Origin of the sequence: Methylocapsa palsarum (genome assembly GCF_900114285.1) — a bacterium.
Lineage (GTDB): Bacteria > Pseudomonadota > Alphaproteobacteria > Rhizobiales > Beijerinckiaceae > Methylocapsa > Methylocapsa palsarum.
Window position 1 is genome coordinate 1 of record NZ_FOSN01000012.1, and the last position, 115343, is coordinate 115343.

Annotated in this window: 105 protein-coding genes, 2 tRNA genes and 3 pseudogenes (1 of these 110 running past the window's edge); 58 read left to right on the forward strand and 52 right to left on the reverse strand. The window is 60.3% G+C overall.

Features of this window, described 5'->3' with window-relative positions; genetic code table 11:
- Positions 1-380: 380 nt before the first annotated feature.
- Positions 381-749 (reverse strand): tyrosine-type recombinase/integrase, encoded by a 369-nt coding sequence (locus BM177_RS13265; protein WP_244532316.1) that lies wholly within the window; start codon positions 747-749, stop codon positions 381-383.
- Between the two features lie 65 nt (positions 750-814).
- Here BM177_RS13265 and BM177_RS13270 point away from each other — a divergent pair.
- The 5 genes and pseudogenes from BM177_RS13270 to BM177_RS13290 all read left to right on the forward strand — a co-directional run.
- Positions 815-1087: pseudogene (locus BM177_RS13270) on the forward strand (potassium-transporting ATPase subunit C); the annotation flags it as partial.
- Positions 1088-1356: 269 nt separating this feature from the next.
- The gene (locus BM177_RS13275; protein WP_091684361.1) at positions 1357-4059 is read left to right on the forward strand and encodes a sensor histidine kinase; all 2703 of its coding nucleotides are present in this window, start codon (positions 1357-1359) and stop codon (positions 4057-4059) included.
- Entirely contained in the window at positions 4056-4748 is a 693-nt protein-coding gene (locus BM177_RS13280) for a response regulator (RefSeq protein ID WP_091684363.1), read from the forward strand. Before BM177_RS13275 ends, BM177_RS13280 begins: the two co-directional genes overlap by 4 nt.
- A 212-nt stretch (positions 4749-4960) precedes the next feature.
- Positions 4961-6262 carry an AmpG family muropeptide MFS transporter gene (locus BM177_RS13285; RefSeq protein ID WP_091684366.1) on the forward strand — a complete coding sequence of 434 codons (1302 nt, stop codon included), beginning with the start codon at positions 4961-4963 and terminating at the stop codon, positions 6260-6262.
- Between the two features lie 97 nt (positions 6263-6359).
- The gene (locus tag BM177_RS13290; RefSeq protein WP_091684368.1) at positions 6360-6743 is read left to right on the forward strand and encodes a VanZ family protein; all 384 of its coding nucleotides are present in this window, start codon (positions 6360-6362) and stop codon (positions 6741-6743) included.
- Between the two features lie 21 nt (positions 6744-6764).
- Here BM177_RS13290 and BM177_RS13295 read toward each other — a convergent pair whose 3' ends face one another.
- Positions 6765-8462, reverse strand: coding sequence for an AAA family ATPase (locus tag BM177_RS13295; RefSeq protein ID WP_091684371.1), 1698 nt, complete (start codon positions 8460-8462; stop codon positions 6765-6767).
- 299 nt (positions 8463-8761) lie between these two features.
- Between BM177_RS13295 and BM177_RS13300 the strand changes: the two genes are divergently transcribed.
- Positions 8762-9388, forward strand: coding sequence for an SOUL family heme-binding protein (locus BM177_RS13300; protein ID WP_091684575.1), 627 nt, complete (start codon positions 8762-8764; stop codon positions 9386-9388).
- Between the two features lie 136 nt (positions 9389-9524).
- On the opposite strand, the gene BM177_RS13305 is transcribed toward BM177_RS13300, so the two are convergent.
- Positions 9525-9830, reverse strand: coding sequence for a hypothetical protein (locus tag BM177_RS13305; protein WP_091684373.1), 306 nt, complete (start codon positions 9828-9830; stop codon positions 9525-9527).
- 103 nt (positions 9831-9933) lie between these two features.
- Positions 9934-10272, reverse strand: coding sequence for a Rieske 2Fe-2S domain-containing protein (locus BM177_RS13310; RefSeq protein ID WP_091684375.1), 339 nt, complete (start codon positions 10270-10272; stop codon positions 9934-9936).
- 318 nt (positions 10273-10590) lie between these two features.
- Here BM177_RS13310 and lanM point away from each other — a divergent pair, with 318 nt between their 5' ends.
- The 14 genes from lanM (at position 10591) to BM177_RS13380 (ending at position 22972) form a co-directional block, all read left to right on the forward strand.
- Entirely contained in the window at positions 10591-11007 is a 417-nt protein-coding gene (gene lanM, locus BM177_RS13315) for a lanmodulin LanM (RefSeq protein WP_091684378.1), read from the forward strand.
- 550 nt (positions 11008-11557) lie between these two features.
- Complete coding sequence (locus BM177_RS20680; RefSeq protein ID WP_244532317.1) at positions 11558-11938, forward strand: hypothetical protein; 381 nt, start codon at positions 11558-11560, stop codon at positions 11936-11938.
- 520 nt (positions 11939-12458) lie between these two features.
- On the forward strand, positions 12459-14363 hold the full coding sequence (locus tag BM177_RS13325; RefSeq protein ID WP_091684578.1) for a methanol/ethanol family PQQ-dependent dehydrogenase: 1905 nt from the start codon (positions 12459-12461) through the stop codon (positions 14361-14363).
- Positions 14364-14486: 123 nt separating this feature from the next.
- A complete protein-coding gene (gene moxJ, locus BM177_RS13330; RefSeq protein WP_091684380.1) occupies positions 14487-15374 on the forward strand; it encodes a methanol oxidation system protein MoxJ in 888 nt (295 codons plus the stop codon).
- 39 nt (positions 15375-15413) lie between these two features.
- Entirely contained in the window at positions 15414-16004 is a 591-nt protein-coding gene (gene moxG / locus BM177_RS13335) for a cytochrome c(L), periplasmic (RefSeq protein ID WP_244532319.1), read from the forward strand.
- Positions 16005-16062: 58 nt separating this feature from the next.
- The gene (locus BM177_RS13340; protein WP_175492604.1) at positions 16063-16365 is read left to right on the forward strand and encodes a methanol dehydrogenase [cytochrome c] subunit; all 303 of its coding nucleotides are present in this window, start codon (positions 16063-16065) and stop codon (positions 16363-16365) included.
- Positions 16366-16485: 120 nt separating this feature from the next.
- The gene (locus BM177_RS13345; protein WP_280140557.1) at positions 16486-17517 is read left to right on the forward strand and encodes an AAA family ATPase; all 1032 of its coding nucleotides are present in this window, start codon (positions 16486-16488) and stop codon (positions 17515-17517) included.
- A complete protein-coding gene (locus BM177_RS13350) occupies positions 17514-18359 on the forward strand; it encodes a DUF58 domain-containing protein (protein ID WP_091684385.1) in 846 nt (281 codons plus the stop codon). Before BM177_RS13345 ends, BM177_RS13350 begins: the two co-directional genes overlap by 4 nt.
- A gap of 6 nt (positions 18360-18365) precedes the next feature.
- Positions 18366-19274 (forward strand): hypothetical protein, encoded by a 909-nt coding sequence (locus BM177_RS13355; protein ID WP_091684387.1) that lies wholly within the window; start codon positions 18366-18368, stop codon positions 19272-19274.
- The gene (locus BM177_RS13360) at positions 19271-20269 is read left to right on the forward strand and encodes a vWA domain-containing protein (protein ID WP_091684389.1); all 999 of its coding nucleotides are present in this window, start codon (positions 19271-19273) and stop codon (positions 20267-20269) included. Before BM177_RS13355 ends, BM177_RS13360 begins: the two co-directional genes overlap by 4 nt.
- A complete protein-coding gene (locus tag BM177_RS13365; RefSeq protein WP_342028909.1) occupies positions 20266-20892 on the forward strand; it encodes an MxaK protein in 627 nt (208 codons plus the stop codon). The genes BM177_RS13360 and BM177_RS13365 overlap by 4 nt, the downstream gene beginning before the upstream one ends.
- Positions 20892-21896: a VWA domain-containing protein gene (locus tag BM177_RS13370; RefSeq protein WP_091684392.1), complete on the forward strand. Its 1005-nt coding sequence runs from the start codon at positions 20892-20894 to the stop codon at positions 21894-21896. The genes BM177_RS13365 and BM177_RS13370 overlap by 1 nt, the downstream gene beginning before the upstream one ends.
- A complete protein-coding gene (locus BM177_RS13375) occupies positions 21893-22414 on the forward strand; it encodes an SRPBCC family protein (RefSeq protein ID WP_091684395.1) in 522 nt (173 codons plus the stop codon). Before BM177_RS13370 ends, BM177_RS13375 begins: the two co-directional genes overlap by 4 nt.
- A gap of 42 nt (positions 22415-22456) precedes the next feature.
- Positions 22457-22972 carry a hypothetical protein gene (locus BM177_RS13380; protein WP_091684398.1) on the forward strand — a complete coding sequence of 172 codons (516 nt, stop codon included), beginning with the start codon at positions 22457-22459 and terminating at the stop codon, positions 22970-22972.
- Between the two features lie 20 nt (positions 22973-22992).
- On the opposite strand, the gene BM177_RS13385 is transcribed toward BM177_RS13380, so the two are convergent.
- Positions 22993-23625 carry a response regulator transcription factor gene (locus tag BM177_RS13385; RefSeq protein ID WP_091684587.1) on the reverse strand — a complete coding sequence of 211 codons (633 nt, stop codon included), beginning with the start codon at positions 23623-23625 and terminating at the stop codon, positions 22993-22995.
- 110 nt (positions 23626-23735) lie between these two features.
- Between BM177_RS13385 and BM177_RS13390 the strand changes: the two genes are divergently transcribed.
- Together BM177_RS13390 and BM177_RS13395 are read left to right on the forward strand one after the other, a co-directional pair.
- Entirely contained in the window at positions 23736-24131 is a 396-nt protein-coding gene (locus BM177_RS13390; RefSeq protein WP_091684401.1) for a hypothetical protein, read from the forward strand.
- A gap of 35 nt (positions 24132-24166) precedes the next feature.
- Positions 24167-25552 (forward strand): histidine kinase, encoded by a 1386-nt coding sequence (locus tag BM177_RS13395; RefSeq protein ID WP_091684590.1) that lies wholly within the window; start codon positions 24167-24169, stop codon positions 25550-25552.
- 1589 nt (positions 25553-27141) lie between these two features.
- On the opposite strand, the gene BM177_RS13415 is transcribed toward BM177_RS13395, so the two are convergent.
- Genes BM177_RS13415 through BM177_RS13425 form a run of 3 tightly spaced genes read right to left on the reverse strand, consistent with a single transcriptional unit; the run spans position 27142 to position 30924 of the window.
- On the reverse strand, positions 27142-28509 hold the full coding sequence (locus BM177_RS13415) for a sensor histidine kinase (protein ID WP_244532320.1): 1368 nt from the start codon (positions 28507-28509) through the stop codon (positions 27142-27144).
- A complete protein-coding gene (locus BM177_RS13420; RefSeq protein WP_342028910.1) occupies positions 28490-29212 on the reverse strand; it encodes a response regulator transcription factor in 723 nt (240 codons plus the stop codon). The genes BM177_RS13415 and BM177_RS13420 overlap by 20 nt, the downstream gene beginning before the upstream one ends.
- Before the next feature lie 5 nt (positions 29213-29217).
- Entirely contained in the window at positions 29218-30924 is a 1707-nt protein-coding gene (locus tag BM177_RS13425) for a hypothetical protein (protein ID WP_091684413.1), read from the reverse strand.
- 310 nt (positions 30925-31234) lie between these two features.
- On the opposite strand from BM177_RS13425, the gene BM177_RS13430 reads away from it, so the two are divergent.
- A complete protein-coding gene (locus BM177_RS13430; protein WP_139223625.1) occupies positions 31235-32056 on the forward strand; it encodes a COG3904 family protein in 822 nt (273 codons plus the stop codon).
- A 30-nt stretch (positions 32057-32086) separates the two neighbouring features.
- Here BM177_RS13430 and BM177_RS13435 read toward each other — a convergent pair whose 3' ends face one another.
- From BM177_RS13435 to BM177_RS13450, 4 genes and pseudogenes are all read right to left on the reverse strand, one after another.
- Positions 32087-33334, reverse strand: coding sequence for an efflux RND transporter periplasmic adaptor subunit (locus tag BM177_RS13435; protein ID WP_091684419.1), 1248 nt, complete (start codon positions 33332-33334; stop codon positions 32087-32089).
- Positions 33331-36510 (reverse strand): efflux RND transporter permease subunit, encoded by a 3180-nt coding sequence (locus tag BM177_RS13440; RefSeq protein WP_091684595.1) that lies wholly within the window; start codon positions 36508-36510, stop codon positions 33331-33333. The genes BM177_RS13435 and BM177_RS13440 overlap by 4 nt, the downstream gene beginning before the upstream one ends.
- A gap of 839 nt (positions 36511-37349) precedes the next feature.
- Positions 37350-37472: pseudogene (locus tag BM177_RS20940) on the reverse strand (type IIL restriction-modification enzyme MmeI); the annotation flags it as partial.
- A gap of 57 nt (positions 37473-37529) precedes the next feature.
- A tRNA-Thr gene (locus BM177_RS13450) sits at positions 37530-37604 on the reverse strand.
- Between the two features lie 465 nt (positions 37605-38069).
- Between BM177_RS13450 and BM177_RS13455 the strand changes: the two genes are divergently transcribed.
- Complete coding sequence (locus BM177_RS13455; protein ID WP_091684423.1) at positions 38070-38432, forward strand: hypothetical protein; 363 nt, start codon at positions 38070-38072, stop codon at positions 38430-38432.
- 22 nt (positions 38433-38454) lie between these two features.
- Here the strand turns inward: BM177_RS13455 and BM177_RS13460 are convergent, their stop codons facing one another.
- Positions 38455-39531, reverse strand: a complete 1077-nt coding sequence (locus BM177_RS13460; RefSeq protein WP_175492605.1) for an alkene reductase — start codon at positions 39529-39531, stop codon at positions 38455-38457.
- Positions 39532-39810: 279 nt separating this feature from the next.
- On the opposite strand from BM177_RS13460, the gene BM177_RS13465 reads away from it, so the two are divergent.
- From BM177_RS13465 to BM177_RS13485, 5 genes are all read left to right on the forward strand, one after another.
- Complete coding sequence (locus tag BM177_RS13465; RefSeq protein WP_139223626.1) at positions 39811-40245, forward strand: hypothetical protein; 435 nt, start codon at positions 39811-39813, stop codon at positions 40243-40245.
- Between the two features lie 197 nt (positions 40246-40442).
- On the forward strand, positions 40443-42143 hold the full coding sequence (locus BM177_RS13470) for an L-lactate permease (RefSeq protein ID WP_091684427.1): 1701 nt from the start codon (positions 40443-40445) through the stop codon (positions 42141-42143).
- A 4-nt stretch (positions 42144-42147) separates the two neighbouring features.
- Complete coding sequence (locus BM177_RS13475) at positions 42148-42900, forward strand: (Fe-S)-binding protein (protein ID WP_091684429.1); 753 nt, start codon at positions 42148-42150, stop codon at positions 42898-42900.
- 2 nt (positions 42901-42902) lie between these two features.
- The gene (locus BM177_RS13480; RefSeq protein ID WP_091684432.1) at positions 42903-44321 is read left to right on the forward strand and encodes a lactate utilization protein B; all 1419 of its coding nucleotides are present in this window, start codon (positions 42903-42905) and stop codon (positions 44319-44321) included.
- A complete protein-coding gene (locus tag BM177_RS13485) occupies positions 44318-44977 on the forward strand; it encodes a LutC/YkgG family protein (protein WP_091684435.1) in 660 nt (219 codons plus the stop codon). The genes BM177_RS13480 and BM177_RS13485 overlap by 4 nt, the downstream gene beginning before the upstream one ends.
- 8 nt (positions 44978-44985) lie before the next feature.
- On the opposite strand, the gene BM177_RS13490 is transcribed toward BM177_RS13485, so the two are convergent.
- The 3 genes from BM177_RS13490 to BM177_RS13500 are packed head-to-tail and all read right to left on the reverse strand — an operon-like array spanning position 44986 to position 48103.
- Positions 44986-46182 carry an HlyD family secretion protein gene (locus BM177_RS13490; RefSeq protein WP_091684438.1) on the reverse strand — a complete coding sequence of 399 codons (1197 nt, stop codon included), beginning with the start codon at positions 46180-46182 and terminating at the stop codon, positions 44986-44988.
- Positions 46182-46958: an ABC transporter ATP-binding protein gene (locus BM177_RS13495; RefSeq protein ID WP_244532321.1), complete on the reverse strand. Its 777-nt coding sequence runs from the start codon at positions 46956-46958 to the stop codon at positions 46182-46184. Before BM177_RS13495 ends, BM177_RS13490 begins: the two co-directional genes overlap by 1 nt.
- Before the next feature lie 2 nt (positions 46959-46960).
- Entirely contained in the window at positions 46961-48103 is a 1143-nt protein-coding gene (locus BM177_RS13500) for an ABC transporter permease (RefSeq protein WP_091684440.1), read from the reverse strand.
- Between the two features lie 171 nt (positions 48104-48274).
- Between BM177_RS13500 and BM177_RS13505 the strand changes: the two genes are divergently transcribed.
- Positions 48275-48928, forward strand: a complete 654-nt coding sequence (locus BM177_RS13505) for a TetR/AcrR family transcriptional regulator (protein WP_175492607.1) — start codon at positions 48275-48277, stop codon at positions 48926-48928.
- Positions 48929-49008: 80 nt separating this feature from the next.
- On the forward strand, positions 49009-49248 hold the full coding sequence (locus BM177_RS13510) for a DUF2188 domain-containing protein (RefSeq protein WP_091684601.1): 240 nt from the start codon (positions 49009-49011) through the stop codon (positions 49246-49248).
- A gap of 26 nt (positions 49249-49274) precedes the next feature.
- Here BM177_RS13510 and argE read toward each other — a convergent pair whose 3' ends face one another.
- The 3 genes from argE to BM177_RS13525 all read right to left on the reverse strand — a co-directional run bounded on the left by argE (position 49275) and on the right by BM177_RS13525 (position 52283).
- Positions 49275-50456, reverse strand: coding sequence for an acetylornithine deacetylase (gene argE / locus BM177_RS13515; RefSeq protein ID WP_091684445.1), 1182 nt, complete (start codon positions 50454-50456; stop codon positions 49275-49277).
- Positions 50457-50530: 74 nt separating this feature from the next.
- Entirely contained in the window at positions 50531-50923 is a 393-nt protein-coding gene (gene apaG, locus BM177_RS13520) for a Co2+/Mg2+ efflux protein ApaG (RefSeq protein WP_091684447.1), read from the reverse strand.
- 133 nt (positions 50924-51056) lie between these two features.
- The gene (locus BM177_RS13525) at positions 51057-52283 is read right to left on the reverse strand and encodes an O-succinylhomoserine sulfhydrylase (protein ID WP_091684450.1); all 1227 of its coding nucleotides are present in this window, start codon (positions 52281-52283) and stop codon (positions 51057-51059) included.
- 149 nt (positions 52284-52432) lie between these two features.
- Here BM177_RS13525 and BM177_RS13530 point away from each other — a divergent pair, with 149 nt between their 5' ends.
- The 9 genes from BM177_RS13530 to BM177_RS13570 all read left to right on the forward strand — a co-directional run bounded on the left by BM177_RS13530 (position 52433) and on the right by BM177_RS13570 (position 60121).
- A complete protein-coding gene (locus BM177_RS13530) occupies positions 52433-53635 on the forward strand; it encodes a 2'-deoxycytidine 5'-triphosphate deaminase (RefSeq protein WP_091684452.1) in 1203 nt (400 codons plus the stop codon).
- A gap of 99 nt (positions 53636-53734) precedes the next feature.
- Positions 53735-54313: a cytochrome b gene (locus BM177_RS13535; RefSeq protein WP_091684454.1), complete on the forward strand. Its 579-nt coding sequence runs from the start codon at positions 53735-53737 to the stop codon at positions 54311-54313.
- A gap of 167 nt (positions 54314-54480) precedes the next feature.
- Positions 54481-55134, forward strand: coding sequence for a 3-oxoacid CoA-transferase subunit A (locus BM177_RS13540; protein ID WP_091684456.1), 654 nt, complete (start codon positions 54481-54483; stop codon positions 55132-55134).
- Positions 55134-55808, forward strand: coding sequence for a 3-oxoacid CoA-transferase subunit B (locus tag BM177_RS13545; RefSeq protein WP_091684458.1), 675 nt, complete (start codon positions 55134-55136; stop codon positions 55806-55808). The genes BM177_RS13540 and BM177_RS13545 overlap by 1 nt, the downstream gene beginning before the upstream one ends.
- 105 nt (positions 55809-55913) lie before the next feature.
- Positions 55914-57119, forward strand: coding sequence for an acetate/propionate family kinase (locus BM177_RS13550; RefSeq protein ID WP_091684461.1), 1206 nt, complete (start codon positions 55914-55916; stop codon positions 57117-57119).
- Between the two features lie 119 nt (positions 57120-57238).
- Entirely contained in the window at positions 57239-57541 is a 303-nt protein-coding gene (locus BM177_RS13555) for a hypothetical protein (RefSeq protein WP_244532322.1), read from the forward strand.
- A 435-nt stretch (positions 57542-57976) separates the two neighbouring features.
- Positions 57977-58405, forward strand: a complete 429-nt coding sequence (locus BM177_RS13560) for a hypothetical protein (RefSeq protein ID WP_091684467.1) — start codon at positions 57977-57979, stop codon at positions 58403-58405.
- A gap of 85 nt (positions 58406-58490) precedes the next feature.
- Positions 58491-59138 (forward strand): glutathione S-transferase family protein, encoded by a 648-nt coding sequence (locus tag BM177_RS13565; protein WP_091684469.1) that lies wholly within the window; start codon positions 58491-58493, stop codon positions 59136-59138.
- Between the two features lie 158 nt (positions 59139-59296).
- Entirely contained in the window at positions 59297-60121 is an 825-nt protein-coding gene (locus BM177_RS13570) for a metallophosphoesterase family protein (RefSeq protein WP_091684472.1), read from the forward strand.
- A gap of 12 nt (positions 60122-60133) precedes the next feature.
- Here BM177_RS13570 and BM177_RS13575 read toward each other — a convergent pair whose 3' ends face one another.
- The 4 genes from BM177_RS13575 to BM177_RS13590 all read right to left on the reverse strand — a co-directional run bounded on the left by BM177_RS13575 (position 60134) and on the right by BM177_RS13590 (position 63691).
- Positions 60134-60616, reverse strand: a complete 483-nt coding sequence (locus BM177_RS13575; protein WP_091684474.1) for a Crp/Fnr family transcriptional regulator — start codon at positions 60614-60616, stop codon at positions 60134-60136.
- 199 nt (positions 60617-60815) lie between these two features.
- Positions 60816-62327, reverse strand: a complete 1512-nt coding sequence (locus BM177_RS13580; protein ID WP_091684476.1) for a carboxypeptidase M32 — start codon at positions 62325-62327, stop codon at positions 60816-60818.
- A gap of 86 nt (positions 62328-62413) precedes the next feature.
- Complete coding sequence (locus tag BM177_RS13585) at positions 62414-63079, reverse strand: TetR/AcrR family transcriptional regulator (RefSeq protein WP_091684478.1); 666 nt, start codon at positions 63077-63079, stop codon at positions 62414-62416.
- On the reverse strand, positions 63080-63691 hold the full coding sequence (locus BM177_RS13590) for a hypothetical protein (protein ID WP_139223627.1): 612 nt from the start codon (positions 63689-63691) through the stop codon (positions 63080-63082).
- Between the two features lie 357 nt (positions 63692-64048).
- Here BM177_RS13590 and BM177_RS13595 point away from each other — a divergent pair, with 357 nt between their 5' ends.
- The 4 genes from BM177_RS13595 to rfbA all read left to right on the forward strand — a co-directional run bounded on the left by BM177_RS13595 (position 64049) and on the right by rfbA (position 68173).
- Positions 64049-65293 (forward strand): AAA family ATPase, encoded by a 1245-nt coding sequence (locus BM177_RS13595; protein ID WP_091684482.1) that lies wholly within the window; start codon positions 64049-64051, stop codon positions 65291-65293.
- A 202-nt stretch (positions 65294-65495) separates the two neighbouring features.
- Positions 65496-66068, forward strand: a complete 573-nt coding sequence (gene rfbC, locus BM177_RS13600; protein ID WP_091684484.1) for a dTDP-4-dehydrorhamnose 3,5-epimerase — start codon at positions 65496-65498, stop codon at positions 66066-66068.
- Positions 66065-67132, forward strand: a complete 1068-nt coding sequence (gene rfbB, locus BM177_RS13605; protein WP_091684487.1) for a dTDP-glucose 4,6-dehydratase — start codon at positions 66065-66067, stop codon at positions 67130-67132. The genes rfbC and rfbB overlap by 4 nt, the downstream gene beginning before the upstream one ends.
- A 168-nt stretch (positions 67133-67300) precedes the next feature.
- Positions 67301-68173 (forward strand): glucose-1-phosphate thymidylyltransferase RfbA, encoded by an 873-nt coding sequence (rfbA, locus tag BM177_RS13610; protein ID WP_091684490.1) that lies wholly within the window; start codon positions 67301-67303, stop codon positions 68171-68173.
- A 138-nt stretch (positions 68174-68311) separates the two neighbouring features.
- Here rfbA and BM177_RS13615 read toward each other — a convergent pair whose 3' ends face one another.
- The 4 genes from BM177_RS13615 to dapA all read right to left on the reverse strand — a co-directional run bounded on the left by BM177_RS13615 (position 68312) and on the right by dapA (position 72321).
- A complete protein-coding gene (locus tag BM177_RS13615) occupies positions 68312-68887 on the reverse strand; it encodes an LbetaH domain-containing protein (RefSeq protein WP_091684493.1) in 576 nt (191 codons plus the stop codon).
- A gap of 229 nt (positions 68888-69116) precedes the next feature.
- Positions 69117-70316, reverse strand: a complete 1200-nt coding sequence (locus tag BM177_RS13620; RefSeq protein WP_091684496.1) for a glycosyltransferase — start codon at positions 70314-70316, stop codon at positions 69117-69119.
- 606 nt (positions 70317-70922) lie between these two features.
- A complete protein-coding gene (gene smpB / locus BM177_RS13625; RefSeq protein WP_091684499.1) occupies positions 70923-71399 on the reverse strand; it encodes an SsrA-binding protein SmpB in 477 nt (158 codons plus the stop codon).
- Between the two features lie 28 nt (positions 71400-71427).
- On the reverse strand, positions 71428-72321 hold the full coding sequence (gene dapA / locus BM177_RS13630) for a 4-hydroxy-tetrahydrodipicolinate synthase (protein WP_091684500.1): 894 nt from the start codon (positions 72319-72321) through the stop codon (positions 71428-71430).
- Between the two features lie 262 nt (positions 72322-72583).
- On the opposite strand from dapA, the gene BM177_RS13635 reads away from it, so the two are divergent.
- Positions 72584-74764 carry a lytic transglycosylase domain-containing protein gene (locus BM177_RS13635; protein ID WP_091684603.1) on the forward strand — a complete coding sequence of 727 codons (2181 nt, stop codon included), beginning with the start codon at positions 72584-72586 and terminating at the stop codon, positions 74762-74764.
- On the opposite strand, the gene BM177_RS13640 is transcribed toward BM177_RS13635, so the two are convergent.
- Positions 74761-75207: a response regulator gene (locus BM177_RS13640; RefSeq protein WP_091684502.1), complete on the reverse strand. Its 447-nt coding sequence runs from the start codon at positions 75205-75207 to the stop codon at positions 74761-74763. The two genes, BM177_RS13635 and BM177_RS13640, sit on opposite strands and share 4 nt — an antisense overlap.
- A 164-nt stretch (positions 75208-75371) precedes the next feature.
- On the opposite strand from BM177_RS13640, the gene BM177_RS13645 reads away from it, so the two are divergent.
- Together BM177_RS13645 and BM177_RS13650 are read left to right on the forward strand one after the other, a co-directional pair.
- Positions 75372-76304 carry an alpha/beta fold hydrolase gene (locus tag BM177_RS13645; RefSeq protein WP_175492608.1) on the forward strand — a complete coding sequence of 311 codons (933 nt, stop codon included), beginning with the start codon at positions 75372-75374 and terminating at the stop codon, positions 76302-76304.
- A 61-nt stretch (positions 76305-76365) separates the two neighbouring features.
- Positions 76366-76441 (forward strand) — tRNA-Phe (locus BM177_RS13650).
- Positions 76442-76696: 255 nt separating this feature from the next.
- On the opposite strand, the gene BM177_RS13655 is transcribed toward BM177_RS13650, so the two are convergent.
- On the reverse strand, positions 76697-77215 hold the full coding sequence (locus BM177_RS13655; protein ID WP_091684508.1) for an Hsp20/alpha crystallin family protein: 519 nt from the start codon (positions 77213-77215) through the stop codon (positions 76697-76699).
- A gap of 1526 nt (positions 77216-78741) precedes the next feature.
- Between BM177_RS13655 and BM177_RS13665 the strand changes: the two genes are divergently transcribed.
- Together BM177_RS13665 and BM177_RS13670 are read left to right on the forward strand one after the other, a co-directional pair.
- The gene (locus tag BM177_RS13665) at positions 78742-79605 is read left to right on the forward strand and encodes an outer membrane protein (RefSeq protein WP_139223628.1); all 864 of its coding nucleotides are present in this window, start codon (positions 78742-78744) and stop codon (positions 79603-79605) included.
- A 345-nt stretch (positions 79606-79950) separates the two neighbouring features.
- Positions 79951-80910 carry an NAD(P)H-dependent flavin oxidoreductase gene (locus BM177_RS13670; RefSeq protein WP_091684517.1) on the forward strand — a complete coding sequence of 320 codons (960 nt, stop codon included), beginning with the start codon at positions 79951-79953 and terminating at the stop codon, positions 80908-80910.
- Between the two features lie 55 nt (positions 80911-80965).
- Here BM177_RS13670 and BM177_RS13675 read toward each other — a convergent pair whose 3' ends face one another.
- The 3 genes from BM177_RS13675 to BM177_RS13685 all read right to left on the reverse strand — a co-directional run bounded on the left by BM177_RS13675 (position 80966) and on the right by BM177_RS13685 (position 83711).
- Positions 80966-81898: an MBL fold metallo-hydrolase gene (locus BM177_RS13675; RefSeq protein WP_091684519.1), complete on the reverse strand. Its 933-nt coding sequence runs from the start codon at positions 81896-81898 to the stop codon at positions 80966-80968.
- Between the two features lie 114 nt (positions 81899-82012).
- A complete protein-coding gene (locus tag BM177_RS13680; protein ID WP_175492609.1) occupies positions 82013-82897 on the reverse strand; it encodes an aldo/keto reductase in 885 nt (294 codons plus the stop codon).
- A gap of 52 nt (positions 82898-82949) precedes the next feature.
- Positions 82950-83711 (reverse strand): phytanoyl-CoA dioxygenase family protein, encoded by a 762-nt coding sequence (locus tag BM177_RS13685; RefSeq protein WP_091684523.1) that lies wholly within the window; start codon positions 83709-83711, stop codon positions 82950-82952.
- Between the two features lie 490 nt (positions 83712-84201).
- Here BM177_RS13685 and BM177_RS13690 point away from each other — a divergent pair, with 490 nt between their 5' ends.
- A complete protein-coding gene (locus BM177_RS13690) occupies positions 84202-85152 on the forward strand; it encodes an aldo/keto reductase (protein ID WP_175492610.1) in 951 nt (316 codons plus the stop codon).
- Between the two features lie 122 nt (positions 85153-85274).
- On the opposite strand, the gene BM177_RS13695 is transcribed toward BM177_RS13690, so the two are convergent.
- The 4 genes and pseudogenes from BM177_RS13695 to BM177_RS21150 form a co-directional block, all read right to left on the reverse strand.
- Complete coding sequence (locus BM177_RS13695; RefSeq protein ID WP_091684526.1) at positions 85275-86540, reverse strand: WcaI family glycosyltransferase; 1266 nt, start codon at positions 86538-86540, stop codon at positions 85275-85277.
- A gap of 296 nt (positions 86541-86836) precedes the next feature.
- Entirely contained in the window at positions 86837-88090 is a 1254-nt protein-coding gene (locus BM177_RS13700; protein ID WP_091684529.1) for a polysaccharide biosynthesis/export family protein, read from the reverse strand.
- A 225-nt stretch (positions 88091-88315) separates the two neighbouring features.
- Positions 88316-88780, reverse strand: coding sequence for a TetR/AcrR family transcriptional regulator (locus BM177_RS13705; protein WP_244532327.1), 465 nt, complete (start codon positions 88778-88780; stop codon positions 88316-88318).
- Positions 88781-88921: pseudogene (locus BM177_RS21150) on the reverse strand (TetR family transcriptional regulator); the annotation flags it as partial. It lies immediately after the preceding gene.
- A gap of 529 nt (positions 88922-89450) precedes the next feature.
- Between BM177_RS21150 and BM177_RS13710 the strand changes: the two are divergent.
- From BM177_RS13710 to BM177_RS13730, 5 genes are all read left to right on the forward strand, one after another.
- Complete coding sequence (locus BM177_RS13710) at positions 89451-90200, forward strand: sulfite exporter TauE/SafE family protein (RefSeq protein ID WP_091684531.1); 750 nt, start codon at positions 89451-89453, stop codon at positions 90198-90200.
- Between the two features lie 50 nt (positions 90201-90250).
- Positions 90251-91237, forward strand: coding sequence for an NAD(P)H-quinone oxidoreductase (locus BM177_RS13715; protein ID WP_091684608.1), 987 nt, complete (start codon positions 90251-90253; stop codon positions 91235-91237).
- A 55-nt stretch (positions 91238-91292) separates the two neighbouring features.
- On the forward strand, positions 91293-91718 hold the full coding sequence (gene arsC / locus BM177_RS13720) for an arsenate reductase (glutaredoxin) (protein WP_091684534.1): 426 nt from the start codon (positions 91293-91295) through the stop codon (positions 91716-91718).
- 379 nt (positions 91719-92097) lie between these two features.
- Positions 92098-92715, forward strand: coding sequence for a 30S ribosomal protein S4 (gene rpsD, locus BM177_RS13725; protein WP_091684537.1), 618 nt, complete (start codon positions 92098-92100; stop codon positions 92713-92715).
- 650 nt (positions 92716-93365) lie between these two features.
- Positions 93366-94394, forward strand: coding sequence for a CgeB family protein (locus tag BM177_RS13730; protein ID WP_139223629.1), 1029 nt, complete (start codon positions 93366-93368; stop codon positions 94392-94394).
- 369 nt (positions 94395-94763) lie between these two features.
- On the opposite strand, the gene BM177_RS13735 is transcribed toward BM177_RS13730, so the two are convergent.
- From BM177_RS13735 to rpoZ, 13 genes are all read right to left on the reverse strand, one after another.
- Positions 94764-95804 carry a CgeB family protein gene (locus BM177_RS13735; RefSeq protein ID WP_091684542.1) on the reverse strand — a complete coding sequence of 347 codons (1041 nt, stop codon included), beginning with the start codon at positions 95802-95804 and terminating at the stop codon, positions 94764-94766.
- Complete coding sequence (locus BM177_RS13740; protein ID WP_091684545.1) at positions 95805-97154, reverse strand: lipopolysaccharide biosynthesis protein; 1350 nt, start codon at positions 97152-97154, stop codon at positions 95805-95807. It lies immediately after the preceding gene.
- A gap of 47 nt (positions 97155-97201) precedes the next feature.
- The gene (locus tag BM177_RS13745) at positions 97202-97756 is read right to left on the reverse strand and encodes a D-glycero-alpha-D-manno-heptose-1,7-bisphosphate 7-phosphatase (RefSeq protein WP_091684547.1); all 555 of its coding nucleotides are present in this window, start codon (positions 97754-97756) and stop codon (positions 97202-97204) included.
- Between the two features lie 14 nt (positions 97757-97770).
- Entirely contained in the window at positions 97771-99009 is a 1239-nt protein-coding gene (locus BM177_RS13750) for a glycosyltransferase family 9 protein (protein WP_139223630.1), read from the reverse strand.
- A 263-nt stretch (positions 99010-99272) separates the two neighbouring features.
- Positions 99273-99965 (reverse strand): guanylate kinase, encoded by a 693-nt coding sequence (gene gmk / locus BM177_RS13755; RefSeq protein WP_244532328.1) that lies wholly within the window; start codon positions 99963-99965, stop codon positions 99273-99275.
- A gap of 220 nt (positions 99966-100185) precedes the next feature.
- Positions 100186-101100 (reverse strand): GTPase Era, encoded by a 915-nt coding sequence (era, locus tag BM177_RS13760; RefSeq protein ID WP_091684549.1) that lies wholly within the window; start codon positions 101098-101100, stop codon positions 100186-100188.
- The gene (rnc, locus tag BM177_RS13765) at positions 101097-101807 is read right to left on the reverse strand and encodes a ribonuclease III (protein ID WP_091684551.1); all 711 of its coding nucleotides are present in this window, start codon (positions 101805-101807) and stop codon (positions 101097-101099) included. Before rnc ends, era begins: the two co-directional genes overlap by 4 nt.
- Position 101808: 1 nt before the next feature.
- Positions 101809-102642 (reverse strand): signal peptidase I, encoded by an 834-nt coding sequence (lepB, locus tag BM177_RS13770; RefSeq protein WP_091684616.1) that lies wholly within the window; start codon positions 102640-102642, stop codon positions 101809-101811.
- Between the two features lie 279 nt (positions 102643-102921).
- Entirely contained in the window at positions 102922-103365 is a 444-nt protein-coding gene (gene acpS, locus BM177_RS13775) for a holo-ACP synthase (protein ID WP_091684553.1), read from the reverse strand.
- 18 nt (positions 103366-103383) lie between these two features.
- On the reverse strand, positions 103384-104139 hold the full coding sequence (locus tag BM177_RS13780; protein WP_091684555.1) for a pyridoxine 5'-phosphate synthase: 756 nt from the start codon (positions 104137-104139) through the stop codon (positions 103384-103386).
- A gap of 11 nt (positions 104140-104150) precedes the next feature.
- Positions 104151-105968, reverse strand: coding sequence for an ABC transporter ATP-binding protein (locus BM177_RS13785; protein WP_091684557.1), 1818 nt, complete (start codon positions 105966-105968; stop codon positions 104151-104153).
- A gap of 98 nt (positions 105969-106066) precedes the next feature.
- Positions 106067-108277, reverse strand: coding sequence for a RelA/SpoT family protein (locus BM177_RS13790; RefSeq protein ID WP_091684559.1), 2211 nt, complete (start codon positions 108275-108277; stop codon positions 106067-106069).
- Positions 108278-108423: 146 nt separating this feature from the next.
- Positions 108424-108819 (reverse strand): DNA-directed RNA polymerase subunit omega, encoded by a 396-nt coding sequence (rpoZ, locus tag BM177_RS13795; RefSeq protein WP_091684561.1) that lies wholly within the window; start codon positions 108817-108819, stop codon positions 108424-108426.
- A gap of 399 nt (positions 108820-109218) precedes the next feature.
- On the opposite strand from rpoZ, the gene BM177_RS13800 reads away from it, so the two are divergent.
- Positions 109219-109836 (forward strand): LabA-like NYN domain-containing protein, encoded by a 618-nt coding sequence (locus tag BM177_RS13800; RefSeq protein WP_091684564.1) that lies wholly within the window; start codon positions 109219-109221, stop codon positions 109834-109836.
- Positions 109833-110555 (forward strand): uracil-DNA glycosylase, encoded by a 723-nt coding sequence (locus BM177_RS13805; RefSeq protein WP_091684566.1) that lies wholly within the window; start codon positions 109833-109835, stop codon positions 110553-110555. The genes BM177_RS13800 and BM177_RS13805 overlap by 4 nt, the downstream gene beginning before the upstream one ends.
- A gap of 113 nt (positions 110556-110668) precedes the next feature.
- Here the strand turns inward: BM177_RS13805 and BM177_RS13810 are convergent, their stop codons facing one another.
- Together BM177_RS13810 and BM177_RS13815 are read right to left on the reverse strand one after the other, a co-directional pair.
- Positions 110669-111043: a hypothetical protein gene (locus BM177_RS13810; protein ID WP_139223631.1), complete on the reverse strand. Its 375-nt coding sequence runs from the start codon at positions 111041-111043 to the stop codon at positions 110669-110671.
- Positions 111044-111118: 75 nt separating this feature from the next.
- A complete protein-coding gene (locus BM177_RS13815) occupies positions 111119-112642 on the reverse strand; it encodes an aspartate ammonia-lyase (RefSeq protein ID WP_425284404.1) in 1524 nt (507 codons plus the stop codon).
- 249 nt (positions 112643-112891) lie between these two features.
- Here BM177_RS13815 and BM177_RS13820 point away from each other — a divergent pair, with 249 nt between their 5' ends.
- Positions 112892-113689 carry a pentapeptide repeat-containing protein gene (locus BM177_RS13820; RefSeq protein ID WP_091684572.1) on the forward strand — a complete coding sequence of 266 codons (798 nt, stop codon included), beginning with the start codon at positions 112892-112894 and terminating at the stop codon, positions 113687-113689.
- 30 nt (positions 113690-113719) lie between these two features.
- Here the strand turns inward: BM177_RS13820 and BM177_RS13825 are convergent, their stop codons facing one another.
- Positions 113720-115343 carry the 3' portion of a Tex family protein gene (locus BM177_RS13825; RefSeq protein WP_091684618.1) on the reverse strand. It continues 707 nt past the right edge of the window, so the window shows 1624 of its 2331 coding nt (coding positions 708-2331); the start codon falls outside the window, past its right edge; it ends in the stop codon at positions 113720-113722.

The window sequence follows — 115343 nt, forward strand, 5'->3', positions numbered from 1 at the left end:
CGAATATCTTTCACAAGCTGTTCTGCCGGGGCTTTCGCCGGCACGGATTTCTGTCTCATCTGCGCTCCTGAATGGGCTAAGATGAACCAGAAATCTCCCTTCAGAAAATACCCCGATTTGTCTCATGGGCGCTGACGCCGGACAAGCGAGCGCATTTTCGCGGATTTACGCGCATTGACATGAGCGGGAATTTATGACCGCGAGGCGGGCAGCTGACTCAACGCGTGGTTTTCAACCGCGCCCCGATCCAGAAATCTGAAAATGTTGGCGGCAGCCCAAAGCGAACGATCCCGACGGCAGAGTGAAAGCTGCCCCCAGGCCGAGACCATTTTTGAGCGCCGAGGACCTCGACGTTCCGATTCAGGATGATCGGGATCAGCTCAGATTTTTGAGCCTTTTTTCGCCGCGCGTGAGGCCGCATCACCAGCCTCGAGTCCCGCGGCGATCCGTTCGCCGACCAAATCCGACACCGCTCGAACTGGGTTCTGGTCGAAATTGGCGTATCGGCCGGTCATGGCGACGGTGCTATGGCGAAGAAGATCCCGGACGACGAAGGCGTTGACGCCGGCCTGCCCGGCGTAGGTCCCCACCGTATGCCGCAGATCGTGCAGGTGGACGTCTGGTATGCCGGCATGGTCGCGGATTCGCTGCCAAGCTTTTTCTATCACCTCGACAGAAATATGGCGCTTCGGATCCAAGAGACGGGGAAAAACCCACGGTGACCCTTCTACCCGCGAGATCCCAGCCAATATTTCGAGGGCCGCCGAGCTTATAGGGTGGGGTTTGCGGGCTCCGCCCTTTTTCTCCGGCAGAGCGATCGGCTGGCCGCCGTCCTGCTTTCGAAGCGGACGCGGTCACGACCTCGGCGTCGGGGCTCGATCCCCATATTTCGCCACAATTTGCGCTGACGCAGGTTCCTTCGATCGCCAAGGCTCGCGGTCTTGGCGACGCGCGCGTGGGCGCGCTGGTTGAGCAACACGTCGAGAAGCGGTTTGCCGGGCTGATTGGAGAGCCGCGGGTCAACGTCCTGATGCTCAACCTGGCGCTAGACGATTTGCGTCCGGATAAGGTTTCCGAAAGACGCTGAAACGTTTATCTTCTCTTTGTATATCGAGTGACGGCTCGAGCAAGGCTGCGCGCGCAGCCTTGCCCGGGTCGGCTTCTGCTTTGCAGGGTCTGCGCGACGGCGATCCGGCAAAATGCGAAGGGGCCGGCGCGGGGGCGTGATGTGCTGGGGCGGCGGGGGCGATCGAAATCATGATTAAAGTGGTTCCCGCAATCTTGCGGATCGCAACGCCGTAGCGCCGGTCTTTCTGGGAAGGGAAGGGCTGTCTGATCAGGCGTTCGGGAAACAACATGGCGCAAACGGAGAAAAACTTTGATCGCCGGCCCGATCCGGATGCGTTGCTGGCGCTTACCGATAGCGGATCACGCGGAAAGCTGCGCGTGTTTCTTGGCGCTGCGCCCGGCGTCGGCAAGACCTATGCTATGTTGGCGAAGGCGCGCGCTTGCAAGCTGGACGGGATTGACGTTGTGGTCGGCCTCGTCGAGACGCATGGCCGACGCGAGACCGAAGCCTTGATCGAGGGCCTTGAAATCCTGCCGCGCCGCAAGATTGAATATAGGGGCCGGATCATCGAGGAATTCGATATCGACGCCGCGTTGGCGCGCAGGCCTAAACTCATCATTGTTGACGAACTCGCTCATACGAACGCTCCCGACAATCGCCATCCGAAGCGTTGGCAGGACGTCGAAGAGCTTCTCGAAGCCGGCGTCGACGTCTGGACGGCGCTCAATATCCAGCATCTCGAAAGCCTCGCGGATGTCGTGTCGCGCATCACCGGCGTCATCGTGCGCGAGACGGTCCCGGACACGGTCTTGCAGGATGCGACAGACGTCATACTCGTCGACATCACGCCGGACGAACTTCTTCATCGTTTGAAGGAGGGAAAAGTCTACGTGCCCGAGACCGCGAGGCGGGCGACGCAGAACTTCTTCACGCCGGGAAATCTGACCGCCTTGCGCGAACTCGCGCTGCGGCGAACCGCTGACCGGGTGGACGATCAGATGATCGACTACCTGCGGCAAAATGCGATTGAAGGACCTTGGGCGACGTCCGAGCGCTTGCTGGTCTGCGTCGGCGGCGTTGTCTCGGCGGAACTCGTCGTGCGCGCCGCCGCGCGGCTCGCGACAGGTCTCAATGCGCCCTGGATCGCGCTGCATGTCGAAACTCGAGGTCAGGAGGAAAGCGACCCCGAGCGCGCCAAGCGCATTGAAGATGCGCTTGCGCTGGCGGAACGGCTTGGCGGCGACGTCGAACGGCGGTCGGGCTACGATCTTCCCGGGGAAGTATTGCGCTTCGCGCGACAGGAAAACATCACCCAGATTGTGGTCGGGCGCTCTCGCGCGACATTTCTTGCCCGGCTCATGCGATGGTCCCTGACCGAGGAGCTCGTTCGCAGATCAAACGACATCGCCGTCTACGTCGTGACCGAGGCCCACGGCCCGCCGATCGCCGAAAGGCGCGCCCTGCCGCGCCCGTCCCGCATCGAGGCGGGGATCGCCCTGCTGGCTGCGCTTTTATCCGTCGGAGTCACGGTGGGCGCCGCGCAATTGATTGACGCGTGGCTTCGCCTTCCGAACCTGTCGATGATGTTTCTGGTCCCTGTGATTTTCTGCGCTGTCCAGTATGGGTTGTCCTCGGCCGCGGCTGCATCGGTTCTGTCTTTTCTGGCGTTCGACTTCTTCTTCGTCGACCCTCGCTACGAGTTTACGATCTCTCAGCCGCATGAGTTTTTCTCGCTTATCGTATTTCTGGCTGTCGCGTTCGTAACTGGAATGCTCGCGAGCAGGGTCAGGCAACAATCTCTCGCAATGGCCACCCGTATGCAGGCGGCGCAGTCGATGTTCGAATTTTCGCGCAAACTCTCCGGCGCCGGCAAGCTCGACGACGTGCTCTGGGCGGCGGCCGTTCACGCGCAAAAGACGCTGCAGGCGCAGTGTATTGTGCTGTTGCGACCGGATGACGGCGAATTGAACATTCAGACCGCATGGCCTCCGGTTGACCAATTGAACCCCGGCGAGGCGAGCGCGGCGAGATGGGCGCTGGAAAAGGACGAGCCGGCGGGCTGGAAGACGGGAACTTTGCCGAATGTGCGATTTCAGTTTCGGCCTCTAGAGACGCCGCGAGGCGTTATTGGCGTATGCGGAATCGAGCCAAGACTCGCGAAAGAGCCTCTGTCCAGCCAGGACGAGAACATGTTGACGTCGATCCTCGAGCAAACGGCGATCGCCATCGATCGCTCCCTGCTGGTTGACGAGTCGGTGAAGGCGTCGGCGCTCGAGGAGAACGAAAAAGTCCGAAACATGCTGCTCGCATCGCTTTCTCATGATCTGCGGACGCCGCTTGCGTCAATTACAGGCGCCGTTACCAGCCTGTTGCAACTTGGCGACAGGATGCAGCCGACGGACAGGCAGGACCTTCTCGTCTCCATCGAAGAAGAAGCGGGACGCCTTAGCCGCTTTGTCGCCAATTTGCTCGATATGTCGCGAATCGAATCGGGCGCGCTGGCGCCGCGCCGCGAACTGGTCGATATTGGCGAGGCCGTTCGCAGCGCGATCGAGCGGAGCGCGAAAGTATTTCCGAAGCAGACGGTTTCCGTCAGCATCGCACGAGATCTGCCGCTAATACGGGGCGACAGCGCTCTTCTGGGACAAGTGCTCTTCAATCTGCTTGACAACGCCCACAAATACGCTGGCGATTCAAATGCTATCATTCATGCGCGGCGGGACGGGCCGGACGTCGTTATCACTGTGACAGACGAAGGACCGGGCATAAAGCCAGCGGATCTCGAAAGGATCTTCGAAAAATTTTACAGGGGAGGCCGCCCTGATGGCCGCAAGGCTGGGACCGGACTCGGCCTGTCCATCTGCCGTGGCCTCGTCGAAGCGATGGGCGGATCGATCGTGGCCCAGAGCCCGGCGATCCGCCGACGAGGAACCCGCATCGTGTTGCGCTTTCCTGTTCCCGAAATAGGAAAGGGAGGCGTGGCGGCATGAGCGGAAATCGCGTCCTTGTCGTGGACGACGAGCCGCAAATTCATCGATTCTTGCGGCCTGCCCTCACCGCATGTGGCTATGATGTGCTGGGCGCCGAGACGGGTGGGGAGGCTTTGCAGCTTATCGCTACAAAGGCTCCTGACGCTGTCGTTCTGGATCTCGGACTTCCGGATATGGATGGCAAGGAGGTCTTGCGGCGGGCGCGGCAATTCTCAAAAATACCAATCATCATTTTGTCGGCCCGCGATCGGGAATCCGAAAAGATCGCAGCGCTTGACGCCGGCGCGGATGATTATGTCGAAAAGCCATTTGGCATCGGCGAACTCATGGCGAGGCTGCGCGCGGCTTTGCGCCACGCCGCCGCCGATGCGCATGAACAAAGACAGATAAAGAGCGGGAGGCTCTGCATCGATCTCGACAAGCGCTCCGTGACGAGGGACGGAGTCACGGTGAAATTGACGCGCAAGGAATATGATATCCTGGCGATCCTGGTGAGCCGCCCTGGCCACCTGATCACCCATCGGCACATGCTCACCGCCGTTTGGGGACGCTCCTACAACGACGATATGCAATATCTGCGGGTTTATATCGGCCGATTACGCGCCAAGATCGAGGAGGATCCGGCGTCGCCGCGCCTTATCCTGACCGAAACAGGCGTCGGATATCGCTTCGCCCATCCCGACCCATGATGGTGGATCGAAAGGCGCCTGCGGCACGCGGAGCCTTGGTCGGCTGAACAAACTCGTGTATTTGGTGAAGCGCCTCGACGATTAGTCGACCTTGGATTCATCAACATTCGGGGAGTCTCGGAGGTAAATTATGGAGCCGGGCTAGAAATCCGCTGGCGCCGACGCGAAGCCTCCGTCTGGCTTGAACTCTCGAATCGGGAAAAGAATTGGACATGAAAACTGATCCCGAGCACGGCTCCATGCTCGCTCATGTGCTCGCCGACAGGCGCTATGCGGCCATGCTGGGGCTCGGCTTCAGCGCGGGCATTCCTTATCTCCTTGTGTATTCTACGCAATCCGCCTGGCTGTCGGAGGCGAGGGTGCCGATCGAGACGATCGGCCTGCTGAGCGAACTCACAATCGCCTATAAATTCAAATTCGTCTGGGCGCCCTTTCTTGACCGATACGACGCGCCTTTTTTCGGCGCGTGGCTGGGGCGCCGCCGTGGCTGGATCGTCGTCTCGCAACTGGCCGTCATGCTGGCGCTCGCCGGCGTCGCCTTCGGCGATCCGTCGCATTGGCTCGCCTATACCGTTGCGTTCTCGATCGCTCTTGGAATTGCGGGAGCGACTCAGGACGTGACGATCGACGGCTGGCGCATCACCTCCGTTCCGGTCGCCAAGCAATCGGTCATGACGGCGATCTCGGAAATGGGATATCGCGTCGGAACCCTCGCCGCCGGCGCCGGCGCTCTGCTGCTCGCCGACCGATATGGCTGGCGCTTCGCCTATCTCGGGATGGCTGCGCTGATGACGGTCGGCGCCGTCTCCGCCTTCGTCGCGCCCGAACCGGAGTCTGATTTCGTCGCGACGCACAAGCATCCGGGTTTCGCCGCGACGGTGATCGCGCCGATCAAGGAAATGGTCGGGCGGCTTGGACCTTTGGCGCTTCCGATCTTGTTGATGATCGCCGGATTCCGGATGCCGGGCTACCTCACGAGCGCCATGTCGATGCCCTTGTTCAAGAGCCTCGCTTATACTGACGCCGAGATCGCCACAGTCACAAAATTGTTCGGGTTCTGGGTTGCGCTGGGCGCCACGTTTTTCAGCGCCTATATCATCCGCAGGATCGGCATGATGCCAAGCCTCGTGCTTGGAACGATCGCGGGTTCGGCTTCGCACCTCAGCCTCGCCTGGCTTTCGGAGAGCGGCGGCGGGCATTTCTGGATTTTCGCCACCGCGGTCAGCATCGAAGGGTTCGCCTACGCGTTCGCGCAGGTCGTGCTGATCAACTACATGTCGATGCTCACCGCGACGGAACTCGCCGCCAGCCAGTTTGCCCTGCTCACTTCTCTGTGCGCTTTTCCAGGAAGCATTCTTGCCGGCGCCTCCGGCTTCGTGATCGCGAAAACCGGCTTTACGATGTTTTTCGTGCTGACTTCGCTGATCGGGATTCCGGTCGCGGCGCTGTGCTGGTATGTATCGCGGCTGCACGCCGATGTGGCTCTCGACCCCGAGCGCCACGGTTCGGACTAGACGTCGCCCGGCGATGGAAACGCGTCAAGAGTTTTTTCGCCCGGATGGCCACAGGCGTCGGCGTCCCCCGTACGGGTGAAGGCTGGAGGTTCAATTGATGAGATACGCCGTCTTTTTCGCCCGTATCGCGGGCGTCCTCGGCGTTCTGGCGATTGTTGTCCTGTCGCTCGTGCCGGGGTCCCAGCGGCCGCATACGTGGCTGCCCGGCAAGGCCGAACATTTCGTCGCCTATTGCGGCACAGCGTCCGCCCTGGCGCTTGGATTTCCCGCGGCGGCATGCCGAATCGCCGCCGCCTCGTGCCTCGCATTCCTGGCGGGAGCGATGGAGGTCTTGCAGCGCTCGGTCCATGGTCGGCACGCGGCTTTTTCCGACGCGCTCGTCAGCGCTTTGGGCGGCGTTTTTGGTGTTGTCATCGGCGCAATCCTATATGCCGCCGCCGCCAGGGCGTACAAAAACTCCTCAACGCCAAGAGTTGGATAGGCTCCAAGCCGGGATAAAGGATTACGCCGCCTCGACGATGTCCATCCCCCGGAATATCGAGCAGCGTTTGAAAGCTTCGAGGGAGGGCGGCTCGTTTTTATGGCGGCAAAATTTGCCGACCAGTTTGGCGAGGCCCTTGATGTCGCGTCCGGTCGCCGCCGGAAACAAATCGATCAGCCTGACAATCAGGTCGTCGTCCACGTCCAGCTCGAACTGATCAACCATGACGCGCCAGATTTTCCGGCGCGCATCGCGGTCGGGAGGATAATATTTAATGACGGCGATGCAGCGCGAGACGATGGCTTCGTCGATGTCGTCCACCCGGTTGGTCGTCAAAAACAACAGGCCGTTGAAATATTCGAGCACCCGTAAAAACACGCCGACCACGGCGTTCATGGTCATGTCGTCGTCGCGGCGCTTGATGTAGACGTCGGCTTCGTCGATCAGCATCACCGCGCCCCAGCGCTGTGCGCGCGTGAGGACATCTTTCAGGGCGTTTTCCATCGCGGCGACGTTGAGACCGAGCTGGCCGGAATGAACCCTGTAAAGAGGACGCCTGATGATTTCAGAATAGACCTCGGCGGTCAGCGTCTTGCCGACTCCCGCAGGCCCGGCGCAGAGAACTGTGGTGCCGCCCGACTTCCCCGCGACGATGTCGTCCATCAGCACATCCATTTCGGCGGTGAGGATGTCGATGAGATCGGTCTGTTCGGGGGGCAGGACGAGCTTTTGCTTCAGGGCGGGTTTGTACTGATAGGGCTCCATGTCGTTGACGTGCACCCAGAGATAGTGATGCAATTCAAGATGGAACATCAGGATGTAGGCGTGAATCGGGAGCTGGGTGAAGAGCCCCTTGGGGATCGACGCCTGCAATTCTCTCATCTCGTCTTCCGCGTCGAACTGGCTGCTCTTGGCCGCCTTGCGCAGGTAGGGCGCGAGAATTTCGCCAGGGACGTCGAGCGTCAGGGCGCGCGCGGTGAGTATGCTTTCATCATTCACCAGCCGCGCCGCTCCTCCCGAGGTCGAGAGCACCACGATGTCCTTGCGCGACCAGTCCATTTCCCGATGCGAGGAATTCGGATCTTCGGTGTAGAAACCCGTGCCCCGGGCGGAAAACTGGCCGCCATACTGACCGCGCCATTCGAAATACCGCCGGATCGTTGCGTCGTAGGCCGCAATCAACTCAGGCGTTTCCTTCAAGAACCCTTTCTGGGCGAAGATTTCCCCGATTGTCTTGCCGTCGATGTCGCTGCTGGTCACGCGGACCGTATTGGAGGCCAAGGCTCCCTTGGCGTTGCATTTCAGCTCGATATAGAGTTTCCCGGTTTCGTCATTCGAGGCCGGGGTGTAGTCAAGGCGCGTGATGACATAGGGTAGGGGCCGGCTCGACACGTTCGCGGTGAAGACCCAGCCCCGAATGGCGTCGTTCAGCAGATAGCGGAGGATGGCCGGAAGCACCATTTCGAGATCGTTGGGGCCGAAGCGGACGCCGTTGTCGTTCAGGGCTTGGCGTAAAGTCGACAATTGCGCCGCCCGGATCTGCATGTCCGGCCCCGCCTGCCGGTAGAGGCGCCCTAACATCCCCACCTGGGCGTCCGACAATTGACTGAACGACACTTCCACCTTGTCGCCAAACCGCAGCTGTTCCTGTAAGGCCGCCAGATCGGGAAATTCTCCGATCATTGCTTCGATATAGGGCCTTTCAATCTGAAGTTTCATCGTGCGCGCGATCTTTCTGGGGAGGGCGAACGGTTTTGACGAAGCTCTTGCGACAGACGGGAGGGCGGGCCTTTTCGAGCCTTTTGATCGATGAATGAAACGAGGGGCCAACCGGCGCGTTGAAGATCTGGCAGCCCGTGTCTTGCCGCTCCCGAAAAATGCGTCACCCTCGAAAAGTGGTGTGACGCTCCGTTTGCCGAATCGAATGTCGATGGTGAAGCAATATACATACCGGGTATTTACAGGACGGCGGAGAGCCAAGACGATTGGGACGGGACTCTAAAATAAGGATGATGCCGATGTGGTGGCTGATTGGCGCAGGGGTGGTTCTGCTAAGCGCGGCGTTATGGGGCCCGATCGTGAGCCGCAGGGCGGAACAACCGAAATACAAGGTTGTGGCGAAGGAGCGCGATATCGAGATCCGCGATTACGCGCCGATGATTGTCGCGGAAGTCGAATTTCCGGGAGAACGGAATGTTGCGCTGGGCCAGGGTTTCCGCGCCGTCGCCGATTATATTTTCGGAGACAATTCCTCGTCGCAGAAAGTGGCGATGACCGCTCCCGTCACGCAACAGGAGAGCGAAACAATCGCCATGACCGCGCCAGTGACCCAGCACGGCGACGGCGACAACTGGAGAGTGCGCTTTGTCATGCCCTCTCATTATACTTTGGCGAGCTTGCCGACGCCGAATAATCCGGCCGTTAAACTGAAAGAGTTCGGTGGTCGGCGCTTTGCGGTCATCCGTTTTTCGGGCCTTGCGAGAGACGCCGTTCTGAAGCGTCATGCGAAGGACCTGCAGGACTTCATTGTATCGAAAAATCTCAAATTTCTTTCCGCGCCGATTTACGCCTATTACAATCCGCCCTGGACATTGCCGTTCCTGCGCCGGAACGAAGTGTCGATCGAGATTGCCGGTGAGCAGTGACCGCCCCGGCTTTCGTCGCGAGGATCGCCAAAGCGCAGTGAGTTTGCGTCCGTCTCGCCGCTCAGGCGGATCGCCCCTGTCCTGTCAGCGGGCCCTCCTGTCCGCAGCGAGCGGGGCAAGGCTCCAGCCGAGCCGCTCATTCGATCGCCAGCCGCTCCGCCAATGAGGCGACGGCCGGCCAGGACAGGTTGCAGACGCCGCTGGCCGCGGTGATTTGCACGCCCGCGTCTGTCGGCCGGGCGGAAAGGTCATGATCGCTCGCCAGCGGACTAAGATAGAGCTCATCCGCGGCGCCTCTATCACGGCTGACCGCAGCCAGGGCGCGCGACAGGGTGCGGGCCTCTTCCAGCGTGAGGTCGAAACTGAGGCCCGGCGCGAGATTCATCCGGAGCATGTCGCCTAAAGCGCGATGGCGGATGGGGATTACGGTCGCGTCCGCCATATTCAGCGTAACTCTGTTCAGGTTCAATGGTGGCGGCTGGCCCAGTTCAAGGATCGCTTTTAGCCTTCGCGACGTCCGAAGCCGACATGAACAGGGGCTCGCGTCACGCCGGCGAACGCGCCGCCTTGATCGGTCCGACGTCGACCTGAATGTCGTCGCCGTCCACGCGCAGGGGATAGGAGTGGAGTTCGTTTCGGACGAGATGCGTCACGCATTTGCCGCTGGCGCAGTCGAATCCCCATTGATGGTGAGGGCAGGTGATGATCTGGCCATTGAATGTGGCCTCGCTCAGCGGCATATCCGCATGAGGACACCGCCCGCGATAGGCTTTGAGATCGCCTCCCGCCGGCCAGACCAGCAGCACGCTTTTACGCCCGGCCTGAAAAAGACCCATGCTTCCTTCGCTCACGGCGCCGGCCGGGCAGAGAGAGGTGAACGCCATCGAAGACGCCTTCCGAAAATGAATTCCTGACCGGGTCTACGCAAATTGCGGACCGTAAAACAGGCGCTTTTCAAGCGCCTCTCAGGCCAAGAATGTCGTGAATCCGACGAACCCTTAGCACGCCGCCGGCCGCCAATCCGCATGGCGCTGACCGCACGGCTCTCTTCGGCCGAGACGCGTTCGTTTTATGTACTTCAGCGCCAGGATGTTAGAAGAAGCCGAAGCGCGACAAATTCTGTTTCGATAGTGTCCAGCGCTTGCTACGTGAGGCTCGGTCGTAAGAAAATCGGCAGAACGAGATTGGCGGGAGTCACAAAGATGGCGAAAAAATCATTGCTTCTTCGGAGCATCTCGATGAGCGGCTTTCTGGCGGGGGCGCTTGCTTTGCAGGCTGCGCCGGCGGCATTGGCGGCCTCCAACGTCGTGTCCAAATACGACAAAGACAGCGACAAGACCCTCGACTTGGCCGAAACGAAGGCTGCGGCCAGCGCTCAATTCGATAAATTGAATAAAGATCCTGACGACACCCTGGACGCTGGAGAAGTCAAGGGCGTGATCGGACGCAAGGAATTCAAGGCTGGCGATCCGGACCGTGACGGGACGCTGACCAAGGACGAGTATCTCACGATTGTGGAGACGCTGTTCAAAAAAGCGGACGTCGACAACGACGGGACGCTCACCGCGAAGGAAATGAAATCGAAAGCGGGACGGGCCCTGAAGCGCCTGATCGACTGAGGGCGGCTATAACGAATCGGGGCGGGGGGAAAGGAACTGCAGGGCCAGCGACCGGCGAGAGTGCGACGCAATCGCCGAATGCCTGTTTGTCCTGAAAAATCTGAGAATGTTTGGAAATGACGCAAGCGGCGTCTTCCGTCATAGGAAACGTCGAAGATCCTTGGTTCCCTTGCTGTCGCCTCGATTTGTTCGACATGACCGGCGAATATTTGAGTTCCTGGCGCGGCGGTCAGACCCGCGTTCGCGCCGCGCTTTTCGCGCTCATGGTCTGCGCATCGGGCTCCGTCGGCGGCGATGACGTCGCTCGCGGCGAATATCTGATCGAAGCGCTCACGGCTTGCGACAATTGCCATACCCCCCGGGGTCCGGACGGCTACGATCTCTCTCGAAGATTTTCAGGCGGCTCCCAGCTATTTTCCGACCGCGAGTACGCTGTCAGGGGTCGAACATCTCGCCGGAAAGGGTGAGTGGCGTCGGGGCTTGGTCGGACGCGGAGCTGCGTGCAGCCATTGTGGAGGGCAGGGATCCCAAAAGCCGCCTGGCTCCGGTTATGCCCTCAGACTCCTACCGCGCGCTCACCCCCTCAGATCTCGATGCGATCATCGCAGTCCTGCGCAAGACGCCTCCCGTCGACTCCCGCCTCCCCGCTCAGGAAAGGCATGGCGCGCTCGAGCCGCGCAACTCGATTCCGGGCGCCGAACGGCCTTTTTCGGAAACCGAGCTTGCAAATCCCGAGCGGCGCGGGGTCTACATTGCTTCTCTCGCGCGGTGCATGGGATGCCACAGCGGGGAGGTCAGCGGCGCGCCCGATCCTCAACGTCGTCTTGGCGAAGGTGGAAAAGTCTTTCGCACGCCCGCCGGAGCCGCGGTCGCCTCAAACATCACTTCCCATCCGACGAAGGGGGTCGTTCCTGGACGGACGATGAGCTGAAACGCGCGATCACTCAGGGCGTCAGCCGCGATGGAAGGCGGCTAGCGCCGACCATGGCGAATCTTTCGTTGTCTCATTTTTCCAAAATGACCGACGACGATCTTAACGCGCTGATTGTCTGGCTCCGAACCGTGCCGCCTCTAGAATAACTCATTCAACTCTCGTTTCGCCTCGCTTCCCTCCTTATAGCAGCGATCCGCTGGCCTTCGCACAACTCTACCGGCCCATGATGGTCCGTCGATTTCGAATGGCCAAACTTCGTCGGCGCCAACGGGAAACGCGCTGCAAGAATTGCCGATTTTTCCCGCAAAAATTTACCGATAAATCAGGCAGACACGTCCCAAGCCTTAATTCTATATGCGTTTGGCTCGCTTCCCCGCCAAGGCATCTTAGGTTTCGGCGGAGCGGAAGCGGCTTTCAATAAAAAACCGCGGCTCAACGACATGTGGGCCGTCATTTCTTACGAGGCGACGCCGCGTTGGCGAGAACGTCGCGCAAACCGTCGCTGGAGGACTCGTTGATGAGGAAGCTGCTGAATTCCGTGTCTGTGCTGAGCGTTATGCTCGCTGCGCAGATGTCGCTTTCGTCCTCGCGCGCGGAGGACAAGCTTGAAGCGCTCGCCAAAAGCGAAGACAACTGGGCGATGCAAGGCAAGAACTACAGCGCAAATCACTACAGCACGCTCACCCTGATCAATACCGATAATGTCAAGAAGCTGAGGCCCGCCTGGTCCTTCTCGACCGGTCTGCTCAGTGGGCATGAAGGCTCTCCGCTCGTGGTCGACGGCAAGATGTATATTCATACATCGTTCCCGAACAATACATTTGCGCTCAGTCTTGACGACCCCACCCGCATCCTGTGGCAGGATAAGCCGAAGCAGAACGCCGCCGCTCGCGCGGTCGCCTGCTGCGACATCGTCAATCGCGGCCTCGCCTATTGGCCCGGCGACGGCGTGACCCCCTCGCTTATCGTCAAAACCCTTCTCGACGGCAATGTGGTGGCGCTCAACGCGGACACCGGAGCCACCGTCTGGAAGATCGAAAATTCCGATTTCAAGGTCGGTTCGACTCTCACTGTCGCGCCGCATGTTTATAAGAATATCGTTCTCATCGGGAGTTCGGGGGCCGAGCTTGGCGTGCGCGGCTATATGACCGCCTATGACGTTCGCACCGGCGAACAGAAATGGCGCGCCTATGCGACTGGTCCGGATTCCGACGTGCTCATCGGCGACGACTTCAACAAGGCCAATCCCCAATATGGGCAAAAAGGCCTCGGAACCGCCACGTGGGAAGGCGATGCATGGAAGATCGGCGGCGGCACGAACTGGGGCTGGTTCGCCTACGATCCAGGCACGAATCTCGTCTACTATGGCAGCGGCAACCCGGCGCCCTGGAACGAGACGATGCGTCCTGGCGACAACAAATGGACGATGACCATTTGGGGGCGTGATCTTGACACCGGTCAGGCGAAATTCGGCTATCAAAAAACTCCGCATGATGAGTGGGATTTCGCCGGCATCAATTTCATGATGCTGAGCGAGCAGAAGGACAAGGACGGCAAGGAACGCAAGCTACTCACCCATCCGGACCGCAACGGCATCGTCTATACCCTGGATCGGACCGACGGAACATTGATCTCCGCCGATAAGATCGACGACACTGTCAACGTGTTCAAGAAAGTCGATATCAAGACCGGGCTGCCGGTGCGCGATCCGGAATATGGCACGCGTATGGATCATCTGGGTAAGGATATTTGTCCCTCTGCAATGGGCTATCACAATCAGGGTCTTGATTCCTACGATCCTACAAAGGAGCTGTTCTTCCTTGGTGTGAACCATATCTGCATGGACTGGGAGCCTTTCATGCTTCCCTATCGCGCGGGTCAGTTCTTCGTCGGCGCGACCTTGAATATGTTCCCCGGTCCGAAAGGCGATCGGCAGAAGGGCGAGGGCCTTGGGCAGATCAAGGCCTATAACGCCATCACCGGGAAATTTAAGTGGGAGAAGATGGAGCGCTTCGCGGTTTGGGGCGGGACGGCCGCAACTGCCGGAAACATCGTCTTCTACGGTACGCTCGATGGATTCATCAAGGCGCGCCATAGCGAGACCGGTGAATTGCTCTGGAAATTCAAGCTGCCGTCTGGCGTGATCGGGCACCCGATCGTCTATCAGCACAAGGGCGTCGAATATCTGGCGATCATGTATGGCGTCGGCGGTTGGCCGGGCGTTGGCCTGGTGTTCGATCTGCAGGATCCGACCGCCGGTCTTGGAGCCGTCGGCGCCTTCAAGCAGCTCGCGAACTACACGCAGATGGGCGGCGGAGTCATGGTGTTCTCCCTTGACGGCAAGGGGCCTTACGACGATGTAAACGTTGGTGAGTACACAGCGGGCGCGACGTCGATAATCTGGCAGTCGCCGAAGAATTGAGCGCGAGTAACATAGCGCGATTGATAGAGCTAGCCGCGCCGCCGAGGTCTTCAAGGCGGCGCGAGGCAGGCGGCGGTTACTAATCGCGAACCGTCGCTTACGCCCAGAGATTGGATCACATACATGCTGCCTCAATCACGTTCCAGGCGGAGAGCCGGCGCTCTTTTGTTGACTTTTATCTTTGGCGGATTCGATGGCTTTGCAGCGAACGCTGCGCCCGCCGACCGAGCCAACGCCGATGCGCGTGAGCAGGCTGGCGTCTTGCGCATATGCGCTGCGAAGAACCAGCCGCCGCTATCGTTGGAGGATGGCTCGGGTTTTGAAAACAAGATCGCTGTCGTTCTCGCCGAGGCCATGAACAGGAAGGCGCAATTCGTTTGGTATGAACGGCCTGCAATCTATCTTGTCCGCGACCAGCTCGATAAGAACGCATGCGATGTGATCGTCGGGCTTGATTCCGGAGATCCTCGTGTTGCGACCTCGAAGCCTTACTATCGCACTGGTTACGTCTTCGTGACCCGGGCGGATCGAGATCTAAACATTAAGTCGTGGTCGGATCAAAGACTAGCAAAGCTGGGCCATATCGCTGTGTCTTTCGGATCTCCGGGAGAGGTTCTGTTGAAAGATATTGGCCAATACGAAAACAACATGGCCTATCTATATTCTCTCGTGAACTTCAAGTCGGCGCGTAATGAATATACTCAGGTAGATCCCGCCAAAATGGTCGGAGAAGTCTCAAGCGGCGGCGCTGAACTCGCCGTGGCTTTCGCGCCCGACGTCGCACGTTATGTCAAGGCTTCCGTGACGCCCCTTCGCATCAGTTTGATCGACGACGACGCCGTAAAGAGAAATGGAGAGAAAGTGCCGCAGCGATTTGATCAGTCGGTCGGTGTTCGCCATGACGACACGGCATTGCTCGAACAGATAGACGCGGCGCTCGTGCTGGCGAAACCCAAGATCGACGCGATTTTGCAGGTTGAGGGCGTCCCGCTCGTTCCCATTAGCCGATGATGAAGCGCCACGCGAATTCGCACCAGGAAAGAATCACTCGTGTTTAACGGCTATAAAATCTACAAGACAGCATCGCTCATTCTAGGCGGCGCCCTCACTAGCGTGCTGGCGCTCGCCGCCATTGCTCAGACGTCATCGATCACCTTTCGAAATACCATCACCGGAGAGGTCCTTGACCTTAATGATGCGCTACCGGAAGGGCGGAATACGGAGGGCGTGCAGAAGTTCATGCAAACCGGGGTAAATCCCTACAACGAAGACAAGAGCTGTCTGAAGCAGGGCGAACAAATATTCCTCTCGGCCTGCTCCGGTTGTCATGGCCATCTTGGCGAGGGCAAGATAGGGCCTGGCCTCAACGACGATTATTGGACCTATCCGGAAAATACGACAGACGTCGGGATCTTTTCGACGATATTCGGCGGCGCGAAAGCCTCGATGGGGCCACAATATCAAAATCTACAGCTTGATGAAATCCTCAAAGTCATGGCTTGGGTGCGTCATCTCTACAAGGATGGCGTCGATCAGGCGCCATGGTTCACTGAGGAGCAGAAAAAAAACTACAAGCCCTATAAACAGGGCGAGGTTTTTGCTGACGATGCGCCAGGCGCATGCAAAACGCAGGCGAAGTGAATAATGCGGCGGCGTCGCGACGGCGCGCAAACGCCACGAACAAGCGGAGGAAAGCACAATGCGCATGACTAATCTCGCTCCGGCGTTGCTCGCCGGTGGACTTCTGGTCGCTATGCCAGTCAGCGTCGTTTTGGCCTACGATGGCACGACCTGCAAAGCGCCAGGGAATTGTTGGGAGCCCAAGCCAGGTTTTCCGGAAAAAGTCGAGGGCTCGAAATACGATCCCAAGCATGATGCGAAGGAAATAGCAAAGCAGCAGACCTCGATTCAGGGTATGGAAGAGCGTAACAAAAAGCGCGTCGCCTATTTCAAGAAATCCGGAAAATGGGTTTACGAAGTGGATAAAATCCCAACCGAATGAGGGTGTCTTACGGACGACGAATCTGATGGCGAGTCTCGCAATTATAGTTGCTCCTTTTGATGGAGCCAAGTCGTCACGACTTTTAGCGTCGCTGTTTGGACTTCGATTGATGGGTGAGCTTTGAACAAGCTGGCGTCGGTCGCCGCAAGCCTCGATGAATGGCGCGCGCGTGCGCTCTCATTCGAAAGAGAGATTGCGAAAGCTATGGTTGGTCAGCAGCGCGCCATTCGTTTGGTGACGATCGCCATTTTTTCGCGTGGTCATGTTCTGATCGAAGGTGACGTCGGCGTCGGCAAGACGACGTTGCTGCGTGCAGCCTCGCGCGCGCTCGGAGGCGATTTCGCGCGGGTAGAGGGAACGGTCGACATGATGCCGACTGATATTCTCTATCATACCGATCTCGGAGATGACGGACGCCCCCGTGTCGGGCCGTCGCCTCTGCTGAGGAAGGCGGAATCGATTTCCGTATTTTTCTTCAACGAAATCAACCGTGCGCGGCCGCAGGTTCATTCGCTGTTATTACGATTGATGGCGGAGCGTAACGTTTCCGCATTTGACCGGGACTATGCTTTCCCTTTCCTCCAGGTCTTTGCTGATCGCAACATGGTCGAGCGTGAGGAAACCTTTGAATTGCCGGCGGCGGTGCGCGACCGCTTCCTGATGGAGATCGCCATCACCGCGCCCAAGGAGGATGACATTCGTCGTGAATTGGCGTTCGATCCGAAATTCGGCGATGTTGATGCGCTTGTTTCTCGCGTCGAGACGGGCGTTTTCGATTACCACGCAATCCCCGCGGTCGCCGATCTGATTCAAGCTGAAGTCAGTGCGAGCTCCGCCCTGCAAAGTTACGTCCTCGCCTTGTGGAACGGAATATTAAGACCTGGGTCCGTTGGCGCCAGTCTTGACGACGCGGACGCTGACACGCTTGTCAAGGGTGGCGCTAGCCCGAGAGGATTGGCCTTTCTCGTCCGAGCGGCCCGCGTGCGCGCCTGGCTCGAGGGTCGCGACTATCTTGTTCCCGATGATATACGCGAGATTTTCATTGAAGTTTTAGCGCACCGGATTGTAGTCGATCCGATCCACGCGCTTCGCGGCGACGGTATCGTCAAGCACTTGTGCCGCACGGTGTTCGACGCAGTCCCCGCGCCATGAATGCGCCGATTGATATTCTTTATTCGCCGCGCGGCCGCTTTCGATCAATCGAGTCTGGCGCGCAAAGATCGAGCGATGTAGGCGGCATCGGCGTCTTTCGCGATCACGCGCCCTTCCTGCGCTATCCGGACGCTCGCCGAATTGATCTACGCGCCACCTTACGGGATCCGTTTGGCGAGACATATGTGAAGCGTTTCGAACGCAGACATGCGATTGACGTTATCGCGCTGGTTGATGTGTCGGCGTCGATGCGCTTTCCAAGTACTGAACATAAAATCAAAGTCATCTGGGATTTTTGTGCGGCGCTCGCCTATTCAGTCACCCGGATTGGCGATCGCTTCGGCGTAATGGGTTGTGGCGAGACGATTCACCGATCGCTCATGACGGCGCCCTCGCGCTCGGTTGCGACGGCGTTGGCTGCTGTCGAACGTCTTCGCGCCTCGACTTGCGCGGACGCCGGGGCCGATGGATTTCTCACTGCGAGGGAGGCGCTCGGCTCAAAGCGCAAGCTTGTGTTTCTCGCGTCTGACTTTCGATGGCCGTGGGCGTTGATCGATCGCGTGTTCGAGTCGTTGTCGCGACATGATCTCGTTCCCTTGGTCGTGACCGACTCGACGGAGGAGTCGCCGCCAGATTGGGGATTGCTTCAATTGATCGACTCGGAAGATGGACGAAGGCGCATGATGTTCATGCGGCCGGCGCTGAAGCGGCGCTGGATCGAACGAGAGGCCGAACGGCGCAGAGAGATAGCGCGTCTCGCCACGGATCGCGCGCGGCGGCCTATTTTTTTGCGCGACGGGTTCGATCCCGCCGATCTCAGCCTTCGTCTAATGGCCAGTTGAAGCGTGATGCGCGGGCTCTCGCTTGTCATACTCCTGGCCGTGGGCGTTGTTCCAGCTTCGGCGGGCGATATTTCGGTTGAGGTTCATTCTGCGAGACCGTTCGGCTATTTCGTCGGCGACCTTATCCACGCCGAGGTGGAAATTCGCGCTCCGGCCGGTGCGGTCCTCTCCCCTGCGACGTTGCCGCATCCCGGAACGTTGAGCGCTTCCCTCGATCTGCGAAACATCTATGTCGAACAAGCGCGGACGAACGACGGGGCCGTTTGGCGCCTTGATCTGACATACCAGAACTTCTACGTCGCGCTCGATGTTCGTGATGTTCAAATTCCCGCCTTCACACTGACTATCACGACGCCGTCCGGCGTAGAATCTCACGAAGTTCCTGTGTGGCGAATCGGCGTCGCGCCGTTGCGCGAGGTCGCCCCCGAAAAAAGGGAAAACGCAGAAGATTATATGCGCCCCGACACGGCGCCGATCACCTTCTCGGAGACGCGTCCACAAGCTGCGTTCGCTGCATTTTCCACCACGGCGCTCTTGGGTCTCGTTCTGATCGCGCGCGATCGGGCCTGGCCGCCGTTTCACATGCGGCGCAGGCGGCTGTTCTCGGCTTTGGCGCGCCGCATCCGCGCGCTGACGCGTGTTCCCGAGAATCGGCAGACGGTTTGCGCCGCGCTTATGGACATTCACCGTACTCTCGACGCCTGCCGCGGCAAGAGCCTCCTGCAGGAGGATTTGCCCACCTTGCTTCACGCCCATCCTGAGTTCGCCGATCTCGAGAGCTCGCTCAACCGTTTTTTTTCGGCTTCACGGAGGCTCTTTTTCGGCCGCCCCGAAGACACGGAAGCAATAGACGTCACCGTTGGCGAACTTGCGCGTCTCTCCGAGTCGCTTGCGAGGCGAGAGAGAGTCGGATGAGCGGTCTTGGCGTGGATTACCCTTTCGTTCTGCTGTTCCTAGTGTTGGCGCTCGCTCCTTTCGCTCGCTCGGCGTTGCGTCCATCCTCGATTTCTTCCTTGACGGCCGCGCCGCCGGATCTGCTTTCGCGCGTCCTCGACTCCGGTTTGACAACCTGTGGCGTTATCGCCATCGCCGCGAGTCTTCTCGGCGCGTCGCGCCCTTTTCTTGCGGGCGCCGAGATCGAGCGGATTGGCGAAGGCGCGCAGATCGCGATCTTGATCGACCGCAGCGGGAGCATGAACGAAACATTCGCGGGCAAGACTCCCGCTGGCGGCGAAGAATCGAAGACTGCGGCCTCCAAAACTATTCTACGTCGTTTCGTTGACGATCGACACCATGACATCATTGGCGTGGCGGCGTTCTCGACGCAGCCGATGTTAGTGACGCCGCTTTCCGATCATCTCGCCGCGACAAAGGCGGCAATCGACGCGATCGATCGCCCGGGACTCGACTACACCAACATCGGGCGTGGGCTCGCCATGGCCCTGGCGATGGTCAAGGCAGGCGAAGCGGACAGATCCCGCGCGGTTTTGCTCGTGTCTGACGGCGCCGGAGTCATCGATCCGAAACTCCAGGACGATCTGCGCGCCGACCTCGCCAAGATGAACGTGAATTTGTACTGGTTGTTTCTTCGCACCGCCGGCAGCCCGAGCATCTATGACCGGCCGGAAGGCGACGACACGCCGCAGGCTGCGCCCGAACGTCATCTCGATCTCTTCTTCAAGTCGCTCAACACTCCCTATCGCGCCTTCGAGGCGGAGAGCCCCGAAGCGACGCAGGAAGCGCTGCGTCAGATTGATCGACTGGAGCGCCGCCCTGTGCGCTATTTCGAAAAGGAGCCAAGAACCGAGATGAGCGCCGCCTTTATTCTGCTTGGTCTTTTCGCCGCATGCTTGTTGCTGGCCGCCAAATTTGCGGAAATTCGTCTTGTTCCGGGAAAGGCCAAACCTTGATCTTAGTCCGCCGCGGAAAGAGCGTGTTGCTCGGGGGCGGCGAACCGCGGCCGGCCGCCGCCCGCATTTGGCGCAGACTTCGCTCGCCGTTGCTCATCGCGACCACGATTGCGCTGTGTGCGGCGGCGCTGTTCTTCGCGGCGATGTGGCGACGCGCGATGGATGGCAACGCGCAGATCGCAGCCTTGGGCGCGGGACGCGATGTTGAGGTCGATCCCGGCGCGCGCCCCGAGCTTTTGCTCGCTCGCATCGCTTTCCTCACCTCCCGCGGCGAAGTTGACCGCGCGCGGCCCTATGTCGATGCGTTTGACCGGAGCGAGAGCGACGAACTGAAGTCTCGTGGGCATTATTTGCTCGCCAATGCGTTGCTGCGCAAGGCGCTGGACCTTATAGAGCGCAGCCAACTCGACGCCGCCGGACCGCTCGTCATTTTGGCCAAGCGCGAATACCGTCGCGCGCTTCAGCTTCACCCTGAGTTTTGGGACGCCAAATACAATCTCGACGTCGCCGCGCGCCTGGTGCGCGACAATCCCGAATTCGAACACAAGAATGGAGATGAACTCTCCGCGGATCCGAAAATGCTATGGACTGACATTCCCGGCGCGCCAAAGGGGCTTCCGTGATGCGGCCGGATTTTTACGACTTTCGGCTTTGGTTGCTGATCGGCGCCGTCTTGTTGCTGGCGGCGGCGTTCGCAGCGCCGCGCTGGACATTGATGCGGGACGGCTACGATGTCCTCGTCATCGTCGACGTCACCGGGAGTATGAACACGCGGGACTATTCCGCCGAAGGACGGCCCGTCAGTCGGCTGGAATTCGTAAAATCTGCGTTGCGGGAGGCGATCGCCGATTTGCCCTGTCCGTCGCGGGTCGCGCTCGGCGTATTTTCGGAAAGGCGGCCGTTTCTCCTCTTCGAGCCGATCGACGCCTGCGCCAATTACGCGCCGCTCGAAGGATCGATCGCAGCGCTCGACTGGCGCATGGCGTGGGAGGGCGATAGCCATATTGCAGCCGGATTGTTTCGCGCAATCGATATGGCGCGCGAGCTGAATGCCGATCTGATGTTCTTGACCGACGGCCAGGAGGCTCCGCCTCTGCCGGCTTCCGGAGGGCCCCCCTTCGAGGGACGGCGAGGGGAGGTGCGCGGGCTGATCGTCGGCGTCGGGGGCTACGAATTGTCGCCGATTCCGAAATACGATGACAACGGGCGTGAGGTCGGCTTTCTGCGCGTCGACGACGTGCCGCATGAAAACCGCTTTGGATTGCCGCCGAGAGGGGCCGAGGAACGCGAAGGATATAACGCGCGGAACGCGCCGTTCGGCGCCGCCGCCGCCGTTGGCGTCGAGCATCTGTCGTCCGTGCGCGAACCCTATTTGCAATCGCTGGCGGCGACGACAGGCCTGGAATACGCCCATCTCGTCGATGCGCCTCGCCTCGTAAAATCCTACACCGACGCCGCAACTGCGCGTCCGCGACGGGCCGAGTTCGATCTTCGCCCGTCTCTTGGCGCCGCGGCGGGCGTATTGCTCTTCGCGCTCTATGCCGCTCCCACGCATTTCAAGTTGCCGTCGGTCCGCAAGCCCTGGCGCAAGCGTACAGCGACGGCGCAACCATGGAGACGTAAATGAAGAGTTTGTGGACGCTCGCCGCCACAATGGTCGCGACGGGGGCGCTCGCCCATGGTCCGACGCCGATCAAGGTGGACGAATCTATCGTTATCGCGGCCGATCCCCAGGCGGTATGGGCCGTGGCGGGTCAATTTGGCGACATCGCGAAGTGGCATCCCGACGTGACCGCCGCGACGATCAAAGGCGGAAACGCCGCCGGCGCCGAGCGGGAGATCACCCTTAAAGGGGGCGTGCTGAAGGAAGGCCTTGATGAAATCGATCCCGCCGACTTCAAACTCTCGTACCGCATGTCGGACCCAAATCTCGACGCCTTGCCGGTCAGCTCTTATACGGTCACCTTCACCATCAAGCCGGCCGAAGGCGGCGGCAGCCAAGTGGCGTGGTACGGACGCCTTTATCGCGGCTATACCGGAAACGACCCTCCAGAAAATCTCGATGACGAGGCGGCCCGCACGGCGATGTCAACGTTTCTGCGCGATGGTTTGCAGGGATTGAAGAAGAAGGTCGAGGGCAAATAGCCGCGGCTCGCCACGACGGCGATCAGCGTAAGGAGACGCCCCATGACGCACTGGATCATACGTCCTGCGCTTCTCGCGGGTTTTTGCCTGACGCTGTTCGCTGCCTGCGACAAGCGCGAGCCATCCAAGGACGCGACGTCGTCGGACCATGTCGAGGTTCAGGACAAGAATCGGTCGAACTGGCTGCGTATCTCCGACCAGGTTGATCCCGCCGCCTGGCTTGTCAGCAAGGAGATGCGGCGGGAGGTCGCGGCGAATGATCCGGCCGTCCTCGAGATGCGACAAGCCCTGGCTTTGGCGGAGACGCGTTTTCTCGAGTCCGATCGGATGCTCGCCAACCGCACCGCGCAAGTCAGCGAGACTCTTTCGAGCGAGGGGCGCCCGCTAAGCTCTCTCACGTTGCTGGCCTCGCTGACCATGATCGTGCCTGAGACGAGCCAGAAGCAAACCTACGGGGACCTGTGTCAGTTCTACTTGAACCTGCGCCATGCCGGCGTCGATCACGATGGCGCGCTCGCGTTCTTGTCGAAACGCTTTACGCCGGAGCGGCTGAAATAAACCCTCGCCCGGCATCGCAATCACGCCAGCCTCATCGCCACTTTGTGTTCAACGGCGATGCGCAGGAGATCGGCTTTCGAACGCGCGCCAAGCTTACGCTTGAGCAGCAGGCAATTGTTCGCCACGGTCTTGTAGGAAACTTTCAGAACAAAGGCGATCTCTGCCATGTCCTTGCCATCGGCGAGATTACGCAAAATCTCCATCTCCCTCGCGTTGAGCGAATCGAGCGGGTTCTTCGCCAGATTTTGGTCGGAAAACGCAAGCTTCAGGGCGAGATTGCCGGAAAGATATCGCTCCCCCGCCGCGACGGCGCGAATGGCCTTGATGAAGGTTTTGGGATCTTCGTTCTTCGCCAGATATCCCCGCGCGCCAAGGTCGATCGACCGCGCCGCAAAAACCGGATCGTCGTTCATGGTGAAAACAATGATCCTGGCGGTAGGGCTGCGCTTGAGAAGACGGCGCAGGAGCTCGAAGCCCGAGACGCCCGGAAGATTGATGTCGAGCACAACCACGTCAGGCTCGGAGGCGGCGCTAGTCTCCATCGCTTCGTTGGCGTCATGCGCCTCGAGCACTTCTATGTCGGGATGACCGGACAACATGCCCCGGCAGCCCTCGATCACCATGGGGTGGTCATCAATAATGAGAACGCGCATAAGTTTTTTCAATCGCATGAAACCCGTCCGACTATTTGAAATGCAGAAGGCTCTGTCAAACCATTTCTGCCGTCTCGACGGGGTTGATCTTTGACGAAACGGACTGAAACATGATCGGATTCTGGTCGCCCCACGCATCCTCTTTCCTCCTCGCGCTCGCCGCCGCGACGACGCTGTTCTTCGCCATTCCCATTCTCCTGACGCCGTTGCGCTGGGCTCGCATGATGCTCTGGACCGTTCCGGAAGACACACGTCTCGCCGTCTATTTCGGGCGATGTCTTGGCGCATTTGCGACCATTTTCGAAATCTTCGTCTTCCGGGCCGGATTGACCGGCGTGGACCAGACATTCGTTTTCGAATTCATGATTTTGGTCTGGTTGTTCATGCTCGCGATCCATATCGTCGGCGCCGTGCAGCGAGTTCAGCCGATCACTGAAACGTTGGAAATCGGCTTCTGGGCGGTGTTGATCGTCCTGACGCTGGCATTCTGGCCGATCGACGGATGACGGCGGCGCGCTCATCGCTCCTGGACCCACGAACCATGCGTTGTTTTTCTCTCAAGACCGGGCTGAGCTGGTTGATCGGCTCCGTTCTCGTCTCGACATTGCTCATCAATATCGCCATTCAGCTCGTGCATGCTGGACCGAGAGTCCGCGCGGAGGCTGAAAGCAATCTGCGTCTCACGCGGCAAATGGTGCTCATGACGATCGCGACCTTGCCTCAGAGCGACGATCCCTTGCCGGGGTTGAGTAGACTATACGAGAGCCTTGGAACCCTGCGGCATGTCGATATACGGATCCTCGCAAAAGGCGATCCCTCGCCGGATTTTGCTTCGGAAATGGCTCTCCATCCCGGCGACGACGCGCCGAACTGGTTCGTTTCCCTGATCGGCGCCGCCCCCAAAGTCACATTCGTTCCGGTCATCGTGCAGAACAAGGATTACGGCCGCATTGCGATCGTCTCCAATCCGCTCGACGAGTTGACCGAAATCTGGTCCGACGTCTCGAGGCTCGCCTTCATCAACCTTGCGGTCACATGTGCGATTTTGGCGGTGGTGTTAGCGCTTGTGCGCTCCTGGCTTGCGCCCTTCGCCGCTTTGCGGTCGGGTCTTGCCGAACTCGAGGCGGGCAGGGACAATGTTCGCATACCGCTGCGCGGCGCAGCGGAGTTTCAGAACATCTCCTATGCGCTGAACTCTCTTGGCGCGACGCTTGACCGCGTCAAGGATGAAAACCGCTCTCTCCTTGGCAAGCTTATTCAGGTTCAGGACGCGGAACGCAGGGAGATCGCGCGCGATCTTCACGATGAGGCGGGTCCGGCGCTGTTTTCGATCCGCGCGGGCGCCGTCGCGCTTCAGGATCTTGCGAGCCAGACCCCGCCGGATTCCACGCGAGTGCGCCAGGTCAGCGGCGCCGTGGAAAGAGCGAGCGAAGCATTGCAACAGGTGTTTCGTGGTCTGCTCGGACGCCTGCGTCCAAGAGGGTTGGCGGAATTCGGGCTCAACGACGCGCTGGGAGAACTTGTCGCTTCCTGGAAAGACCGGCATCCTGATGTCGCGCTCGATCTGGTCGCGCCGCACGATCTCTCGGCGCTCGACGAGGCGTTCGCCCTTGGCGCCTATCGCATCGTTCAGGAAGGCCTGACGAATATCTACCGACATGCGGGCGCGAGTCGAGCCTCGGTCCGTGTCGAGTTCGACGAGGGCGCCACGTCGGCGGGCGATCTTCCGGACGCAGTCCCGGTCCTGAAAATCACGATCGAGGATGATGGAAGAGGCTTGCCGCAGAATTGCATTCCGGGGCTTGGACTTCTTGGGATGAGAGAACGCGTGCAGGCGCTTGGAGGCGCGATTTCGATCGAAAACCGGGAGGAGAAAGGAACGCGCGTCTTAGCTGCTTTGCCGCTCCCGGATGATGATGAGGAATGATTGCGACACGGCGCAAGACGATCCAAATCGCCTCCGGAATTTTCGGCGATAAACATCCGAAAGTCTCCGGCTGCGCGGCGTATAGCTCCATGTTTCATGGATGAAGTTGAGAAAAGTTGATCAAGGCGATCACCCGCCGGGCCCATGAAGGACACAAGCGATGATCTGGAACAGCCCTGTGATCACCGAATTCTGCATCGGCATGGAAGTCGCCAGCTATGAAACCGCCGTCATCTGCGCCAGTTAAGCCGAGGGCGCCCGCCGCTGCGTCGGCGCTGTTGCTGACGCTGCTGGACGCCCTCGGCGCCTTCGACGCTTTAGAACTCGGAGTAGGCGCCGCCTCCTCAATCTGAAAAAGTGCTTTCTCCGCGCAGCATCGCTCCGAAGCTGCCGCTGGCGCGTTCCGGGTGGACGACGCATCCATATTGTACGGTTAAATCCGGAATGACGGGACGCCCTTCGCGGGCAAATCGCTCATAATCGGGCGTCGGCGGACATTGGCCGGAGCGCTCCGCCTCGCCGATTGATCGCCGTCGGAGATGTATCGAATGAAACCGCGGGGGGATGCAAGAACCACCAGGGCAGAGACGATTTTGGAAAGCGGCGCGTCTTGAGGCATGGTGAGCAGGGGCTGCTGCATATCCGGAAGAAGCAACCGTGAGGCAGAGAGCGAACTCCAAGATTTCAACAATTCTGTCGCGCATCGCGCAACGCCCTCATCTTGAGACGCCAGCCTTAGATCGAGACGCGTCCATGAGATCGGTCGATCGCGGAATGCGCCGCCGAGGCTCCGCGCCGAGTCGCGCCACTCGCTTTGTAAATGCGTCGCCACTATCGCTGGATGGTTTAATGAGCGGCCGCAAGCGTTCGCAAGAGCGCCGCACGCCGCCTTCAGGTTGCTATTCTCTTCCGGCGGGAGCGGTTTGCGGCGCGCTTGTGAAATAGTTGCTCCGCTCTACAACGACGCGTCGAGTGTTTGCAGAATTTCGAGCCCCGAGCGCTTCCGATGTTGGGAGTCGGACGCGCTCGGGGCAAACGAGCGCTCGCGAGGGGCCAAACGCGCGCGCTCGAAGTTTGGTCGATCGTCAAGAAGCCGATAGCTCTCCTTTCGCCTGACCTTAATCCGACATGTTCCCTGGGCCTTCCGGATGACGCGGATCCTCGCCGAGACCTTCGCGACCGCGCGTGCCCGAATGATCGAAACGCGCTCGATCAAGCCGAGACAACGCCAACCCTCCCGGAGCGTCCTGAGCGAGACCGTAATATTGACTGGCGTTGGCAGGTCGATTCGCAGGCTGGTTGTCTTTCGCGACAACGGCGCCAGCCGAGGCGATCAACATCGCCGCCGCTACAGCGGTTCGCTGTAATTTCCTGGTTTTAATAAAATCAGTCGTAAGAATTGTCATTTGAAGTTCTTCGAACGATTTGTTCAGCCGCTTCTCGATCGTTTAAATCGTCGGCTCTAAGTCAAAAAATAGTATAGATGCGTCTAAATGCAAAGGCGTATCGTATAAAACATAGTTTAATAATTAGTATTAAAGTACATTTATGAAAATAACTTCACAATATCAATTTCGACTTGAGCGGGCTCAGGCTGCGTCGCGCAACGACATCTCGAAAGCGGCGCCCTCTCGGCAATCTGCAACGCAAAGGTCAAAGCCATGCAATTGCGCAATCGTCGACGCCATATGGAGGCCAAGACCAATGCCTGGCAGATGCCGGGTGGCGTCGCTGCGGTAGCGCCGTTTGAAGATGGCTCCGCGCTCCTGGCTCGCCACGCCCGGCCCGCTGTCCGAAATGCGGACGACAGGTTTCCCCGATTCCGATTTTGCCGCAACCTCGACGAACCCGCCAGCCGGGGTGAATTTTATTGCATTGTCAATCAGGTTCGCCACAGCCTCTACAAGCAGATCGAAATCGCCATGGACCTGAAGGGGCTCTGGAGCGATGAGCGTAAAGACAATGCGCTTCGCGTCAGCCAGGGGTTGGTAAAGATCGAACGCATTGGCGCAGACTTCGACGAGATCAATGGTCTTGAAGCCGCTCGTCCTGCGTCCATATTCGATGTCGGAGATCCTTAGGAGGGCGGCGACCGTCGTCATCACGCGATCAAGAGTTCCGAGCGCCTTTTCGGCGCTGCTTCGCAGGTCGTCGCTCGATCCGTTGTCAAGGGCGCGCTCCAGACCGATCCGCATGACGGCGAGCGGCGAGCGAAGGTCATGGGCGATGTTGTCTCCGACGCTCTTGATCTGATCGAGGAGGCGGACGATTTCGTCGAGCATCAGATTGACGGCGCGCCCGACGTGATCGAGATCGTCGTTTAATCCGTGAGTCGGCAACCTTTCCGTAAGGTTGCCTTGCATGATGCTGATGATTTTTCGATTGATCGCTTTGAGGCGCTTCGTGGCGCGCAAGCTGAAAATGGTTCCGACGATGAACGCCAGCAGCAAGCTGGGGACGACGCCCAAGGCCAGCGCTTCCAGAACGATCTGCCGGAAGGCGTAGACTTCAGACAAATTGCGCCCGAGCAGCAGGACGCTGCCATCTTGCCGCCGTCGGGCGACGACCAAGACGGAAACGGTCTCGCGTCTGATGTTGGATCGTGAAATGAGGCCGATCGTATGGGTCTCGCCGTCGATGGGAAGGGCGGCCGGCAATGCATCGACGTTGCCGGAGAGGAGCTTGCCGCCAGAATCAAACAGCGCCGCATAATCGATCGCCCTGAGATCTCTCGTAATGCGGAGATCCACCTCTCGCGTCAGCTGGGGCAATGTCTGATTAACGCCCCTCGCAACCTCTTCGGCGAGCACGCGGTTCTGGTGCGCGGTATCGCGTTTGACCACCTGCCAATACACGAAAACCAGCACCACCGCGGTTACGGCGGTGATGGCAAGAGAGAAAAAGACGGAGACCCGGAAGGTTGCGGTCTTCCAGAGCTTAATTTTCGAGATCCACATCAAGCATGAATCCTACGCCGCGCACGCTGCGGATCAGGGACGGCTGTCCGCCCACATCCATTTTACGGCGTAAATTACCTACGTGGACGTCGACAAGATTGGTTTGTGGTAAAGAGCGATAGTGCCAGAGATCTTCGAGCACCATCTTGCGCGTAATGGTTTGGCCGGAATAGCGCATGAAATATTCCAGCAATTTGAACTCGGTTGGAAGGAGATCGAGCGTCCGATCGCCGCGGCGCGCGCTGCGTGCGATGAGATCGATCTCCAGGGGCCCCACCCGAAGGAGGGTCGCCGGCGCCTCATTCGATCTGCGCAACAGCGCCTCGACGCGGGCGGCCAGTTCTCCCATGGCGAATGGCTTGGTGAGATAGTCGTCGCCGCCGGCTTTCAATCCCCGGATGCGTTCATCCACGGCGGCAAGGCCGCTGACAAAGAGAACGGGCGAACGAATTCCTTCCTCGCGTAAGGCTTCGACCATCGACAGGCTGTCAGAACCAGATAACATCCGATCGACAATCAACAAGGCGGGGCTGCAAACCCGCGCCGCGTGTAGCCCTTCCTCTTCCGTCGTCGCGATCTCCACGCAATAGCCGAGACTCCGCAACTCGTTCTCGATCTCTCGCGCCATGTCCGCTTCGTCTTCAACGAGTAGGAGAGGCTTGTTGTTGTTGTCATTTGGGATATCCAGCATGAATCGCTCCATCAGCCTCAATATTTCGCGATGACAGGGGCAGGCGGCGGAGGGGCGTCGAACGGATAATAGCGGATGCTGAACAGGCCAATGCTATCTTCTGTCTTGGCCGATCCGCCAAAGCCCGGGAATGAGTATTTTTGGGTGAAGGAATATTGCAGTCCAACACGCACTTTTCCGAAAGGCCCGGAATAGAGATTGTCCCAGATTCCGCCGGTCAGCTGGCGGATCAAGTGAATATTTCCATTGCAAACCGCCGAGCCAATGATCGAACATCCCGCATTCGTATAAAGAGGATTGCCGTATCCATATGCGCTCACGGCAATCGTTTTGCCAGTGCCTAAGGTGATCGTCGACGTCGACGCCTGCTGCGCCTCCTGACCGGCGTAAACGTACATATCGAGGTCCGGCGTCGGATGGAATGTGAGGCCCGCGAACAGCATCGTTTGTTGAAGCGGAGAGATTGCGCCGTTCCAGTTGAAGGCGACGTCGCTTAGCTGAGCCGAGCCGTAACGGCCGATACCGCGTCCGGTCATGCCTGAAAACTGGAGTTCAAGCTGTTTGGGCAGTAGAGACACGAGCATCGATCCGCCGGCGCCCCATCCCGCGACATCCTGATTGGAATTGTTGACCTGACTATAGAAATCCCGGAACAGCCCGAAACCTTCGAGATGAATATTGTGACCCTCAAGCGATGAATCCCAGGCCAGCTTGCCGGCGACATCGGGCAAATGATTCAGCGAATAGGTGTTGGCCGAATTGAACAATGAACCGCCCGGAGGCGCGACGTTATAGACCAGCGATCCTGGGAGAAGGGCCGCCGGGCCCGTCGTCGGCAGGCCGGCCACATATGGGCCGGCAGGAGTACAGCCGATCGCGAGCGGCGAGCCAGTGGGGGCGCAGCCGAAGGTGGTCGCGGGACTTTCGACAGAAACGCCCGCCCAGAAGGTCTTGTCGAAATCTTTCACAAAACGAATCTCGGGGGTTCGCGTCCAGACGAAACCTGGAACGTACCCCGCATCGATTTGCAAGGGGATGTTTTCCTGGCGCGGTACAATGCCTTTACTGTTCATCGTGATCAACGACCACGTCTGTCCAGCAAGAACATGCGCTCCGAGATCATCCTGATCCAGCGTTGCGTAGAGATGCCGTATGCGCGGCGTATAGGAATTGCTTTCGTTCGAGTTTGCGGTTTGCGCGGCGCCGAGGAAATCGAGCTCGATGAAGGCCGCGAGATGGGTCGATGGATTGACGTCGCCCTTTACAAGGAGGTTGGCCCGGCTTTGGCGAGCGCTCATCCGGAATTCGTTGGCTAAGCCGGTGCGGGAATTATAAAACGGGATGGCTTGCCATGGGGTGGCGATATCTGCGCCGATAAAACGATCCCGGAATACGCCTGCGAGTTCGAAGAAACCGCCGGGGGTGATGCTGACTCCGTTGATGTAAAGGCTTGGAGACCCCGCCACCGGGAGCCCGCGGATGTCGGATTGTGTGGCGGTGAGGCCGGTCTGAGGCGCGCCGACGAGCGGACCAAGGGCGATCCCGCTCGGGATCTGGACCGGTGTAGGCGCAGGTCGCGATTCGACGGTGCGGATCTGAACGTGCGACTCTTTTTGCATGCGCGCCTGCGCATTGACCTTTGCTTCGAGCTTTTTCAGTTGCGCCCTGAGCGCCCGGATCTCTTCGGCCGTATCCTCCGCGCGCGCGGCGGTTTGATAGCACATCAAAGCTCCGAGCGTGGCTAGCACAAGACCCGGTGTGTTGACATATCGCTTGATTGGCATGGCCCACCCTTCAATTCGGTCTGAAACGCAATGTTTGCGTTCGAGAGCCGGATGATGCCATTCGAACGAATAGAATTAAAGTAAATACGAGAACATATACGACTAATATAAGCTATGTTGCTCAGAAACAACAATATAGAAAGGATAAAACATGTATTAAATTGATAACATAGGTTCATTATATTGCATTTTATGGTGACAATAAATTTAAAACAAGTACTAAGTAAAGAACTAGTCTAAAATATAATTCATGAAGATGATTTCATTAAATATTTTTAATTTTGAATTTCCTACGTTTAGCCTAGGATCGCATTCACTGTTGCAGAAGCGCACACCGGCTACAGCGAAATCCATGGAATTCGCGGCGGTTAAATTCAGATGCGATTGCAGGGGGCGCGCACGAGCGATTTGCTCGCGGATCGCAGACCTGTGCGGAGGGTTGCACGCCTTTGGAGGCGCCCTGTTTGGCGCAATGATCTTGCTTGGTCACCCGACGAGCGCAGCAGCGATGAACTTCAGGATTGTCCCGGCCTCCGGTTCGTTCGGATGCCTTTTCGGTTGTGGTCCTGCAATCGAAGCTGACGGTGAAATCACCGACTCGACGCCAGACGAATTCAGCGCCTTTATGCGCGCGAATGCGGCCACGCGCCGCGCGCGCCCCATCGTCTTCATTGATTCTCAAGGCGGTAAGATCGCGGCGGGAATGGCTCTCGGCCGGCTCTTTCGAAAAGCCGGGGTTACGACGATTGTCGCGCGGGCTGCGCCGGGCGCGTTCGAGCTTAATCCGGCTACCTGTTATTCTGCATGCGTCTATGCGCTTATGGGAGGCGCGATCCGTATCGCGCTCTATCAAAGCAGGATCGCGATCCACCGGATGTTTGCTTACGACGGTGGATCACGGCGCTTCGACAATGGCAAAATGGCGTCGTGGGTGAAGCGTTACGCCAGCCTGATGGGGGTCAGTCCGGACCTGGTCGCAGCCGCGGAGAACGGAACGGATGCAATACAGATGCTTTCGCCGATCGAGATCGTGAAATGGCGTCTTGCCCGGATTGAGGATAGCGCTCGGTAAAGATCGATTCAGCGCCGCCAAATCACGGCGCTACATGCCCGTTTCCGCGCGAGACGCCTCTTCTGTGGCGCCAGGCGCAGGCGCATTCGGCTTCCTTTCGACGATACGAACATTATCTCCGGAGACAAGAGTTTCCGGCGGACTATCGATGAGTCGATCAGAAGCGCTCAACCCGGAGAGAACCTCCACATCATCGCCTAAATTGCGACCGAGACCGACCTGCTTGATTGTCACCTTATCATCATCATTCATGGTCGCGACGCTCATTCCATGACGACCAAAAATGAGCGCGGTCACGGGCGCCCGAAGCACGTTCGAATCCGACGGTATGTGAAAATGAACCTCGGCGAACGCGCCCGGCCATAATGTTCCGTCGGGATTTTGAGCCTGCAACTCGACCAGCGCCGTCCGCGAGTTTTCGGAGATTGCGTTCGAAGTTGTAACGAGCGTCGCGGGGAATGTCCCTTGCTGGCCGGGAAGCCACAGCGTCGCCTGAAGCCCCTCCCGCATCTCTCCAAGGAAAGCTTGTGGAACCTTTACGTAGACCCGCATCTCATGCAAATCGGACACTTGAAAGAGCGCCTTGCCCGAAGTGCCGTCGGCGTTGACGAGATCGCCGATATCGACCGATCGCGCGGTAATGACGCCGTCAAACGGAGCCTTGATCTGCTCGAACCGGGTCAACTCCTCAAGCCGGCCCACCGCGGCTTGCTGCGCCTCCGCGTTCGCACGAGCGACGTCAACCTCCGCAAGCCGTGACGCTAGGGTCAGTCGATCGGTGTCTCCCTGTTGCTGGCTGGCCCACCCCTTGCCAACGAGATGCAACGTTCTCTGGTTGGTCGCCTGTCCGAGGTCCGCATTCGCCTTCGCCTGCTGAACTGCGGCCTTCAGCTGAACCAGTTTCGCCTTCGCTTCAATGAGTTGTTGATCGAGTTCCGGCGCGGCGATCGATGCAAGCGCTTCGCCTTTCTTGACCCGAGCGCCTATATCCTTGCGCCAGTCGGTGACGTAACCGCTCGCGCGGGCATAGAGGGAGCCAGTATAGAACGCGCTAACATTACCGGGAAGAACCAGATCACCTACGCTTGCTCCGGGTCGTGGGGAGACAAGGCGCACAGCGGGTATAGCTTGCTGGTTCGTCCAGACCTCAATCTCCTCCTTGCTTCGCGCCCGATCCGATATTCCAAACATCGCGACTCCGACGGCGCCGCCCGCGACGACGCAAAGCATTAAAAAAGCCTTATAGGGTTGTACTGGCCGAACCGAAAGATCGCTCATTGTCCCTCTTGATCATTATCTGTAGCCTCGCTGGCGCAAGGTTCGGCGGGTCTGACTTCGCGCCCATACAAAATGCTGAATACGGTCGGCACGAAGAAGAGCGTCGCAAATGTCGCGAAAATCAAGCCGCCGATGACGGCCCGGCCAAGCGGGGCGTTCTGTCCCGCGCCCATCGCCATAGGAGCCATTCCGATAATCATGGCGAGCGCTGTCATCAGGACGGGCCGGAACCGCGCGGCGCCCGCAGCCAGCGCGGCTGTCAAAGCGTCTTTACCAGAGGCGAGTTGCTCTCGCGCGAAACTCATAACCAGAATACTGTTGGCGGTCCCGACTCCCATGCACATAATTGCGCCGGTCAACGCTGGAACCGATAAGGTTGTATGAGTGACGAAAAGTATCCAGACAATGCCGGCCAGGGCGAAGGGAAGCACAGCGACAATTACGAACGGATCCAGCCAAGACTGGAAATTGATGACGATCAGCAGGTAGATCAGTATAATAGCGAAGGCAAGGCCGGAATACAGCTGATTGTAAGCCTTCGCCATCGTCACTGGCTGGCCACGGATGATGATGCTGTCTCCCCTTGGAAGATTAATCCGAGAGTCGTCCACTATTGTCTGGATATCGGCGACGATAGCGCCTAGGTCGCGCTCTTGCATGGTTGCGTAAATGTTGATCGTTGGACGAATATTGTAGTGAGAGACGATTGCGTTCACTGGTTCCGGAGAAATCGTCGCAAGGCCTCCGAGCAATTGGGTCGAGCCGCCAGCCGCGAGCGGCAAATTGTTGAGTGCTTCCAAAGTGTCCATGTCATATTGAGGCGTCTGAATCGCCACGGGATAGGACACCCCATTCTCCGGGTTCACCCAGTATGTTGGCGCAATCTGACTGCTGCTGGCCAAGGTGTCCTGCAGGCTTGAGGCGGCGTCGCGTTCAGTCAATCCAACCAAACCCGCTAATGTACGATCGAAACGTACTCTCAAGGCCGGGCCTTCGAAGGCTTCCTGAATTCGTGGGTCCGCTATTCCGGGAACATGACGAATCTTTCCGAGGAGGCGATTTGCAAACTTGCGGGTCGCGTCGAGATCCGTACCGACAATTTGCACGTCAATCGGCGCCGGTATCCCAAAATTGAGAATTTGAGTCACGATATCTGCGGGAAGAAAGGAAAATGTCGCTTCAGGAAATGCTTTTGGCAATTCTTCACGCAGACGCTTTTCGTACAAAGCAGTGGCGGAATCCCCATTAAGGGAAATCATGAGATCGGCGTCCTCGACGCCGATCGTTCCCGAATTTCCGTAAGAAATGTTCGTGCCGCTTATGGGCATCCCGATGTTTGTGACGATGCTCGTAAGGCGGTTGGGAGGAATTATTTCGTGAATCGCCTTTTCAATCGCGCTGCTCAGCCTCGTTGTTTCTTCGACCCGTGTTCCGGTTTGCGCGCGAATGTGAAGTTTGATCGCATTTGTTTCAGGCGTGGGAAAGAAGTCCTGTCCAAGAAAAGGAGCGAGAATAAACGACGACGCAATGACGCTTGCGAAGACGGCAAGAAACGCAAGCCGGCGCTTAAGCGCAAGCCTTAGAAGCCTCAGGTATCCAGCGCGCAAAGTTTCAAACTTTCGCTCGAACTCGCGTTGGAACCAGACTATCATCCCCGCCGGGTTCGAAAGGCGAGGCGAAGGGCTGTGTTTCGTCGTGTGATTTAGCAGCAGGTTCGCCATCGTCGGCACAAGCGTGCGCGAGAGGACATACGACGCGATCATTGCAAAAACAACTGCTTCCGCCAGCGGACGAAAGAGATATCCGCCGACGCCGCCAAGCCAGAACATCGGCGCGAACGCGACGCATATGCACAGCAACGATACGGTCGCAGGCGCGACGATTTGTTCGGCGCCGTCGAGGACCGCCGATTTGACAGACTTGCCATGTTCGAGATGCCAATTGATATTTTCAATCGTCACGGTCGCGTCGTCAACAAGAATTCCAACCGCGAGCGCGAGGCCTCCAAGCGTCATCACGTTGATCGTTTGGCCAATCGATGAGAGAATGGTGAGCGACGCGAGAATGGCCAAAGGAATCGAAATCGTAATAATCAGCGTCGAGCGCCAGCTTCCGAGAAAAACAAGGATCATGAGGGCGGTCAGGCAGGCCGCGATCACGCCTTCGCGAATGACATCTTTCACCGCGGACATCACAAAGCTGGATTGATCTCCCACAAGCGCAATATCTACCCCTATGGGTAGTGTTGTTTCAATCGACGGCAGGATCGCCTTCACTCCAGCGATGATATCGAGAGTGGACGCCGATCCAGCTTTCATGACGGTCATCAGGACGCCTTTACGTCCATCCATCATTACAACGTTTGTTTGCGGCGGATTTCCATCGTGAGCGAAGGCGACGTCGCGCAGATATACGACGCTTCCGTCAACGTGCTTGATCGGTAAATTGTTAAAATCCTCGATCTTCTTCGGCGAATCGTTGAGATTTATCGTAAATTCGAACTTGCCTATTTTTTCAGTTCCGACGGGTGTTATCAGATTTTGCGCGGCCAGGGCGGTCACGATGTCCTGGGCCGACAAACCATACGCATGGAGGGCGCGCTGATCGAGATCAATTTGCAATTGTCGCACCGTGCCGCCGTAGGGTGAGGGCAGGGCGGCGCCGGCGATCGTCGCGAGTTGGGGCCGTATGAAGTTTGTAGCGAGATCGTTTAGCTTTGTTTGCGATAATGTGTTGCTGGAAAGAACGAGCTGTATGATTGGAACGCTCGAAGCGTTGAAGCTTAGAATCTGCGGGGGCGTGATCCCTGCGGGAAGCTGCTTTAAAATGGTTTGGGAAATTGAGGTGACCTGCGCCTGCGCCGCATTGATATTCACGTTGGGCTGAAAATAGATTTTTATCACTCCGTAACCCGAAAGGGATTGGGACTCTATGTGCTCGATATCGTTGACTGTCGTGGACAGTGATCGTTCGAAGGGAGAAACGATGCGTCCCGCCATGTCGTCTGCGGGCAAGCCGCCATAAGACCAGATGACGCTGATCACAGGAATGCCGATATTTGGAAAAATATCGGTCGGAGTGCGGACTGCCGCGACGCCTCCAAAAATAGCGATCAAAATCGCCATCACTGCGAATGTGTAGGGGCGCGACAGCGCCATGCGCATGATGGCGAGCATCGAGATCAATCCTAGATTTAAGGACGGTAGACGATCATGAAAGAATTTTATATCCAGGTGGGTTCCGGAGGGCCCGGCGAGAACCTAATCTGAGAAGTTGCCAGGTCCTTCAGGGTAAAAGGGGCTCGCTCCCAGCCCTTGGCGGCTTAACGCGCCGGACTGACTGAACGTGTTGGGTTCGTTCGATTGAATGGGCGGTAAGCTAATAATTTGTTTTTGATAAAGCCCATAATATTGCTCTGCGTGTCGGGGACGAACGGATTTATGATGAACGGTCGCCGTCGCGATCCCGGTGAAATGGATCGACAGGGTGATCGCAAGAGTGGCCGTCCGTATCTTTCGATGTAGCGTACGTCGATGGGCAGGCATATCGAGCTCTCATGCGAATACAAGCGGCGATAATGAGGAGATAGGCGCGACCCAGTTGAATGTCTATCGATGTAGTATAAAACTATCTTTAGACCTTCGACTACTATGAATATATTTTTATGAATCGAGATTGAGCGTTGGTCGAATTCCAGGATAGCCGCAGACTGATTTTGGCTTTGGCGACCACCTGCATCCGAAAATGTTTGCGCAATCATCCGTAATATTCGTATGCTACGCAACTTGAGAAGGCTGCGGGCGGTGTGTGATTGATGTTGAATAGAATGTAGCTGACGACGATGTTGGCATCGGCAAGCAGGTAGGTGGCGTCCAGGGCGGCATTGGCGTTGTGGGTTTTGGTTGGCGACCTCTTCGGCGGCGCGGAATTCCCCACGCGGCTTCACCTGCCGGACGCCGGAGGCGACTTGATCAGGAGATCATCGCCCGCACGGTCGAGATGCCGGCGAGGGCTATAGGCGGTTGACGGTGGTGGCCTTGTTGCCGAAGGCTGTGAGGAAGGCGAACGGAAATTCCGCAGGATCGAAGGGAGCGGCTGCGAGCTCCGATACGGCTTCTTCGATCTCTACGGCATTCATGATTCCCCGCCTCTCGCCGTGTAATCTACCCCGTATCGGCTTCGGCAGGAGCGGTCATGGTGCCGGATGAGGGGATTGAACCCCCGACCTTCGGTTTACAAAACCGCTGCTCTACCGCTGAGCTAATCCGGCCCTGGGCGCCGATTCCCGGCGGGCCTCTTCGGTACTTGATCGAACCGCACGCCGCTTAAGCGCAGGATCCGACTCGCCTTCTCGCCTCTTCGATGACTCATTCAGTCGCTCCGCCAACCGAGCTAAATCGGGGGCTTCGGCTCCTTCACACAGGCTGGGCTAGCAGCCCCGTCCGCATCTTGCAACTGGCGCGATCATGCAAGTGGCGCGATTTTGCAAGTGGCGCGATTCTCGTCTCCGGCGCAAGTCTAATCCAGAGTCAGGCGCCGGACCAAATAAGCAGGCCTCGGTCCAAATAAGGAAGGGAAAGCCGTTCCTGATCCGTTTGCAGGTCTTCACGTCAGGAGCAAAAAGCCAGAGAACAGAAATTATTAGCGATTTGGCCTAATATTGCCGCGAAAGTTACCTATGGAGCCAAGGGGCTCGTCATTTCGAGCCTCGACACCCAGTCACGGAGCGCGCTGCATGCCGGCATTATCGAGCAAAATGATCGCGGGCGGTCTCGCCGCCGGCCTCGCCCTGGCGCCGCTGCTGTCCGCCGGTTCGGCCAAAGCCGACGACGCCGGCGCCGTCGCGGCGGGGATGATCGGCGGCCTGGCGCTCGGAGCGCTTGCGGGAAGCGCGATCGCGGGGGCGGCGCCGCCTCCGCCTCCGCCGCCGCCAGTGTATTACGCGCCGCCACCCTATGCGCCACCTCCCTATGCGGCTCCTCCCTATGCCCCTGCCTATGCTCCCGTCTATGCGCCGCCGCCGCGCTGCTGGTACGAACCCCAGCAGGCCTGGATTGGCTACGCTTACGTTATCCAGCGCGTTCGCGTCTGCAACTGAGCGGTCCAATCCTGGCGCGGCGTCAGCCGCCAATCGCCGGATAGTCCGTATAGCCTTTGGGGCCGGGGGTGTAGAACCGCTCGGCGTCGGGCGCATTAAACGGCGCGTCGGCGCCGATGCGGGCTGGAAGATCCGGATTGGCGAGAAAGCTCGCTCCGAAGGCGACGGCGTCGAGTTTGCCGTCGAGAATCGCCTGGTTCGCCTCCTGCGGCGTATAGCCCATATTGCCGATCAGCTTGCCTTTGAAGGCCGCGCGGACAGGACTCATGACGTCGCCGGTCTGCTGTTTGAAAAAGTCGCCGCGCATGACATGGAGATAGGCCAGCGGATAATCATTCAGGCGGGCGGCGAGCCATTTGACGAGGCCGATGGGATCGCTGTCGATCATGCTGTTGTAGCTGTTCAGGGGCGAGACTCGCAGACCGACGCGGCCCGGTCCCCAGACGCCGATGACGGCTTCAAGAACCTCCAGCATCAGCCGCGCCCGGTTTTCGAGGGAGCCGCCATAGGGACCGCTCCGTTTGTTGGCGCCGTCGCGAAGGAATTCATCGAGCAGATAGCCGTTCGCGCCATGAACCTCGACGGCGTCGAATCCGGCCGCCCCGGCGTTCCGGGCCGCCTGAGCAAATCCAGCGACAATGCCGGGCAATTCGTCGTCACGCAGTTCGCGCGGCGTGACATAGGGTTTCTTGCCCTCCGGCGTATGGACTTCATCTCCGGTGATCGCGATCGGGCTCGGCGCGACAGGCTGGGCGCCGTTGTTCAGCAGCGGATGACAGGCGCGCCCGCCATGCCAGATTTGCAACGCGATACGGCCGCCTTTCGCGTGAACCGCGTCGGTGACGAGCCGCCAGCCCGCGATCTGCGCGTCGGAATAGATGCCGGGCTCCATCCAGAACGCGGAATTTCCTTTCATCGCCATCGTCGCCTCGGCGATGATCATGCCGGCGCTCGCGCGCTGGGCGTAATATTCCGCCATGAGCGGGCCTGGGACGTGGTCGGCCTCGGCCCGGCATCGGGTGAGGGGAGCCATCAGAACGCGGTTCGGCAGCGTGAGTTCGCCGATCTGAAGCGGAGAAAACAAAGCGTCGTATGCCACAGGTCAACATCCTTATCGGAACGAGGGAGATTTATAGACCAGCGAAGCCGGGAGGATTAAAACCCGCGACGCCGGAGGAGAATCGTTTGACGGCCAGACTCGGGGCTGAGCGGCCCCGGCGCAAGCCCCCGCCGCCAGCCTCCGGCGCCAAGCCTTCGCCGGATTGCAAGACCGTTTCTTTCGTCGCCATGATAAGCCGAAATGGGTTGTTAAACCCCCCGTCTGGCCTATTGATGCTGGGGGCGCGACGCTGAGATGAAGGATCTTCCCGGAATGAGCATGACGAAATCAAGAACGGCCGCGCTGATATTGACCGCAAGCGCTGCGTTTTTTTGGGGCCTTTCGGCGGCGTCCGCCTCCGAGACGCAGACCTCCACCGTCCCGCGCGGCGACAAGCATGCGCGCGTCACCGCCGGGGAGCCGGACGCTCGGCGCGCGGCGGGTCAATCCTCCGGGTGGGTCGATCTCTCCCAGGATAGCGCGAGCGGAGCCGGGTTTTACCCGCTGCCGCCCCAATATCGTAATGGAGCATTGCAAACGCGGCAGCGGCGCGCGCTGGAATACGCCAATAATCCGATCCGGAGCGCGATCGCCAGCGAGGAGATCGGCTACGATTTCGATGAAGGCTATGCTTTCGGGCATGGTCACGGCGTGTTCGATCCGGACGATGGCTATGGCACGCCCTTTTTCGCCGGCTATTATAACAACCGCTGAGATTGCGCCTTCGGGGAGATAAGCCGCGCCGGGGAACATTCTTGCCCGGAACCAATTGGTTGGTGTTAGCTTTGGCGCGGACGCTTCCGGCGTGGACGTCACATGGAATTGCGCCGCCGCCGGACCGCGCCCGCTCATAATGGCCAGGGGTTCAACCCGGCCGGGAGCGCGGGAGGACCGCCGCGGGAGGAATGCTGATGTGGCGTCAGGTTTATGATCCTTTCGGAAACGGACTTGTTTCGACCTTGGCGGCCTGTTTGCCGATCGTCACGCTGCTCGGACTCATCGCCTTCACCAAGACCAAGGCTCATGTCGCGGCGCTGATCGCCCTTACGGTCGCTTTTGGCGTGGCGGTTTTCGGCTTCACCATGCCGTGGAAAATGGGGGTCCGCGCGGCGGTCCTCGGCGGATTGACGGGTCTTTTCCCGATCGGCTGGATCGTGCTCAATGTCATCTTTCTCCATCGGCTGACGGTGGAAAACGGCTCGTTCGCGATCTTGCAGAAGTCCATCGCCGGCGTGACCTCGGACCGCCGCTTGCAGCTTTTGCTTGTCGCCTTCTGCTTCGGGGCGTTCTTCGAGGGGGCTGCCGGGTTTGGAACGCCGGTCGCGGTCACAGGCGCCATCTTGATCGGGCTGGGATTTTCGCCGCTCGCCGCCTCCGGCCTTTCGCTGATCGCGAATACGGCGCCGGTCGCCTATGGCGCCCTTGGCACTCCGATCGTCACCCTTGGCGCGGTGACAGGCCTCGATCCGATCGCCCTTGGAGCCATGGCAGGGCGGCAGCTGCCGTTCTTTTCAGTGCTGGTGCCGTTCTGGCTGATCGTCGTCTTTGCGGGTTTCAAGGGGATGCTGGAGATATGGCCCGCGGTTTTGGTGGCGGGCGTCGCTTTCGCAGCGCCGCAATTCCTTGTCTCCAACTATCATGGGCCCTGGCTTGTCGATGTGGTCGCCTCGCTCGTCTCGATGGGGTGCCTTGTCCTCTTTTTGCGGGTCTGGAGTCCGGCAAGGATCTGGACAAACCCGTCGCTCGTCGGCCGAACCGACGTGAGCGTATCGAGCGCTGCTCTTGTCACGGCTAGGGGCGAAGCCAATCCGCCGGGGCGCGGCGTGGCCCAGGTTTCCGCGACCGATCGCGGCGCTGTCGCGAAGGCGTGGGTTCCCTGGATCATTCTGTGCGTCTGCGTTTTCGTCTGGGGCACCGAATCGTTCAAAAAACCCGTCAACGCGCTGTATTTTCCAAAATTCCCCATCGAAGGCCTTCACAATCTCATCCAGAAAGTTCCGCCGGTGGTCCCCAAGGAGACCCTCGAGGCGGCCGTCTTCAATTTTAACATTCTGACAATGACCGGAACCGCGATCCTGCTCGCGGCGGTCGTCAGCGGTTTCGTGATGGGCTACGGCCCGTGGCAAATGCTCAAGTCCTATGGCCGCACGCTCTTCGTCGTCCGGAATTCGCTCATCACCATCGCGGCCATGCTCGCGCTCGGCACGCTGACCCGCTATTCCGGCGTCGACGCGACGCTTGGATTGACCTTCGCGCAGGCGGGTTTTTTCTATCCCTTCTTCGCGGCGCTGCTCGGCTGGCTCGGCGTTGCGCTCACCGGATCGGACACGGCGTCGAACGTTCTCTTCGGCGGATTGCAGAAGGTCAGCGCCGAACAGCTCGGCCTTTCGCCGATCCTCATGGCCGCCACCAATTCGTCGGGCGGCGTCATGGGCAAGATGATCGACGCGCAATCGATCGTCGTCGCCTCGACGGCGACCAACTGGTTCGGGCATGAGGGCGTCATTCTGCGCTTCGTCTTCTGGCACTCGATCGCTCTCGCCAGCCTCGTCGGCGGCCTCGTCATGTTGCAGGCCTACGTTTCCCCGTTCACTAAAATGGTGATCCATTAGGACGATGCGGAAGGTCGGGCTTTTCGTCACCTGCCTCGCGGACCTGTTTCGCCCGCGGACCGCCTTCGCCGCGGCGGCGCTCCTCGAGCGCGCTGGTTGCGACGTCGAGGTTCCGCGGCTGCAGACCTGCTGCGGACAGCCGGCCTATAATTCGGGCGATACGCAAAATGCGCGGCGCATCGCGAGGCGGGTGATTTCCGCGTTCGAAACCTTCGACTATGTCGTCGCCCCGTCCGGCTCCTGCGCAGGCACGATCAAACTTCATTATCCCGACCTTTTCGCCGACGATCCAGCGTGGCGGACCCGGGCAGAGAACCTCGCCGCGCGCACATGCGAGATTGTGAGCTTCCTCGCCGACGTCTGCAGCTATAGCCCGCGAGATGTGGCGCTCGCCGCCAGCGCGACCTATCACGACACCTGTTCGGGACTGCGCGAACTCAAGATCGAACGCCAGCCGCGCGCGCTCCTCTCGAGCGTCAAGGGCTTGCGTCTGATTCCGTTGCCGGACGTTCAGTCCTGTTGCGGTTTCGGCGGAACATTCTGCGTCAAATATCCCTCGATCTCGAACGCCATCGTCGACGAAAAGGCGACCAACATCGAATCCACCAAAGCCGATCTCCTTCTCGGCGGCGATCTCGGCTGTCTCATGAATATGGCCGGGAAACTGCGCCGGCGCGGCTCCGCGATCCGCGCGTTTCATGTCGCCGAAATTCTCGCAGGCATGGGCGATGGACCCGCGATCGGCGAGGAGCCTTAGCCATGACGCGGGCGGAGGCCGACACGTTCAAGGCGCGCGCCGGCGCCGCGCTCGCCGATCATCATTTGAAAACCGCCATCGACCGCACGACCCGCACCGCCCGGCAGAAGCGCGAAGCCGCCGTCGCCGGGTGGCCGGGCTTTTCGCGGGCGCGTGATCTCGGCGCCCGGATCAAGGATCACGTCATCGAAAATCTCGATCATTATCTGATCGAATTCGAACGCAACGCGAGAGCGTCGGGCGCGATCGTGCATTATGCGTCGAGCGCGGGGGACGCCTGTCAGATTGTCGTGCGGATCTGCCGCGACGCCAAGGCCCGCACGGTCACGCGCTCGAAATCCATGCTGGGCGAGGAAATCGGTCTGCCGCATGCGCTCGACGAGGCCGGCCTTGGCCGCGTCGAGACCGACCTCGCCGAGCATATCGTGCAGCTTGCGCACGACCGGCCCTCGCACATCATCTGGCCGGCTCTGCATCGCACCCGCGAGGATATCGCGGCGCTCTTCCGTGAACACCACCATACGCCGCAAAACAGCGACGACATCCCGGCGATGGTGGCGAGCGCGCGGCGGCAATTGCGCGGCGGCTTCCTCGCCGCCGACGTCGGAATCAGCGGCGCGAATTTTCTCATCGCGGACAGCGGCGCCGTCTGCACGGTGACGAACGAAGGGAACGCGGAACTCACGACCACGATCCCGCGCGTCCATATCGTGACCGCCGGAATCGAGAAGCTCGTGCCCAGCCTGCCGCACGCCTTCGCGCTGTTGCGCCTTCTCGTGCGCTCCGCAACCGGCGCCGACATCACGCAATACACGACCTTCCATTGCGGCCCGAAGCGCGCCGGCGACCTCGATGGACCGGAGGCCTTTCACATCGTGCTCGTCGACAATGGCCGCGCGCGAATGCTGGGGCAGGGCCTTGCGGAAATGCTGCGCTGTCTGCGTTGCGGCGCCTGCATGAATCACTGCGTCGTCTACAATGAAATCGGCGGCCACGCCTATGGCGGCGTCTATCCCGGCCCGATGGGCGCGGTCCTGACGCCCGTTCTCGATGGTCTCGAAACCTCGCGCGATCTCGTCCATGCCTGCACGCTGAACGGCAGGTGCCAGGAGGTCTGTCCGGTCGATATTCCGCTTCCGGCGATGCTGCGCGGCTGGCGGGAAAAAAGCTGGGCGCAGGGGCTGGAGCCGGTGACGCAACGCAGCTTTATCGGCCTTTGGGCTTTCGTTGTGACGCGCCCGCGACTGTACCGGCTCGGCGCGGGCCTCGCCATCAAAACCCTCCGGCTGTTCGCCAGGGACGGGTGGATCCGCGCATTGCCTCTGGCCTCCGGCTGGACAAGCACTCGCGATTTTCCCAAACCCGCCAGGCGAACCTTCATGGCGCAATATCAGGCGCAAAAGCGAAATCGCGGCCTGTGAGCGCGAGAGACGACATTCTCGCCGCGATCCGGCGCAATCTGCGCCGCGAGCCGAGCGATGCGTCCGCGATCCGGACCGCCGCGGAAGCGCTGGCGCTGGAAGCGCGCGAGAGCCGCCCGAGCCTTCCCGGATGCGATCTCGCCGAGGCCTTTGCGCAACGGCTGGTCTCGGCCAAGGTGGTCGGCGCGAGCGTCAGCCATATTGGCCATTTTTCGGAGGCTCCGGGCGAAGTGCGGAATTATTGCGACGCCCATGGCCTTGCTTATGAAATGGCGCTGCAGCCAGACCCGGCTTTGCAGCAGCTCGATTGGAGCGACTTCACGATCACGGCCTCCATTGGCGCCGACCAGACGCTCGCCGTTGCGAAGGCGCGCTGGGCCATCGCCGAAACCGGAACGCTGGCGTTTCATTCGGGGCCGTTCTCGCCGACCTTGATGTCTTTCCTGCCGCTGCATCATATCTGCTTCATCGAACGGGAGCGGATTCTCGCTCATCTCGAGGATTACGCGGCGGCGGAAGCGGGCGCGACGCCGCCTCGGAACGTCAATCTCATCACCGGGGCGAGCGGCACCGCCGACATCGAGGGCGCGCTGGTGCGGGGCGCGCACGGGCCGGCGTTTCTCCACGCCGTGATCGTGGACGCCGGGGAGCTGTAGGCGCCGGCCTATCTCGCCGGCTGGATCAAGGCGCCTTCTTCGGCGATGCTGCGGCCGTCCGGCGTGATCGCCGACGTCGGCGCATCCGGCTCGCGCTTTGGCGGCCCCGCCTCGATGAACACGTCGACCTGCTGGCCCGGATAGATTCCTGGCGCTGCTCCCGAGATCGCGAAGATGACCTGAAGCACGCGCGTGTCAACGCGCTCCGTCGAGGCGCCGGTCAGCGATTTCTTGGGGATCACCAGCGGTTCGGTGCGGACGAATGACGCGGGGATTTGCATCGCCGCCGCGCCGCGCGGGCTGACCACCGCCGGGCGGAGGGCCTCGAACCTGGGGATGTCGACCTCGTCGATGTCCGCCCGAACGTGCAGGATCTTGAGGTCGCCCATGATCAGCAGCGCATTGTCGAGGATCCGGGCCTCGACGGTCTGGCCAGGGCGGACCTTGACTTGCAGAACCGTCCCCTCGATGGGCGCCCGGACGATGGTATGTTCGAGATCGACCTCCGCCTTGCGCAACTGCGCTTCGGCTTGAAGGATGCGGGCCTCGATCTGGCCGGTCTGGGCTTCGAGAACGGCGATCTGGCGATCGGCTGCGATTGCCGCGGCGCGGCCCGCCTTGAGGTTGCCGGCCGCCTTCAAGGCGTCCGCGATGCGGGTGTCGAGAGTCTGCTTGCTCAGATTTCCCGATGTGCTGAGAGTAAGGCCCCGATTCCGGTCTTTTTCCGCGCGTTGCAATTCGGCCTCGAAAACGTCGACGGAGGCGCGAACCTCGTCCGCGACGGAGCGTTGCTGTTCAATGCTCTTTTGATTTGAGGGCAGTTCCGCCTTCGCCACCGTGAGGCCGGCCTGCGCTTGAGCCAGAGCGACGCGATAGTCGCGATCGTCGATGCTGAAAAGGGGATCCCCCTTGGCGACCGTATCGCCCGCCTTGACCATCACGCTATCGATGACGCCGGGCAAGCGCGCGCCGATCGAGATTTCCTCGGAGGAGGATTCGATCACGCCGACCGCGCCGATCCACCGGTCGGACGGACGGACGAGAGCGCCGTCGCCCTGAAACGCCGGCTGCGTCGGCGGCAGGCTGGTGATTTCAGTGAGCCGGCGGTCCGGCGTGTTGCGGTAAATCGAGACGACCGCGGTGCTCAGGCCGAGCGCGGCGAGAATCGGAAGTCCGTAACTCAGGAGCTTCGAGCGTCCGGCCATTAATGGTGCTCCATCGCGGCGATTTCCCTGGCGTCCGAAAGCTTTTCGATGCGGCCGTCGCTCATTGCGACCATCCGGTCGGCGAAGTCGAAAATTCGAGAATCGTGGGTAACGATGATGACTGCGCGTCCTGGCCGCACGGCGGCGTCGCGCAGAAGAGCGATGGCGGCGCGGCCCGAGGCGGCGTCGAGCGAGGCGGTCGGTTCGTCGCAGACGATGAATCGAGGCTCGTGAACGAGCGCCCGCGCGATCGCGACGCGCTGCTGCTGCCCGCCCGACATTTGCGATGGGAATTTTTCGAGATGCTTTTCAAGCCCGAGCTGAATCAGAAATCTGCGCGCGGCCGCGTTGGCGACGCTTTCGGAGGCGCCCTGGGCGATGAGAGGGATCGCCGCGTTCTCCAGCGCGGAGAGGGCCGGGAGCAAGTTGAACTGCTGGAAAATAAAACCGATATTGTCGCGCCGGAACTTGACGAGAGCGCTGCCCTTGAGGCTGGTGACCCTTGTGCCGAAAAGGTCGACGGCGCCGGCCGTCGCGCTCAGGATTCCCGCGATGATCGAAATCAGGGTCGTCTTTCCACATCCGGACGGGCCGACGATGAACGTCATTTCATTTTCGCGAACGTCGAGATCAATGCCATGCAACACCCGGATCAGCGTTTCGCCTCTGCCGAATTCCTTGACGATGCCCCGGCACCGGATCGCCGCGGGCGGTTGAGAACCGGCGATGGCGGGCGGCGGCGTCATGGCGCCGCCCTGCGGTGAGTCCGTCGTCATATTCATCCTCTGAACACGACGGCGGGATCAACGGTCATGACGCGGCGCAGGCTGAGGCTCGACGCGATCAGCATGATGACGACGGTCAACGCGGCCATGCCAGCCGCGACCTGCCAGGGCAGATAGAACCCGCGCAGGCCAGTCGCGTGTTTTGGAACCGTATCGAAGAACCGGGCGACGATGCCGAGTCCGAGGCTGTACCCGATGAAGCCGACGACGCCCGCCTGCACCAGAACCATACGCAGGATCGTCATGTTGGTGACGCCGATCGCCTTCAGCGCGGCGAATTGCTTGATGTTTTCGGCGACGAACATGTTGAAGGTCAATCCGGCGACGACGACGCCGACGATAACGCCAAGGGTCACAACCGCGCCGAAGCTGATCGGAATGCCGGTGTTCGCCAGAATATATTTGATTGTGTCCCAGCGGAACTCGTCGCTGGAGCGCGCCTTGAGGCCAGTGCGTTCTTCGATGGCGCGCGCGACGCTTTCCGGCGACAGACCGGCGCGCGCCCGGGCGACGACGAACGACAGCTGCGTCCGGCCGTTGTTCGTGTAGGCGACGGCGCGCGAGTAGGTTGTGTAGATGGTGATGTTCGAAGTGAACGCCGCGGAATTCTCGACAATCGCCGCGACGACGGCGCGGCGGTCGTTGATTTCGAATTCGGCGCCAAGCTCCAGCGGCGTGTCTGGAAACAGAAGCTTGTAGCCGGTCCTGTCGATCATGATCGCGTCGGGACAGCGCAGATTGTCGATGGAGCCAAGAACCATGCGGCGCGGCGCGCCGATATAGGTCGCCTCATCGACGCCGATGATCTGCGCTGTCTGCAGATTGCCGGTCCGGCTGCGAACGCCGGTATTCGCCTTGAAGAAAGGCGCGGCCCAGGCGACTCCGTCGGCGCCGCGGATCCGGGAAAGCTCGGTGTCGCGCATCGGACGGTTGGCGTCGACATATTGCACGCTGGGATCCATCACCCAGATATTCACCTCCTGGGCGTCGTAAATGATGCTGGAGGTGCGGCTCATGATGCCGACAAAGATGCTGGATTGCTGCATGATGAGCAGGCTGGCGAAGGCGACGCCGAAAACGAGCCCCAGACATTTCGTGGGGTCGCCGAACAGCATCTTGAGCGCGACTTTGTTCATCAGTGCCAACCGCCGGAGAGACAAGAGCCAGTGATTCAGGATGTTTCTTGCGAATTACTATACGTTTGCGTCTAACATATGCTCTTCATGCAAAAAGGTAAGGTTCAACTCGTCCGGGAAGACATAATGCCGCGAGACCTGTTGACGCGAGTCTTGTTGACAAGAGACCTGTTGCCACGAGTCTTGCCGCAGGATCGGGCGGCGGGGCCCGGCCGTCCGAAGGATCTCGCCAAGCGCGATGCGATCCTTGCGGCGGCTCGCGCGCTTTTCTTCTCGCGGGGCGTCGAGGGCGTCGGCATCGAGGAAATCGCCCGCCGCGCCAACGTCTCCAAAATGACGGTCTACGGACATTTCCGCGATAAGGCGGCGATTTTGTCCGCGATCGTCGCGGCCGAAGCGGCCCGAATGACCTCTGTTCTCGATGAAATGCCTGGCGAACCACGCAATCTGGAGCAGCGGCTCGTCGCGGTCGGAACGGCGCTGATGACATTCCTGACATCGCCCGAATTGTTGGCCTTCGAACGCCTGCTGATGTCCGAGGCGGCGCGGCGCCCTGATCTTGCGAGCGCGATGCTCGAGGCCGGACCCCGATTCGGCCATCGAAAACTGGCGGAGCAGCTTGCAGCCGCTACGACTCGCGGCGACCTTGCGATCCGGCATCCGGTCGTGGCCGCGGAGCAATTGACCAGTCTCTGGAAGGGCTTCCTTTATCTCGAATGCCAGCTTGGCGTCCGGCCGAGCCCGACGGCAGAAGAAATCCACCGTCACGTCACCGAGGGCGTCGCCATGTTTCTGCGAAGTTACAGGCCGTCCGCTCTGCCTTGAGCGCGTCTTCGCCAAGCGGAACCATTCCCGGCGTCGCCGGTTCTTGGAATGTATTTTCGCGCCAGAGGCAGGATGAGGCCATGACCAGGATTGTCTATGAGGTTGTCGAACATGACGGCGGCTGGGCCTACAAGGCGGATGGCGTCTTCTCCGAGACCTTTGCGACCCACGACCTTGCCCGCAAGGCCGCCGACCGGGTCGCCCAGGAACAACTCATTCCGGGCAGTTCGACGGAAATCTCCTACGAAGACAAGGACGGCGACTGGCACGAGGAATATGCGAGCGGCGGCGACCGCCCGGAAACCGGCGTCAAGGGCTGAGGCCTCGGCTTCTCCAAAAGATCAGTTCAGCTCAATTCGGCGGCGAGCCGGCGCAGGAAAGCGAGGCCCGCCTCGATCTGTGCGATCTCAATGAATTCGTCAGGCTGGTGCGCCTGATCGATCGACCCCGGACCGCAGACGACCGTCGGAATTTCGGCCTGCTGGAATTGTCCCGCCTCCGAAGCGAACGGGACCGAGACGGTCCGATTGGACCGCGCCAGTTTCAAGGCCAGCGACTCCGCCGCGGACCCGCGATCGGGCATGAGCCCCGGCACCTCGACTTCCGTCACCGTTTCAATAAAGGCGTCCTTTGCGTAGCGGGTGAGCTTCGGGGTCACGACGCGCGCCGCATAGGCGTTGAAATGGTCGAGGGCGAGGCTTTGCCGGACGCCGGGCAGGGAGCGGAACTCCCAATGAAACGTGCAGAGTTTCGCAAGAATGTTTCGCGCCGTGCCGCCATTGATGACGCCGACCTGGATTGTCGAGCAGGGCGGATCGAAACGGCCCGAGGGATCGCCTTGCTCCGCCAGTTGCGCGGCGAGCCGGTAAAGTTCGGTGACAAGATCACAGGCGGCTTCGATGGCGTTCGCGCCAAGATCAGGCTTCGAGGAATGCGCCTCGTGGCCATGGACCGTCGTGCAATAGGTCGCGACGGCTTTGTGCGCGTCCGCCACCTGCATCAAGGTGGGCTCGCCGACCAGCACCGCGCCGGGGCGCGGCAGATCGGCGCCGAAGCGCGCGATCGTTTCGAGCGGGCCGCGGCATGTCGTCTCCTCGTCATAGCTCAGCAAGAGGTGGATCGGCCGCGTCAGCCGGGCCTTCTGAAATTCGGGGATCATGGCGAGGCAGATCGCGTCGAAGCCTTTCATGTCGCAGGCGCCGCGGCCATAGAGCCGGCCATTGGCCCGCCGCAGCCTGAAAGGATCGCTGGTCCAGGCCTGGCCCTCGACGGGGACTATGTCGGTATGCCCGGAGAGAACCACCCCGCCGTCGATTTTCGGTCCGATGGTCGCGAACAGCGCGGCCTTGTCTCCGCTGGCGTTGGGGACTTTCACATACTCGACGCCGTTGGCGGCGAGATAATCCTCGACATGGGCGATCAGCCCCAAATTCGATTTTGAGCTTTCCGTGTCGAAGCTGATCAGCCGTTCGAGCAAATCGAAGGAGGCGAGAAGACTTCGGTCGGCTCCATCGGCGGGCGGCGACATCAGCGCGTCCCGCTACGGGCCGAGGGAGCTTGCGTCGGGTGGCTGGCGCAGCGAGGCGCGCGAGAGCGCGCCATTCAGTTGAGGACGCGGCGGGCGTAGGGCGAATCAAGCGAAAAAACCGGAATTTCCGCCTCGAAAGTATCGCCGTTTTCGTTCACCATCCGGTACGTTCCAGTCATGATTCCGGAGGGCGTCGTCAGGTTGGACCCTGACGTATAGCGGAACGTCTCGCCGGGCTTCAAAATCGGCTGTTCGCCGACGACGCCCGCTCCCTGTACCTCTTCGAGGCGGCCATTGCCGTCGGTGATCTTCCAGTGCCGCGCCGTCAGCTGAACAGTCATGCTGCTCTGGTTGGCGATTTCCACCGTATAGGCCCAGAAAAACGTGGATTCGTCGGCGTCCGACCGCTCGGGCACGAATTCCGGCAAGACGGTGATCTGAATGTCGTGGGTGACGGTGCTATACATGGGGGGAATTCCGGGCGGCTTCGTGAAAACCGGCTTCAGTTTAGCACAGGCGCGCGCAGAGAAAAATGTTTAGCTTCATCCTGGAAAGCCCGGATTCTGGGAGCCTTGGATCCTGGGAGGTCCGGACAATCGCCTATTCCGCGGCCAGTCCCTGCTGGTCGAGGCTGTCGAGAGCGAACGCCAGATCCTCGATCAGGTCATCGGCGTCCTCAAGTCCGACGGAAAGCCGAAGAAGCCCGTCGTTCACCCCGAGCACGGCCCTTGCTTCCGGCGTCAGGCGCTGATGCGTCGTCGTCGCGGGATGGGTGATGAGGCTCTTGGCGTCGCCAAGATTGTTCGAAATCTTGATGATCGCGAGGCGATTGGCGAAAGCGAAGGCCGCCGCCTTGCCGCCGGAAAGCTCAAGGGCGACCAGCGTCCCGCCGCCGAGCATCTGCCGCTGGACGATGTCCGCCTGGGGATGATCCGGCCGCCCCGGATAGATCACCTGGCGAATCTGCCGATGGTCGGCCAGGAAGTCGGCGACGCGGGCGGCGTTGCTCATCTGCTGGTTGACCCGAAGGGGGAGGGTTTCAAGCGATTTCAGCAGCACCCAGGCGTTGAACGGCGACATGGTCGGGCCGGTCTGCCGCAGAAACCCGTGAACCTCGTTTTCGATCAGGTCGGAGGAGCCAAGAATGGCGCCGCCAAGACAACGTCCCTGTCCGTCGATATGTTTGGTCGCGGAATAGACGACGCAATCGGCGCCGAGCGCCATCGGCTTCTGCAGGATCGGTGACGCGAACACGTTATCCACGACGAGCCGCGCCCCATTCTGGTGGGCGATGTCGGCGATGGCCGCGATATCGTAGACATCGAGGCGCGGATTGGTCGGGCTCTCGAGAAAAGCGATCCTGGTTTCGGGCCGCATCGCCGCCCGCCACTGGGCGAGGTCCGCGCCGTCGACAAGGGTCGAGGCGACGCCGAAACGCGGCAGCAGATCCTCGACGACGTAGAGGCAGGCCCCAAACAGCGCGCGCGCCGCGACCACGTGATCGCCAGCCTTGAGCTGGGCCATGAGCGCCGTCGTCACCGCAGCCATGCCGCTTGCCGTCGCGCGCGCGGCCTCGGCCCCCTCGAGCAGCGCCAATCGTTCCTCGAACATGGTGACGGTGGGATTGGCGTAGCGCGAATAGACGTAGCCCGGCTCGTCGCCTTTGAAGCGCGCTTCGGCGGTCTCCATGTCCGGATAGACGAACCCCTGGGTGAGGAAGATCGCCTCCGACGTTTCGCCGAACTGAGAGCGCTGCGTGCCGCCGTGGACGAGCCGCGTCGCCGGGCGCAGGGTCTTGAAGTCGGGCTTGCGCCCGGAATCGTTCATCGTCGTACTCCGCGCCCTCGGGCGACTTTCAGGTTGATTACCCGCCGCCTGCGGAGATCACAAGCGACAAACGGCTTTTTTCATCATATTGCTGGTCGATCCACTTTGACCAGACGCCGATCGAACTTGCGGGGCTGATGCGCTTCACCATGCCGACACTTTTCGCCAAGCCGGACCGCGAGAGCGGCCTCGACCAGCCGCTTTTCGGGGCCGCCGACTTCGGCAAGGACTTCGGCCTGCTCCCGCGCGAAAAGATCGAGCTTATGGTGCGCCGCAAAATGATCCTGGGCAGGGAGGCTCTCGCCGAGGATCAGGTTCAGCCGGCGAGTCTCGATCTGCGGCTTGGCCCGCGCGCGTTCAGGATCAGAGCGAGCTTTCTGCCGGGCGTCGGCAACAGCGTCGAGGACCGGCTGCAAGCGCTCGTCGGAATGGACGATGCGATCGACCTCGAAGGCAAGGGCGCAGTGCTCGAACGCGGCTGCGTCTATATCATCCCGCTGATCGAACATTTGGCGCTGCCGAAGGACATCTCCGCGGTCGCGAACCCCAAAAGCTCGACCGGTCGCCTCGATGTGTTCACGCGCCTCATCACCGATCATAGCCAGGTGTTCGACAGGGTCGCCCGGGGCTATGAGGGCCCGCTGTACGCCGAGGTCTCTCCGCGCAGCTTCAGCGTCAGGGTGCGGAAAGGCGCGCGGCTCAACCAGATCCGGTTCCGGCGCCTGAATTCGCAGCAGTTCGAACGGACCCATTTTGGCGCCGACGAAAAAGAACTGTTCCGGCGCCACAGCGAGACGCCGCTTGTGGATCGCGAATTGACGCGGCAGGAGCTTTGCGACGGGCTGCCGGTCCATGTCGGCCTCAGCGCCGAGCCGATGGACGGCATCATCGGTTTCAGGGCGCAAAAACACGCCGACATTCTCGACGTGGATCGGGTCGCGGAGTATCGCTGGGATGAATATTGGGATCCGATCCGGGCGCGCCCCGACCGCAGGCTGATCATCGACCCGGACGAATTCTATATTCTCGCTTCAAAGGAGCGGCTCCAGATTCCGCCCGATCTCGCCGCCGAAATGGTCCCGATCGACCCCGCCATGGGCGAGTTCCGCGTCCATTACGCCGGATTTTTCGACCCCGGTTTCGGCGCCGGCCGCAATGGCCAGCCGAGCGCCCGCGCCGTCCTCGAAGTGCGCGGATACGAAGTGCCATTCTTTATCGAGGATGGCCAGGTCATCGGCCGTCTCGTCTACGAGAAAATGTCCGAGCCGCCGCAATCGCTCTATGGCGAAGGGGAGGGCTCGAACTATCAGGGTCAGGGGTTGAAACTGTCGAAGCATTTCCGGATGGATTGAACGGGATTCGGATCGGGAAGGCCACAGGATCGCCGTGAACTTCGGCGAGCGTTCGTCGGATCCTTCGAAGCTTTTCGTTGAGACAGGAGCGCAGCCGCAATGTCCGAGCACTTCAACCGTGCGTCCCCCAGGGACGAGGCCGAGACCTACAGCGGCTTTGCGCAAGCCCTGCACTGGCTCACCGCGCTGTTGATCTTCGCGATTCTTCCGGTCGCCTGGGTGATGACCGAAATGGCGAAGGACAATCCCGAGCGCGGCTTCGCCTTCATGATCCATAAATCGCTCGGGGTCACCATTTTCGTCATCGTGGCGGCCCGCCTGTTGTGGCGCGCCATCAGTCCCGCGCCGCCGCTGCCGGGGCGTCTCGCCAAATGGGAGGCCAGAGGGGCGCGGATGACTCATGCCCTGCTTTATTTCGTCCTCCTTGTCATGCCGATCAGCGGCTACGTCTTCTCGGCCGCAAGCAATCACGCCGTGAGCTTTTTCGGCCTGTTCACCCTGCCGCTCCTGCCGGAGAATAAACCGCTCGCCGAAGCGGCGGGAAAGATGCATGAGGCGACCCAATGGGCGCTCTACGCCCTCGTCGCCTTGCATGTTCTGGCGACGTCCTGGCATGTCGGCGTGCGCCGGGACGGGGCGTTGCATCGCATGCTGCCAAAGCAGGTCAACGCCAAGTGAAAACCGGGACTACCGCTTGCGCGCCTGCGACGGCTGACGCCCGATGCACAATTCTTTTCTGGTGGGCGGCGGAGCGTCTGGCATGACCGGCGATACGGTTTTCATCGACGCAGGCCTGCACATCATGGGTTAGGCCCAGGCGATTTTAGGCAGGAAAGAGCCGGAGCATGCAGAGAGCTATTTCCGCCGCGGAAGCGGCGGCGCTGATTCCCGACGGCGCAAGCGTCATGTTTGGCGGCTTCATGGGCGTCGGTTCGCCCGATCGCGTCTTCGATGCGATCGTCGCCCGTGGGGCCCGAGGATTGACGATCATCGGCAACGACACCGCGTTTCCGGGGGTCGGCGTCGGCAAGCTGATCGACGCTGGATGCGTCGCCGCGGCGAAAGTCTCCCACATCGGCACCAATCCCGTGACCCAGAAAAAAATGATCGCCGGGGAAATCGCGGTCGAACTGATCCCACAGGGCACCCTGGCCGAGCGGATCAGGGCGGGCGGGAGCGGCCTTGGCGGCGTCCTCACCCCGACGGGCGTCGGCACCGTTGTCGAAAAAGGCAAAAGGCTCATCGAGGTCGACGGCCGCGACTATCTGCTGGAACTGCCGCTGCTCGCCGATTTCGCACTGCTGCGCGCGCACGAAGCCGACTACAATTGCAATCTGACCTACCGGCTGACCGCGACGAATTTCAATCCCCTGATGGCGTTTGCGGGCGCCTGCGTGATCGCCGAACCCGACGAGATCGTGCCGGTGGGGGTCATACCGCCGGACGGCGTGCGCACGCCGGGCATTCTCGTGCATCACCTTATCGAAAGGCCGCGCTGATGGATTCCAAGGAACTCATCGCCCGCCGGGTCGCGCTGGAATTGCGGGACCGGACGCTGGTCAATCTCGGCATCGGGCTGCCGACCCTCGTCGCGCGCTACGTGCCTCAGGGAATTTCGGTCGCCTTTCAAAGCGAGAACGGCATTATCGGATTTGGCGCGCCGCCGCCGACGGGAATGGAAGATCCGCATCTGACGGACGCCGGCGGCGGATTCATCTCGGCGCTTCCCGGCGCGGCGAGCTTCGACAGCGGCGTGAGCTTCGCGCTGATCCGGGGCGGCCATCTCGACATGACCGTCCTCGGCGGTCTTCAGGTTGACGTGGCGGGTCATCTCGCCAACTGGATGGTGCCGGGCAAACTGGTGCCGGGTATGGGCGGCGCGATGGATCTCGTCGTCGGAGCCAAACGCGTCATCGTCGCCATGCAGCACGCCGCGAAAGGTCAGGCGAAAATCGTCGCGAGCCTTAGCCTGCCCGCGACCTCGACGCGCAGGGTCAGCCTGATCGTCACGGAACTGGCGGTGATCGAGCCGACCGAAGAGGGATTGCTCCTGCGCGAGCGCGCGCCCGGCGTCAGCGTCGATGAGATCATCGCCCAAACCGGCGCAAAGCTGCTGATCATCGGCGACGTGCCGGAAATGCCGATCGTCGTCGCCGAACGGGACGTGGCCTGACGAGCGCTCGCGATTGTTTTCCTGCGCGCTCGCCGTGCTGTACGCTTATTGGCTCGCCGCCGGAAACAGCGCGGTCGCGCCTGAAACTCTGAAAGAAGCCGCTGAATGAGCCGTCACGTCGTCACCCTTAACGCGGGCTCGTCCTCGATCAAGTTTGCTCTTTTCGAGTTGAATGGCGGTGAACCCGTGGCGCTCGCGATCGGCCTGGTCGAGATGCTCGCGGACACGCGGCGCCTCAAGGTAAGCAATGGCGCCGGGGCAACGATCCACGAGGACGCGTGGCGGGATGTAGCGGACGCCTCCTTTCACACCGACGCGCTGCGCCGTATCCTGGCGTGGCGGAGCGGCGCTTTCCCCACGGCCAACGTCGTCGCCGCCGGGCACCGCGTTGTCCATGGAGGGGTTCGCTACGATGCGCCCGTCCTCGTCACCGACGAGGTTCTACGTGAACTCGAAGCCTTGATCCCGCTCGCGCCGTTGCATCAGCCTCATAACATCGCCGGGATTCTGGCGGCGCGGGAAGCCTGGCCGCATGTGCGGCAGGTGGCGTGTTTCGACACCGCGTTCCATCGCGCCCACCCTTTCGTCAACGATGTGTTCGCGCTGCCCCGGAAGTTCTATGACGAGGGCGTGCGCCGCTACGGCTTCCATGGCCTTTCCTATCAATACGTCATCGAGAAGCTGCGGACGATTGCGCCGCTTTATGCGGCCGGGCGGGTCGTCGTCGCTCACCTCGGCAATGGAGCCTCGATGTGCGCTATTCGCGACGGCCATTCCATCGGGAGCTCGATGGGGTTCACGGCGCTGGACGGGCTGCCGATGGGCACCCGTTGTGGCCAGCTGGATCCCGGCGTCGTGCTTTATCTCATGCAGGAAAAAAAACTGAGCGCCGAAGCCATCGCGGATCTGCTCTATCGTGAATCCGGGCTGAAGGGCCTTTCGGGCCTGTCGCATGACATGCGCGTGCTGGAGGCGTCGGACACGACAGAGGCGCGTCAGGCGATCGAGTATTTCGTGTTCCGCATCCGGCGCGAACTGGGCGGGCTCGCCGCGGTGCTGGAAGGGATCGACGCGGTGGTGTTCTGCGGCGGGATCGGGGAGCATGCCTGGCGGGTGCGGGAAGGCGTTCTGGAAGGGATGGAGTGGATCGGCGTCGAGCTCGACCGCAGCGCCAATCTGGAAAGCAGGCAGGTCATTTCGTCGGAGCGCTCGCGGGTGAGGGTGTTCGTCATTCCCACCAACGAGGAAGCGATGATCGCCCGCCAGACGACCGACGTGCTGGACCGCGAATCAGCGGCGGCGGCAGCCTGAGCGTCGCGGCGGCTTTCGCGCGGGGGCGCTCCGCCCGGAGTGAATCCATTTCGGCGCCAGCGCGCCTTTGGCAAGTCTGCGCCAGCGCGCTGGGGGCAAGGTCTTGCCAAGAGGTCGCCTTGGCGCCATTTCTATTGCGCATGATTGATCGAAACGAACATAGACTGATCGAGGCGCTCAAAAAAGTCGACGCGCATGGCGACATTGCGCCGGCTTCGGTCCACGATCCCATGGTGATGGTGCTTCGTCAGAAAGCTATTCAGGCTCACCTGATGCAGTGGGACGATAGCCGCGGTCATTACGTCCTGACCGGGACGGGACGCCGGCGGGCCTATGCGAGGAATTGCGCGCCTGGATCGGTCCTGCGGTTCAGAATGCGCGATGACGCGGACGGCCAATCCCCCCAACGCAAAACCGATTGAGCGCGCCAGACGCATCTCAAGCGCCGCCGCCGCTCTCCCTGCGTCCTGACGTTCGGAGCCTTATCTCCGACGATTTCATTCGCCAATATGTAGCAGCGCCGCGAGCAGAATCCGTTGAGAATTCGCGCCGCAAGTAGGGCGAGAGGGGCGCTGAAAGAGACTATGCGCCGGTAGAGCCTTGGGCGAGGATCTCGGTTGCTCCGCGTCAGGTTGAGTTTGCGCCTGCGATAACAAACGGCGAAGCGCTCTCTGGATTCTCCAATCAAAGTATGCCACTAACAACGCCCCCGGGTTAACAGCAAAGGCGATCTCTTGCCGCGGCTGCAACCCAAGCAGTAGAGAAACCAAAAGCGTTCTTAAAATTCTATTGGAAAGAAAACGCTTTCATCGTTCCCTTATTGGCTTCCATATCCTCTTATTGCAAGCAAAGGCGTCATGAACACATCACTTGAACGTATCCGTGCGAAGATTGCTGAACTGACTGCCCAGGCCGCGAATCTTCGCATCGCCGAGCGTGAACTCCTTGCCCTCGACCAGGGACCGGCGCGAGCGGCGAAGCCCGTCCTGGGACGTCCGCCAAAGGCGACGTCGAAGGCAAGATCAGCGCCGGGAAGAAAGGCCGTGAGGGCCAGTTCAGCGCCGACGGGACAGCCGGAAGCGCGCCAGAGCATCGCTTCGGCGATTACCGACGTTCTTGGCCTCCACGGCGCCCTCCCGGCGGCGCGGATCGCGGAGGAGCTCAAGGCGTCCGGTCGCGACATCACCAACCGGACAGTGTCTTTTTCGCTTCAAGGGTTGAAAAAGCGGCGGCTCGTCAAGAGCGCCAATGGCGAATGGTCAGTGCTGAAGGCCCGCGCCAAGTAAGTCCCGAAGGAACCTGGGCGGCCGGCGCAAGGCCGGCGCGCGATCCCGAGAACGACGACCGGGCCGGGGAGGCTCCGGAGCTGCGATGAAGCTTTATTCGGAAGATAGCTCTCCGTTCTCCGCGCCGGTGCGAATCGCGATCTATGCGAAAGGTTTGAACATCGAGATCGAGCCGCCGCCGGGAGGCTTGCTGTCTGCGCAATTTCACGCGATCAACGCGGTCGGGACGATCCCATGCCTGATCCTTGAAGACGGAACGCCGTTGCCTGAATCGGCGGCGATCCTCGAATATCTTGAAGATAAATTTCCCGATCCGCCATTGCGGCCGGCGGGCCCGGAAGCCAAGGCTCTCGTCCGCCTGCTTCAACGCATCGGCGAACTCCACATCATGACGCCGCTGGTCGAGCTTTTCCGGCAGGCCGATCCCTCAAACCGCGATGCGAGCGCGGCGATCTGGCTGACGCGCCTCGTGCGTGGGTTGTCGTCGTTGCAGATCTATGTCGGCGAGGACAATTTCGCCGTGGGCCCTTCGCTGACTCTCGCGGATTGCGCGCTGACGCCCGCGTTGTTCATGCTGCCGAAAATCACCGCCGCCTATGGCAAGCCGGCGTTGCTCGAAGCCTATCCGCCGATCGGCCGCTATATTGCGAGCAGTGGTAGGCATCCGGCCATCGTTCGAGTCCTTGGCCAAATGGCGCCTGCATGGAGCCGGACAGTGACCGCGGCGGGCTGAAACACGATGAATTCAGCGCCCGATTTCCCTTGCCGGCCCCGCGAATTCATCTGGTCCGGGTTCAATGTGAATGGGGAAAGGCGCTGTGGGAGGCCTTTGCTTGTTTCAAATGTCTGGCCTTGGAGTGCAATTCGCGACGTTCTGATCGGGAGGGAATAATGCGGTGTCTGTTTGTCGCCGACCTGCATTATTCGCTGCCCCAATTCGACTGGCTGCTGCGATCGGCCCCCGGGTATGACCTCGTCGTCCTCGCGGGCGACGCGCTGGATGTCAGTTCGATCGTCGACTTCCGGGCGCAAACGCTCGTGGTGCGCAAATACCTGCAACGCGTCGCCAGTGTGACCCGGCTCTTCGTGTGTTCCGGCAATCACGATCTCGACAGCCGCGACGCGAGCGGTGAGAAGGTCGCCCGCTGGATGGAGGATGTGAGGGCGCTGGAAATCGCGGGCGACGGCGACAGTCCGATCATCGAAGACGCCCTGTTCACGATTTGCCCTTGGTGGGACGGGCCGATGGTCCGCGAACGTCTGATCGCGCAGATCGCAGCGGACGCGATGCGCCGTCAGGGCTTGCGCTGGGTCTGGATCCACCATGCGCCACCGCGCAACTCGCCGACGAGCTGGTCCGGCGCGCGGACTCTGGGCGACGCGGACCTCGAACAATGGATCAGTCAATACCAGCCGGATATTGTCGTCTGCGGCCATATCCACCAATCGCCCTTTGTGAAAGGGGGATCCTGGGTCGACAGGATCGGCGTGACCTGGATCTTCAACGCCGGCCACCAGTTCGGCGCGCCTCCGGCCTATATCGCGCTTGAAACCCGCGTCGGGGAAGCGGTCTGGATCTCCGCCATGGGCATGCAGACCGTGCGGCTCGATGCGCCGTTGCTGCGTCCGATTTCGCCCGCGGCCGCATTCCCCGAATGGCTTGAGGCGGGTGCTGCCCCGTCCCCTCTGGACAGGAGTGCGGACATCGCTTCGTAACGAAGCGATGTTTCAGGGGCAGCCAGGATCGCGATCCGATCCGGGACGGAAATCCTTGTCCTGCTGGTGCATCAGCGTTTCCAGAACCTCGCCCACCATCTCCAGATGATCGCCGGAACCCGCGAATTGGCGTTTCAGATCGACGAGATAGGTCGTCGCGGCGTTGAGACGGTTGGCGAGGAGGCGCGCCACGAGCCAGGCCATTTCGGGTTTGGCGCTGAAAAAAGCCCGGGCGTCCGGAATCGCGTGAACCTTCACATCTCCGAGCGCGCGGGCCGTGGCTGTATGAGGCGCGCCGAGAAGCACCGACATTTCGCCGATGAGCGAGCCCGGTTCATCGAGCACCGTGACCTGCGCGTCATTGCGGAGAATTTCGATCTGGCCTTCCGTGAGCACATAGACCCGTCCGGTGATCTTCCCTTCTTCCAGGAGGACGGTTCCGGCGGGGAGGTTTTGCAGCGGAAAGGAGCCGCAATGAGCGAGAATGGCGCGCATCGGAGAATCTCGAACCTTTCCCGCAAAAACTCCGCCGCCGCGGCGAGCAGGGCGAAGCAGGGGCGCCTCATCGGCTTTTTGCCGTTCGCCGCCGGCAGCGCTGGAGACGCGAATCCGGCAGATATGAATCCTTCGGCATGTTAGACGCTGGAATGGGTCCCGGCCAGCGGCAAAGCGCGTTCGTTCCTGTCTCCGGGTTTCATTCGGCGCTGGAGAGGTAGCGTTGGCGGATATGATTTTCAAACGTTTCGGCCTCTAGCGGACGCCCCGTCGCCGATTGCAGGAGGTCGTCCGTGTTGGCGAGGCTTCCTCTCGAGTGGACGTGGGCGCGCAGCCAGGTTCTGAGCGGGGAAAAGTCGCCGCGCCCGATCCCGGGGATGACGCCGGGGTCGGCGCGCCGCGCCGCCTTGAACAGCTGCGCCGCCGCCATGGCGCCAAGGGTGTAGGTCGGAAAATAGCCCCAGCTTCCGCCCGGCCAATGAATATCCTGGAGACAGCCCAAAGCGTCGTTCGGCACGTCGAGACCAAGCAGAGCCTTCATGCCGTCGTTGAAGGCCGTCGGAAGGTCGTTCAGCGCCAGATCGCCCGCGATCATCGCCTTTTCGAGGCCGTAGCGCAAAAGGATGTGGGCGGGATAGGTGACTTCGTCGGCGTCGACCCGGATGAAGCCCGGCCTCACACGGGTCAGATGCCGGTAGAGGTTCCCGGCGCTCCAGGCCGGTCCTTCCGCCCGAAACGCGTCCCTGAGCAGAGGCGTCAGAAATTCCACGAATTCGCGCGAGCGGCACGCCTGCATCTCGATCAGCAGGGATTGGCTCTCGTGCAGGGTCATGCCCCGGGCGGACCCGACGGGCTGACGGCTCCAGCCTTTCGGCCGGCCCTGCTCATAAAGGGCGTGACCCGTCTCATGCAGGACGCCCATGAGTCCGCTGATGAAATCCTGCTCGCGATAGCGGCTTGTGATCCGGACATCGTCAGTCGCGCCGCCGCAGAAAGGGTGCAGGCTGACGTCGAGGCGCCCCCGCTCGAAATCGAACCCGACGGCGGCCATCAGCTTTTCGCCAAGACGTCGCTGAATCTCGATCGGGAAGGGGCCCGGAAAATCATGAAGCTGCGGCAGGCTCGCCTGGAGCGCCCGGCTTTCGTCGATCAGGCTCGGCAGACGGGCGCGCAGATCGCTGAAAAGTTCATCAATCCGGGCTTCGCGCATGCCCGGATCATAACCGTCAAGGAGAGCGTCGTAAGCCGACAGGCCCAGCGCTTCGCCTTTGATCGCGCCAATCTCGCGCTGCCGGTCGAGCACTTCCTGCAGATAAGGCCGGAGCATCGGGAAATCGCTGGTCTTGCGGGCTTGGCGCCAGGCCATGACCGATTGCGATACGGCTTTCGAATTCGCCTCCACGAGGTCGTCTGGAACCGCCGCCGCGTGAAGATAGGCGCGGCGCATCTCCCGGAGGTTCGCCTGCCGCCAGTCATCAAGGCGCGGCGCCGCCTCGGCGCTTTCGAGAAGATCCCTGATCTGCGGCGCGACGAGCAGCCTGTGGGCCACGCCCTCGAGGGTCGAGACCTGTTCGGACCTGCCGTCGGCGGCGCCGTCCGGCATAATCGTTTCCGTGTCCCAGTTGAGCACCCCGATGGCGTCCCTTACGGAGGCGATGCGGGCGAAGGTTCGTTCAAGCGAGCCATAGGCGTCGGAAGGACAAGCGTTCATTGGGAGTCTCCGTGGCGTCGCGGTCGGTCAGGCGTCGTGAATCCAGACACGTCATGAATCCAGACACTGCATCCCGGCGTCTTGACTTAATTCGGCGCTTGTTTTGTGGCGAGGCGGTCAGGCCGCTCCGGTTCGCATCGGGATGAGAGGCCGGCGATAGCCATGCGGCTCAGATCGGTCACGAGTCGTTCGGTGAAATGATGATCCAGCCGCAAATTGAGCGGCGGCCGCGATAAACTGTCATAATGCCGGATGAAAGGGATGACCTGCTGGGTCAGCCAGAAGGTCGCGATGATCACTTCCTCGCGGCTGGCGGACTCGGGTAGAAATCGGCGCACAATGTGTTCGGCCTGATCCAGAATCGGCAGTTTTTCGCTCGCGACAAAGTCAAGGTAGATGGGCGTCGGCGCCAGCGTCTCCCAGGCGAAAATCCGCAAATACCGGCTGACCTGACCATGTCTGAGGAGCGGCGCGACCTGCTGGCGGATGAAAAGCCGCACGGCTTCTTCGCGGGCCGCTCCGTTGATCGTTGCTTCGTCCAGCAGGGAGGCGTCGCTGAGCGCGGCGACAGCCAGGCGAAGCACCTCGCGGTAGAGGCCCTCCTTGCCGCCGAAATGATAATTGATCGCCGCCTGGTTTACGGACGCGCGGCCGGTGATCTCGCGCACCGAAGCGCCAGCGTAACCCGATTCGGCGATCACGTCGGCGGCATGATCAAGCACAGCCTGGCGGGTCGCTTCAGTTGATTTCACTTAATGCATTTTTTTCGTGAAGGAGACCACGGCATCGCCGACCGACGCCATGCCTTCCATGATCCTCGCGTCCGAAGCGGCGACGATATCCCCGGCTTTGGAGATGAGGAGATTTCCGTAATGCAGCGGCGCGAGCCAGTCGATATCCGTATGTTCAGGAGCGGCCGCCGGCTCGCTCGCCACGGGGAGCGCCTGCGCCGGGTGAGCTGGTTTCGGAGCGTTCGCCGCGACATGCGCCTTGTCAGCGCGCGGCCGCTCGCGCTTTTGCGGACTCGCCTGGAGCTGCGGCACCGTCGCGGGCTCGCTCGCGGCGGCGCTTTCTGGCTGGGCGCTCGCAAGGGTTGACGTTGTCCGCAATCCGGCGACATGAGACAGCGCGACGCGCTCGACGAAATCGTCGAGGGTCTCGCTCGCTTGCCCATCGACGAATTTCGCGTCAACAGCGGTCAGATGCGTCTGCGCGGGGATGTGGCCGGGCGTGAGCTTGTCGAAACTCGAAAAAATGACCATGACGCAGAGCGTCGACACGCTTGAAATGAAGATTTGCATGACCAGTTTTCGCGTTAGGGCATGCAGTTCATTGCCTATCGTCAGAAAGATCGGAACCCGCATCAAGGCCTCCTTCAAGCGTTTAAAACGACCGTATGAAATTGATCTCCGGTTGGGGCGGAATTATGGCGTTTTGGGTCTGGGCGACGGGGTTTCCCGGACGGCGAATAATGCTTTCCGACCCTCGCGAGCGGCCTCGAAGCCGCGGACCTGTGGGCGGGTCGCCGACCGCGGTTCGGCCGGTGTTGCCGCGATTTAATCTGCGCTCCAGAATCCGGTTCGTTTCGCTGGCGTAGACTGCGCTTCCGAATAATCGAGGTTCGGCCGCCGGCGGCCATGGTTCAGGTCGAAGCCGGAGAACTTCGCAGGTCCGTGTATTCCGAGGCCATTGCAGGAACATTGTAGGAATAAGGACGCGTCATGACGCTTCTCGAGACCGTATATTCCACCCTGGCGTCCAACCAGCTTCTTGTCGGCGGCGTCGGCACACTGGCGTTCGGCTCCTTGATGTATCTCCTGCGAACGGTCCCGCAGAAGATACTGGACATTATCAACCGGACTTTGTGGACGATTGTGACTGTCGAAAGTCTGTCCAACGAATATCAGGACGTCGACGCGTTTTTAGAGGGCAGGAGGCTTCGCTTTTTCAGCAGATCGCTTGAGATCAAGGACGGACGCCTGAAGACGGGGTTCGGCGGCGGGTGGGGAATTTATGAGGGAATTCTGTTCAATTATTCGAAAACGAAGTCCAATCAGCAAGTCACGCATTTCGAAACCATCACGGTTTCGTTTCTTAGTCGCGACCGGACCTTGGTCGAACGGTTCATGAGGGACAGCAAGCCTGAGGAACACAAGAACTCGATCTACATTTCGATGTTCAATGCTGGCGGCTGCAACGGCGGCCTCCGCAGGCGCAAGCGCGCGCTGGACACTGTTTTCGTCGATCAGGCGATCAAGGACAGGCTCGTCGGACGCCTGACGTGGTTTGTCGGCGCCGAAGAATGGCATTCAGCCCGCGGCATTCCGTGGAAGCTGGGAATCATCCTTCACGGTCAGCCCGGAACCGGAAAGACGAGCCTCATCCATGCGCTCGCATCCGATCTTGGCTTTGACATCAAGTACATCAAATCGCTGCATGGACTGGGCGAGGCCTTCATGTCCGGAACGAAAAACGATCTGTTCGTGATCGAGGATATCGACACGATCGCGAACGGCCTCAACCGCGATTCACCGAGGGAACGCGACGGGAGCAATCCATTTGAGGGGCTCGCCATGTTCGGGTCGCCTCTGCATGAGATCTTGAATTCCATGGACGGCATGCAAACGCCGGATGGCCTTAAATTCATCGTGACGACAAACCATCTCGACAAGCTCGATCCCGCGATCATCAGGCCGGGCAGGATCGACGAGGTGATCGAGATCGGGCCGCTCTTTGTCGACAGCGCGCGTCGCATGTTCAAGGCCTTTTACGGACGTGACGGAATTCACGGCTATTCTCCGCGCCCCGGCGCCGAGCTTCAACTGATGTTCTCGACCATGACGGCGCAGGACGCCGAGACCGAGCTTTCGCGCTTGGCGTCGCAGGCCGATCACGCGGCCGAGCAACTCACGGATCCTCATGCCGGCGCGCCCGTTCGGCTGAGGTCCGTCCCTGGTGGGGCGTGACGACAGCGGTTCGATCGATCGCGCGGTTAACGCCTCGCACAGAGATTGCGCCGATTGATCGTGGGGGAAGGGCGGGGATGCCGCTCCGCAGCTGTCAGTTCAATCGCGGCGGCTTTTCACCATTGGAAAGATGCCCGTCTCCCTTTAGGATAATGCGCCCAAGCAGAGCGCAAGAATTTTTCCGGGGGCGGCGGAGACAGGCATGGAGATCAGCAAAACCGGCTTGCCAGATGTTTTGATCCTCAAACCTCGCCGCTTTTTCGATTCCCGAGGCTCGTTCGTTGAACTCTTCAGTGAACGAACCTTCGCAAAGACCGGATTTGAGACCCGATTCATTCAGGAAAATCAATCGGTTTCGATCGAAACTGGAACAATCCGCGGGTTGCATTTTCAGCTGCCGCCGGCGGCGCAATCCAAACTCGTCAGGGTCGCCCGCGGCAGCATTCTCGATGTCGCCGTCGACCTCCGTCGTGGTTCTCCGACCTTTGGGCGATGGATCGCCGAGACGTTGAGCGCGAAGGAGGGAGAGCAGATCCTGATTCCGCGCGGCTTTGCGCATGGCTTCTGCACGCTGGAGCCCGAGACCGAAATTGTCTACAAGGTCGATTCTTTCTACGCTCCCGAATGCGAAAGCGGTTTCATCTGGAGCGATCCGGACCTCAAGATTGATTGGCCGGTTGACGAAAGCGCGGTCGTTCTGTCCGAGAAAGACGCCAAATTGGGGCTCTTCAAGGATTTTGTGACGCCGTTCGTTTTCGAGGAGGCGTCCAGATGACGTCCGCCAGACGGATACTGGTCACTGGCGGAGCCGGGTTCATAGGTTCGGCTGTCGCTCGGCAGATCATCAATCATACGCCGCATTCGATCCTTGTCGTCGATAAACTGACCTATGCCGGAAACCTCGACTCCCTGGCGCCTGTGGCCGATGACCGACGTTTTTCTTTTGTTCGGGCCGACATCGCGGACGCCGCAAAAATGTGCGATGTCTTCGAGAGTTTCCAGCCCGAGATCGTGATGCATCTTGCGGCGGAGAGCCATGTCGATCGCTCGATCGACGGGCCCGGCGAATTCGTGCGGACCAATGTCGTCGGAACGTTCACTTTGCTTCAGGCGGCGCTCGGATTCTGGCGGACCCGAACCCCCGCACAGAAAAACGCTTTCCGGTTTCATCACATCTCGACCGATGAGGTCTTCGGCTCGCTCGGCGAGGAAGGGATTTTTTCGGAGACCACAGCCTACAATCCGAACTCTCCCTATTCCGCGACCAAGGCCGCGTCGGATCATCTCGTCAACGCCTGGCGACATACCTACGATTTGCCGACGCTCATCAGCAATTGCTCCAACAATTACGGGCCTTATCATTTTCCTGAAAAGCTCATACCCCTGACCATCATAAATGCGCTGGAAGGCCGCGAACTCCCGGTTTACGGGACGGGATCCAACGTCAGGGATTGGCTGTACGTCGAAGATCACGCTCGCGCGCTTTTGACCGTGGCGACGCAAGGCGAAGTCGGCCAAAGCTATTGCATTGGCGGCCTTTGCGAAAAGACGAATCTCGAAGTGGTTCAGGAAATCTGCGCTCTCGTCGACGAGCTTGCGCCCAGCGGCGTCATCGGGCCTCGCGAGGGTTTGTTGCGCTTTGTCGCCGACAGGCCTGGCCACGACCTGCGTTACGCGATTGATCCTGAAAAAATCATGCGTGAACTCGCCTGGGCTCCCACGGAAACCTTCGCGACAGGCCTTCGCCGGACCGTCGAATGGTATATCTCCAACCGCGGCTGGTGGGAGCGTATCCGATCCGGCGTCTATCGCGGCGAGCGGCTCGGGGTCAACGCTTGAACCTCATTTCCGGCGCTCACCCGCCGAGGGACGAGTCCTTCAACTTTACGTCGCGCCAGCGCGCGGCGCTATAATCTGAACGCGCTATCGAATAGTCCTCCGAACCGCCGCGCGGAATAAGGCCCGAATACAAGACGAGGGGACGCGCAAAGAAATTGGAGCAGCTACATGCGTAAGGGCATTATTCTGGCGGGTGGCTCTGGAACGAGACTTCACCCCCTGACGCTTGTGACCTCGAAGCAGCTGTTGCCGGTTTACGATAAACCGATGATCTATTATCCGCTATCGGCGCTCATGCTGGCGGGCATACGGGAAATCATGATCATTACGACTCCCCAGGACCAGTCTGCTTTCAAACACCTTCTGGGAGATGGAAGTCAGTGGGGTCTGAGACTGGAATTCGCCATCCAGCCTTCGCCGGATGGACTTGCGCAAGCCTTTATTATCGCCGCGGATTTCATTTCCGGGCAGCCCTCATGCCTGATTCTGGGAGACAATATTCTTTATGGCCATGGCCTTTCGACCACTCTGAAACGGGCCAGCGCCGACACCGAGGGCGCCACCGTATTCGGCTATCGGGTGGATCAGCCCGAACGTTATGGCGTGATCGAGTTTGACGCCGACGGCCATGTCCTCTCGATTGAAGAAAAACCGCAAAATCCGAAATCACGTTGGGCGGCGGTCGGAGTCTATTTTTACGATAAAGACATTGTTGATCTCGCGCGGTCCCTCAAGCCTTCGGCGCGCGGCGAACTGGAGATTACCGACGTCAATAATTTGTACATTCGGAGCAAGAAACTCAAGCTCGAAAGAATGGAGCGCGGGTTCGCCTGGTTCGACGCCGGAACGCATGATTCCTTGATGGAGGCGGCTGAATTCGTCCGCGTTCTTCAGCAGCGCCAAGGCCAGTTGATCGCGGCGCCCGAAGAGATCGCGTTCCTGAACGGCTGGATCGGCAGGGACGCTTTCGAATCGCTTGCAATTAAGCTCGGTAAAACAAACTATGGTCGTCGCTTGCTGGATAATGTGCGCGCGAATTAGGACCGGGCGGCGAGGCGGGGTCGCGATGCGGTCTCGCCTGAAAACCGACGGCCTGTCGTAAAATGACGGCTGGTCAACATAGGTTTATGCGCTACCGCGTCGCCGCCGCGCGAGATGGAACGCCAGCGCCAGCCCCGTTCAACCGGCGTCCGGGAAACGGACCTTTCTCAGCTTGATGAGCTTGGCCGGATTGCCGGCATACACGGTCCAGGGTTCGAGATCGCGAAAAGCCACTCCGCAGGCGCCCAGCACCGCGCCTTCGCCAACCACGACGCCGGGGCCGACAAACGCGTCAGCGGCGACCCATGCTCGCGTCTTGATGCGGATGGGTTTTGCAATCGTCTGAAAATACGCGCTCTCGATGTCGTGGGAGCCTGTGCAGAGATGGGCTCCCTGGGAGACGATGGCGTAGTCGTCGATGGTGATCTTCGCCATCGTGTAGAGCGTCGCGCGCGGCCCGATCTGACAATAGTCTCCCAGTTCGAGATGCCCTGGATACCAGATCCGGGTGCTCCCATAAACGAGAGCGGTCGGCGAGACCTTGGCGCCGAAAAGGCGAAGGATCAGACGCCGCCAGGCCGCAAACGGAGGCGGCGTCCATGCTCCAAGCAGCAGCCAGGTCAAATCCCAAAGGGTCCGGATCAAAAGAAACCGGAGGGGAAAAGTCTGGCCGCCTTCAAGAGGATTATGACTTCCTGCGTCGAGGATTTCCATTCAAGCGGGCTCGCTCTAAGGTTTGCCGGCGGACCGGCGGCCGGCGCGCGGACCGAGCGTGCGTCAGCTTGGCTTTATATGCCAGCAAAGCTGTCGGATTTCTATCTGATTTCGAATAAGTTGTAGAAACTCGGGAGAGGCTCAGCGAACGCGTATCTTCTGTCAAATGCGGCGACAAAACATTGTGAAGACCGCGCCAGCGCCCCGCCAGCGTCCTGGCGAACTCCCGCTACGCCGCCTTCCCCGAACAGCGAATGGCTTCGATCAATTGCGGTCCCATTGTGCTGATGTCGAATTTCTCGACAAAGCCTTGCCGGGCGCGTTGACCCATCGCCGCCTTTTCCTCCGGACTGAGGTCGAGGAATTGGTCCAGAAGACGCGTGAGGCCGGCAAGATCATCGGGTTCGACGATGCCTGCGCCGGACGCGACGACTTCACGCCATGTGTTGACCTTGTCGGTTGTGAGGACGGGTTTGCCGCAGGCCATCGCCTCGGCGATCACGATGCCAAAGTTTTCCTGATGCGATGGCAGGACGAACGCTTCTGAACCGCGAAAGGCGCCCCATTTGAGATCGCCCTTCAACATTCCCGGCCAGTGAATCCTGTTTCCTATCCCCGCGGCTTCCGCGGCCGCCTGCAACTTTTTGACCCAGCCGACCGAATCAGGCCCGGCGATGACGAGATCAATTTCAGGATCCTTGTGAGCGACCTTGGCGAAAGCGTCGATCAGCAGATCGCAGCCTTTTTTGGGGTGAATCCGGCTCAGGTACAAAATAAACTTTCGGTTCCCCAAACTGGGGCACGCCGCACGGAACGCTTCGATCTGGACGACCGGGTCGCCCTTGATGTCCTGCGTTCCGTAAGCCACGACGCGCCCGCGGCAACGGAAGGGCCAGAAAGCGTTCTTCGCGAGCAGAAGTTCCTCCTCGGTGACAAAGAAGACGCCATTCGCGTGGGCCAGAAGCCTTCCCTCGCTGATCCACCAGAGAAATTGTTTGATCACCCGTTTCACCGGTTTGATCTTGTTGAAGTACGGGTCGAGCATCCCGTGAGGATAGACGAAATACGGCGTGTCGCCCTTGGCCAAAGCCCGCGCCGCGCCCATGGCGGAGTAACTCCACAGGCCGTTGACGATGATTGCGTCATACTTCCGCGCATTCTCCTTGAGCCAGGGCACGAAATGGGGGGTGTAGCCATAGTTCGAAAAGAAGGGGATCCTTTTTCGCCAGCGGGCATAGCTGCGGCTTTGAATTCCCAAAGGGTAAACAGGCAATGGACAATTCTTGACCCAGGGATCCCCTGGAGCGTCCAGCGAGACGATCTCACGATTGCACCCCTGCTCGCGCAGAACGGGAGCGGAGATGAAAATGCCTTCGATAGGTCCGCCGAACTCAGGATTGACCGTAGGAATCACGTGAAGAATGATCATGGATTGCTCGGCTCGCTATTCAAGAGGACCCAAATGGCTCAAACCAGCCGCCTCTGTGGTTGTGAGTCGCAAAAAGACGAAATTTCGATTTGCGCATCGATTTTCTGTAACAGAGTAAAGCCCTCTGCCCGAATCGATTTCAAGACCCGACCCCGAAGCGTTCCGAACGCTGTCCTGGATCCGCCGCAGCCTTTTCCGCTCGCGGAGCGACGACGGCCAAGCTGTATGGCTCTTTGATTATAGGGAAATTCTTTAAGGATGCAATAATGAGTATTGAGTGAGTATAGTCCCTACTTTTCATCGCCAGAACTCATCGTTGCTGCTTTTACAAACCTCATGGATAAGAACCTTAAGAAAAAGTCTTTGTTGTATTTTGCCGCCGACCATGCCCAGCCAAGTAGCTTGTCCTTGGCGAAGGTAACAAAAGCGACGCTGGCCGCAATCTTTTCAATTTGCCCTCGGGCCCGATATTTGCCCTCAGGTCCGCGCGCCGCTAAAGCATATTCCGATCGGAGTGAATCGATCCAATCGACAAGACTATGCTCAAGCCTTTGACTCTGGAGCGATTTCTGATCAATCGCATGACTTCATACGATCGGAATATGCCTAGCCCTTTTCGCGCAGCAAGCGGCCTTTTTCGCGATTCCAATCCCGCTTTTTCTCGGTTTCCCGCTTGTCGTGAAGTTGTTTTCCGCGGGCCAGGGCGATCTCGATCTTCGCCCTGCCTTGTTCGTTGAAATAAATTCTCAAGGGCACGATCGTCATGCCCTCTCGCTCCGTCCCCTGCGAAAGTTTGACGATCTCGCGAGTCTTGAGCAGCAGTTTGCGCGGCCGCTTCGGCTCGTGATTGAAGCGATTCGCCTGCAAATATTCAGGAATCGTCGCGTTCACAAGGAACAGCTCGCCCGCCCGGTCGACCGAGGCATAGCTTTCCGCGATCGTCGCCTTCCCGGTGCGCAAGGACTTAACTTCGGTCCCGGTGAGCATCAAACCCGCCTCGAACGTCTCTCCGATCTCGTAATTGTAACGTGCCCGGCGATTTTCAGCAGCGACCTTCAGGGGACGCTCTTTTTTGGCGGACACTCACTAAACTCCCGGCTGCGAGAAATTTTCACGCATGGATCAATCCCGAATGAACCATCGCGGCCTTGATGGGAGCTTGCGCCGCCGCGGACGCCGGCAGCATGGGCGAGCGCACCTCGTCGAGAATTTTGCCAATCAAGGAGAGCGCGAATTTGGGTCCGGCGGGATTGGGCTCGATGAAAAGGGCGGAGTGGAGCGGGCTTAGCAGATCATGAGCTTGCAACGCCGCGGCGTAATCTCCGCGAAGGCAAGCCTCCTGGAATTGCGAACATAGTCTCGGCGCAACGTTCGACGTCACTGAAATGCAGCCTTGTCCGCCTAAGGACATGACCGCAAGCGCGGTCATGTCCTCGCCCGACAGTTGGAGAAAGTCCTCGCCGAGTTCACGCCTTTGCAGGGCGGTCCGGGCAAGGTTGCCGGTCGCGTCCTTGACTCCGCAAATATTTTTTAGCTCGAAAAGCCGCTTCATCGTGTCGATGGACATGTCGACCACCGAGCGGGGCGGAATATTGTAGATGACGATCGGAATTCCGACCGCATCGTTCACCGCCTTGAAATGGCGGTACAATCCCTCCTGCGACGGTTTGTTGTAATAGGGCGTGACCACGAGGAGCCCGTCGGCTCCGGCGCTTTCGGCGAATCGCGCGAGTTCGACAGCCTCATGCGTATTGTTCGATCCGGCTCCCGCGATGACGGGAACGCGGCCCCTCGTCTCCGCAATGCAGGCCCTCACGACCTTGTGATGTTCCGCGTGGGAGAGAGTGGGGCTTTCTCCTGTCGTTCCTACAGGGACGAGGCCATGCGTGCCGCTTTCGATCTGCCAATCGACCAGCGCCCGAAACGCAGGCTCATCGAACTCGCCCGACCGGAAGGGCGTGACCAGAGCCGTAATCGACCCTCTGAACGACGCCTTCTTACCCATGCCAAAACACCTTTTCGCCAAACCGCCCAACGGACGCCGCAATTCCAAGGCTCACTCTTCGTCATACTTGAGCGAGCGCACAAGCTGAAGCAAGCAGACGACACATAGCCGTCAAAAGCGCTTCCGAAAAGGGCCGCCGGCTCAGGCCAAACAAGCCGCGGGTAGGGCGTCAACGTTTAGTTCGCGTTTTGTTAACGATAATGGACCAATTTTTAAGCCCTTGTTCGGGCCTTCTTTAATAATCGGAAGCATTGGAAAAAATATGCTCTCCAGGGATTTAAGTTTTTGGCTCAAGGCGGCGACAGGCGTCGTGCTGACCGGCGTCTGCGCCGCATGGATTCATGAAAGCGGTCCGGATTGGGGCCTCTTCGCGTCAAACGAAGATCAGGCCGTCGTTTCATCCGGTCTTGACCCCGACGCCTTCGAATCGCCCTATCTCCAGGAAGACGACGCTCCCGACGACGATCCTCTAAGGCAACGCCGGAAAACCGGCAACGCCTCGGCGCTATTGTCCGATCGCGCGCTTTCGCAGCAATTTGACATCGACGCCACCGGTCTCGCCGAAGCCATCGCCGCGTACAAGTCCGCGGATCTGGCGCGCGGCGACAATGCGGCCAGATCCGCGAAAGACCCGACCGTCCAGACAGCTCTCGAATGGATCGCCCTGCGAACCTTTCCCCGCGAAGCCGGTTTCGCCCGGATCCAGGCCTTCATCAACGCGCATCCGTCCTGGCCAGCGCTCGGCTGGCTTCACAAGCGCAGCGAAGAAGCGCTTTTTGGCGACCGCAAGAACGCGCCGCTCATCAAGACTTTTTTCAGCAACGCCCGTCCCGAGACGCCCGCCGGCAAACTGGCGCTCGCAAAGGTTTTGACCGACGAGGGCAAGACCGCCGAGGCGGCGACCCTCGTTCGCGACGTGTGGCGTGAATCAGATCTCAACGCGACGCTCGAAACCAAGGTCAAGTCGGATTTTATCTCGTATCTCGATCGCGCGGATCACAAATTCCGCGCCGATCGGCTCCTTTATAAGGAGGAGACCGCGAACGCATTGCGCGCCGCCGCGCTGGCCGGGCCAGATGTCGTCGCGCTCGCCAAGGCGCGGGCCGCCGTTATCGCCGAAACCAACAGCGACAAGCTTCTGGCCGCCGTTCCAGTCTCGCTTCGCGCCGACCCCGCATTCCTGTTCGCGCAAATTCAGAAGCTCCGCCGCGCGGAGAAGTTCCGCGAAGCTGTCGACGTGATGCTGTCGGCTCCGAAAGATCCCGCGCTTCTCGTCGATGGCGACGATTGGTGGGTCGAGCGCCGGCTGCTGGCCCGCAAAATGCTCGACCAGAACGATGCGGCCACGGCTTACAAGCTGTGCGCGGAACATTCGGCGTCATCGCGCGAGATGCGGATCGAGGCTGAATTCCACGCGGGCTGGATCGCGTTGCGCTTCCAGAACGATCCTGCGAAGGCCGCAATTCATTTCGAGAAGCTTTCTCAATATGCGGAAACGCCGATGTCGAAGGCGCGCGCCGCTTATTGGCGAGGCCGCGCCGCCGAAGCTTCGGCCTCTGAAACAGCAATCGCCGCGGCCAATGCGTTCTACCAGCAGGCGGCGAATCAGCCGACGACCTATTACGGCCAGCTTGCGCGTGAAAAGCTCGGGCTGGATATTGCTCCGATCCGCGAAATTTCCAATGAAGCAAAGGGCGACGCCCGCGAAGAATCCATCAAGGTGGTGGAATTGCTTTATGGCGTCGGTGAAAAGTCTCTGGCGACGCCGCTCGCCATCGAAGCGATCCATAACCTCCAGGACGATGCGCAGATCGCCGCTCTCGCCCGGGTGGTCGCGAACCAGCGCGACGCCCATATCTCCCTCACGGTCGGCAAGCTTGCGAGCCAGCGCGGCGTGCCTCTCGATACGTTGGCCTTCCCGACCTATGGCGTGCCGTCTTTCGAGCCCCTGCAAAATTCAGCCGCTCCCTCTTTGATTTATGCGATCGCCCGGCAGGAAAGCGCCTTCAATCCCACCGCTATCTCGACCGCCGGCGCCAAGGGGCTGATGCAGATGATCGCGTCGACCGCGCGGCGAACCGCCCAGCGCGCCGGCGTCGCTTTCGATGAAAACCGGCTCGTGGCCGACGCCGCGTTCAACGCCCAGCTGGCGGCGGCGCATCTTGGCGAGCTTCTCGCCGAGCAGAGAGGATCCTATATCCTGACCTTCGCCGCCTACAACGCAGGCGGAAAGCGGGTCAAGCAATGGATCGACGCCTATGGCGATCCACGCAAGCCGGGCGTCGATGCGATCGACTGGATCGAGCGCATTCCCTTTACCGAAACCCGCAACTATGTGCAGAGAGTCAGCGAAAACTTGGGTATCTACCGGATCCGCTTCGGCGAGGAGCCGACGGGAATTATTTCAAGGGAGCAGATCGCCAAAGCCCAAGCCAAACTTTAACGCCGGGAAATGTTTTGGAATTGTTCGGACGGTCCGCGCCTGCGGGCCTGTTCGTTCCGAGTCAGGATCCTGCGCAGCGACTCCTCAATTCCGCTAATCAGGTCGGCCGAATGATAAGGTTTCGGCATGAACACGTCACCGTCTTGAATTGACTCTGAAGATCCGTAACGGCCAGACGTCACAACCACGCCAATGCCCGGCCAATCGTGATGGATGCGTCGAGCCAGACTCAATCCATCTAACGAACCGGGCATTTCCACATCGGTGAAGACAACACCGACGTTCGGGTGGACGGAAAGAAGCCGCAGCGCTTCGTCTGCGTCGCATGCCTCGATCACCTCGAACCCGGCGTCCTCCAGCATGCTGGCGCTCGCCGTGCGCACGTAAGGTTCATCTTCGACGACAAGGACGAGAGGCAAAGCCCTTTTTTTCGTCTGTTCCATGGGCTATCAACAAGGCTCATCTATGTAGGTTCCTCATCGTTTCCTCTTTGGTAAAAAGAGAGTTTCCGGCCTTTTCCACGCTCGCGCGCGTCGCCTCCGCAATTCCCGCCAAGAGTGCATAAGGCGGCTTGGTCCGCGCCGAACGAGTACGCTTTGGAGGTTTTGTGATCATTCCAGAGCTCCCCTTCAAAAGCCGCTTCGTTTCCGCTTGCGATGGACTGCCTTTGCATGTGCGCGATTATGGCTCCGCGCTCGATCGCGGCGTCCCGGTGGTCTGCCTCCCCGGTTTGACCCGGACCTCATCCGACTTCGGCCCCCTCGCCAGCGCTATGACCGCCGGGCTTTTTGGCGCCCCCCGCCGGGTGCTTGCGCTGGACTATAGGGGACGCGGAGACTCCGGTTACGACCGGGACTGGCGCAATTACAGCCTCGAAATCGAAAACGGCGACATCCTCAGCGTCTTGACCGCTCTGGGAATCGAGCGCGCCATTTTCATCGGAACGTCGCGCGGCGGCCTCCACGCGATGCTTTTGTCCGCATCGCGCCCCTGCACCCTTCACGCGGTTGTGCTGAACGATATCGGGCCTGTCCTGGAACCCATCGGCATCGCCCGAATCCGCGGCTACGCCGGCAAGACGCCGGCGCCCCGTTCCATACCCGACGCGATCGATCTGCTCAAACATCTCATGAGCGAACATTTCAGCGGCCTCAGCGAGGAGGAATGGAGGATCTATGCGAGGATGACGTTCTGCGATGCCTCTGGCCGCCTCGCGCCGCGCTATGATCCGCGTCTCGTGAAACCGTTCGATAGCCTCGACCTCGAGCAGCCGTTGCCGGATCTATGGGCGCAGTTTGACGGCCTGCGCGACACCCCTCTGCTGATCATCAGAGCAAAGAATTCGGATCTGCTGTCGCCTGAGACCCTGGCCGCAATGGAGAAACGCAGGCGTAGGTGCGAGATCCTCATCGTTCCAGGCCAGGGCCATCCCGCGCTCCTCATTGACCGGACGTCCATTGCGCGCATCTGCGAATTCATCGCCCGCGTGGACCCGACGCCTCCAGAGCCTGCCGACGGCGCCCGGAAGAATCTGAGCTAGACAATCCCGTCATCGCTCCGTTATAACCGCGCCAGCGCCGGAGCCGAATTCGCCTGGCGACGCCCAGGTAGCTCAGTTGGTAGAGCATGCGACTGAAAATCGCAGTGTCGGTGGTTCGATTCCGCCCCTGGGCACCATTATTCCCCCTGAATCCATTACTCCCATGAATACAGAGACTTAGAGCGCTCCGCTCGCCGTGTGCGGGCGGCGCGTTTAGCCTTGGGCGACGCCAGGGCGCGTAGCGGCGTGTGCTTGCAAGGCGCATCCATGCGAACTGCCCTGTTTCAATTTTTCAGACAGGCGATTGGCGCAGTCTAATAGCTCCGCCCTGCATACTTGCCGAAAATGATCCAGTCGCTGGTCATTCGCGAATTCTCATCTCGCGGCGGCGTTCAGCGCCGCTTGCTCAACCGGAGCTCGAGCACGCCGTTGCGGAGAGACAATTTTGGCGCACCACCGGCAAGTAGGTTCTCGAAAAGCATTTCCTTGCGATAGAGACGTTCTCCCGTCTGGGCTTCCAGCAGCAAAATAGCGCCGTCGCGCAGGCAGCGAATATCCTTGCGCTCGACGCCGGGCAATTCGAAAAGAAGAAGAATTTCGTCCGGTTTCTCGACCACATCGGCGACAGGCTCCAGCACTTCAATCGAACTCCGCTTGGCCTCGCGACGCGACGAATTTTCCCGGCGAAGGGACGCATTCTCTGTCGCCTCCCGCTTTCCCGCGACCTCGCCCACGGCGCGCTTGTCGAATGAATTTTCCATCACCCGGACGTCTTTCTCATGACGGCCGCGCCGGGGAAGATTGTCGAAATCGGAAAGAACGTCGAAGAGAGTGGACAGGCCTTGCGCGATCCTTGTGAAGGCCGCGGCGCCGGCCTCATCATTTTTGTCCCCGGGATCGTCCTTATTCATGAACCCTGCTCCTGCTTTCGAAGGGCGCCGCGGCGACGCGCCCAAACGCCTTTTCAATCCGGTCCAGCCTCTCGTTCATCAGCGATCAGCGAGGCGTGTTGCGCGGGCTCCGGCCAGTTCTGGAGAGTGTTGTGATTCTCACAAGGCAAGATCACAACACATGGGTCACTTCCGCGGAATTCATGCGCCGGGCCGAGCCGTCCTGGAAAGGCTGAAGTTTGTCATATCAATCAGCGCCATCGCTCATGACGCACTCAAATAACGTGTCAAAAATTCGTCGTTCGCTGAACGCTCCGGCGAATTCGTCTAAATCTTGGTTGAATCGAACTGCATGAAATTATGCGTTGGGACTGGACCGCTCTTGTTGAATGCAATGTCGTCGTCGCAATGTCATCGTCACCTAGCGCCGCCGCCGCGCTCACGCCGGCAGTTCAGGATTTCCAAGCAGGCGCCCGCCCTTCGCCGCGAGCAGCTACGCTGTTATCGCCTCCCTGTATTTGGCCATCTGGCTGGATCCGATTAGGAACGGCAGGTTGAGCATCTTGACTTCAAGATTTGGAATGACAAATTCCGTTACGCTCACGAGACCTCCGCTCCATCAAGCGCCAATCCTGGTTACGGTTTTCCTACGCGCTAAGGTCGACTGGAAAATTCTTCCACCGCAACCTTTACCGTAGATATCCTGGCGACGGGACATCTCGCGGTCTGCTGCTCAGCTTCCGCTATCGCCGGTTTTTAAACTCTTCATTTCCGAACTCACCATTTCCGAACTCGCTGTGACTGGCTGCGGCTTCAACATCGGCTGCGGCGATTTCGTGATTCATTTTCTCCCTGATGCACTGCGTGTTGGTTCTTGCGCAGCACTATCCTCCCGTTCTTTCGTCCCCGCCGGCGCAAGATTGCAATGATTCATCTAGAGAGCTATCTCAGATGTATGAACTATTCATGCGCAACATCACGTGGGTCGATCACTTTTGTTGCGCCAGTGGGAAATTTGAAAGTTCCGCTTTGCACGGCGTAGTCGGAGGCGTGTTTTTCGTGACGTTTGCACTGCACGCGCCGGCGCCGCGAAAGGAACGGGCGATAGTGATCGAAGCGCATTGTCGCCCCAGAACTGCAAAGCCGCACAGGTCGACCACGCGCCCGAGCGACCAAGATCAATTTTCTGACTTGCTCACCGTAATAGCGATCTCCGTTTCTTGGTCATGATGGCCAAGGTAAAGCGTGACCATTCGATCGATCCAGGCGATTTTCAGCCTCACATGTCTAGTTTTGATCTGTCGCCCGGCGACGCCATCCACTCCCTTGAATTGTTCTGGGACTCTTTAGTTTCTCTATTTGTTCCAATTTCGGCGATAAGAGTCAAAAATGATTTGCGGGGCTCGCGCCTGTTGCGCCTCTGACACGGGTCGCCGGAAAATAAGGCGGCTCCCGGACAACAATTTGACGGTCGAAGAAATTAGCCTAAGCTCCGGCTATCCCTGTTGAATCTGGTTCTGCCGCCGTCCTTGCCTTCGGAGAAACACATGTTACGCTTGGCGCTCTTGCAATCGGTTGGTGCTGTAGCACTTTGCGGTATGTGCCTTGCGGCTGATCTCGCACCTGCGGCTCCAACGCCGTCTCCCTACAATTGGACAGGCGCCTACGGCGGCGTCAACCTCGGCGGCCACTGGCGGAATTCTTCGATGCAATTCACCGGGACGGACAGTTCCGGTCTCGAAGCTGGCGGCGGCCTTGGCGTGGCGCAATCGTTCGGCGTCATTCCCTATAATGGCGTCTCCACGGTTTCCGGTTTGATCGGCGGCGGACAACTCGGCTACAATTATCAGTTCAACAGCTTCGTGTTTGGCCTCGAAGCCGATGTCGACGGCGCGACAGGGCGTAACTATTCAAGCGCTTCACTCAGCAATAGCGTTTTCATCTTTCCGACCTTGACCCAAAGCGATCAACGGCTTGACTGGCTCGGCACAGTGCTCGGCCGGCTTGGCTGGACGCCCGCTGAACGCCTGTTGCTCTATGTCACAGGCGGTCTCGCGTTCGGCCAGTCGACATCCTCGTTCACTCTCACCAATGGGTTCGCGGATCCCGCCTTGTCGGCCTATGCGCAAAGCAAGCGGAATGTCGGCTGGGCTGTCGGCGGCGGCTTTGAATTCGCCTTGCCGGACGCCTGGTCGAACTGGTCTGTCAAGGTCGAGTATCTCTATTACGACCTTGGCTCCTCGACCGGGACTGTGGGCTATCAGAATATTGATCTCAACGAGGCCGAGGAGTTTTCCAGTTTGAGCGGAAAGGTCCGCAACAACGGCAACATCGTACGCGCCGGTTTGAACTACAAGTTCAACCTCGGAGAATTGGCGCCGGCGCTAGCGCCTGTCGTCGGCAAATACTGAACTTATCAAGTCAATTGTTATGCAAGGCGCTTGTAATCGCTGAAGGGAAGGGAGGTTGTCGACTTGACCAGAATGTTGGACACGTCGACCTGCCGTGCGCTGCAGGCGGACATGGCTGCGCGTTCGGCTCTCTTCCGGCGACTGAGTGCGCGTGATCGCTATTCATGAGGGTGAAGTCCAACCGCGACGGGCGCAAACCGCTACGGTTGCATGTCGCAGCGGATGAACGGTTTGGAGCCGCTGTTTTATTCCCGCTTGCCGATTCTAGCCGTCTGGCGCCGAATTTAACCCCCGCCGGATATTGAAGCGCCTGCTTCCTCCCGGGCGCATGTTGGGTGTCGCTGAATGGCCTGGCCGAGCGCTTTACCGCATCTGTCGCTCCCGGTCATTGGAGCGCCTCTATTCATCATTTCGAATCCGGAACTTGTCGTTGCGCAATGCGTGAACGGCGTCATCGGCGCCTTTCCGGCGCTGAACGCGCGCCCACCAGACTCGCTGGACCATTGGCTCGCCAGGATCACGGCGGAACTCGCCGCGTTCAAGGCGAAGAGCCCGCAAGCCGAAATCGCGCCTTTCGCGGTCAATCAGATCATTCATCCCTCTAACGACAGGTTGCGGCGCGATCTCGAAGTCTGCGCCGGATATAAGGTTCCTATCATCATCACGAGCCTGTCCGCGCCTGGAGCGATCACGCCTCATGTCCACGCCTGGGGCGGACTGGTTTTTCATGACGTCATCAACGTTCGCCACGCGAGGAAGGCGATCGACGCCGGGGTCGACGGTCTGATCCTCGTCTGCGCGGGCGCCGGCGGCCATGCGGGCGCCCTGTCGCCGTTCGCGCTGATCGAGGAAGTGCGCCATTTCTGGGACGGGCCGATTGCGCTCGCCGGGGCGATCACGACGGGGCGAGGAGTTCTCGCCGCGCGGGCGCTGGGGGCCGACTTCGCCTATGTCGGCACGCGGTTCATCGCGACGACCGAGGCCAATGCCGACGATCGCTACAAAGAGATGATCGTTGCGAGCGACGCCGAAGGCGTCCTTTATTCGCCCTATTTTACTGGGGTTTCGGGCAATTATCTGCGCGCGAGCGTCGCCGCGGCGGGCCTCGATCCGGACCATCTGCCCGAGCGCGGCAAAAGCGCGATGGATTTTCAGTCCGGCGCCGCCGCGGAAACGGTCAAGGCCTGGCGGGACATTTGGGGGGCCGGGCAGGGCGTTGGCGCGATCAAGGATATTTCGCCTGCGGCTGAAGTTATTTCGAGGATGCGCGAGGAGTATCTGACCGCGAAGGCGAAGCTTTGCTAGAGCGCTTTCCGATCGCCTGAAGGCATGCGATCGGAAAGCGCTCAAGGGCAAATCGTCAAGGGCTCCTTGCCGGATGAAACGCCGCCGTGAGCAACGCCGGCCCCTCCACACGGACGAGCCCGCGGCTGATCAGATCCTCGAGGTGGGCGAACACCGACAATCCGGCCGCGCCGCGTAAGGCCGGATCGAGGCCTTCATAAACATTTTTGACGATGGCCTCGATCGTGGAGTTCCCGCCGCGCACGCTTGCGAGGATCGACTTTTCACGCCCGCGTCGATGCTGGGCCAAGGCGCGGACGAAGGCCTGCGGATTGACGACCGGACCGCCGTGCCCGGGCCAGTAAATCCTGTCGTCGCGGGCGCGGAGTTTTTCAAGCGAAGCCATGTAATCGCTCATGGTTCCATCGGGCGGCACGACGACGGACGTGGCCCAGGCCATGACATGATCGCCGGAAAAAAGCGCCTTCTCTTGCGGCAGCGCGAAGGCGAGATGGTTTGCGGAATGGCCGGGCGTTTCGACGCAGACGAGGGAGAAATCGCCAATTTCGATCGCATCGCCCTCGCGCATGACCAGATCCGGAGCATGTTCCTGATCGTTCGCCGCGTCGATCCGGATAAAAGAGCCGTCCGACCGGCCGACCGGAGCGGCATATCGCGCGCAGCCGGCGATCGGCGCGCCCGTCGCCCCCTTCAGCGCGCGGGCGCCGGGGGAATGATCCCGGTGGGTATGCGTCACGAGGATCGTTTCGACGGTTTCGCCGGCGAGGGCGTCGAGCAGGGCCCGAAAATGCTCAGGCCGATCCGGACCCGGGTCGATGATGGCGATTCTTCCTGTTCCGACGACATAAGTGCAGGTGCCGGTGAAGGTCATGGGTCCGGAATTGCCCGCCACCATCCGGCGCACGAGAGGGGAGACCTGTTCCAGTTCGCCCGGGGCGCCGATGAAGGACCGGTCGAAGGTGAGGTCTTCGTTTTGAGACGCGTTCATCCTGGCGTCTCCCTCGCCACACCATCAACGCTTCGAATCGAGACAACGCCTGCTGACCCATAATGACGCGGCCCGAAAGCCGCTGTCCATGACGTCACGCTCTTGCTATGCGCTCTAACTGTCTGGGGCCGCCTCGATGCGCCGAACGACGTCCGGGGGCAGGGTGATCTGCGCCGCCTCAAGGTTGAGGGCGAGATGCTGGGCCGATGTTGTGCCGAACACGGCCGTCGCAAACGTCTTTTGCCGAAGAACATAAGCCAGCGCCGCTTGCGCCCCGGTCATCCCCGGAACTTCGTTCAAGAATTTGTACGACCTCGCGGCGCGCAAGTCCCCACGCCGCCTGGTGACCGCCCGAGCCAATTCCCAGAGTGTTTTCTTGTTGAGCGGCCAGATCGACGCGGCCGGACGAAACAGCGCCTGGGCGACAGGCGTGCCGATGATCGCGCCCGCTCCGGACGATGCGATATCGGCCAGTAGAGACGCGTTGCGTTTTCTCAGCACATTATATTCGACCATGAAACTGTCGAAGAGGGGAAGGGTCAGGCCGAATCGCACGACGTCATCGTCAAAGGAATTGATCCCGACGAATTGCACGAGTCCTTCATCTTTCAATCCGGCGAGGGCCTCAAGGAAAGAGGGAGTGAGATCGCTGATCGCGGGGCCGTGCAGATGAAGCACCTGAAGCCTGTCGAGCCCCAGACGTTCAAGGCTGCGGCGAACGCTTGTCTTCACCGCCTCGGGCGACCAGTCGCGAAACAGGCGTCCCGATTCATCGAAATGCGTTCCGGCCTTACTGCAGATGGTCAGATCGCCCGCGCCTCCCCGCGCGCGGAGAACGGCGCCGAGACGGCGCTCCGCGTTTCCCGCCGCATAGCTTGGCCCCGTGTCGAAGAACGTGATTCCCCCATCAATGGCTTGCTCGATCAGAGCAAGCGCCTGTGATTCCGGAAAAGCGGGTTTCGCCCAGAAGGACGAACACCCGAACCCGAGCTCGGACATGCTTAAGCCGGTCCGGCCCAGAACCCGCTTCCGCAAGGTTCGCTTTGAGGCGTCAGTTGGCAAGCGCGCGCGCTTTTCTGGCCTCATAACGGTGACGGATGCGCTTGATGAACTCCGTCACGGAGCTGTCCTCGTGAGGGTCTCCGAAGTGGAATAACGCGGTCGCGCGCAAGGCGGAGGGATGGCACGGTTCATTGGCGTGCAGGGATTGGTATCCTTTGAAGAAATAAACGTTGCCCGGATCGATCCGAAGAACTTTCGCCTTGAAGATCTTCTGCATCAGGCTGGTGGACATGATTTTTTGCGCCAGCGAATTCTGCATGAACGTCTTTTCGATCACGTTGAAAATGACATTGGACCGGATCGGCCGGAGGTTCGCATACAAGACAAGGTCGCCGCAGGGCTGGCCCGGCTCCTTGGGAATTGCGATCGGAACCACGGCGGTCATCGCGTAGGCGTCGTAATGGAAAAGCATCGACTGTCCGCCGCCGCTCTGACCTGCCACCACCCGCAAGACCTGCAGGGGCGCCCCCGGCGCGACGCTGCGGCCCATCACATTCGACGAAAGATCCGCCATGAGCGTACGGAATGGCGTCGAGTCGCCGACCCGCTGCAAAAGGGTGCCGGCAACTGGCTCGCGCCCGACGAAAGAGAAGTATTCGCCCTTTCTTTTGTCCGTTTCCCTCTCCACGAAGCTCCGGGCTTCCGCAATTTCATCGGGAGAAAAGGCGTTGGGTAGAACCGCATAGCCGTTCGTATCCATATCCTTGAGGATACGGTCGAACTGGTCTTTGGGTAGAGGGCCAAGTTGCATCGGACAAACACCTCAAAGCAGGGAGGGAAGTTTAGAACTAATCTATTAATGCTTCATTTCAGAGAACAAAGCTTGAGGTTATACTAACCGAAGGTCGATTCAATTTCAAGCGGCCAGGCCAGCTTCTTCAAGCGATGAGCCCGTCATTTCGCGGCGTCATCTTCCTCGGGTGACATTGACGTGATCAGGCGCATGGCTCTCCTCGTCCTTGTCCGTCGTTGGCGACTTGCGCTGTTAACGACCTGGTTTTAACTGGGGCCGCCCTGTCAGTAATCAAGACGTTCTTACGAAATCAAAGACAAAAAGGTCGAAATATTCGCGCGCATGGCTTTTCAAAGTATTATGCTGCTTTATCGTAATTGAGACATTCACGCATTCGCCCAAGCATCCGCGGGCTCGGCTCCCGTAAGAGCATATGTTTTTGCTCTTGCCGATACAGTCAGCCGGTGCGATTCTCTCGCTTGCTCCTCGCGCCAAAAAGGAGATGCCGATGAGAAACGTCTTTTGTCCGGGCCTCGGCCGCGACGTTTCCGCCCTGGGTTTTGGCTGCGCCGCGCTTGGATCCCGCGTGTCTGAAACGCAAGGGCGCCGTGCCCTCGACCGGGCGTTCGAACAGGGCGTGACCTGGTATGATGTCGCTCCGTTTTATGGAGACGGCGAAGCAGAGGCGATCTTCGGGCGGTTTCTCTCGGGCCGACGCGATAAAGTCGTCGTTTGCGCGCAGCTTGGTTCTCCACGCGCGCCCCCTTCGTTCGCGCTCCGGTTTTTTACCCGTCTGCGTCACTTTTTCGTGCGCACATTTCCGGAACTGGGCGACGTCAGGGTCACGCCATCCCGCCGGAGGAAAGCGCTTTCGGCCGGCGACATCGAGGGGCTGATCGTCGAAAGCCTGCGGCGTTTGAAATCGGACTATATCGACGTTGTCGCGCTCCATGATCCAGGCCCCCCCGAATGTGCGGATCAGGACGTTCTGGGCGCGCTCCAAAACCTTGTCGAAAGAGGATATGCGCGCCGCCTTGCAGTTTCGGGGTCGGTCTCGGCCGTAAATTCTGCCCTGGACGCGTCGTCGCTATTCCAGATTACACAGTTTGTGGACAATCCGTTCGATCCGGACGCGCGGCGGCTGCGCGATGAATTATGGGCGGCGGATCGTTTCTTCGTTACCCAAGGCGTTTTCAGCAGCGGCGCCTACGAACGCGTGTCGCGCCTCCTGGCGGGAGACGGAGGCCGGCTCGCCTCGCTCGCGTCTCAGCTCGGCTACGGGCCCCCGTTTATCGCGAGCGACATGCTTCTTGACTACGCGTTCGCCACAAACCCCGCCGGGGTGGTCCTCGCGGCCATGTTCAACCCGAGCCATATCGCCCAGAACTGCGCCAGAGCTTCCCGTCCGCCACGAGCCGATATAGCGCCCTTCATCGAAAAATTCTTTGTCAATGCGTGAAGAAGCAGAGGCTTCATTCCCGCCGAGCGGCTTTCGCCTTTAGAGTATATTCCGATCGGATTGAATCAAGCCGATCGATCAAGCTTTTGACTCTGGAGCGATTTCTGATCGATCGCATGACTTCATGCGATCGGAAAGTGCTCAAGCGAGCCCGGCGGATCGAGATAAGACTGGAATTGTTTGAGGCACGCCTCCCGCTCAAAGATAGCGGCGAGGCTGCGGCTGTTTCCCAGAGCCGGATGGCCGCCGGTTTCCTGGAGGCGAGCGATTTCCTTCGCCATCGCCGCGCTATCGCCGGCTGGCGTGAGAATCGCTGTTCCAGTCAGAACATCGAAAAGTTCGGTCCCGGCGTCGGCGGTGACGAGAACCGGCTTCCCGCTCGCCAGCATCCCGCCGAGCTTTGACGGCAGCACCAGGTCGGCTGCGCCGCTGCTCTGCGGCAAAACATGCAAGTTGGCGAGGTTAAGCAGCTCGCAAAGCCTTTCTTCTGGCTGGAGGGGCAGAAAATGGACCGAGGCGAGACCGTCATAGTCCTGCATCAGGCGCTGCTTCTCCGGTCCATCGCCCGCGATGACAAAATGCACGTTAGGGCGGTTCGCCAGGCTTCGGGCGGCCTCGAGCACCACGCCCAGGGCTTGCTTGGCGCCAATGGTTCCTGCGTAAAGGACGATAAAATCGTCGTCTGAGAGGCCGAGCTCACGCCGGAAACTGTTGTCGCCTTCGATGGGTTTGATCTTGCTGAGATCGACCCAGTTGCGAACGATATTGATCCGGCTCGGCTCGACTCCTTTGGCGATGAGCCGTTTGCGCATCTGGTCCGAAATCGTGATCACTCCGCAAAAACGCCGGAGCAGCCATGATTCGACCGCCGTAATCATCCGCATCAGGCTTCCGCCCTTCAGATGTCCAACGGCGAAGGCGGCGTCGACTTCGAGATCCTGCACATGAAGGACGGTTCGAGCGCCGGTCAATCGAGCCAGGAGCGCGACAGGAGCGATCGCCAGGGTTGGCTCGATGCACAAAATCAAACGCGGTCGCCGAGTCGCGATCCACCATAATGCGACCGGCGCGGAAGAGAAGGCGAAGGTGAGGGGCGCGATCAGCCGCCAGATTCCCCGCATTTCACTGCGAACGGCGAGCGGACATCGTACAATCTCGATTCCTTCACGCTCTTCGCTCGCATATAGCAACGCGTGGAAGGGCGGTTCGACCAGCCAGCCCGGGTAATGCGGCGGGGCCGTGATCACCCCGACTTGATAGCCGAGCCCGGCGAGAAAAGATGCGATTTCTCCGGTAAAGCGGCCAACTCCGATCATCTCGGGGGCGTAATTCATTCCATAAATCAAAATTTTGTTCGAAGGCGTTGAACTTTCGCCAGTTTTCGGCATTCGACTCACTGTATTGAGAGAAATATCCCAAGGCCCGAATGATGAGCGTGAAATTCGCCCGATCGATTCGGCCTCTCCGGCGCGCCCGCCGTGAGAGCCTCGTCGCTCTCACAGCCTGCGCTTTGACATTTTCTCACGTCGCGCCATGATTTTCAATAACAAGCTAGTACTTTGCTTTTTGACTAGAGCGCTTTCCGATCGCATTAAGTCATGCGATCGATCATAAATCGCTCCAGATTCAAAGGCTTGAGCATATTCTTGTCGATTGGATTGATTCAATCCGATCGGAATAAGCTCTAGGGATAAACGAACGTGCCATTGGCGTTCACGACCGGCGTCGCCAGCGTGCGTCCCTTGATCGCGGCGCTTGCGGTCGGAACCCCCGTGATGGCCGTGGTGGTGCCCGCCGACGTCGCAACGACAACTCCGATGAAGTCGAGCATCTTGGTGACCTCTGTGTCGTCGGAGTTGGCGACAAAGATCACGTCCTGGTTGCGCATCTGCAGCCGGGTTGCGAGGAAGTAGCCGCTTGGATCGCGGAAGCTGATCTGGAAAATGACCGGTACGAGATCGCCATGGAACCGGCTTACGTCTGCGCCCAGAAGTTTGGCGACATCGCGAGGCTCGCGGCGGTAGAGGAAGACGGCGCCGGCGTTCGCCCGTGCATCCGTCAGGCCGCCAGCTCTCGCCACGCCTTCGGCCAGATTGATCCGCCAGGCGTTGAACGAATATTCGGTCGAATTGGAGTTCAGGGTGACGGTGTTCAACGCGCCAAACGCGATGAACTTCTGCGGCTCTGTATAAACGTAAATCCGGTCGCCGGGCTGAATGGTGATATTGTTCGACGCGTTCATGACCAGATTTTCGAACGGCACCGTCGCCCGCTTCTTGTCGCGTTCGAGCATGACCCAGGTCTCGTAGCCCTGGCTTTTGATTCCGCCCGCTCTTGTGATGGCGTCGAGGATCCGGTCTCCCGCTCCCGTCGCAGGGACGGCGAATCGAAGCGGGGTGTTCACATCGCCGATCACGCTGATCAGGGATGTCCGCTGTTGCGAGAGAGTGACGAGAACCTGCGGCTCGATCGCGCGGTTCTTGATTCGCTCCACGATTTCGTTCTGGATCTGCGTGTTCGTCTTGCCCGCGGCCTTGATCAATCCGGCGAAGGGAATGCTGAGATTGCCGTCATTGTCGACGGCCTGGTCGGGCAACTGGACGAAGTTGCCGGGACGCACGCCGGCCTCAAGCGGGATGTAGAGACCGCCGGCCGCGGCCTCGAAAATGGTGACGGTGACGATGTCCCCGATGCCGAACTTGATATTGGACGAAGGACGCCGGTCGGTGAATGTGCCGGCGAGCCCTTTGGGCTCATAGGCTGCAAGGATGTCGATCGTCTCGGGATTGAGCTTGATCAAGGCATAGGGAAGGGTTTCGGATTTTCCGGCGACAATGTCTTGTGTTGTCGGTCCCTCGATCGGCGTGAAGGCGCAGCCCCCGACTCCGATAAGGCCGGCGGCGCATAGAAATATGCAGCCCGATCGAAAACCCGCCATGAACCCGTCCCTCCGACACCTAGCGGCAAGATAGCCGGACGATGCTGTTAACGCCAAGCCGCAGCAGGCCGGTTTTGGGGTCAAAGGCAGCTTAAAATAAGAAGTGTAACAAATTTGGCACAGAGCATTTTGACGGGAGCGCCGATGAACGGCATGAACGAACAGACGCAGCTTCCTCTGCCGGCGGCGTCGAGGCCTCCAGCCCAAGCTCCAGCTATTTCAGTATTATTTCAGCGCGCCGATCAGGAAGGCCATCATCTGGTCAATGGTCGGTTCTGGATCCTGGGCGCATTCCACCATCAGACGCGGATGGCAGAACCGAACGCAGGCGCTGCGCACGAGAATCGCGATGAGTTCGGCGTCGCCCTTTTTGAACTCGCCTGCCGCCATCCCGGCGGAAAGGACCTGAGCCAGCGCTTTGTCGATCACCTCGATATGCGCGGCGACAATGGGCCAATGTTCATTATATGCGGTTTCAAGCAAGTCATGAAGTTTACGGTCGGATGAGAACCGCTGGGCGTTCAGTGTTTCGATCGTCGCAATGATATTGTGTATATTCTTGCTCGCCGGTCCCCGGGACTTCGCGACGTCTTTGACCGCGGTTTCGATTTCCACGAGAAGGCGGCGCGCAACGGCTTCGTTGATTTCCGACTTCGACGCAAAAAAGCGATAGACGTTCGCGGGCGACATCTGCAGCTCGCGCGCAATGTCCGCGACGGTGGTCTTTTGAAAGCCTAATTGTCGAAACAAATTTTCGGCCACCTCAACAATACTTAGTTGAGTGCCTTGCTCCTTTAATTCAGTTACGTTTTTCATCTTTTGAAATTCCATACCTCCACGCGCACAAAAAGTATAAACTCACGATACCCCGTAAATCTTCACCCATTTGGGTCCGGAGTTACAATTTCCCGGAAACTTAACAAAGATGGCCTGACAATAAATTGTTTGGATAGTCTAATTGGGGCGCCTCGCATTTAAAAAATCAGGTGATTTAACGCGAATGCAGAACGTCGAATGAGCTGTTTCGCCTGAGAATCGTCGCCTGAATCCAGGAGGCGAATAAGCAAGTAAATAGCATTGTAGTCCGCAATTAGACAATATTCAAAATAGAAATGAATGATAAAAAACGTATGGTGATATACGACTTATAAAATATTATGCCAAGGCCGCTGCTAATTTTTAACAATCGCCACGCGAAGTTGATTCGCCGCCAATTCATGTGAACCCCGGATCTGACGCCGGGAATCGCGCCTCGCTGAAGCTCGATCGCGCTTCAGGTTGGGCGCTTCAGGTTGCGCGGCCGTTTCAACCTGGCCTACATTCTGTCCAGACGGCGGGATTGGCGAAATGATTGACTTGAATGATTGATTTGGTGGTGGCCTTCGCCGCCCTCGCGGCGGGCTTCATCAATGCCGTCGCCGGCGGCGGATCCTTTCTGACCTTCCCGGCGCTCATAGCCGCCGGGCTGCCGCCTATCGACGCCAACGCGTCGAGCACGGTCGCGCTCTTTCCCGGCCAGATCACCACCGGTTTCGCCTCGCGCGACGGCGTGCGGGCGGCGATGATGGATCACCGGGTGAATGTGTGGGCGCTGGCCTTGATCAGTCTGGGCGGCGGCTTGCTGGGCGCGTTCCTGCTGCTGGCGACGCCGCAAGCCGTTTTCATCCAAATCGTGCCCTGGCTCATTCTGCTCGCCACGGCGATCTTCGCCGGGGGAAATTTCATCCGCTTCGGAAGCGGCAAGTTCCAGCTTGGTCCGTCCAGCATTCTCGTGGCGCAGGGCGTCGTGGCGATTTACGGCGGCTATTTTGGCGGCGGAATCGGCATTCTCATGCTGGCGGCCCTCACACTCTATGGTCTGCGCGACATCTGGCTGATGAACAGCCTGAAAATACTCCTCGCCGTCCTTATGAACACCGCCGCCGTCATCACTTTTATCAGCGCCGGCCTCATTCACTGGCGACTGACGATGATCGTCGCCCTCGCCGCGATCGCGGGCGGCTATCTCGGCATTTATGCGGCGCGCCGGGTGCCGTCGCAAATTGTCAAAAGTTTCGTCGTCGTCATCGGACTGATCCTGACGGTATATTTCTTTCTGAAACCGGCTTGAGCTGTGTCGCTTTCACGGCCTCGCACGCGCAGGAAACGATCATGACTTTCATGCGGCAGGTTTACTTCGACGGAGCAGGGGGGCCGGAGGTGATCCGGATCGGCGAAGCCGAAAGACCCGCGCCGGGGCCGGGACAGGTCCTGATCAAGGTGGCCGCTGCGGGGGTCAATCGTCCCGACTGCATGCAGCGCGAGGGCGCCTATCCGCCTCCAAAAGGCGAAAGCGACATTCCGGGTCTGGAAATCGCCGGCAGGGTCGATGTTGTGGGCGACGGTGTCGTCTCCTTGCGGGAAGGCGACGACGTCTGCGCTCTTGTCGGCTCCGGGGGCTATGCGGATTACGCCCTCGCCGACGCGAGGCTTTGCCTGCCTGTCCCGAAAAGCCTCAGCGTGATCGAGGCGGCCGGCGTCCCCGAGACGTTTTTCACCGTGTACGACAATGTCTTCACGCGCGGGCGCCTCACGCCCGGCGAGACGCTCCTGATTCACGGAGGGTCGAGCGGCATCGGTTCTACGGCGATCCAACTCGCCAAGGAATTCGGAGCGACCGTCTTCGTTACGGCTGGGTCGGAAGAGAAATGCGCCTTCTGCCGCACGCTCGGCGCCGATGCCGCCATCAATTATCGCACCCATGATTTTGTCGAGGAGATCAAAAAAATGACCGGCAGGCGCGGCGTCGACGTCGTCCTCGACATGGTGGGAGGGACCTATCTTCAAAAAAACCTTTCGATTCTCGCACCCGAAGGAAGACTCGTTCAGATCGCCGCCATGCAATCGGGGAAGGTGGAGAATTTCGACCTCTGGCCGATTCTGCTGAAGCGCCTCACCTTCACGGGCTCGACCCTGCGGGCCCGAACGGTCGAACAAAAAGCGCAGATCGCCGCCGCATTGCGTCAAAATGTCTGGCCGCTGCTCGAAAAAGGCGCAGTGAAGCCGGTTGTTCATGCGACCTATCCGCTTGAATGCGCCCGGCAAGCGCATGAAATGATGGAATCCTCCGCGCATCTTGGTAAGATTTTGCTGGTGACCGGAAACTAACCGGGCGGGCTTTCCCGGTTTCCCGCAATTGGTCGCTGTCGGATGAGGAACGTATATGGACGTGATCATCTACCACAATAAGAAGTGCGGAACCTCCCGTAACACGCTGGGCCTCATCCGGAACGCGGGGATCGAGCCTCATATCATTGAATATTTGAAAATGCCGCCGACTCGGCTGCTGATCAGCCAGCTCGCGGCCCGGATGGGAAAGCCCTTGCGCAGCCTGTTGCGCGACAAGGAGCCGGTCTTTCGCGAACAGGGCCTCGATAATCCGGCGCTCTCCGACGAGGCTCTCCTCGACGCCATCGAGGCCAATCCGATCCTTCTCAACCGGCCCATTGTCGTGACGCCGCTTGGGGTCCGACTTTGCCGTCCGTCCGAACTTGTTCTCGAGCTTCTGCCGCCCCAGCAGGGCGAATTCTTCAAGGAGGACGGCGAGCGAATCATCGACGAACGCGGTCGTCACGTGGCGACAGGTTAGGGGCGGCAGGTTACAGATTAGGGGCGACAGGTTAAATGTCGGGAGCGGCCGGTTCTGTTCTGGGCGGCGCTTGACCCTTAAGGCGAAGTCCTTTACCTCACCAGTGCATGTCGCGTCTTCGGGCGCGGCGAACCATTGCGGCGGGAATTTTCCGCCCAGACGCACCCGCGGCGAATCCTTCATTCATCCTTTTTCGTTAAAGGATTTCTTGAAGCGGCGAGCCTGTCGGCCTTGCTTTCGTTGAGCGAGGCAGAGGAGGGCGCGTTCCTCCGCCCAGCGGGCTGGAGGACGCGGTTTCGAACGAGCGGCCCGCTTCCGCTGAAGCTGGGTCGATCGTGCGCGTGTCCTTCCGCCTGCGCAACTCCTAAGAGGACACGCGATGACAAAGCGCGCAGAAGCGAAGTACAAGATCGACCGCCGGATGGGCCAGAACATCTGGGGCCGTCCGAAAAGCCCGGTCAACCGGCGCGAATATGGCCCGGGCCAGCATGGCCAGCGCCGCAAGGGCAAACTCTCCGATTTCGGCACCCAGCTGAAGGCCAAACAGAAGCTGAAAGGCTATTACGGCAATATTTCCGAAAAGCAGTTCCGGAAATATTACGCCGAAGCCATTCGCATGAAAGGCGATTCCGGGGACAACCTGATCGGCCTTCTGGAGCGCCGCCTCGACGCCGTGATCTACAGGGCGAAATTCGTGCCCACCGTCTTCGCCGCCCGTCAGTTCGTGAACCACGGCCATATCAAGGTCAACGGGCGCCGCGTCAACATCGCCTCCTACCAGGTGAAGGTCGGCGATACGATCGAGATCAAGGAATCCTCGCGCGAGATCATTCTCGTTCTAGAGGCGAAGCAGCTCGCCGAACGCGATGTGCCGGACTATTACGACGTCGATCATTCCAAGATGAGCGCCAAGATCACCCGGATTCCCTTGCCCTCGGAGGTTCCCTATCCCGTCGTGATGGAGCCCAATCTCGTCATCGAGTTCTATTCGCGCTGATGAAACCTGCCCGCCGGCGCCGTTTCGGCGTCCGGCGAGGTCTCCTGGGCGCATGGGCCCAGACGTGTCTCAAGGACCGGATCCCCCGGCCCTTGTTGCGGCATGCCCGCGACCAATCTGCACAACAAAAAGCGGGCCGCGCGATGGCTCAGGTTCCGCTTCGGGGTTGTCAAGACGGTTTAGCCGGGTTATGTTTTATCAAAGACTTTTCGGTGCCTAACACCGTACAGAAAGAATGCGTACGGCCACGAAATAGTTGAATTCGAGGCATTTGAGTATAATTTCTGCGCTACGCGCTTATTCTTGATTTTGCGTATGTCGAATGCGCGTTCAAATCTGGCGAATAAGACCAGATCAGATTAGCTTAAAATCACAAGATAAAGTCCTGCATGACGTAACCCCGGGGCTCTCCAGGCGTGACGCCAGAGCCGGACCGTCGAGGTGATTCTTTATAGTTTTGAGTTCATGTTCATATGGTGGGACAACCCGCTTCCGGTCTTTCTGGATCGTAAGCGCGAGCAGCGGTCAGCTTCAAATCTTGGAGAACGGCGATTTTTCAAGCCAGCTTTGCCTCGCAACCGCGCGTTTTTGTTCCATCTGAGCGCAAATCGCTTCGGATAACCTATGTCGGTTCGAAATCCGGCACCAGTTTGCAGCGCAGTTTGGCGCTCGAGCGGCTGGGGCATGTCGTGTCGTGGGTGGATCCCTATGATTGGGTCAGTCCCTGGATGGGACATTGGCTTTTTCACGCCGGCGGATTTGGAATCGGGCTGAAAATCAACCGTCCGATTTTCAAGGCGGTCGAGGCGTCAAGGCCTGACCTCATCTGGGTGGACCAGGGCGATTATCTCGACGCCCGCCTCATCTCCAGATTGCGCACCCTTTCGGTCCCGATCGTGAACTACACGGTGGATGATCCGTTTGGCGGACGGGACGGCCGGCGGTTCAACAATTATCTCCGGGCGTTGCCGTTCTACGACCTTCTCGCCGTCGTCCGCGAGGAAAACGTCGCCGAAGCCTATGCGCGCGGGGCGCGCAACGTGATGCGGATCTGGAGAAGCGCCGATGAGGTGGCGCACCGGCCGCGCGCCCTGACCGACGAAGACTTCAGGAAATGGGGCAGCGAGGTCTGTTTCATCGGGACCTGGTTCCCGGAACGCGGGCCGTTCATGGCCGAACTCATCCGGGCGGGCCTGCCCTTGTCGATTTGGGGAGGGCGCTGGCAGAAGGCGCCGGAATGGCCCATTATCGCGCCTCACTGGCGCGGGCCGGGGCAGGACGATCCGGAGATTTACGCGCGCATCATCCAATGCGCGAAGATCTCGCTGGGCCTGCTGAGCAAGGGCAACCGGGACCGCCATACAACGAGGAGCCTCGAAATTCCGGCGATCGGCGGATTGCTTTGCGCGGAGCGGACGGACGAGCATTGCGAGGCCTTTAAGGAAGGCGTGGAGGCTGTATATTGGAAGGACGCGCAGGAATGCGTCGAGCAATGCCGCCGGCTCTTGAGCGATGAGAACAGAATTGAAACCCTCAAGGCGCAGGGACACGAGCGATATGTTCGAAGCAATTACAACAACGAATCCGTTGTAGATTCCATTTTGAAGGCGGCCTTTCATCTCGATGGCGACAAACGCGAACCTGCGGGCGCCCCCCGGATCAAAGCTGAGGCTCGCTGACGGATCGGTCGGGGATCGCCTTTCGCATCGCAAATGCGATTGTGCAGGCCAAGCCAGGCTGATAATCACGAGCTGTAAGAGATTGATTTGACTGGCGCTCAGCGCCGCGGATCGAACTGGCGGAAAAGCTGCTTGGCTGGCGCCCGACGATCAATCTGGAGCTTATTCCGATCGGATTGAATCAATCCAATCGATCAGAAATCGCTCTGGACGAAGGTTTGAAGAATACGATCGGCTATTTCGACACGCTTTGCGCGAACGGGAAAGCGAAGTCGTGAGCCCTTTGGGCCAGACCGAGGTGTTGCCTTGCTGCGGGATCGCGTTCGATCCCGAAGGTGTCTTTGTCGGCGATTCCGGGTGTTATATCGCTCAGTTGAGTTGCGACACCTCCGCCCGGACGCCTAACGCTTCATCAATGATTTTTGGAAGAAGGACCTTGTTGAAGTCGCCATTCTTGCGCACTCGGGCGAGACCAGCCGCCGCGATTGTCCTGATTTTTTCCGGATCAGCGAGAAGGGCGAGGCATTTGTCCGCGCAATCGTCGGGATCGTCCCAGAATACCGCCTCTTCGCCGTCTTTATACATCGCCATATGGTCCGCGGTGCGCTCGGCGCAGAAAAGCGTTCCTATCGCGGGGATTTCGACGCTCCTCGTCGTATGCAGATCGCCATATCCCTTGGAGAGGAGTCCAAGCGCTATGGACGCGCCGCGAATGGCTTTGGTGTAGAGTTCGCCCTCGAGGTTTCCCAACACAACACAGGAACGCAAACTGTCGTATTCTGGGGCCTTGTGCCAACGTTCGCCATATATCCGCAACGGGACGCCACGTTCAGCCAAACGTTTCAGAAGCGGACCGCGTTCTGGCATCCAGGTTCCGACGAAAACCACGTCAGCGGCGAACCGCGCGAGGTCGTCCGCAGATAAGTCCACAGGCCGATGGATGACCTCGTCGGCGGGGGATCTCACGGCGAGGACTCGTCGCGCGCCTTTCGCGAGGGCGTCCTCCACCCGATAGTTTTTGGTCGTCACGACGAGATCGTAAAACGGCAGAGCCCGCCAAAATATACGCCAGCGCCGGCCGTCCCTGTCTGAATAGGGATCATCCTGATTGTAATTGACGACGACTTTGCCAGCTTTCTTGAAGGCTCGCACGACCTTCGGGCTGATGAGATCGCCATGATCGACGAAGACCATGTCGAACGACCGGCCCTTGAGTTTCGACAACATGTAGCGATCGACCAGCCAGTCGAAGCCGAGCAGCGCCGTCTTGATATGCCAATATCTGAAAAACTTGTTGTTCGGATATGCCCGGTATTGGTCGAAAACGGTCACCTCATGGCCGAGGCGCCTCAGCGCGGCGATCCTTTGACCCGACGTGCCGCCGTCCAGGCCGACATAAAGGAGGTTCATCTACTTCTCCAGCTTCGGGACGGCGGCGATCGCGGCGACGCCTGGAGCCTCGTCGATTTTGGGAGATTGTTTCGCGAGTTGGACGGCGGCCGTGACCAGCATGATGACGTTGACCAGGATCAGCGGAGCGACAATGCCGTTCAGGCCATAGCCCGGCGCGAGAAAATATCCGGCGATCACGCCGAGCAGCGCTAGAAGACCGTAGGCGTGCGCGGTGACCACATGGCGGTTGATGGCCCCCAACGGAATGAACAATGTGGTCCAGAGCATTTCGAGCACGACGGCAAGCATCAGGAGCCCGAAAAAAGGCTGCACCAGCTTGACCTGATCTTTGGTCCAGAACGCGATCAGCCATCCGCCAAGAAAGGAGAGGGAGACATAGAACAAGGCGGCCAAAACGAGCGCAGCCATGAAATGGAGGAAGGTCAGACGCCGGAACAATGCGTAATTGCCCAATCCGAACAGCCTGGAATATTCAGGCATGATCGCCGCGCCGATCGTGTTTGTCGCGGTGGTTCCAAGCCGCGCCAGAGTGCGCGACGTCGAAAAAACAACGACGCCGACTGGATTGGCCACCATGCCGAGGACGATGACGGGCCCGCTGATCATGAAGGCCTGACCAAAAGTCTGCGACATGAAGCTGACGGACGGGTGAAACAGCCGGGCGATTTCCTGACGGGAGGCATGAGACCAGCCAAGTTTCAACCATGGCGCGATCGTTCGGAGCCAGAGCAGGATTGCGACAATGAAGGCCGCGCTTTCAACGGCCGCCATTGTGGCGACGAGAACAAAACTGCCGCCAAGAACCGCAAAACCGGCTATGACCGCGCCGGCCAGCAACCTGGAGGTGCCGGTGATCGCAATTTCCGTCGCCGGCCGTCCCGAAGCCCGGATCGCCGCGGAGGAAAGCCCCATAAATTGACAAATGATGACGTTGAGGCTGAGCAGGAACAAGACGAGCTTCGCCTGGTATTCCGGCAATGCTCCGAGGTCGAAGATGGAGCCCAAGGGGACGAAAAAAAGGATCGCGCCAATCAGGACGATGACGGCTGCGCCGACGATGGCCATGAGAACGAAAACGCTCTGGTAGGTCACCAGGGCGCCATGGCTGTCGCCTTTCGCGGCCTTGATGGTCATCTCGTTTTTTGCGCTCAGCGTGAAGCCGAAGTCGCTGAACATCAAATAGGTCGGGACCGCCGATAGCAACAGCCATACGCCGTAGGATTGGGCGCCCCATGCGTGAAGCAGGATTGGCACCAGCATGATCTGAACGCCGACGTTGACGATCTGGCTGTAGATCTGAGCGCCGAAGCTAAAGCCGACCCGCCGGAGCGAACTGTTTGATTTCATCTGTTCAATTGTTCCGATGGAGAGCGCTGATATAGGACGGAGCGGGGCTAGACGCCGGCGAGGGCCAGACGCCGGGCGACGACTTCGCTAACCTCGATAAGATCGCCGCAGACGGGAGCCGCTATTGAACGCGCATAGTCCGCCTCCTTGGCCCCGTATCCTGTTGTGACCAAAATCCCTGTGGCTCCGACCGCGGCCGCAAGATCGATATCGCACCGCTTGTCGCCGATCATGAAGGATTTCGAAGGGTCGAGAGAGAGGTCCTGGCACGCGGCGCGGATCATGCCGGGCAGAGGCTTGCGGCATGCGCACTTATCGAGCGGATCATGCGGGCACATGTACCACCCCGCGATGGTCACGCCTTCTCGCGCCAGCAGTTCTCTGAGCTGGTCCTGAACCGCCTGCGCCTGAGCGAGGGAGAAGTAGCCGCGTCCGACGCCGGACTGATTCGACACGACGACCAGCGGAAGCATGTGGGCGCTCAACGCCAGCAAACCTTCGGACGCCCCTTGCAGGAGCTTCACTTCGGCGGGATCATCGAGGTAATTTTTCTCTTCAATGATGGTGCCATCGCGGTCGAGGAAAATTGCGGGTTTGAGCATGCCAGGCGACAAAACTACGACTTGATCTGGATTGGCTTCGACGCGGGCAGGCACTCGCGCACCTTCCCGGCGATTTCGCCGACGGTAATCGCTCTCACGCCTTCTACATTGTGGACGATTCTGTGCCGGGAGCCGTAAGGATGCCATGTATGCGGCAAGTTGTTTCCTCCAAAGGGAGCGACGCATGTGACGCCGCAAGCCGCCGCCAGGTGCATCGGACCGGAATCATGACCAACGAAAAGGCTGGCGCGTGAAAGCGCGGCCGCGCTTTCACGCGGCGCCAGCCGGCCGCAGGCGTTGACTACCCGGCCCGGCCAGCTTTGTGTGACCGCATCGACGCAGGCGGCGTCCTCGGCGACGCCGACGATGAGGAGGCCGTAACCTCCATGCGTCGTCGCGAGATTCGCGAAGAGCGCGCTCCAATTGTCGTCGCCCCAATGTTTGCCGGCGACCTTGCCGCCCATATTGATCCCGACGAAAGGCCGGTCTTCGAAGGCGAGGATCGTTTCTGCGCCGACGGCAAGCTCGTGTTCGGCCAGCCGCAAGTCCCAGTTCGCAGAGTCTTTCAGATCGATCTCGCCTACCTCAGCGATGGAGCGGGCGAGCCTTTCGCACTCATACTCACGTTCGCCTGTCGTTTCGTCGAAAATCCCTTTACGCGTGTCGAATCTCAAGGGGCCTCCAATAATTCTTTGGAAGCCGCACATTCGAAAAAATATCTGATCCCGGCAGGTCGACCAAAGTCCGCGCGGCTGGAGGAAAACGAGCGTGGACGCATTCAAAGCGAGGAGTTGCGACCTCAACCGCCAAAGCTGAGCGATCGACCGCATGTTGACGGGATAGGCGATCACGCCGTCGATGAGGCCCGAACCGTCCAGAACCGCCTCGAGAGGAGCGGCTTTCGACGAAACGGGATTGTTGGTGAGAACAATCCGCTCGGCGTCAGGAAAGACCTGCGCGAGCTTATGAAAACAGGGCAGGGCGACGACCGTATCGCCGAGGCTTCCAAGTCTGAAGATGACAATCCGGTCGGGGGATGCTCCCGCGCGTTTCTCTTTGGGACCGTCGAGTTCGACGAAACGGACCCGTTTGTCGCCGGATTTTTCGGCAGCGAATTTGCTATCGGCGGCGTCTGTGCGGCCCCAGGCTACGGCGTCGATTTGACTGACGAGTGTGGTGGCGGATTTCTTGAGGCGGTCAATAAGATGGAAAAGATCGAATTCGGACTTGTTCGATGCAGTCAATCTTCGCACTTGCAAATCCCCTTGCTTTCGGCATCACCCGATTCACGTCCTCGTCAAAGGCGTGGCTAGTGTTAGCGGAGGAGTCAAAACGGCTCGGCGCAGTCGTCCCGTTTCTACAATGAACGGCGGCGAGACAAATTTCTAACGTGCTCCATCGGCAAAGCAAAAGTCGTTCCGCACACCAATCAGGTTTATTCTAGAGCTTAAGCTACTATAGCACTAAAGGGGTTCTAAGGAAAGCTCATGAACCGGGTCGTAATCGACCGGAATCATTATGAACTCTCTGGTTGTAGTGGAGACGCGGGCTTGATCGCGGACTCCTCCAGCAGTTCTTTCACGAGGGCTTCTATGCCTTCCCTGACCCGGGTCTTGCGGCGCCGTTCCGCCGTGAGGATGCAACAGAGGTCGTCAAACGTATCCTGCAGATCGTGATTGACGAGAACGTAGTCATATTCCGCCCAGCGAAGGATGTCCTCACGCGCGTTGGCGAGTCTTTTGGCGATTGATTCGGGCGAATCTTCCGCGCGTCTCTCCAGCCGGGCGCGCAGTTCCTTCATCGACGGCGGCAGGATGAAAACGGTCACGACGTCGGCGCCCGAGTTCTGCCTGACCTGCTGGGTTCCTTGGTAATCGATATCGAACAGAACATCGCGTCCGCGCCCGAGAACCGCGGCGACCGGCGCGCGAGGCGTGCCGTAAAGGTTCCCGTGCACTTCGGCCCATTCGAGCAGTTCTCCCGCATCCCTCAGGGTTTCGAACTGCCTGCGATCGATAAACGTATAATGGATGCCGTCGATTTCGCTCGACCGCCGGAGTCGGGTCGTGACCGAGATCGAAAGCGTGAGATCGAGTTCCTTGGTTTGCAGCAACATGCGGGTCAGCGTCGTCTTTCCGGCGCCCGAAGGCGAGGAAAGGATCAGCATCAAACCTTGGTGCGGCGCGCCCCGCTCGGGAGCCTCCCGCATCGCCTGTTGCCCCGCAAAGCGCTCGATTTGCCGCATTCTGTCTGTCTTACTCAAGATGGCCGGTAAATCCGCGACGCCGCTTGAATTGGTCCGCAGCGGAAGATTTTCACTTGGCGGAAGGTTTGATCTCGAGCGGAGCGGCCCGGCACCATAAGGCGGCGCGCGATCCGGCTCAAGAAGGAGATCGCGGATCAACCCGCGCCGGATTTTGAACATTCCCTCAGTGTTTGGGAAAATCCAGCCCCATTTCTCGATATCGCTGCGGATCGTCGGCCCAGTTCTCCCTTACCTTGACAAAGAGGAACAGGTGAACGGTCTGGTCGGTCGCCTCCATGATCTCCTTTCGGGCCGCCGCGCCGATCGCCTTGATGGTCCGGCCTCCTTCGCCGATGACGATCTTCTTATGGCCCTCGCGGGTGACGTAGATGGTCTGTTCGATGCGCACAGACTTGTCCTTGAGATCTTTCCAGAGCTCGGTCTCGACGGTCGATTGATAGGGCAGTTCGTCGTGCAAACGCTCAAAGATCTTTTCGCGCGTGATTTCGGCCGCGAGCGTGCGCAGCGGGGCGTCGGAAATCTGGTCTTCCGGATAGAGCCAGGGCCCGGCGGGCATCAGCTCGGCGAGTTTCTGCCTGAATTTAGGAACGCCATGCCCGCGAAGCGCCGAAATCATGAACGTCTCAGCGAAATTGAGTTCGCGGTTCAGCTTTTCAGCCAGTTCGAGCAGGCTCGGCGGTTCAACCGAGTCGATCTTGTTCAGGACGAGGATCCTGACGCCGCCGAGGTGCGTCAGCCTGGCGAGAATCGCGCTCACCTCTTCGTCCATGCCCTTGCGGGCGTCGACCAGCAGCGCGATCGCGTCGGCGTCGGTCGCGCCGCCCCAGGCGGAGGTCACCATCGCCCGGTCGAGCCTGCGTTTCGGCGCGAAAATGCCCGGAGTGTCGACGAAGATGATCTGCGCCGCGCCTTCGATCGCGATGCCGCGCACGAGGCTCCGCGTCGTCTGCACCTTGCGCGAGACGATCGAGACCTTGGCCCCGGCGAGCTGATTGATCAGCGTCGATTTTCCGGCGTTCGGGGCGCCGATCAGCGCGACGAAACCACAGCGCGTCGCAATCTCATCCGGCGCGTTCATCCGACTCCCTTCTGATCGGCCAGGCCAATCCCTTCGCGGGTCAGGAATTTCGCCGCCGCGGCTTGTTCGGCGAGGCGTTTTGCGAGCCCCTTCGCCCTGGCCTCGGGAAAGCCGGCGACTTCGACGCACACCGTGAATTCCGGCGCATGATCTGGTCCTGACCGCTCGATCTCCCGATAGAACGGCACCGGAAGGCCGCGCGCCTGCGCCCATTCCTGCAAGGCGGTCTTCGGATCGCGCAGCGGCCGGCGGGGCGACCGCATCAACCCTTCGAACGCGCCCGTGACGATCTCCTTCGCCTTGGCGTAGCCGGCGTCGATGAAGACCGCCCCGATGACGGATTCACAGACGTCGCCAAGGATCGCCATATTGGCGGGGCCGCCGAGCTTTTCGCTTTCCCCGAGCCTGAGGAAGTCTTGGACGCCCCAGTCCATCGCGACCTCGGCGCAGCTTTCCTTGCGCACGAGATCGGCGAGGCGGCGCGACAATTCGCCCTCGTCGGCGCCCGGAAAGGCTTCGTAAAGCATCTGCGCCACGACGAGGCCGAGCACGCGGTCGCCCAGAAATTCGAGCCGCTGATAGGTCTCGCGCTTCGAGCCCGCTGCGGCGCTCATATGGGTCAAAGCGGCGGCGATCAGCGCGGCGTCGGAGAAGGAATGCCCGATGCGCTTTTCAAGAGCGCTGACGTCCAGGTTCTGGCGGCCCATCCTATTTCACGGGTTTCAGCATCCGGCTCCAGCGGGCCGTCCAGGGCCATTCCCAGAAAGCCCACGCGGGTTCGCCTTTTCCCACCGAAAAGAAAATCAGCTCCGCTCGGCCGACGAGGTTTTCGAACGGCACGAACCCCACGCCGCCTTGCTCGGGCGAGATCCGGCTGTCGGTGGAATTGTCCCGGTTGTCGCCCATCATGAAATAATGCCTCTCGGGCACCTCGAAGAGCTGGGTGTTGTCGTTAAATCCGGTGTCGCCCTGGATTTCGATGATCGTGTGCTCGACGCCGCCGGGCAGGGTTTCCCGATAGGTCGGAACATCGGTCTCGCGGCCATAGAAGTCCTCGGTATGCGCCTTGGCGATCGGTTCGCGCGGCACGATCTCGCCATTGATGAAGAGATGTCCGCCCTTCATCTGCACCGTATCTCCCGGCAGCCCGATCACGCGCTTGATGTAATCGGTCTGGCCGTCCCGCGGCAGTTTGAACACGACCACGTCGCCCCGTTTTGGCGCGGACGCAAGAATGCGATCCGGAAACAGGGACGCGGGAAAGCAGATCGGACTGGACCCGTCGAGGTGTGTCGGGATGCACGGCAGGGAATATCTGGAATAGCCGTAGGCGTATTTGGAGACGAACAGATAATCTCCGATCAGAAGCGTCGGGATCATCGAGCCGGAGGGAATGTTGAAGGGCTGAAACAGAAACGTTCGCACGACAAGCGCGATGAGCAGCGCCTGTAGGATGACTTTCAGGGTGTCGCCCCAGCTTTCGTCTTTCGCGCGCGGCTTTGCGTCCGCCCCTTTTCGGTCAAGCCGCGTTGGCTCAGTCATGTGCTTTAATCTCTCCAGGCGGAATTCGCCGCGCAGCCGGGTGGGGCGAAGGCATAGGCGCCCTTGCGCGGCGCCGTCAAGCGCCGCCGCAGGAACGGGGAAACGGGTCATTACCACGCGGCGGAAACACGGTACAGGGCGGGGCGCCGGAAGAGGCGCTACCGCTTAGAGCGCTTTCCGATCGCATGAAGTCATGCGATCGATCAGAAATCGCTCCAGAGTCAAAAGCTTAAGCATAGTCTTGTCGATTGGATGGTTTCACTCCGATCGGAATAGGCACTAAACGTCAAAAATCCCATTTCCCGCCGAATCGAGGAGCGCCTCCGGGTCTTCGAGCGCCTCGATGATCACCTGCGCCTGCGCCAACGGATATTCGTCGGTCAGGGTCAGATGGATGATTGCGCGATGGCCGAGCGGCGTTAAGGCGGCGAGCCTTTTTGCTGCGCCTCCGGTCAGGGCCATGGTCGGCTTGCCGGAGGGGAGATTGACGACGCCAAGGTCCCGGAACGCGACGCCCAGCCGGAAGCCGGTGCCCAAAGCCTTGGCGCAGGCCTCCTTGGCGGCGAAACGCTTGGCGTAGGACGCGGCCCGTCCGGCCCGTCCGTCCGATTTGCGGCGCTCGATGTCGGTGAAGCAGCGGTTGGCGAAGCGTACGCCAAACCGTTCGAGCGAATGTTCGATGCGGCGGATGTCGCAGAGATCGTTGCCGAATCCGATGATCATCCGGTCAGAATCCGCCAGTCACTTTGCTCGCGCGCGCCCGGCGTTCATCGCCGCCCGCATTTTCTTGATTGCGGGACCAAGGCCGATGAAGACGGCCTCGCTGACCAGAAAATGTCCAATATTCAGTTCGGCGATCTGAGGCAAGGCGGCGATCGCCTCCGCCGTTTCGAAGTCGAGCCCGTGGCCCGCATGGCATTCGAGCCCGAGGCCGCTGGCGCGCAGGACCGCGGCCCCGATCCGCGCGAATTCCGCCGCCGCGCGCTGGGTCTCGCCCGCCAGAGCCGCATGGCACCACGCGCCGGTGTGAAACTCGACCACCGGCGCGCCGATGGAGCGCGCCGCCTCGACCGCCTCGCTGGAGGGTTCGATGAAAAGCGACACCCTGACGCCGCCGCGGGCGAGTTCGGAAACGAAAACCCTCAGATGATCGTGGCCGCCGAGCACGTCGAGACCGCCCTCGGTCGTTCGTTCGGTTCGCCGCTCCGGAACGAGGCATGCGGCGTGCGGTCTGATCCTGAGGGCGATGTCAAGCATCTGCTCGGTTGCCGCCATTTCGAAATTCAGGGGAGTCGAAATCTCTTGCTTCAGCCGGACCATGTCGTCGTCGCGGATGTGGCGGCGGTCCTCGCGAAGGTGAGCCGTGATCCCGTCGGCGCCGGCTTCGATCGCGAGGAGCGCGGCGCGGACGGGATCCGGAAAGGTCTCGCCCCTGGCGTTTCTGAGGGTCGCGACATGATCGACGTTGACGCCGAGGCGCAGGGGTGAAAGCGGCATGGGGTTCCCGGTCAGCGTGGTCTGTTGAGGCGATAGCCGAGAATGCCCGGCTTGTCTTGCGATGAAGCGGTAAAGCCTCCGCCGCTTTGCGTCTCGAACAGACGGCGGTAGACGCCGCCGGGCTTCCTGACGAGCTCCTTGTGCGGGCCGTCCTCGATGATGCGGCCGGCGTCGAAGACGAGAATCCGGTCGAGGCGCTGGACCGTCGAAAGCCGGTGCGCGACGACGATCGTGGTGCGCCCTTCTGAGAGATGGTCTATGGCGTCGCGAATCAGCGCCTCGGAGAGCGAGTCGAGACTCGACGTCGCTTCGTCGAGAATAAGGATCGGGGTGGCAGCCAGAATCGCGCGGGCGATGGCGACGCGCTGACGCTCCCCGCCCGAGAGCTTGACCCCCCGTTCGCCGACGAGGGTCTGGTAAAGCTTCGGCAAGCGGGCGACGAAGAGATCGGCGTGCGCCCAGGCGGCGGCCTGTTCGATCTCCGCCTCCAATGCCCCGGGCCGGCCGTAGGAGATATTTTCGGCGATCGAGCGATGAAACAGGGCGGGGTCCTGCGGCACGAGGCCGATCGCCTGCCTCAGGCTGGCCTGGGTGACCCCGGCGATATCCTCGCCGTCGATCAGGATTCGCCCGCCGTCGAGATTGTAAAGGCGCTGCAACAGCTTGACGAAGGTCGATTTTCCCGCCCCGGAGGCGCCGACGAGGCCAATCTTTTCCCCTGGCTGGATCTCGAGGGAAAGGCTCTCGAACAGGGGCCCCGCCGCGCCGGAATAGCCGAACGTGACGTCATCGAAGACGACGCGCCCGCGCGGCACGGCCAGCGACATTGCGCCGGGCAGATCGCCGATATGGGGCTCGGTCTCGCAAAAGGCCGCAATGTCCTCCATTTCGTTGATGGATCTTTGGGCGACGCGGACATGCGCGCCCATGTCGCTCAGATAACCGCGCACAAGCAGCTGGACCGAGACGAGGCTCGCGATGTCGCCGGGTCCTGCTTCGCCTTTCGACCACAGCCAGAGCCCGGCGCCGAGCATCGACGCCTGCATCGCGAGCAAGACCGCGGATTGCGCCGTCCCCGAGTAAACGCTGCGCCGCCACGCGATTGTCGTTTTTTCCCTCCAGCCCTCGGTCAGCCGCGCGAAGTCGAGGTCCTCTCGGGACTCGCCGGCGAAGGCCTTCACGGTCTGATTGGCGGTCAGGCTATCCGCGAGAAACGCGCTGAGGCGTGAATCCTCCGTTTGCGCGAGGCTGCTCGCCGGGGCGACCCAAGCCGTCGAAAGGGCGATGCTGACGCAGAGATAGATAAAAATGGACAGCGTCACCACTATTCCGAGCAGCGGCCATCGGACCAGGAAGACGGTGCTCAGGGTCAGGGTAATGATCAGCGCCGGCGTGAACTGATAGACCATCGAATCGGTGAAATTGTCGAAAGCCCACATGCCGCGGGTGATCTTGCGCACGGTGGCGCCGGCGAAGGAATTGGCGTGCCAATCGGCTGAGAAGCGCTGGACTCGCGCGAAAGCGTCGACGACGAGCCGCGCCATCGCCGCCGCCGCAAACTTGACAAGCACGAACTCTACCGCGCTACGAAGAAGTAAAACCGCCAGCACGAGGGCCAGCAGGCAGGCGAGCGCTCCGAGCCCGCGGGCGAGGTCGCGCTCTTGTCCCATCGCGACGGAATCGATGAGCCGGCCGGCCGCGAAGGGCGTCGCCACGTCGACAAGGGAGGACGCGACGCGCAAGGCGATCAGCGTGGCGAAGAGGCCTGGCGCCATGCGCCAATACCGCCAGACGAAGCGAAGCACCTGCTTGAAGGATGAGTCCGGCATGAATCGCCGCGGCGAACCAAGGCGCCGCGCTCCTGATGAATTTGGTGACGTGGACGCGACGCCTGCCGCCCGCTTGAGCGGCGACCGGGCGGCGGGCCTTACCCGTTGATCCGCTCGACCTTGTTGACGACCGGACGGGCCCGCAACTGCGACATGATGGCGTTCAGATGTTTCAGATCGTTGACTTCGATGTCGATGATCAATTCCCGAAAATCGGCTGACAGGGGGTTCATCACGATGTTGTCGATATTGGCCGCAAGATCGCCGATCACTGTCGCGATCGTGCCGAGGGTGCCGGGTTCGTTGATCGCCGTGATCATGATTCGCGCCGGAAAAAACTCGTGGCGGCCGTCCTCGATATCCCATCGGACGTCGAGCCAGCGCTCCGGTTGCTCGTCAAACGCGGTCAGATCGGGCGATTGAATGGGATATATGGTGATGCCTTCGCCCGGCGTCAGGATGCCGACGATCCGGTCGCCAGGAACGGCGCCGCCGTTGGGCGCGAACCGCACCGGCAGGTCGCCCTGAATTCCACGAATGGGGATCGAATGCCCGGTCTGCTGCTCGCCGCCTTCGCCCGGGATTTTGAACACAAGGCTCGCCGCCTTTTGCAGGCCAAACCAGCCGGCTTCGCCGCGAGACGGGGATGACGGCGGTTTGCGTTCCTCGGTGAATTCCGGATAGACCGCCTTGACGACGTCGCCCGAAAACATCTCGCCGCGTCCGACGGCGGCGAGAACGTCCTCGATGCTGCCGCGGGCGAGGCGCGGCAGGACTTTTTTCAGTTTGTCGTCGGAATAGGCTTTCGCGGCGCGCTCGAAGGCGCGGGTCACGATCTGGCGTCCAAGGCCGGCATATTGCGCCCGCACGGCGTCCCGGGTCGCCCGCCGGATCGCCGAACGCGCCTTGCCGGTGATGACGATGGATTCCCAGACCGCGGGCGGCGTCTGGTTTTCGGCGCGTGCGATCTCGACCTCATCGCCATTATGCAATTGGGACTGAAGCGGCGCATGGATGCCGTTGATCTTGGCTCCGACCGCGGAATTGCCGACGTCGGTATGAACGGCATAGGCGAAGTCGATCGGCGTCGCCCCGCGCGGGAGCGCAATCAGCCGGCCCTTCGGCGTAAAACAGAACACCTGATCGTGAAACAGTTCGAGTTTGGTGTGTTCGAGGAATTCTTCCGGCGTGTCGCCCTCGGCGAGAAGGCCAATGGTCCGGCGCAGCCATTGATAGGCGCGGCTCTCGTTCGCCAGGGTTTCCCGGTTGGCGACGCGTCCGTCCTTATAGAGGGTGTGGGCGGCGATGCCGTTGCGGGCGACGTCCTGCATCGCGGCTGTTCGCACCTGGAGCTCCGCCCGCTGGCGCCCGGGTCCGACCACGGTCGTATGGATCGACTGGTAATCGTTCTGTTTCGGCGTCGAGATGTAATCCTTGAAACGGCCGGGAACGACCGCCCATTTCGTATGCACGACGCCGATGACGCGATAGCAATCCTCGACGCTCGAGACGATGACGCGAAAGCCGAAGATGTCGGACAATTGCTCGAACGCGATCGATTTGCGCTCCATCTTGCGCCATACCGAATAGGGATGTTTCTGGCGTCCCTCGACCTGCGCTTCTATGCCGCGCGCGGCGAGTTCGTCGGCCAACTCCTTTTCGATCTTGGCGATGATTTTCCCGTTCTTCTGGCGCAGATCGTCGAGCCGCGACTCGATCATCGCGTAGGCGTCGGGCATGAGGTGACGAAAAGCCAGGCTCTCGAGTTCGTCGCGCATGCCCTGCATGCCCATTCGTCCGGCGAGAGGCGCATAGATGTCGAGCGTTTCCTCGGCGACCCTCGCGCGCTTTTCAGGCGCCATATATTGGAGCGTGCGCATATTGTGCAGGCGGTCGGCGAGCTTTACGAGCAGGACGCGGACGTCCTCCGCCACCGCAAGAAGCAATTTGCGGAAATTCTCGGCCTGCGCGGCGCGCTTCGAGACGAGGTCGAGCTTTTTCAGCTTGGTGAGGCCGTCGACGAGCCGTGCGATGTCCGGACCAAAGAGCCGGTCGATTTCCTCACGCGTCGAATCGGTGTCTTCAATCGTGTCGTGAAGCACGGCGGCGACAATCGTCGCGTCGTCCAGCTTCATGTCCGTGAGGATCGCGGCGACTTCGAGGGGATGGGAGAAATAAGGATCGCCCGAGGCGCGCTTTTGCGCTCCGTGCGCCTTCATTGCGTAAACATACGCGCGATTCAGCGACGCCTCGTCGGCTTGCGGGTTATATCGCCGCACCCGGTCAACGAGTTCGTATTGCCGCATCATGGCTTCAAGGACCTCCGCCTCAGGATGCAGTCAGGCGGTCAGCCGCGGTTGCTTTCCTTCGCGCAAAAATCCTGCCTTCGCGCCAAATCCTGCCTTCGCGCCAATCATCCTGACTGGCGCCGGACGCTTGTCGTCCACGAACGTCCTCAGTCGCCGTCGTCTTCCGCCGCGTCAGGGGGCACAAGCCCTTCGAGGCCGCGCAGCAGATCCTCTTCCGTCATGCGATCGAACTGAACGTCGCCCAGGGCATCGCCGCGGGCTTCTTCCGAAACGGAGGCGAGAGCGGGAACGGCTTCGGCCTCGGGCTCGTCGACTTCGACATGTTTCTGCAGGGACTGGATGAAATCCTCTTGGAGATCTTCCGGCGTCAAAGTCGAGTCGGCGATTTCGCGCAAGGACACGACGGGATTCTTGTCATTATCCCGGTCGACGGTGAGCGGAGAGCCGGCGGCGATCATGCGCGCCCGATGGCTCGCGAGCAGCACGAGTTCAAAGCGGTTTTCGACCTTATCGATACAATCTTCTACGGTGACGCGGGCCATTCTGCGCACGCTCCTTGCGAGGGAAACTTTCGGGAGGTTGACCGTCCATGTATATGGGTTTCGCCATCGCTGGCAAGGGCCGGGCGAAGAAACCGATAATCGCTTGACGCAATTGAGGCGAAATAAATTTCGTTCAACCCTTAGCTTCGCCTTGATGTCTTCACTTTTAGATTGATAAACTCAATTTTTACGACGTGGCGTCGGAGAGATCGTTCTTGACGGCGGATAGGGCTAAGACCACATAGAACGTGGTTTGGACCGCCGTTCCGGCCGCCGCTATATCGATAAACTTAAGTACGGTATGCGTGTTCCTTCGTTTCTTGCCCTGGAATTCCGGCCGTTTGCGGCCCGAGCAATCGGGCGGCGACCGGGCCAGCGCAAAACTTTAAGAGATATTTAATGGCTGACCAAGAGCGGATTGCGCTGTTTATCGATGGCGCTAACTTGTACGCAACGGCGAAATCGCTGGGATTTGACATCGATTACAAGCGTCTGCTGAAAGAATTTCAGAGCAGAGGCAAGCTGATTCGCGCGTTTTACTACACCGCTCTTGTGGAAGATCAGGAATATTCTTCTATCCGCCCGCTCGTGGACTGGCTAGATTACAATGGTTATTCCGTTGTCACCAAGCCAACCAAGGAGTTCGTTGATTCGCTTGGACGGCGCAAGGTCAAAGGGAATATGGACATCGAACTCGCGGTCGACGCGATGGAGATGGCGGAACATCTCGACCATATCGTCCTTTTTTCAGGCGACGGCGATTTTCGCTCGCTCGTCGAGGCGGTTCAGCGCAAGGGCGTCCGGGTGTCGGTGGTTTCGACCAACGCCACGCAGCCCGCCATGGTTGCAGACGAGTTGCGGCGGCAGGCCGACGAATTCATCGACATCATTCATCTCGCGGCCAAAATCGGGCGCGATTCCGGCGAACGGGCGGAACGTGCGCCGAGGGCGCAGGACAGGCGCCTTGCGCCGGCCGGCCACCTCGACCCGGCCTTGACCGATGATCGGCTGGATTGAACCGGACGCAAGCCAGTCCCGCCCGTGGGGCTGAGCGTGATTCCTCCGAACCTGGCGTTGATTGCCTGCTGTGCCCGCGTCTCGTCGAATTGCGGGCGGCAAATCGGGCCGCCGAACCTGAATGGCATAATGCGCCGGTGCCAAATTTCGGGCGGCGGCGCTCCCGCCTGCTGATCGTCGGGCTCGCCCCGGGTCAGCGTGGCGCAAACCGGACGGGCCGCCCCTTCACCGGCGATTTCGCGGGCGATCTTCTTTACGAGACGCTGCTTGCTTATGGGTTCGCCAAGGGGCGCTACGAAGCCCGCGCGGACGACAATCTGCGGTTGAACGACTGCGTCATCACCAATGCGGTTCGTTGCGTGCCACCGCAGAACAAGCCGACTCCGCAGGAAATTAGCACTTGCCGCAGATTTCTGCGGGCGAGCATCGACTCACTGCCTGATCTCGTAGCGATCGTGGCTCTCGGTCGGGTCGCGCATGAGTCCGTCCTCCGCGCGCTTGGCCTGAAACTCGCCGGTTTTCCGTTCGCGCACGGCGCCGAACATGTCTTGACGGATTCGGTCATGGACCGGCCGCGTTCCGCTTTGTCGCTTTTCGACAGCTACCATTGCTCGCGCTACAACACGAACACGGGCGTCCTGACGCCGCAGATGTTTCGCGCGGTGTTCGCCAGCCTGCGCGAAAAGCTGGACCGCTCGAGCATATTCCGATCGGAGTGAATCAATCCGATCGAGAAGACTATGCTCAAGCTTTTGACTCTTGAGCGATTTCTGATCGATCGCATGATTCTATGCGATCGGATAGGCGCTTTATAGATCGCCGAGCGGGCCCTTTACTGGGCCGGCTTGCAGACGAGTCTCGTAAACCGTCCGTCCTTGTGGATCAGGAACAGATCGCCGCTGAAGTTGAAATATTCGCCGGTGAGTCGATCGGCCGAGAATTTCAACTGATAGGCATTGTTCGAGACGATTTTCGCCTTCGCTGGCTTGTCCGAACCGGGCAGGCCGATCGCGAGAGGCTTGCCGTCTTCCTTCTTGAAGGTGACGGTTTCAACGGTGGGAAACGGGTCGCCCTCCTTGGCGTAACTGTTGCCGCTGCAGACAAGGTTGAGATTGGCCGCGATCGCGCCCGACGTCGCAAGCGGGGCGAAGGCCAGGCCCGCCGCAAGACCGATCCGCTTCGCGCAGGAACCCTTATGAAGTTTCATGTTGATCATCCAAGCAGGAGGACGCGCCGTCGCGCGCTAATTCTCCTTAACTGAATTGACGATAGCGGCAAACCTTTAACGTTTCGGTTCGCGGGCTTCGCCAATTGCCTGCCGGATGGGGTGGGTCATGGCCTCGAGCCCCAGCAATTCGTCGAGGCGCGCCTCGGACAGCAATCCCTCCTCCAGAACGATATCCTTCACGCGGCGGCCTTCGACAAGCGCGCGGCGGGCCACATGCGAACACATCTCATGGCCAAGGACCGGCGCGAGCGCGGTTACGAGCCCGACGCTGTTTTCAACGAGGCTAAGGCAACGCGCGCGATCGGCCTCGATTCCGGCGACGCAGCGCAGCGTCAGGGTTTCGACCGCGGCCGTCAACGTCCGAATCGAGGTCAGGATGCAATATCCGATGGTCGGCTCGAACGCATTCAGTTGTAGTTGACCGCCCTCCGCGCACATCGTGACGGTGAGGTCATGACCGATCACGAGGTAGGCGACCTGGCTCACGACTTCCGGAATGACAGGATTGACCTTGCCCGGCATGATCGACGATCCCGCCTGAACCGCCGGCAGGCGGATTTCGCCAAAACCCGCGCGCGGCCCGGACGAGAGCAGGCGAAGATCGTTACAGATCTTGGAAAGTTTCACCGCGACCCGCTTCAACACGCCTGAAAACAGGACGAAGGCGCCCATATCCGACGTCGCTTCGATGAGATTTGCGGCGAGCGCCAGCGGCTGACCGGACAGGCGCGCGAGTTCGGCCACCGCGAGCGAGGCGTAGCGCGGGTCGGTGTTGATGCCGGTTCCGATCGCCGTCGCGCCGAGATTGATTTCGCAAAAGAGCGAGGCCGCTTCGAGCAGGCGGTCGATGTCCTCGTTGATCGTCGCCTGAAACGCGTCGAATTCCTGGCCGAGCGTCATCGGCACCGCGTCCTGCAATTGCGTGCGCCCGATTTTCAGAACGTCGCTGAATTCGACCGCCTTCTCCTTGAACGCAAAAGCGAGATCCTTCAGGGCGCGGACAAGCGGGACGGTTGCGAAAATGACCGCCAGCCTCAAGGCGGTGGGATAGGCGTCGTTGGTCGATTGGGCCATGTTGACGTCGTCGATCGGGTTCAAGCTGGCGTAATCGCCGCGCGGCAGCCCCATGAATTCAAGCGCGACGTTGGCGACGACCTCATTCGCGTTCATATTGGTCGAGGTTCCCGCGCCGCCCTGGACCGCATCGACGACGAATTGGCCTAGGAAACGCTTGTCGGCGGCGATGAGGTCGCAGGCCTGGTTGATGGCCTTGGCTTTGGCCTCGGACAAATGTCCGAGCCGCCGGTTGGCGCGTGCGGCGGCCTGCTTGACCATGACGAGGGCGCGCACGAATTCGGGAAAATGCCCGACCGGAACGCCGGTGATCGGGAAATTCTCGACGGCCCGCAGCGTGTGGATGCCCCAATACGCCTCGCTCGGGATCTCCGCCTCGCCCAAAAGATCGTGCTCCGTCCGGGTTCTCACGACCTGCAAATCGTTGGGGCGGCTGGCTGCGAGCGCCGCCAGGGACGAACGGGCGTCGCTGAACGGCGCGAGCGCATCCGCGCTATTGTCCATCATTGGGATAACCTTTCGGATGCAATTCAAGTTCGTGCGAAACGAAACTGAACCTTAATTGAAACTGAAACGTGAATGAGAAAGAACGCCATCCAAGGCGCCCGCAAGGATGATGGACGCGAAAGATCGTCAGGAAAAGCCTCACGCAAAGGGCGCGAGCCCTCAGAAGATGAGGTAAGACCAACATTGCGGACTTCAATATGCCGCGTCGTCCGCTCTTTACCGGCCGGCCAGGGAGGACAACGTTCCATGCGCAGCAAAAAACGAAGCAGCAGGCTCGCCTCGGCGGTTTTCGCATTGGCGTTCGCGGCGCCGGTCTGCGCTCAGGACATGATGCGGAATGTCGATCTCTCCGGGCCGCAATTCACCCGGGCGGAGATGACGCGCGAGGAGGTTGCGGCAGGAGCCGATGCGGCGCGGAAGCGCGGAACGCCGGCCGATTTCTCCGGCAAAAGCCTCAATGGCCTTGACCTTTCGGGTCTCGACCTCAATGGCGTGAATTTTCGTGCCGCCCGTATGAACAAGGCGAAGCTCGTTGGCGCGAAGCTGGACGGCGCGGTTCTGGATCAGGTCTGGGCCATGGCGTCGGATTTTTCTGGCGCCAGTCTCAAGGGAGCCGCTTTGTTCGCCAGCCAGATGCAGGACGCGAAATTCGACGGAGCCGATCTGACGGGCGCGCGAATCACGGCCGATTTTTCCCGGTCCAGCTTTCATAAGGCGAAATTCAAGGACGCGAATCTTTCCGCCGACATGAAGAACCAGTCGATGGGGCTGATGCGGGGGGTTCTGAAGTCGGCTGACGCCCGGGACGCGGATTTCGAAGGCGCCAATATGGCGCAAACGGACCTTCAATTCGCGAATTTTTCCGGCGCGAACTTTACCGGCGCCTCGCTCATGGGCGCTGACGCCGGCGGGGCGGATTTTCGCGGCGCGGCGCTCGGCGGCGCGAACCTCGATGATCTGGACGTGACCTCGGCCCGGATCGATCTGGCGCAGGAGAAGGCGTTGGCGCGGGCGAAAAATGCGTCGCGCGCCTTCCGGGAATGAAAGACGCCGGACAAACGACGCGGGTTTTCCTTACTTGCGTCGCAACGCATCGCTCAACGCGGCGCCGAGCGCGCCCTGCGGTTGTGCGTGACTTTGCGTTTTCGGGCGCGCGGACGGCGCGCTGCGGTTTTCGGGCGGGTTCGTTGACGAACGCTCTCCCTGCGCGGCGTCCTTGCGCATCGACAGCGCGATCCGCTTGCGTTTGAGATCGACCTCGACCACCCGCACCTTGACGACGTCGCCGGCCTTGACGACGTCGCCCGGATCCTTGACGAAACGATCCGCAAGCTGGGACACATGGACGAGGCCGTCCTGATGCACGCCGATGTCGACGAAGGCGCCGAAATTCGCGACATTGGTGACGGTTCCCTCGAGCATCATCCCGGGCTTCAGGTCCTTGATGTCGTCGACGCCTTCCGCGAAGGCGGCGGTCTTGAATTGCGGACGCGGATCGCGGCCCGGTTTTTCCAGTTCAGCCAGGATGTCGCGCACGGTTGGAAGGCCGAATTTCTCGTCGATGAAACGAGCCGGATCGAGCGACTTCAAAATTGCGGAATCGCCCATCAGCGAGCGCAGGTCGCGTCCGCAGGCCGCGACGATCTTGCGGGCGATCCCATAGGCTTCCGGATGAACCGAGGACGCGTCGAGCGGTTCGGTCCCATTCGTGATCCGCAAGAACCCGGCGCAGAGTTCGAACGCGCGGGGTCCAAGCCGCGGCACCAGCAGAATATCGCGCCTCGAAGCAAAAGCGCCGCCGCTTTCGCGCCTCGTCACGATCGCGTCCGCGAGAGCGGCGCTGAGACCCGACACCCGGGACAGAAGCGAAGCCGAGGCCGTATTGAGATCGACCCCGACAGCGTTCACGGCGTCCTCGACAACGGCGTCGAGCGCGCGCGCCAGCTTCGCCTGATTGACGTCATGCTGATATTGACCGACGCCGATGGCCTTCGGGTCGATCTTCACGAGTTCCGCGAGCGGATCCTGCAGCCTGCGAGCAATCGAGACCGCCCCGCGTAACGACACGTCGAGGCCGGGCATCTCGGCCGCAGCGCCGGCGGACGCAGAATAGACCGACGCGCCGGCTTCGCTCACGACGACCTTGGCCGGTTTGGAGCCGGGCAGGGCGGCGATGACCTCGGCGGCGAGGCGGTCGGTTTCGCGGCTCGCCGTCCCGTTGCCGATCGCGATCAGTTCGACGCCATGGGCCGTAATCAGGCGAACGAGTGCCCTCGACGCGCCCGCGACGTCGTTGCGCGGCTGGAACGGATAGACCGTGGCAGTCTCCAGGATTTTTCCCGTCGCGTCGACGACGGCGACCTTCACGCCGGTCCGTATGCCCGGATCAAGCCCCATGGTCGGGCGCGCGCCGGCAGGCGCCGCGAGCAGAAGATCCTTGAGGTTGCGGGCGAAGACGTGAATCGCCTCCGCCTCCGCCCGTTCACGCAGTTCGTTCATCAGATCGAGCGAGAGATGCGCTGAAATCTTCGCGCGCCAGGCGAAACGGACGGCGTCAAGCAGAAAGGCGTCCGCTGGCCCGGCGGCTGCGCCCGGAGCGGGCAGGGCGACGGTGTAGGCCTCTGCGATCATGATTTCTGCCGGCTTGACTGGTCCGGGGCTTTCCGCGTCGGCCTCGATCTCGAGGGTCAGCACGCCC

Coding starts and splice junctions, on each gene's coding strand:
- BM177_RS13275 (WP_091684361.1), top strand. CDS start 1,357: ATGGCGCAAACGGAGAAAAACTTTGATCGCCGGCCCGATCCGGATGCG.
- BM177_RS13455 (WP_091684423.1), top strand. CDS start 38,070: ATGCCGGCATTATCGAGCAAAATGATCGCGGGCGGTCTCGCCGCCGGC.
- BM177_RS13680 (WP_175492609.1), bottom strand. CDS start 82,897: ATGTCCGAGCTCGGGTTCGGGTGTTCGTCCTTCTGGGCGAAACCCGCT.
- BM177_RS13350 (WP_091684385.1), top strand. CDS start 17,514: ATGAATGCGCCGATTGATATTCTTTATTCGCCGCGCGGCCGCTTTCGA.
- BM177_RS13480 (WP_091684432.1), top strand. CDS start 42,903: ATGACGCGGGCGGAGGCCGACACGTTCAAGGCGCGCGCCGGCGCCGCG.
- BM177_RS13780 (WP_091684555.1), bottom strand. CDS start 104,139: ATGCCGCTTTCACCCCTGCGCCTCGGCGTCAACGTCGATCATGTCGCG.
- BM177_RS13415 (WP_244532320.1), bottom strand. CDS start 28,509: ATGTGGATCTCGAAAATTAAGCTCTGGAAGACCGCAACCTTCCGGGTC.
- BM177_RS13675 (WP_091684519.1), bottom strand. CDS start 81,898: ATGAACGCGTCTCAAAACGAAGACCTCACCTTCGACCGGTCCTTCATC.
- BM177_RS13510 (WP_091684601.1), top strand. CDS start 49,009: ATGACCAGGATTGTCTATGAGGTTGTCGAACATGACGGCGGCTGGGCC.
- rfbA (WP_091684490.1), top strand. CDS start 67,301: ATGCGTAAGGGCATTATTCTGGCGGGTGGCTCTGGAACGAGACTTCAC.
- BM177_RS13550 (WP_091684461.1), top strand. CDS start 55,914: ATGAGCCGTCACGTCGTCACCCTTAACGCGGGCTCGTCCTCGATCAAG.
- rnc (WP_091684551.1), bottom strand. CDS start 101,807: ATGGGCCGCCAGAACCTGGACGTCAGCGCTCTTGAAAAGCGCATCGGG.
- BM177_RS13525 (WP_091684450.1), bottom strand. CDS start 52,283: ATGAACGATTCCGGGCGCAAGCCCGACTTCAAGACCCTGCGCCCGGCG.
- BM177_RS13370 (WP_091684392.1), top strand. CDS start 20,892: ATGCGGCCGGATTTTTACGACTTTCGGCTTTGGTTGCTGATCGGCGCC.
- BM177_RS13490 (WP_091684438.1), bottom strand. CDS start 46,182: ATGGCCGGACGCTCGAAGCTCCTGAGTTACGGACTTCCGATTCTCGCC.
- BM177_RS13580 (WP_091684476.1), bottom strand. CDS start 62,327: ATGAACGCTTGTCCTTCCGACGCCTATGGCTCGCTTGAACGAACCTTC.
- BM177_RS13530 (WP_091684452.1), top strand. CDS start 52,433: ATGCCGACACTTTTCGCCAAGCCGGACCGCGAGAGCGGCCTCGACCAG.
- argE (WP_091684445.1), bottom strand. CDS start 50,456: ATGTCGCCGCCCGCCGATGGAGCCGACCGAAGTCTTCTCGCCTCCTTC.
- rfbC (WP_091684484.1), top strand. CDS start 65,496: ATGGAGATCAGCAAAACCGGCTTGCCAGATGTTTTGATCCTCAAACCT.
- arsC (WP_091684534.1), top strand. CDS start 91,293: ATGGACGTGATCATCTACCACAATAAGAAGTGCGGAACCTCCCGTAAC.
- BM177_RS13380 (WP_091684398.1), top strand. CDS start 22,457: ATGACGCACTGGATCATACGTCCTGCGCTTCTCGCGGGTTTTTGCCTG.
- BM177_RS13470 (WP_091684427.1), top strand. CDS start 40,443: ATGTGGCGTCAGGTTTATGATCCTTTCGGAAACGGACTTGTTTCGACC.
- BM177_RS13300 (WP_091684575.1), top strand. CDS start 8,762: ATGTGGTGGCTGATTGGCGCAGGGGTGGTTCTGCTAAGCGCGGCGTTA.
- BM177_RS13430 (WP_139223625.1), top strand. CDS start 31,235: ATGAAGATGATTTCATTAAATATTTTTAATTTTGAATTTCCTACGTTT.
- BM177_RS13695 (WP_091684526.1), bottom strand. CDS start 86,540: ATGCCGAAAACTGGCGAAAGTTCAACGCCTTCGAACAAAATTTTGATT.
- gmk (WP_244532328.1), bottom strand. CDS start 99,965: ATGCGGGAGGCTCCCGAGCGGGGCGCGCCGCACCAAGGTTTGATGCTG.
- BM177_RS20680 (WP_244532317.1), top strand. CDS start 11,558: ATGCCCTCAGACTCCTACCGCGCGCTCACCCCCTCAGATCTCGATGCG.
- BM177_RS13620 (WP_091684496.1), bottom strand. CDS start 70,316: ATGATCATTCTTCACGTGATTCCTACGGTCAATCCTGAGTTCGGCGGA.
- BM177_RS13740 (WP_091684545.1), bottom strand. CDS start 97,154: ATGAAATCAAACAGTTCGCTCCGGCGGGTCGGCTTTAGCTTCGGCGCT.
- BM177_RS13640 (WP_091684502.1), bottom strand. CDS start 75,207: ATGGAACAGACGAAAAAAAGGGCTTTGCCTCTCGTCCTTGTCGTCGAA.
- BM177_RS13475 (WP_091684429.1), top strand. CDS start 42,148: ATGCGGAAGGTCGGGCTTTTCGTCACCTGCCTCGCGGACCTGTTTCGC.
- BM177_RS13635 (WP_091684603.1), top strand. CDS start 72,584: ATGCTCTCCAGGGATTTAAGTTTTTGGCTCAAGGCGGCGACAGGCGTC.
- BM177_RS13710 (WP_091684531.1), top strand. CDS start 89,451: ATGATTGATTTGGTGGTGGCCTTCGCCGCCCTCGCGGCGGGCTTCATC.
- BM177_RS13495 (WP_244532321.1), bottom strand. CDS start 46,958: ATGACGACGGACTCACCGCAGGGCGGCGCCATGACGCCGCCGCCCGCC.
- BM177_RS13705 (WP_244532327.1), bottom strand. CDS start 88,780: ATGTCGCCCGCGAACGTCTATCGCTTTTTTGCGTCGAAGTCGGAAATC.
- BM177_RS13355 (WP_091684387.1), top strand. CDS start 18,366: ATGCGCGGGCTCTCGCTTGTCATACTCCTGGCCGTGGGCGTTGTTCCA.
- dapA (WP_091684500.1), bottom strand. CDS start 72,321: ATGGGTAAGAAGGCGTCGTTCAGAGGGTCGATTACGGCTCTGGTCACG.
- BM177_RS13575 (WP_091684474.1), bottom strand. CDS start 60,616: ATGCGCGCCATTCTCGCTCATTGCGGCTCCTTTCCGCTGCAAAACCTC.
- BM177_RS13590 (WP_139223627.1), bottom strand. CDS start 63,691: ATGCGGGTTCCGATCTTTCTGACGATAGGCAATGAACTGCATGCCCTA.
- BM177_RS13810 (WP_139223631.1), bottom strand. CDS start 111,043: ATGAAACTTCATAAGGGTTCCTGCGCGAAGCGGATCGGTCTTGCGGCG.
- BM177_RS13340 (WP_175492604.1), top strand. CDS start 16,063: ATGCGCATGACTAATCTCGCTCCGGCGTTGCTCGCCGGTGGACTTCTG.
- acpS (WP_091684553.1), bottom strand. CDS start 103,365: ATGATCATCGGATTCGGCAACGATCTCTGCGACATCCGCCGCATCGAA.
- BM177_RS13280 (WP_091684363.1), top strand. CDS start 4,056: ATGAGCGGAAATCGCGTCCTTGTCGTGGACGACGAGCCGCAAATTCAT.
- BM177_RS13435 (WP_091684419.1), bottom strand. CDS start 33,334: ATGAGCGATCTTTCGGTTCGGCCAGTACAACCCTATAAGGCTTTTTTA.
- BM177_RS13360 (WP_091684389.1), top strand. CDS start 19,271: ATGAGCGGTCTTGGCGTGGATTACCCTTTCGTTCTGCTGTTCCTAGTG.
- BM177_RS13295 (WP_091684371.1), bottom strand. CDS start 8,462: ATGAAACTTCAGATTGAAAGGCCCTATATCGAAGCAATGATCGGAGAA.
- BM177_RS13325 (WP_091684578.1), top strand. CDS start 12,459: ATGAGGAAGCTGCTGAATTCCGTGTCTGTGCTGAGCGTTATGCTCGCT.
- BM177_RS13390 (WP_091684401.1), top strand. CDS start 23,736: ATGATCGGATTCTGGTCGCCCCACGCATCCTCTTTCCTCCTCGCGCTC.
- era (WP_091684549.1), bottom strand. CDS start 101,100: ATGAACGCGCCGGATGAGATTGCGACGCGCTGTGGTTTCGTCGCGCTG.
- BM177_RS13690 (WP_175492610.1), top strand. CDS start 84,202: ATGAGAAACGTCTTTTGTCCGGGCCTCGGCCGCGACGTTTCCGCCCTG.
- BM177_RS13565 (WP_091684469.1), top strand. CDS start 58,491: ATGAAGCTTTATTCGGAAGATAGCTCTCCGTTCTCCGCGCCGGTGCGA.
- BM177_RS13735 (WP_091684542.1), bottom strand. CDS start 95,804: ATGAACCTCCTTTATGTCGGCCTGGACGGCGGCACGTCGGGTCAAAGG.
- rpsD (WP_091684537.1), top strand. CDS start 92,098: ATGACAAAGCGCGCAGAAGCGAAGTACAAGATCGACCGCCGGATGGGC.
- lanM (WP_091684378.1), top strand. CDS start 10,591: ATGGCGAAAAAATCATTGCTTCTTCGGAGCATCTCGATGAGCGGCTTT.
- BM177_RS13425 (WP_091684413.1), bottom strand. CDS start 30,924: ATGTGCTATCAAACCGCCGCGCGCGCGGAGGATACGGCCGAAGAGATC.
- BM177_RS13785 (WP_091684557.1), bottom strand. CDS start 105,968: ATGCCGGACTCATCCTTCAAGCAGGTGCTTCGCTTCGTCTGGCGGTAT.
- BM177_RS13465 (WP_139223626.1), top strand. CDS start 39,811: ATGACGAAATCAAGAACGGCCGCGCTGATATTGACCGCAAGCGCTGCG.
- BM177_RS13815 (WP_425284404.1), bottom strand. CDS start 112,642: ATGGACAATAGCGCGGATGCGCTCGCGCCGTTCAGCGACGCCCGTTCG.
- BM177_RS13670 (WP_091684517.1), top strand. CDS start 79,951: ATGGCCTGGCCGAGCGCTTTACCGCATCTGTCGCTCCCGGTCATTGGA.
- BM177_RS13290 (WP_091684368.1), top strand. CDS start 6,360: ATGAGATACGCCGTCTTTTTCGCCCGTATCGCGGGCGTCCTCGGCGTT.
- BM177_RS13560 (WP_091684467.1), top strand. CDS start 57,977: ATGAACACATCACTTGAACGTATCCGTGCGAAGATTGCTGAACTGACT.
- rfbB (WP_091684487.1), top strand. CDS start 66,065: ATGACGTCCGCCAGACGGATACTGGTCACTGGCGGAGCCGGGTTCATA.
- BM177_RS13305 (WP_091684373.1), bottom strand. CDS start 9,830: ATGGCGGACGCGACCGTAATCCCCATCCGCCATCGCGCTTTAGGCGAC.
- BM177_RS13535 (WP_091684454.1), top strand. CDS start 53,735: ATGTCCGAGCACTTCAACCGTGCGTCCCCCAGGGACGAGGCCGAGACC.
- BM177_RS13285 (WP_091684366.1), top strand. CDS start 4,961: ATGAAAACTGATCCCGAGCACGGCTCCATGCTCGCTCATGTGCTCGCC.
- BM177_RS13375 (WP_091684395.1), top strand. CDS start 21,893: ATGAAGAGTTTGTGGACGCTCGCCGCCACAATGGTCGCGACGGGGGCG.
- BM177_RS13800 (WP_091684564.1), top strand. CDS start 109,219: ATGGCTGACCAAGAGCGGATTGCGCTGTTTATCGATGGCGCTAACTTG.
- rpoZ (WP_091684561.1), bottom strand. CDS start 108,819: ATGGCCCGCGTCACCGTAGAAGATTGTATCGATAAGGTCGAAAACCGC.
- BM177_RS13500 (WP_091684440.1), bottom strand. CDS start 48,103: ATGAACAAAGTCGCGCTCAAGATGCTGTTCGGCGACCCCACGAAATGT.
- BM177_RS13395 (WP_091684590.1), top strand. CDS start 24,167: ATGCGTTGTTTTTCTCTCAAGACCGGGCTGAGCTGGTTGATCGGCTCC.
- lepB (WP_091684616.1), bottom strand. CDS start 102,642: ATGACTGAGCCAACGCGGCTTGACCGAAAAGGGGCGGACGCAAAGCCG.
- BM177_RS13715 (WP_091684608.1), top strand. CDS start 90,251: ATGCGGCAGGTTTACTTCGACGGAGCAGGGGGGCCGGAGGTGATCCGG.
- BM177_RS13745 (WP_091684547.1), bottom strand. CDS start 97,756: ATGCTCAAACCCGCAATTTTCCTCGACCGCGATGGCACCATCATTGAA.
- moxJ (WP_091684380.1), top strand. CDS start 14,487: ATGCTGCCTCAATCACGTTCCAGGCGGAGAGCCGGCGCTCTTTTGTTG.
- BM177_RS13615 (WP_091684493.1), bottom strand. CDS start 68,887: ATGGAAATCCTCGACGCAGGAAGTCATAATCCTCTTGAAGGCGGCCAG.
- BM177_RS13700 (WP_091684529.1), bottom strand. CDS start 88,090: ATGGCGGGTTTTCGATCGGGCTGCATATTTCTATGCGCCGCCGGCCTT.
- BM177_RS13570 (WP_091684472.1), top strand. CDS start 59,297: ATGCGGTGTCTGTTTGTCGCCGACCTGCATTATTCGCTGCCCCAATTC.
- BM177_RS13685 (WP_091684523.1), bottom strand. CDS start 83,711: ATGCAACTTGGCCCTCTACCCAAAGACCAGTTCGACCGTATCCTCAAG.
- BM177_RS13385 (WP_091684587.1), bottom strand. CDS start 23,625: ATGCGCGTTCTCATTATTGATGACCACCCCATGGTGATCGAGGGCTGC.
- BM177_RS13655 (WP_091684508.1), bottom strand. CDS start 77,215: ATGAATAAGGACGATCCCGGGGACAAAAATGATGAGGCCGGCGCCGCG.
- BM177_RS13420 (WP_342028910.1), bottom strand. CDS start 29,212: ATGGAGCGATTCATGCTGGATATCCCAAATGACAACAACAACAAGCCT.
- BM177_RS13540 (WP_091684456.1), top strand. CDS start 54,481: ATGCAGAGAGCTATTTCCGCCGCGGAAGCGGCGGCGCTGATTCCCGAC.
- BM177_RS13665 (WP_139223628.1), top strand. CDS start 78,742: ATGTTACGCTTGGCGCTCTTGCAATCGGTTGGTGCTGTAGCACTTTGC.
- BM177_RS13310 (WP_091684375.1), bottom strand. CDS start 10,272: ATGGCGTTCACCTCTCTCTGCCCGGCCGGCGCCGTGAGCGAAGGAAGC.
- BM177_RS13545 (WP_091684458.1), top strand. CDS start 55,134: ATGGATTCCAAGGAACTCATCGCCCGCCGGGTCGCGCTGGAATTGCGG.
- BM177_RS13595 (WP_091684482.1), top strand. CDS start 64,049: ATGACGCTTCTCGAGACCGTATATTCCACCCTGGCGTCCAACCAGCTT.
- BM177_RS13790 (WP_091684559.1), bottom strand. CDS start 108,277: ATGATGCGGCAATACGAACTCGTTGACCGGGTGCGGCGATATAACCCG.
- apaG (WP_091684447.1), bottom strand. CDS start 50,923: ATGTATAGCACCGTCACCCACGACATTCAGATCACCGTCTTGCCGGAA.
- BM177_RS13440 (WP_091684595.1), bottom strand. CDS start 36,510: ATGCTCGCCATCATGCGCATGGCGCTGTCGCGCCCCTACACATTCGCA.
- BM177_RS13820 (WP_091684572.1), top strand. CDS start 112,892: ATGCGCAGCAAAAAACGAAGCAGCAGGCTCGCCTCGGCGGTTTTCGCA.